At 43.3% G+C, this 94274-nt stretch carries 89 protein-coding genes, 1 tRNA gene and 2 pseudogenes; 11 read left to right on the forward strand and 81 right to left on the reverse strand.

Going from position 1 to position 94274, the window contains the following annotated elements; translation table 11 throughout:
• Positions 1-614: 614 nt before the first annotated feature.
• From GPLA_RS16535 to GPLA_RS16545, 3 genes are all read left to right on the forward strand, one after another.
• Positions 615-2480, forward strand: a complete 1866-nt coding sequence (locus GPLA_RS16535; RefSeq protein WP_007106098.1) for a copper resistance system multicopper oxidase — start codon at positions 615-617, stop codon at positions 2478-2480.
• Between the two features lie 9 nt (positions 2481-2489).
• Entirely contained in the window at positions 2490-3236 is a 747-nt protein-coding gene (locus GPLA_RS16540) for a copper resistance protein B (RefSeq protein ID WP_007106099.1), read from the forward strand.
• A 357-nt stretch (positions 3237-3593) separates the two neighbouring features.
• A complete protein-coding gene (locus GPLA_RS16545; protein ID WP_007106101.1) occupies positions 3594-4964 on the forward strand; it encodes an MBL fold metallo-hydrolase in 1371 nt (456 codons plus the stop codon).
• Between the two features lie 374 nt (positions 4965-5338).
• On the opposite strand, the gene GPLA_RS16550 is transcribed toward GPLA_RS16545, so the two are convergent.
• Genes GPLA_RS16550 through GPLA_RS16585 form a run of 8 tightly spaced genes read right to left on the reverse strand, consistent with a single transcriptional unit; the run spans position 5339 to position 13997 of the window.
• Positions 5339-5671, reverse strand: coding sequence for a DUF6488 family protein (locus GPLA_RS16550; protein ID WP_040515154.1), 333 nt, complete (start codon positions 5669-5671; stop codon positions 5339-5341).
• A 27-nt stretch (positions 5672-5698) separates the two neighbouring features.
• Positions 5699-6223: a hypothetical protein gene (locus tag GPLA_RS16555; RefSeq protein WP_007106103.1), complete on the reverse strand. Its 525-nt coding sequence runs from the start codon at positions 6221-6223 to the stop codon at positions 5699-5701.
• Positions 6224-6239: 16 nt separating this feature from the next.
• On the reverse strand, positions 6240-6935 hold the full coding sequence (locus GPLA_RS16560) for a HupE/UreJ family protein (protein WP_040515156.1): 696 nt from the start codon (positions 6933-6935) through the stop codon (positions 6240-6242).
• Positions 6925-10074, reverse strand: coding sequence for an efflux RND transporter permease subunit (locus tag GPLA_RS16565; RefSeq protein WP_007106105.1), 3150 nt, complete (start codon positions 10072-10074; stop codon positions 6925-6927). Before GPLA_RS16565 ends, GPLA_RS16560 begins: the two co-directional genes overlap by 11 nt.
• Before the next feature lie 9 nt (positions 10075-10083).
• Positions 10084-11322: an efflux RND transporter periplasmic adaptor subunit gene (locus GPLA_RS16570; RefSeq protein WP_007106106.1), complete on the reverse strand. Its 1239-nt coding sequence runs from the start codon at positions 11320-11322 to the stop codon at positions 10084-10086.
• A gap of 8 nt (positions 11323-11330) precedes the next feature.
• Complete coding sequence (locus GPLA_RS16575; protein ID WP_007106107.1) at positions 11331-12617, reverse strand: TolC family protein; 1287 nt, start codon at positions 12615-12617, stop codon at positions 11331-11333.
• 13 nt (positions 12618-12630) lie between these two features.
• Entirely contained in the window at positions 12631-13611 is a 981-nt protein-coding gene (locus GPLA_RS16580; RefSeq protein WP_007106108.1) for a M56 family metallopeptidase, read from the reverse strand.
• 8 nt (positions 13612-13619) lie between these two features.
• Positions 13620-13997 carry a BlaI/MecI/CopY family transcriptional regulator gene (locus GPLA_RS16585; RefSeq protein ID WP_007106109.1) on the reverse strand — a complete coding sequence of 126 codons (378 nt, stop codon included), beginning with the start codon at positions 13995-13997 and terminating at the stop codon, positions 13620-13622.
• A gap of 92 nt (positions 13998-14089) precedes the next feature.
• Here GPLA_RS16585 and GPLA_RS16590 point away from each other — a divergent pair, with 92 nt between their 5' ends.
• Complete coding sequence (locus GPLA_RS16590) at positions 14090-14443, forward strand: DUF3147 family protein (protein ID WP_007106110.1); 354 nt, start codon at positions 14090-14092, stop codon at positions 14441-14443.
• A gap of 365 nt (positions 14444-14808) precedes the next feature.
• Here GPLA_RS16590 and GPLA_RS16595 read toward each other — a convergent pair whose 3' ends face one another.
• The 31 genes from GPLA_RS16595 to GPLA_RS16745 form a co-directional block, all read right to left on the reverse strand.
• Positions 14809-15213: a DUF2802 domain-containing protein gene (locus GPLA_RS16595; protein WP_040515157.1), complete on the reverse strand. Its 405-nt coding sequence runs from the start codon at positions 15211-15213 to the stop codon at positions 14809-14811.
• A gap of 37 nt (positions 15214-15250) precedes the next feature.
• Entirely contained in the window at positions 15251-15745 is a 495-nt protein-coding gene (locus GPLA_RS16600) for a chemotaxis protein CheW (RefSeq protein WP_007106112.1), read from the reverse strand.
• A gap of 24 nt (positions 15746-15769) precedes the next feature.
• Positions 15770-16543, reverse strand: a complete 774-nt coding sequence (locus GPLA_RS16605) for a chemotaxis protein CheW (protein ID WP_007106113.1) — start codon at positions 16541-16543, stop codon at positions 15770-15772.
• The gene (locus tag GPLA_RS16610) at positions 16540-17319 is read right to left on the reverse strand and encodes a ParA family protein (RefSeq protein WP_007106114.1); all 780 of its coding nucleotides are present in this window, start codon (positions 17317-17319) and stop codon (positions 16540-16542) included. The genes GPLA_RS16605 and GPLA_RS16610 overlap by 4 nt, the downstream gene beginning before the upstream one ends.
• Before the next feature lie 70 nt (positions 17320-17389).
• Positions 17390-18529 carry a protein-glutamate methylesterase/protein-glutamine glutaminase gene (locus GPLA_RS16615; RefSeq protein ID WP_007106115.1) on the reverse strand — a complete coding sequence of 380 codons (1140 nt, stop codon included), beginning with the start codon at positions 18527-18529 and terminating at the stop codon, positions 17390-17392.
• A 24-nt stretch (positions 18530-18553) separates the two neighbouring features.
• Entirely contained in the window at positions 18554-20785 is a 2232-nt protein-coding gene (locus GPLA_RS16620; RefSeq protein WP_007106116.1) for a chemotaxis protein CheA, read from the reverse strand.
• Positions 20786-20797: 12 nt separating this feature from the next.
• Positions 20798-21541 carry a protein phosphatase CheZ gene (locus tag GPLA_RS16625; RefSeq protein ID WP_007106117.1) on the reverse strand — a complete coding sequence of 248 codons (744 nt, stop codon included), beginning with the start codon at positions 21539-21541 and terminating at the stop codon, positions 20798-20800.
• A 32-nt stretch (positions 21542-21573) separates the two neighbouring features.
• On the reverse strand, positions 21574-21957 hold the full coding sequence (cheY, locus tag GPLA_RS16630; RefSeq protein WP_007106118.1) for a chemotaxis response regulator CheY: 384 nt from the start codon (positions 21955-21957) through the stop codon (positions 21574-21576).
• 43 nt (positions 21958-22000) lie between these two features.
• Positions 22001-22729 (reverse strand): RNA polymerase sigma factor FliA, encoded by a 729-nt coding sequence (locus GPLA_RS16635; RefSeq protein WP_007106119.1) that lies wholly within the window; start codon positions 22727-22729, stop codon positions 22001-22003.
• Positions 22726-23592, reverse strand: coding sequence for a MinD/ParA family protein (locus GPLA_RS16640; protein ID WP_007106120.1), 867 nt, complete (start codon positions 23590-23592; stop codon positions 22726-22728). The genes GPLA_RS16635 and GPLA_RS16640 overlap by 4 nt, the downstream gene beginning before the upstream one ends.
• A complete protein-coding gene (flhF, locus tag GPLA_RS16645) occupies positions 23589-24929 on the reverse strand; it encodes a flagellar biosynthesis protein FlhF (protein WP_007106121.1) in 1341 nt (446 codons plus the stop codon). Before flhF ends, GPLA_RS16640 begins: the two co-directional genes overlap by 4 nt.
• A gap of 34 nt (positions 24930-24963) precedes the next feature.
• A complete protein-coding gene (gene flhA, locus GPLA_RS16650) occupies positions 24964-27066 on the reverse strand; it encodes a flagellar biosynthesis protein FlhA (RefSeq protein WP_040515158.1) in 2103 nt (700 codons plus the stop codon).
• Positions 27067-27174: 108 nt separating this feature from the next.
• The gene (gene flhB, locus GPLA_RS16655) at positions 27175-28299 is read right to left on the reverse strand and encodes a flagellar biosynthesis protein FlhB (RefSeq protein ID WP_007106123.1); all 1125 of its coding nucleotides are present in this window, start codon (positions 28297-28299) and stop codon (positions 27175-27177) included.
• Positions 28300-28314: 15 nt separating this feature from the next.
• Positions 28315-29094, reverse strand: a complete 780-nt coding sequence (gene fliR, locus GPLA_RS16660) for a flagellar biosynthetic protein FliR (RefSeq protein ID WP_007106124.1) — start codon at positions 29092-29094, stop codon at positions 28315-28317.
• 1 nt (position 29095) lies between these two features.
• A complete protein-coding gene (fliQ, locus tag GPLA_RS16665; RefSeq protein ID WP_007106125.1) occupies positions 29096-29365 on the reverse strand; it encodes a flagellar biosynthesis protein FliQ in 270 nt (89 codons plus the stop codon).
• Positions 29366-29367: 2 nt separating this feature from the next.
• Complete coding sequence (gene fliP, locus GPLA_RS16670) at positions 29368-30123, reverse strand: flagellar type III secretion system pore protein FliP (protein WP_007106126.1); 756 nt, start codon at positions 30121-30123, stop codon at positions 29368-29370.
• On the reverse strand, positions 30116-30547 hold the full coding sequence (gene fliO, locus GPLA_RS16675) for a flagellar biosynthetic protein FliO (protein WP_007106127.1): 432 nt from the start codon (positions 30545-30547) through the stop codon (positions 30116-30118). Before fliO ends, fliP begins: the two co-directional genes overlap by 8 nt.
• Positions 30548-30575: 28 nt before the next feature.
• Positions 30576-30971 (reverse strand): flagellar motor switch protein FliN, encoded by a 396-nt coding sequence (fliN, locus tag GPLA_RS16680; protein ID WP_007106128.1) that lies wholly within the window; start codon positions 30969-30971, stop codon positions 30576-30578.
• Between the two features lie 20 nt (positions 30972-30991).
• Positions 30992-32050, reverse strand: a complete 1059-nt coding sequence (fliM, locus tag GPLA_RS16685) for a flagellar motor switch protein FliM (protein WP_007106129.1) — start codon at positions 32048-32050, stop codon at positions 30992-30994.
• A gap of 18 nt (positions 32051-32068) precedes the next feature.
• Positions 32069-32596 (reverse strand): flagellar basal body-associated protein FliL, encoded by a 528-nt coding sequence (gene fliL, locus GPLA_RS16690; RefSeq protein ID WP_007106130.1) that lies wholly within the window; start codon positions 32594-32596, stop codon positions 32069-32071.
• 79 nt (positions 32597-32675) lie between these two features.
• Positions 32676-34724, reverse strand: coding sequence for a flagellar hook-length control protein FliK (locus GPLA_RS16695; protein WP_007106131.1), 2049 nt, complete (start codon positions 34722-34724; stop codon positions 32676-32678).
• A gap of 247 nt (positions 34725-34971) precedes the next feature.
• Complete coding sequence (gene fliJ, locus GPLA_RS16700) at positions 34972-35412, reverse strand: flagellar export protein FliJ (RefSeq protein ID WP_007106132.1); 441 nt, start codon at positions 35410-35412, stop codon at positions 34972-34974.
• A gap of 87 nt (positions 35413-35499) precedes the next feature.
• A complete protein-coding gene (fliI, locus tag GPLA_RS16705; RefSeq protein WP_007106133.1) occupies positions 35500-36834 on the reverse strand; it encodes a flagellar protein export ATPase FliI in 1335 nt (444 codons plus the stop codon).
• A gap of 6 nt (positions 36835-36840) precedes the next feature.
• Positions 36841-37641, reverse strand: coding sequence for a flagellar assembly protein FliH (gene fliH, locus GPLA_RS16710; RefSeq protein WP_007106134.1), 801 nt, complete (start codon positions 37639-37641; stop codon positions 36841-36843).
• Positions 37642-37665: 24 nt separating this feature from the next.
• Positions 37666-38715 carry a flagellar motor switch protein FliG gene (gene fliG / locus GPLA_RS16715; RefSeq protein WP_007106135.1) on the reverse strand — a complete coding sequence of 350 codons (1050 nt, stop codon included), beginning with the start codon at positions 38713-38715 and terminating at the stop codon, positions 37666-37668.
• A gap of 53 nt (positions 38716-38768) precedes the next feature.
• Positions 38769-40475, reverse strand: a complete 1707-nt coding sequence (gene fliF / locus GPLA_RS16720) for a flagellar basal-body MS-ring/collar protein FliF (protein ID WP_007106136.1) — start codon at positions 40473-40475, stop codon at positions 38769-38771.
• A gap of 10 nt (positions 40476-40485) precedes the next feature.
• On the reverse strand, positions 40486-40827 hold the full coding sequence (fliE, locus tag GPLA_RS16725; RefSeq protein ID WP_007106137.1) for a flagellar hook-basal body complex protein FliE: 342 nt from the start codon (positions 40825-40827) through the stop codon (positions 40486-40488).
• Between the two features lie 251 nt (positions 40828-41078).
• Positions 41079-42422, reverse strand: coding sequence for a sigma-54-dependent transcriptional regulator (locus GPLA_RS16730; RefSeq protein ID WP_007106138.1), 1344 nt, complete (start codon positions 42420-42422; stop codon positions 41079-41081).
• 3 nt (positions 42423-42425) lie between these two features.
• A complete protein-coding gene (locus GPLA_RS16735) occupies positions 42426-43622 on the reverse strand; it encodes a sensor histidine kinase (protein WP_007106139.1) in 1197 nt (398 codons plus the stop codon).
• Positions 43623-43767: 145 nt separating this feature from the next.
• Positions 43768-45204, reverse strand: a complete 1437-nt coding sequence (locus GPLA_RS16740) for a sigma-54 dependent transcriptional regulator (protein ID WP_007106140.1) — start codon at positions 45202-45204, stop codon at positions 43768-43770.
• Positions 45205-45455: 251 nt separating this feature from the next.
• Positions 45456-46259: a flagellin N-terminal helical domain-containing protein gene (locus GPLA_RS16745; RefSeq protein ID WP_007106142.1), complete on the reverse strand. Its 804-nt coding sequence runs from the start codon at positions 46257-46259 to the stop codon at positions 45456-45458.
• A gap of 291 nt (positions 46260-46550) precedes the next feature.
• Between GPLA_RS16745 and GPLA_RS16750 the strand changes: the two genes are divergently transcribed.
• Positions 46551-50066, forward strand: a complete 3516-nt coding sequence (locus tag GPLA_RS16750) for a 6-hydroxymethylpterin diphosphokinase MptE-like protein (RefSeq protein WP_007106143.1) — start codon at positions 46551-46553, stop codon at positions 50064-50066.
• 209 nt (positions 50067-50275) lie between these two features.
• Here the strand turns inward: GPLA_RS16750 and GPLA_RS16755 are convergent, their stop codons facing one another.
• From GPLA_RS16755 to GPLA_RS24370, 27 genes and pseudogenes are all read right to left on the reverse strand, one after another.
• Positions 50276-51001, reverse strand: coding sequence for a WbqC family protein (locus tag GPLA_RS16755; protein WP_226993139.1), 726 nt, complete (start codon positions 50999-51001; stop codon positions 50276-50278).
• Entirely contained in the window at positions 50998-52170 is a 1173-nt protein-coding gene (locus GPLA_RS16760; protein ID WP_007106145.1) for a DegT/DnrJ/EryC1/StrS family aminotransferase, read from the reverse strand. Before GPLA_RS16760 ends, GPLA_RS16755 begins: the two co-directional genes overlap by 4 nt.
• Positions 52163-53374, reverse strand: a complete 1212-nt coding sequence (locus tag GPLA_RS16765) for an aminotransferase class I/II-fold pyridoxal phosphate-dependent enzyme (protein ID WP_007106146.1) — start codon at positions 53372-53374, stop codon at positions 52163-52165. The genes GPLA_RS16760 and GPLA_RS16765 overlap by 8 nt, the downstream gene beginning before the upstream one ends.
• A 9-nt stretch (positions 53375-53383) precedes the next feature.
• Entirely contained in the window at positions 53384-54199 is an 816-nt protein-coding gene (locus GPLA_RS16770) for a sulfotransferase family protein (RefSeq protein WP_007106147.1), read from the reverse strand.
• 6 nt (positions 54200-54205) lie between these two features.
• Positions 54206-54904 carry a class I SAM-dependent methyltransferase gene (locus tag GPLA_RS16775; RefSeq protein ID WP_007106148.1) on the reverse strand — a complete coding sequence of 233 codons (699 nt, stop codon included), beginning with the start codon at positions 54902-54904 and terminating at the stop codon, positions 54206-54208.
• A 25-nt stretch (positions 54905-54929) separates the two neighbouring features.
• Complete coding sequence (locus GPLA_RS16780; RefSeq protein WP_040515163.1) at positions 54930-56207, reverse strand: DegT/DnrJ/EryC1/StrS family aminotransferase; 1278 nt, start codon at positions 56205-56207, stop codon at positions 54930-54932.
• Entirely contained in the window at positions 56179-57021 is an 843-nt protein-coding gene (locus GPLA_RS23530) for a hypothetical protein (protein WP_007106150.1), read from the reverse strand. The genes GPLA_RS16780 and GPLA_RS23530 overlap by 29 nt, the downstream gene beginning before the upstream one ends.
• Positions 57022-57121: 100 nt before the next feature.
• Positions 57122-58147: a sulfotransferase family protein gene (locus tag GPLA_RS16790; protein WP_007106151.1), complete on the reverse strand. Its 1026-nt coding sequence runs from the start codon at positions 58145-58147 to the stop codon at positions 57122-57124.
• Positions 58148-58304: 157 nt separating this feature from the next.
• On the reverse strand, positions 58305-59438 hold the full coding sequence (locus GPLA_RS16795) for a glycosyltransferase family 2 protein (RefSeq protein ID WP_007106152.1): 1134 nt from the start codon (positions 59436-59438) through the stop codon (positions 58305-58307).
• An 11-nt stretch (positions 59439-59449) separates the two neighbouring features.
• Positions 59450-59683, reverse strand: coding sequence for a hypothetical protein (locus tag GPLA_RS16800; protein ID WP_007106153.1), 234 nt, complete (start codon positions 59681-59683; stop codon positions 59450-59452).
• Positions 59684-59695: 12 nt separating this feature from the next.
• Positions 59696-61759 carry an HAD family hydrolase gene (locus GPLA_RS16805; protein ID WP_007106154.1) on the reverse strand — a complete coding sequence of 688 codons (2064 nt, stop codon included), beginning with the start codon at positions 61757-61759 and terminating at the stop codon, positions 59696-59698.
• Between the two features lie 236 nt (positions 61760-61995).
• Positions 61996-62721, reverse strand: a complete 726-nt coding sequence (locus GPLA_RS16810; protein ID WP_007106155.1) for an SDR family NAD(P)-dependent oxidoreductase — start codon at positions 62719-62721, stop codon at positions 61996-61998.
• Positions 62714-64057, reverse strand: a complete 1344-nt coding sequence (locus GPLA_RS16815) for an AMP-binding protein (protein ID WP_040515168.1) — start codon at positions 64055-64057, stop codon at positions 62714-62716. Before GPLA_RS16815 ends, GPLA_RS16810 begins: the two co-directional genes overlap by 8 nt.
• Entirely contained in the window at positions 64057-64317 is a 261-nt protein-coding gene (locus GPLA_RS16820; protein ID WP_007106157.1) for an acyl carrier protein, read from the reverse strand. Before GPLA_RS16820 ends, GPLA_RS16815 begins: the two co-directional genes overlap by 1 nt.
• The gene (pseH, locus tag GPLA_RS16825; protein WP_226993140.1) at positions 64314-64928 is read right to left on the reverse strand and encodes a UDP-4-amino-4,6-dideoxy-N-acetyl-beta-L-altrosamine N-acetyltransferase; all 615 of its coding nucleotides are present in this window, start codon (positions 64926-64928) and stop codon (positions 64314-64316) included. The genes GPLA_RS16820 and pseH overlap by 4 nt, the downstream gene beginning before the upstream one ends.
• Positions 64918-66048, reverse strand: coding sequence for a UDP-2,4-diacetamido-2,4,6-trideoxy-beta-L-altropyranose hydrolase (gene pseG, locus GPLA_RS16830; protein ID WP_051997691.1), 1131 nt, complete (start codon positions 66046-66048; stop codon positions 64918-64920). Before pseG ends, pseH begins: the two co-directional genes overlap by 11 nt.
• Positions 66038-67105, reverse strand: coding sequence for a pseudaminic acid synthase (pseI, locus tag GPLA_RS16835; protein ID WP_007106160.1), 1068 nt, complete (start codon positions 67103-67105; stop codon positions 66038-66040). Before pseI ends, pseG begins: the two co-directional genes overlap by 11 nt.
• 176 nt (positions 67106-67281) lie before the next feature.
• Positions 67282-67983, reverse strand: a complete 702-nt coding sequence (gene pseF, locus GPLA_RS16840) for a pseudaminic acid cytidylyltransferase (RefSeq protein ID WP_007106161.1) — start codon at positions 67981-67983, stop codon at positions 67282-67284.
• A gap of 10 nt (positions 67984-67993) precedes the next feature.
• Complete coding sequence (gene pseC / locus GPLA_RS16845) at positions 67994-69130, reverse strand: UDP-4-amino-4,6-dideoxy-N-acetyl-beta-L-altrosamine transaminase (protein ID WP_007106162.1); 1137 nt, start codon at positions 69128-69130, stop codon at positions 67994-67996.
• A gap of 8 nt (positions 69131-69138) precedes the next feature.
• A complete protein-coding gene (gene pseB, locus GPLA_RS16850; protein WP_007106163.1) occupies positions 69139-70137 on the reverse strand; it encodes a UDP-N-acetylglucosamine 4,6-dehydratase (inverting) in 999 nt (332 codons plus the stop codon).
• A 137-nt stretch (positions 70138-70274) separates the two neighbouring features.
• Positions 70275-70583: a hypothetical protein gene (locus tag GPLA_RS16855; RefSeq protein WP_007106164.1), complete on the reverse strand. Its 309-nt coding sequence runs from the start codon at positions 70581-70583 to the stop codon at positions 70275-70277.
• Positions 70580-71011, reverse strand: a complete 432-nt coding sequence (fliS, locus tag GPLA_RS16860) for a flagellar export chaperone FliS (RefSeq protein WP_007106165.1) — start codon at positions 71009-71011, stop codon at positions 70580-70582. Before fliS ends, GPLA_RS16855 begins: the two co-directional genes overlap by 4 nt.
• Before the next feature lie 30 nt (positions 71012-71041).
• Complete coding sequence (gene fliD, locus GPLA_RS16865) at positions 71042-72499, reverse strand: flagellar filament capping protein FliD (protein ID WP_007106166.1); 1458 nt, start codon at positions 72497-72499, stop codon at positions 71042-71044.
• 20 nt (positions 72500-72519) lie between these two features.
• Positions 72520-72951 carry a flagellar protein FlaG gene (locus tag GPLA_RS16870; RefSeq protein WP_007106167.1) on the reverse strand — a complete coding sequence of 144 codons (432 nt, stop codon included), beginning with the start codon at positions 72949-72951 and terminating at the stop codon, positions 72520-72522.
• Positions 72952-73089: 138 nt separating this feature from the next.
• Positions 73090-73314 carry a hypothetical protein gene (locus GPLA_RS16875; RefSeq protein WP_040515171.1) on the reverse strand — a complete coding sequence of 75 codons (225 nt, stop codon included), beginning with the start codon at positions 73312-73314 and terminating at the stop codon, positions 73090-73092.
• 620 nt (positions 73315-73934) lie between these two features.
• Positions 73935-74189: pseudogene (locus tag GPLA_RS24365) on the reverse strand (flagellin); the annotation flags it as partial.
• 104 nt (positions 74190-74293) lie between these two features.
• Positions 74294-74756: pseudogene (locus GPLA_RS24370) on the reverse strand (flagellin N-terminal helical domain-containing protein); the annotation flags it as partial.
• Between the two features lie 255 nt (positions 74757-75011).
• Between GPLA_RS24370 and GPLA_RS16885 the strand changes: the two are divergent.
• On the forward strand, positions 75012-75959 hold the full coding sequence (locus tag GPLA_RS16885) for a hypothetical protein (RefSeq protein WP_007106170.1): 948 nt from the start codon (positions 75012-75014) through the stop codon (positions 75957-75959).
• Between the two features lie 36 nt (positions 75960-75995).
• Here the strand turns inward: GPLA_RS16885 and flgL are convergent, their stop codons facing one another.
• From flgL to GPLA_RS16950, 13 genes are all read right to left on the reverse strand, one after another.
• Entirely contained in the window at positions 75996-77222 is a 1227-nt protein-coding gene (flgL, locus tag GPLA_RS16890) for a flagellar hook-associated protein FlgL (RefSeq protein ID WP_007106171.1), read from the reverse strand.
• Between the two features lie 22 nt (positions 77223-77244).
• Positions 77245-79389, reverse strand: a complete 2145-nt coding sequence (gene flgK / locus GPLA_RS16895; protein WP_007106172.1) for a flagellar hook-associated protein FlgK — start codon at positions 79387-79389, stop codon at positions 77245-77247.
• A 28-nt stretch (positions 79390-79417) separates the two neighbouring features.
• Positions 79418-80374, reverse strand: coding sequence for a flagellar assembly peptidoglycan hydrolase FlgJ (gene flgJ / locus GPLA_RS16900; RefSeq protein ID WP_007106173.1), 957 nt, complete (start codon positions 80372-80374; stop codon positions 79418-79420).
• Positions 80375-80403: 29 nt separating this feature from the next.
• Positions 80404-81516 (reverse strand): flagellar basal body P-ring protein FlgI, encoded by a 1113-nt coding sequence (locus GPLA_RS16905; RefSeq protein WP_007106174.1) that lies wholly within the window; start codon positions 81514-81516, stop codon positions 80404-80406.
• A 13-nt stretch (positions 81517-81529) separates the two neighbouring features.
• Positions 81530-82210: a flagellar basal body L-ring protein FlgH gene (gene flgH, locus GPLA_RS16910; RefSeq protein ID WP_007106175.1), complete on the reverse strand. Its 681-nt coding sequence runs from the start codon at positions 82208-82210 to the stop codon at positions 81530-81532.
• A gap of 11 nt (positions 82211-82221) precedes the next feature.
• A complete protein-coding gene (gene flgG, locus GPLA_RS16915; protein ID WP_007106176.1) occupies positions 82222-83010 on the reverse strand; it encodes a flagellar basal-body rod protein FlgG in 789 nt (262 codons plus the stop codon).
• A gap of 43 nt (positions 83011-83053) precedes the next feature.
• Positions 83054-83797: a flagellar basal body rod protein FlgF gene (locus GPLA_RS16920; RefSeq protein ID WP_007106177.1), complete on the reverse strand. Its 744-nt coding sequence runs from the start codon at positions 83795-83797 to the stop codon at positions 83054-83056.
• Positions 83798-83975: 178 nt separating this feature from the next.
• Complete coding sequence (gene flgE / locus GPLA_RS16925; protein ID WP_007106178.1) at positions 83976-85355, reverse strand: flagellar hook protein FlgE; 1380 nt, start codon at positions 85353-85355, stop codon at positions 83976-83978.
• A gap of 14 nt (positions 85356-85369) precedes the next feature.
• Positions 85370-86056, reverse strand: coding sequence for a flagellar hook assembly protein FlgD (flgD, locus tag GPLA_RS16930; RefSeq protein WP_007106179.1), 687 nt, complete (start codon positions 86054-86056; stop codon positions 85370-85372).
• Between the two features lie 35 nt (positions 86057-86091).
• Complete coding sequence (flgC, locus tag GPLA_RS16935) at positions 86092-86514, reverse strand: flagellar basal body rod protein FlgC (protein ID WP_007106180.1); 423 nt, start codon at positions 86512-86514, stop codon at positions 86092-86094.
• Positions 86514-86915 carry a flagellar basal body rod protein FlgB gene (flgB, locus tag GPLA_RS16940; protein WP_007106181.1) on the reverse strand — a complete coding sequence of 134 codons (402 nt, stop codon included), beginning with the start codon at positions 86913-86915 and terminating at the stop codon, positions 86514-86516. The genes flgC and flgB overlap by 1 nt, the downstream gene beginning before the upstream one ends.
• 89 nt (positions 86916-87004) lie before the next feature.
• A complete protein-coding gene (locus GPLA_RS16945; RefSeq protein WP_007106182.1) occupies positions 87005-87844 on the reverse strand; it encodes a CheR family methyltransferase in 840 nt (279 codons plus the stop codon).
• A gap of 17 nt (positions 87845-87861) precedes the next feature.
• Entirely contained in the window at positions 87862-88782 is a 921-nt protein-coding gene (locus GPLA_RS16950) for a chemotaxis protein CheV (RefSeq protein ID WP_007106183.1), read from the reverse strand.
• Between the two features lie 154 nt (positions 88783-88936).
• Here GPLA_RS16950 and flgA point away from each other — a divergent pair, with 154 nt between their 5' ends.
• The 3 genes from flgA to flgN all read left to right on the forward strand — a co-directional run bounded on the left by flgA (position 88937) and on the right by flgN (position 90560).
• Positions 88937-89647: a flagellar basal body P-ring formation chaperone FlgA gene (flgA, locus tag GPLA_RS16955; protein WP_040515176.1), complete on the forward strand. Its 711-nt coding sequence runs from the start codon at positions 88937-88939 to the stop codon at positions 89645-89647.
• A 116-nt stretch (positions 89648-89763) separates the two neighbouring features.
• Positions 89764-90087 (forward strand): flagellar biosynthesis anti-sigma factor FlgM, encoded by a 324-nt coding sequence (gene flgM, locus GPLA_RS16960; protein ID WP_007106186.1) that lies wholly within the window; start codon positions 89764-89766, stop codon positions 90085-90087.
• 44 nt (positions 90088-90131) lie between these two features.
• The gene (gene flgN / locus GPLA_RS16965; RefSeq protein ID WP_007106187.1) at positions 90132-90560 is read left to right on the forward strand and encodes a flagellar export chaperone FlgN; all 429 of its coding nucleotides are present in this window, start codon (positions 90132-90134) and stop codon (positions 90558-90560) included.
• A gap of 261 nt (positions 90561-90821) precedes the next feature.
• Here the strand turns inward: flgN and GPLA_RS16970 are convergent, their stop codons facing one another.
• On the reverse strand, positions 90822-91289 hold the full coding sequence (locus tag GPLA_RS16970; RefSeq protein WP_407636154.1) for an LPP20 family lipoprotein: 468 nt from the start codon (positions 91287-91289) through the stop codon (positions 90822-90824).
• Between the two features lie 279 nt (positions 91290-91568).
• Between GPLA_RS16970 and GPLA_RS16975 the strand changes: the two genes are divergently transcribed.
• Complete coding sequence (locus tag GPLA_RS16975; protein WP_007106189.1) at positions 91569-92729, forward strand: flagella assembly protein FlgT; 1161 nt, start codon at positions 91569-91571, stop codon at positions 92727-92729.
• Positions 92730-92781: 52 nt separating this feature from the next.
• Positions 92782-92856 (forward strand) — tRNA-Arg (locus tag GPLA_RS16980).
• A 380-nt stretch (positions 92857-93236) separates the two neighbouring features.
• Here GPLA_RS16980 and GPLA_RS16985 read toward each other — a convergent pair.
• Complete coding sequence (locus GPLA_RS16985) at positions 93237-94190, reverse strand: trypsin-like serine peptidase (protein WP_007106190.1); 954 nt, start codon at positions 94188-94190, stop codon at positions 93237-93239.
• Positions 94191-94274 lie beyond the last annotated feature (84 nt).

Below are 94274 nucleotides of genomic sequence, written 5' to 3' on the forward strand. Positions count from 1 at the left end.
TACATTTACAGGTATATTAATTTAGTGGTAGTTTAGTATGTGCATGAAGCTTCAATATCAGTTTAAATAGACTAATAAGGTAACGCGTCATTTTTGTATTTAAACACTAAATTTCTTACTCTGAGTAGGTAGGGTCATTAAACGTGAGCATAAACTCCACTGGCAATGTGATTTTAAAATATATGTTGTTCGTTATCATGTTCGCTTTTAGCCATACTGTTTTAGCTTGTGTAGATTCGGAAAAAACTGATATAACAAACACAACTCAACTAGAGCAGACATTCCACAACGATAGTCATCAATTAAATCGAAATCATGAAGATTGTGATAATGAATGCTGTAACGGTTTTTGTGATTGTAAAGCTAGCTCTAGCCCATCACATTTTTTGACAGATTCAAGCAGTAGCAACTCAGTTTCCACCTCGACTTATCTAAACGAAATGTTAAAAAACAACCTTGGAATGCTATTAGTCCGATCAGTTTTTCGTCCCCCAAAAGACAGGTAATTAAGGGTCCCCTTTCCTTTCTAAAAAATTGTCAACCCGTATAGAAACCGGTAGTAAAAATGCGGTACACCGTCAATAAATAATTAAGACACCGAAGTGAGGTTCTATATGTCAATTAGCAACCAGTTTAATAGACGAAAATTTTTACAACGCGCAGCAGGTACAACTGGTAGCCTAGCGTTATTAAGTCACATGCCTGTAGCTTGGGCAAGGCCAGAAGGATATACCAATTCAAATGACAAAATATCTACTCTTGGAGATAATTTTGGTGACAGCATAGTAAATGGCGATGTGATTGATTTACATATACGTAAAGAAGTGAAAGCTATCGCAGGAGGCACGTCGAACCCAATAACAATCAACGGTAGTTCCCCTGGCCCTCTCGTGCGTCTCAAGGAAGGCCAACGAGTTATTATTAACGTGACCAATCATCTTCCAAGCAGCTCATCCATTCATTGGCATGGAATTATTTTGCCTTTCAATATGGATGGAGTACCGGGTGTTGCGTTTCCTGGCATTGCACCAAATAGTACATTTAAATACGAATTCGATGTTAAGCAAAATGGCACCTATTGGTATCACAGTCACTCTGGTCTTCAAGAGCAGTCCGGACATCTAGGACCGATCATCATCGACCCCGCTGATGGAGATATTGGTGCTGATCGTGAGCACGTTATTCTTCTTAGCGATTGGACGTTCGAAGATCCGCACACTGTTTTTCGAAACCTTAAAGTCGCAGAAGGTTATTACAATTATCAACAACGAACCATAGACGACACCATTGAAGATATAAAAAGACAAGGTTTGATAAATACAATCAAAGAACGATCGATGTGGTCGAAAATGCGGATGAGTCCCAGAGATATTCTCGACGTGACGGGGTCAACCTATACCTACTTGATGAATGGAAGAGACGCATCTACGAATTGGACTGCACTTTATAAACCAAATGAAAGTGTCAGACTACGATTGATTAATGGCTCTGCAATGACGTATTTTGATTTTCGTATCCCAGGTTTAGAAATGACCGTAGTGGCTGCTGACGGTCAACCAGTTAAACCTATCGTTGTTGATGAAATCAGAATCGCCGTCGCTGAAACTTACGACGTCATCATCAAGCCAAAGTCTAATTCGTCCTACACACTATACGCCGAAAGTATGGACAGAAGTGGTTATGTGCGGGGAACGTTGGCGACAGAATTAGGGAAAGAAGCGAATATCCCTGAATTACGTAAAATGCCTGAGCGTGGAATGGCTGCTATGGGTATGGGGGATATGACATCGAAAGACAGTATGAGCAACATGTCGTCATTGGGCGGAATGAACATGGGTGCCGATTCGTCCATGAAAGGAATGCAAAATAATGCAAATACGAACATGGAAATGCCGCATGCGGGACATAATTCCGGCACACAGAAAAGTATGGCTCCCGAAATCTTACCTATAGATAAAATATCAATAAAACATGATGAGGATGGTCACGGTGTTGGTGCGACTATGATTGCAAAAAATCCTACAAGTCGCCTCGATGAACCCGGTCTGGGTTTGGAAGATGTAGACCACAGAGTGTTATTTTACAGTGACCTAATTGGCGCAATGGAGTGGCCTGATAGCCGAAAACCGACACAAACAGTAGAACTTCACCTGACAGGGAATATGGAGCGATACATGTGGTCCTTTGATGGCGTAAAATTCAGTGAAGTAGACGGACCTGTTCACTTTAAATACGGTGAGCGGATCCGACTTATCTTAGTTAATGACTCTATGATGGATCATCCGATTCACTTACATGGAATGTGGATGGAGCTGGAAAATGGCAATTACCCTCCCCCCAGAAAGCACACAATCAGCCTTAAACCGAGTGAGAAGGTTTCTCTTCTTATTAGTGCAGATGCACCTGGAAACTGGGCATTTCATTGTCACCTCTTGTACCACATGGACGCTGGCATGTTCAGAGTGGTTTCAGTTTCTTAGGAGTACAGAGTGAAAAATTTAATCATTGCAATATGTTCGTTAGGTTTTTTAGGCTCACCTGCTAATGCCCAAGAAAGACCAAGTAATTGGCCTGAGCCTATCAAAGAATCTTATACTGGGATCATTCTTTTTGATCGTTTCGAACTTGCTCGAAATAACCAAGAGGAAAATATCGCTGTTTGGGACATGGTTGGTTGGTACGGTGGCGATATATATCGTGTTTACGTAAAAAGTGAGGGCGAGAATAAACAAGATGACGGCGAGCCAACGAACCTTGAAAGAGCCGAGGTATTAGCTAGTAAACTCATTGCCCCCTATTGGGAAATCCAAGGTGGCGTTGGTACTAGAGGAACGGTTTCAAGTGACTCGAAGATGGAGAATTATGTTGTTGTCAGCCTTTATGGTTTGGCTCCGTACCAGTTTGAAATTGATAGCTCTGTTGCTCTCAACGAGGAAGGTGATGTCAGCTTTGCAGTAGAGGCTGAATACGAAATAAGGGTGACACAAACTTCCTACTTTCAGCCTAGACTAAGTTTATCCGCTTCCTTATCCGAGTCGGAGCGATTTAACCGTCCTTCTGGACTCAATTCGTTGAGATTGGGATTGAGGTATAGATATGAATTTTCCCGTGAGTTCGCCCCTTACGTAGGAGTCTACTGGAACAGAATGTTAGGCAATAGTGCAGATAAAACCCGGCTTGAGGGTAACTCTGCCAGTGAAACCGGTATTGTGGTAGGTGCACGATTCTGGTTCTAATTAAGGCAACGGTCGGGCAAAGACAGTGGAGGTGTTTGCCCAGTTAATGATTGCACAATTTACCAATGACTCATCCTAATCAGAGAGTATACGAATACGAGGGATGTGCAATATGCCCGCCAAGTTAAGGTGTAATATTTACATTAAAAATCCCACCTATTGAAAACGTTACCATTCCTAGCAGCCCCTCATCTTACTCACCCTCAAACTTGAGGATACTTATCGGTACTGTGGGGCACCAATAGTGCAGGCATTAGCTTCCCCCACGTTAGGCATTATTTTTGCTTTATTTGCTTTAACTGAAACTGAAACTGAATCAAAAATTATTATCTCAAATCGCAAGCCGAGGAAATATTTATGTTTATACAAACCATTAAGACCTCTGGATTAGCACATCTCTCTTATTTTGTAGCTTCTGGAAACAAGGCGGTGGTCATCGACCCGCGTCGAGATATCGATATATATCTTGATATTGCGAAAGAAAATGAATGTGACATTACTCATATTATCGAAACACACCGTAATGAAGACTTAATCAGTGGGGCACCGATACTTTCTGAGTTCGTCAACGCCGAGGTACTTCATGGGCCAAATGCCGATGGTGAGGTTTTATACGCAACTACGGTCAAAGAAGGACATCAGGTTCGCATCGGTAACTTGACCTTGGAAGTAATTGAAACGCCGGGGCATACCAAGGATAGTATTTGCATTTTAGTGTTTGATAATGATTTTGACCAAGGACCAGTGGGTATTTTTACTGGGGATACCCTTTTCGTGGGGGATGTGGGGCGTACGGATTTTTATCCAGAAGAAAGTGAGCATGTAGCTGGTTTGCTTTACGACAGCCTGCAAAAGATTAAAGCAAAAGCTGCTGCGTCAATTATATACCCAGCCCATGGTGCTGGCTCAGTTTGTGGTGATGGCATGGCCGAACGTGAATTTTCAACCGTTCAGCACGAAATTATGAATAATCCGCTAATGGGTATTAATGAACGAGAGGAATTTATACAACAAAAAATCACTGAACATCATTACCAGCCTCCATATTTTTCCGACATGGAGCGACTTAATATGCAAGGTGCGCCAGCCTATGCAACTTTTCAGATGACTTCGTCGGTACAAGTCGAACAACTTGAGAACATGCGCCAACAAGGTTACGTATTAATTGATGTCCGACCCATCGAGTCATACCTAGGTGCGCATATTCCCAACAGTTGCTGTCTACCAATTGATATGATTACTGCCTATGCAGGATGGTTATTCTCTCTTAATGATAAACTCGTCATCATTGCTGACGACCAAAATATGGCACGTTATGCCGCACTGCATTTTGCTCGCATTGGATTTGATAATATTGAGCACTACTTTTCCACTAATATGGCTATGGTTGCAGCGAAAGGAAGCTGTTTTTCCACGATTGATGCAGTCAATGCTGAACAAGTTAAACAGCTACTAAAGGATGATTGGCACTTATTGGATGTTAGGAAAATAACTGAGTATGAACCCATCCATATTGAGGGCAGTGAGCATATTTTTTTGGGGCACTTAGCTGATAAAATTAGTGCGCTATCGCCGGACGATAAGTTTATTACCATGTGTGCAAGTGGTATTCGGGCTACCGTAGCCGCAGCGTACTTACAAGCAAAAGGCTACAACAATGTTAAGGTATTCCTCGGTTCTATAGGGGCTTGGCAGTCTAAAAACTATCCTGTCATAAAACCCAATTAAACCGACTATGCCACGTATATGGAAGAATATCTTGAACAAACATTATTTGGGTAATATTTCTATTTATTGATGTGTGGCTATGAAGGGATATAGTCTATCTAATTACTGAGCCACTTTATCGTGAGCAAACTAGCAGCTAGTATATATTCCTTCAATATGACTAATTTTGGAGCCTCACAGAGTAATTGACCACACGTTATATCACGACTTTTCTTAGATAGCGGTCAGTCAAAGAATTTAGGTTGGATTCGAAATTGCAGCCAAAAACAAGCATATACTACTTCGTGTATTCAAAAGTTAAAACGAAAAAATAACGGACATGAACTAATCTCAAAAATGACCAGAAGATAGTTAAGTCCTCCGGCTCATTAAGTTTAAAAATTGTTTTTGTGGGTAACATCCATCACCTGCCCATTATTGGCGATCTGGAAGTAGATCGTACTTTCTGTTTCAGTGTTGTTGGCGCTGACAATATAAAAGCTGTCTTCAACACTAACGACTGACATATCTGATGAAGTCAGCAGCTTCCACGATGCACCTAGCTTCCCCACTTCAAAACCAAACTCCTTGAATGTCATTTGTGGCAACGACTTGCTAACAATGTTTATAGCAGCCTGACCGCTAATAACACCATGATCACTATGTGCTGCAACATTGCTACAGAATATGGTGCTACACAGTGCTAATACAGATAGTAGTCTTTTCATTTTTTTCTCCAATTATGGTTACTTTTATTATTGTTTAAGGCCGATCACTTCATACTGGCCTTTTACCATGAGCTGCACAGCGATAGGTTTGTCCGATTTATTTTTCCAATACCAACCATGAGACCCAGCAAAAGGAGCGGTAAAGCTACCTTTCATCCCGCTTAAGGTGGCAATGGCGTAGCTTTCAAAATACCCCGTGGTGTCCCCTTGTGGTTCTCCGTGTAAATCAAAATACAAAGAAGGGCCATCTGTCAGCCATTCGTAGGTCATTTTGTCGTATTGTTGCAGGTTAAATTTATACTCTACCCCTTGTCCGGCAGGTACAATAACCTCGATAACCTGATATTCATCTGACCCTGCTTGGGCTGATTCATTTGGCGTTTCCGTTGCAGAAGCCGCCGCAAGTACCGTCAAGCCTAATTCCTGACCAATGCCTGTGGGGTCGATGTTGTACTCGGCAGGTAAAATGAAGGTAATCAAAGCGACTATAGCCACAAGGGTGGCCGATGCGCTGGCTTTTAATAGCGTTTTAGTACTTACTGTGTGTTGCATATTCTTCTCGTTCTAATTAGTTAATGGCAAAACCGGTGAGCTGGTAACCCATGAGCATGAGTCCGCCACTCATCAATAACGTATTGGTTAAAGTGGCGAATCGTTGGAAAGACGGCAGCTTGCGCCAAGCATTGATGGCAATGAGAACAAATACCAATGCGGCAAACTGCCCTAGCTCCACACCCAGATTAAACGCGAGCAAGTTAATGATCAGCCCATCTTCTGGCAACTGAAACTCCTGTAATTTCGTCGCCAGACCAAAACCGTGGAACAGTCCGAAAATCAACACGGCCAATTTGGTATTCGGTTGCCAGTTAAAACAGCGTTTAAAGCCGCCCAGGTTATCAAAACCCTTGTACACCACCGATAGACCAATGATGGCATCAATCAGATAAGCGTTGACTTGAATATCGCTCAGTACGCCTAATAATAAGGTCACACTGTGACCTAGTGTGAACATGCTGACATACAGCAGTACGTCGCGGCTTTTGTACAGGAAGAAAATCACGCCCACCAGAAACAACAGATGGTCATAGCCGGTGATCATGTGCTTAGCACCGATATATAAAAAGGGCACAATTTGCACGCCAGTATTGCGCTCTAAAAAAGCGCGAGTGCTATCATCGACGCCGTGGGCAAATGCGTCCAGGCTCAGTGCCATTAGACACAGGAAGATCACAACAAGGCTATATTTCAGTAGATTAGTTGCCATTGGCAGACTCCACCATCTCAGACTCGGTCAAGATTGACTCCTTTTCTTTATGTAAAATGCGATACAACGCAGGTATAACAAACAGTGTTAACAAGGTCGATGAGATAATCCCCCCAATGACCACTGTTGCCAGCGGACGCTGCACCTCAGACCCGATACCGGTATTAAGTGCCATCGGCACAAATCCCAGGGCGGCAACCAAAGCCGTGGTCAATACCGGGCGAAGACGGGTTAAAGCCCCCTCAAAAATGGCTTCATCCAGCGAGACATTGTCTTTACGAAGTTCGCGAATGAAGGATACCATTACCAGTCCGTTCAAAATGGCAATGCCCGATAGCGCAATAAAGCCTACCGCAGCCGAAATGGAAAACGGAATATCCCGCAACAGCAATGCAGCAATGCCTCCCGTTAATGCCAAGGGCACGCCGGCAAATATGATCATGGCATCCTTAAATGAACTAAGTGCCAATATGAGTAAACCAATGATCATCAGCAGAGTAATTGGCACAACCACACTGAGTCGCTGGGAAGCCGATTGCAACTTTTGATAAGTACCACCGTACTCAACCCAATTCCCAGCGGGAATGTCGACATTGTTGCCAATGGCTTGCTGAATATCCGCCACAAAACTACCTAAATCACGTCCTCTGACGTTAGCAGTAACCACTATGCGACGTTTCCCGTTTTCGCGATTTATTTGATTGGCTCCGTCTACCAAATTCAGCGTTGCCAGTTCTTGCAGTGGCACAGCGTGGCCGTCAGGTAATTGAATAGGTAAATAGGCAAGCCCATCTATGTCTGTGCGTAATTCTTCAGCAAGACGCACCACAATATCGGAACGGATATCCCCTTGATAAAACTTACCTGCCACAGTACCTCCCATTGCAGTACTCAGTTGCGACTGCACTGCTGCCTTGCTAATGCCATACTGCGCCAGCTTTTCAAGCTTGGGTTCAATACTCAGCATGGGTAGTCCGGTAGTGCGCTCCACCTGCAAATCGGCAATACCTGCGACATTACTGATAGCCGATTCAATCTCCCCACCGATCAAAGCCAAGGTGTCAAAATCATCGCCAAATACCTTAATGGCCAACTCTGCTCGAACCCCCGCAAGAATTTCATTAAAACGCATTTGGATAGGTTGCAGGAATTCATAGCGATTACCCGGAACTGGGGCAACCATAGCGGCTAATTCTTCAACCACCTGTTCCTTAGACTTGTTAGGATCAGGCCACTGGTCGCGAGGTTTCAGGATAATAAAGTTATCTGCCACGCTGGGCGGTACGGCATCTGTTGCCACATCTGCGGTGCCTATTTTGGCAAAAACCCGTTCAACTTCCGGCATTTGTTTGATTTTTTCTTCTAGTACCTCTTGCAACGCTATAGCCTGACTTAGGGATGTACCAGGAATTCGTAAAGCATGCATGGCAATGTCACCTTCATCCAGATCCGGTGCAAACTCGCTACCTAAGCGTGTAGCTTGATAACCAAACAAGATAACCAGTAAGCTCGCGGCTATCACTACTAACCATCTGCCTTTCAATACCCAAGCAAGGGCTGGACGATAAACGGCTGTTGCACCGCGAATGATAGGATTGCGTTTTTCTTTTACCGGTTTTTTAAACAGCAGTGCAATCATGGCTGGAACAAAGGTAATGGACAGAAACATGGCGCTCAGTAGTGCGATGACGACCGTTATTGCCATAGGATGAAACATTTTACCCTCAACACCTTCGAGGGCAAAAATGGGCAGATACACAGCGGTTATAATTAACACGCCAAAAAGCGCTGGCCGAATGACCTCTCGTGTTGCCTCAAATACCAACTCCATCCTCTCTTTCAGAGCTAAAGTTTGATTAGCAGAGCCAGCCTGACTCAGGCGGCGCATACAGTTCTCAACAATGATGATGGCACCATCAACCAGCAGACCAAAGTCCAGTGCCCCCAAGCTCATCAGATTAGCGCTAACATTACTTTGCACCATACCGGTAATGGTCATAAGCATGGCGAAAGGGATGACCAGCGCAGTAAGGAACGCAGCCCTAAAACTGCCCAGCAGCAAAAACAAAACAACAATAACCAATAACGCCCCTTCGAGCAGATTGGTTGTGACAGTTTGTAACGTTTTATCAACCAGTTTGGTGCGATCATACACAGCCGTTGCAACAATTCCCTCAGGTAAGCTGGCATTGATTTCTATGAGTCTTTCACCCACAGCATTTGCAACAGTTCGGCTATTTTCACCTATGAGCATGAATACTGTGCTCATAACGACTTCTCGACCATTTTGTGTCGCTGCACCGTTTCTAAGGCCCTTACCATTGCTGATATCAGCAACGTCTTTAATGCGTATCGAAGCACTGTTTATGCTACGCAAAGGGATTTGACCAAGTGCCTGCAAATCTTCTATCTGGCCAGGCATTCTTAACAGCCATTGAGCACCGTTTTGCTCTACAAAACCTGCTCCTTGGTTGTTGTTATTTTGTTCAATCGCCGAGATAACATCCGCTGGTGTCAGCCCGTAAGCCAACAATTTGCCAGGCTTAAAGCCGACCAATATTTCACGCTCATACCCGCCGATAGGGTTGACTTCAACCACACCGGGTACGCGCATCAATTGTGGGCGAATGGTCCAGTCGTGAACGGTACGTAAATCCATCGGTGTGACTGGCGACCCATCTTCGTTGGTTGCCCCTGGTTCAGCATCCACAGTAAACATAAAAATCTCGCCCAACCCCGTTGCTATGGGCCCAAGCTGCGGCTCTAATCCTGAGGGTAGTTCGGCGCGGGCAGCAGACAAGCGTTCATTGACCAGCTGGCGGGCAAAATACACATCGGTATCATCATCAAAAATGGCAATAACTTGTGACAGGCCATAACGGGACACCGAGCGCGTGTACGTGAGACCCGGTAACCCGGCTAAGGCGTTCTCTAACGGGTAAGTCACTCGTTGCTCTACTTCCAAGGGTGTAGAACTAGGGGCTTCGGTGTTTATCATTACCTGCACATTGGTAATATCCGGTACTGCGTCTATAGGCAGATTGGTGAAATTCCATATCCCCAGTCCTGCAAAACCCAATACCATTACAAAAATGAGCAGGTTGCGTTTTATCGAAAAACGTAGAATCGATTCTAACATTACGTGCTCCTAGTGGTCGTGGGATGCGCCAGACTTTTCAATGTCGGCTTTAAGAATGTAACTATTTTCGCTCACGTACTCGGTGCCAGGCTCCAGCCCACCTAAGACTTCTACCCACACTTTATCCTGACGGCCTAATTCCAGCATCCGTACTTCGTATTGCTTATCTACCTTGGCGTACACTACGGTAAAATCCCGAAAGGCTTGTAAGCCGGCACGCTTGACTGCTAAGGGCACATTAATGGTAGCGAATTCAATTTCCGCCTTAACAAAACTGCCGGTGGATAACTGTCTTTTTTCATTATCAACATACACCCAGACCAATCTGGCTTGATCATCACGCACCGAAGGTTCGATATAGGCGACATTGCCAGTAAATTCTCTGGCATACCCATCAATGCTCAAGGCAACCGGTGTTCCTACTGCTACTTTTGCGTAATCATTGGGATAGACTGCCAATTGTGCAATGTAGGTAGAGGTGTTGCTAATCGTTAGCAACGTTCGCCCAGCCGTTTGCTCACCGGCACCCGCTTTTTGTGCAGTGATGATGCCCTCCACTGGTGCTGTGATCTGAAAAGATTTCAAACTCTCATTACTTTCGACGGTTAACAATAACTGCCCCTTTTTGACGTTATCGCCTTGCTTGACATGCAGTTGTTTGATTTCTCCATCAAACCTCGCCGCAACGATGCGATTTGCACCTGGTGGCAGCATTAACCTGCCATAAACAGGGAACGTTTGGTGAAGCGTGACATGACTGGCGACTTCAGTTTTAATCTCCATCGCATCGGCAACTGCCTGCTCAATGGTGGTACGTCCTTCAAAGTTGTTGTATTTCCAGTGGTGAGTTTTACCCTGATGTTTAGCGGTAATCGTTACCACAAAGGAATGCGGCTCGTAAATCACCATATCACCGCGCAGAAATCCGTCTTGCTGATTAAATTGGATGTCATCCACAACGCCTCCAAGACGGGTGAGCTTGATATTAAGCTCAACTTTATCTGGTGATATCGGTTGTCCTTTATCCATTACCCATACACGAAACTCAGGCGGCACGCCGGTTTCAAAGATAGCCAGTTCTATGGCAAACTCACCGTCGCGCAAAATTCGACCATTGTGAGATCCTTTTTCAGGCTCTACCTGCGAGGCCCCAGGGGCTGATTCCGCTAGTACCAGGGGTGATATTAAGTAAGTCAGCCCCAGCAAAATAGTGGTTGTTAATACTGAGATGATATTTTTGTTCTTCATAAAATTTCTCATTGGGAAATGGACGAGCCAGTCAGGCGTTGAATTTCAATATGTTGCAGGTGCAAACTTTCATATGCGTCTAATAATCGCGACTTAGCTGTCAGCAATTCCTGTCGAACATTGTTCCACTGGGTATAATTGAGCTTGCCGATGTCGAAGGCACTAGACGCATCTGACAAGGCATTTTCTAACAGCGGTATAATACGTTGCTGTATGGTGTCGATAACATGTCGTGAATGCCCCATTTCCTGAAGCAGCACGTAAAGTTGTGCGTCTAGCTTTTGTAACAAAGCACTGGCTTCATCAGCTAATACTTCCTGCTGTGCTTGTAATGCGGCAATCTTGCCAGCGTTGCGGTTGTTATTTCCCCATGGGATTGAGATCCCGGCAACTAAGCCGAAATCATCCGTCGCTTCGTACCGGCGCACACCGGCTGACAATTGCCATTGCGGCTTAGCCTCTATGCGAGCCACCTCTATTTGCGACTGAGCAATACGTCGCTGCGTGGCAAACTTGGCCAGTAGAGGCTGATTCTTCAGCTTGTCTAATTGCGATTCCACAGACGGGTTAGCGGGCAGTGCCAGCAAATTACCGCTCACTTGATAGGCTTTACCAGCCTCCCCCAACATTGACGTCAATTGATAATAACTGGCTGTTAATTCATGTTCCAAATCCTCAATGGCAAGTTCACGGCGCACCTGTTCAGCTTCGGCTTGTAATTTTTCAACATTGGAGCTTTTACCCGCGTCAACCCGCTTACTTATGGCACTGTGTACATCCTGTGCCTGTTGCAGGGCGATTTTATTGAGCTTTAATCGCTCATCTTTTATCAGTATTTGAATGAATTTTTTGGCGGTATGGGAGGCCAAGTCCAAAGAGGCTATCCGCTGCTCTACCTCAAGTTGGCCAGTCTGAGATTTTGCTGCGGCGATACGACTATCAATCTGTTTCTGCTGTAGCATCCAAGTAAATGTCAAAGTCGATTGCATACTGCGCAACGCACTATGATCGCCATTACCCAGCGCATCTTCTATCATAAGCCCAACCTGCGGACGTTCACGTACACTGGCTTGTTGAACCAAACCTTTCTGCATGCGATATCTAGGCACAAAGGCATTAATTTCAGGGTGTTGTTGCAACGTTAGGGAAACAGCTTGCGACAAGGTTAATACCGGGCCTGATCCAGGGATAACTTCAGCAGAAGCTGAAAGTACCAGCGAGAGACTCAGCAAACCCGCGCAAAACCGACTGGCAATCGGTTTTTTAGGTGCGCTGATTCGAAAAAATAGCTTCATGCCCTATCCTTATTTAGTGGGTGAAAAAAGTTTCAATAAAATGGTGGAAACTATCGACGGTAGAGACGGCGAATAATGGCGCACCAATGAATGCGGCTATTGCAACAACCAATGCCAACACAGGTGTTTTTTCTAATGGCGAAACTAGCCTGTAGACCCGCTGGCTAATTTGTTCATTGGCAAAGTAACTGAGTTGCATGCCATCGCAATTGATAGGGAGTTTTTGCTGCAACTTAGCCACGTTTATTAAAGTTTGTGCTACATCCAGACTGTCATGAAAATGTGTAACGGCATGATCAGCCATCTGTTCTGTTAAAAGGCTGTAGTGCTGCATTAAAATATTATTGACGGACTTTGGGTAAAAACGGCAAAACAGTGCAAAGATCATTTTAAACAAAGGATCATAAGCTCGCACATGAGCAAGTTCGTGCTGGATGATAATATCTAGCTCTTGCTGATCCACTTGTTTTTGCAAGGCGGTGGTTAAGTAAACCTTCGGTGACAGTAGCCCAGATGTAAACGCTGTCGGAATAGTTAACTGGAGGGAATAAACCTGGTGACTATTGTGATTGGGCATTTCATTGGTGTCACAAAGCTCAAGCAAATTGTCCATGGAAAGTGATTTTTTTCGGCTCTGGATGGCAATAACAACCAACATCCAAGTCAAAATTAAGCTGCACACTAACAATGTCAAACCATGCCAGCTAGTGAACGTGAACAAATCTGCATGATGCCAGTGAGCGAAGTTTGCAATCCAAGATGCAGACATACCTCCTTCCAGCCGAGGCCAAAATATTGCGACACAAATTGCCCCTATCCACCAAGGTCCCGTGGCCAGCAACCACAGGGCTAACTTGCGGATACGGAAAGTGAAATGGCTCAGTTTTGAGAAACACAAGGGAGCCGATACTGACAGCACCACCACGCCAATAAAAAATGCCAGCAACGCCACACTCATTAGATTCAGAGTAATAGCCAAACTTCCCACTAACATATTTATGGTTACCCTCTGCGCAGTTTTCGTTGTTGCTCTATGAGCTGTTCCAGCTTGTCTAATTGAGCATCATCCAGATTTGCAGAAGCTGAACTAAAGGCCGCAATCAGACTATGTTCACCTTGCTCAACAAAATCACTGGTGACATTGGTGATTAATTTGGCGAGTAAGGCTTCCCGATTAACCTTGGTGCGATATAAATGGGCATGGCCTTGTTTAGTTCGACTTAACAACCCTTTTTTAAACAGTCTATCCAACGTACTTTGGATAGTATTCAGTGAATTGGCCCGAGTCTGACCAAGGACACTATGGACTTGTTTTGCATCAGCCACTTTTTCTGACCACAGGTATTGCAGCACCAGTTTTTCCAATTCGCCTAATTGCATGACATATTTCTCTTCGCATAATGGGCATTATAGTGGCAGAATAAAAACCGACAGGCAATCGGTTTTTATATCTAACAATAAAAAGGCATACTATGGGATGGTTAATAACGAAATATCTGATCACCGCAACAATTGTGGTGGCTGTATCAGAAATCGCAAAAAAAAGTGACAAACTAGGGGCGCTAATAGTGGCATTACCCCTTGTCACTATTCTGGCAATGATTTGGCTTCACGTTGAGAGGCAACCAATGGAAAAAATAGCCAATCACGCATGGTATACGTTCTGGTATGTAGTGCCAACACTTCCGATGTTTTTGCTATTTCCGATGTTGCTACAAAAGTTTGGCTTCTGGCAGTCACTGATTATCAGTGCTGTGATCACCGTAATTTGTTTTTGGCTCTTCGCACTGGTGGTTAAGAGCTTTGGGGTTGATTTATTGCCGTAGAAGCTTAACCAGCTCCTTAAAATTTTTTTGTCAAATGCCTTAATAGCTTATTAAAGCGAACTTACAAAGTATATGAAGGTCCGCAGCCACTTCTCGCTCAAAGGCAAACTGATATTTTAATTTGTTGGTTATTTTACATATTTCGTAATGTAAAATACTGTCGTCGCTCCTTACTGAGGCATCTGCCACCAAGCAAAAACTGACGGTTACCGGTAGAAATTGAAAACTGAGGGTGAATTTTGATTGAGAAGGTAGATGATGAAGGGGCGCTCCGCTTTAGGTAAGAAGCGATGTCAAAGCTCGCAGGATAAACGGATTGCACTACATCCTAATAGCCCAGAGCTAACTAGCAAGAAAAAATATGGTTAACCTTTATGAAGATTATAAATCAGCTCGGCTTCTGCTTTAGGCATATCACATTCACGCATCAATTCCTCTACAGAATAACCACCTGCAACTAGCTTAGCCGCTTGTTGATACAGACGACTTTGCGGATCCTGGTTGGCGAGCTGCTCTTGCTGAGTCGCAGTTTGTTTAACCATGGTAACCAAAGCTTTAATTTTATCTCCCATGCCGATACTACCAACACGTACTTCTTGCAGCTCTTGTTGGTTCGCCAAAAGCTGTTCTTGCAATACGCTCAACTGGGCTTGCTGTTGCTGACACTCTGCATGTAGCAGCGAAATACGCTTTGCCAGAACAGAACAAACACCAATGAATAATACGATAGCAATCACAATAACCAAATATATTAGATGACTTATTTCCACATTTGCGTCCAGTAAAGTTAACGGGGAACGTAACGAACTAAATATTCGTTAGCTCTTCCCACTCTTCATCGCTCAACAGCTTGTTTAGATCAACCAAAATCAACAGCTGACCATCACGATTACTAACGCCCTGAATAAACTTAGCACTTTCTTCTGTACCGACATTAGGTGCGCTTTCGATCTCTGACGAACGTAAATAAACGACTTCAGCAACACTATCAACTAATATTCCCACCACCTGCTCTTCAGATTCAATGATCACGATACGTGTGCTGTCGGTCACCTCCGTTGGCTCTAATCCAAAACGAGAACGGGTATCAATAACAGTCACCACGTTTCCACGAAGATTGATAATACCTAGCACATAGTCAGGTGCACCCGGGACTGGCGCAATTTCGGTGTGGCGTAAAACTTCCTGCACTTGCATAACGTTAATGCCGTAGGTCTCTTCACCTAACTTGTAGGTTACCCACTGTAATACTTCATCGTTGCGGTCAGAAGGTGCACTACTTGATGTTCTTTCATCCGTCATCTTTTTTACTCCAGCATCATTTTGCTAGTTGTCATTACTATTCATACCCTGGTGTAGCAATCGAATAAGTTGCTTCACATTTACCAGGGCACACATTTTTTTCTTTACCATGCCGCTTAGCCAAGTACGTTTACCATCAAACTTGCGCCATTTCACATCATCCGGTTGCAACGTGACAGTGTCAATAATACGTTCACAAGCCAACCCCCATCCACTATCATCTAACATGATCAGGTATTTATTTGTTGCCGAATCAGCTAGTTGTTCATTACATTTATCGGGCATGACCCACATCGCGGTATCCACCACGTTCATTTTTTCATCACGATGTAACATGACACCTTTGAACCACTTGGGCTTACCGATGAGCGGCGTGACGTCTGCTAGTTGATGTATCCCCCCTAACTCAGTTAGCGGTAATGCTAAAGATAATCCCGCCACTTCGAAAATAAGAGCCTGAAAGGGTTGTGTATACATCCCTGTATCTTGAGCTGCTAAATTAGCCGCTGCATCTATGGACGCTTGAGCTTCAGGGACGAGCTCAGGTTCCGCTGGAAGAGAAAGATCATCATCAGCCTGGCCAACTTGCTCTTGCGGACGCTCCCTGCGCATGTTGTAACTGACGGTTTGCTCTTGTGTTATGTCATTCGCCTCAGGCATATCAGAAAGTAATACTGACGCTGAGTCCAATAACCGACTAACTTGTTCGAGCGGTTCCTTTTGAGCGACGTCTTCGGTGAGTAAGGAAGATAGGTATTCTTCCATCACGTCTTTTTTACCAACGATTTTTTTACTCATTTCGCCACCTCTAACAAACGTAAATGGCGCAGCAGGCTGGTATAAGCTAAAACCCCCCGCGCCTTTGGCGCATGAATAGATGGCAGTGCATGGTTTGCACTAGCATCGCGAAATTTTGTATCAATCGGGATCAACCCTTGCCAAACTTTATCACCATGTGTTTCGCGCAAAGTATGATAAGCCCCTATCGCCGCCTTAACACGCTTATCAAACATAGTAGGCACTATGGTGTAACAAAATTCTTTACGCAAAGATTGTTGCATAATCTGCAGGGAATCCAGCATTCGCTCTAGCCCCTTTAGTGCCAAAAACTCGGTTTGCACTGGTATCACAACACGAGTGGATGCTGCTAATGCATTGACCATAAGTACGCCAAGCACGGGTGGGCAATCGATAAGTGCATATTCAAATTCATCATCTATCAAGGCGAGTGCTTTTTTCAAAATCAGTCCCATGCCACTTTGATTACCAAGCTTACGATCCAATGTCGCCAGCGCCATACTTGCGGGTAAAATAAATAGCGAATCAAGTTTGGTCGAGCATAGACAATCTAAAACGGCCTCTTTATCCAAGGGTTTATCATCAACAAACACGTCATATAAACTGTGGGACAAATCGTCAGAATCTATTCCAAAATAATAACTCATAGATGCATGAGGATCAGTGTCGACTAAAATCACTTTTGCTCCTCGCTCGGCTAACAAACCACCAAGGGTGACAGTAGTCGTGGTTTTCCCGACCCCCCCTTTTTGATTTGCAACGGTCCACACCTTCACGTTAATTACCTTTTAGTGGTTTGCTGATTAATATACGCATTATTTCCAAAAACTGAATTGAGATAAAGGTTTACACCATTTCTTTTAAAATACTGTTTTCAAACGAATCAATGGAAAACTCTCTCTCTGCGATACCTGACGACATCACTGCTTGTGGCATACCATATACCACAGAGCTTAGCTCATCTTGAGCCCAAATTTTCGCCCCATATTTTTTCAGCTTCTCAGCACCGAGTTTTCCGTCAGCACCCATGCCGGTAAGAATAATACCAAGTACATCCCCTTGATAAACTTTGGCAAGAGACTCAAACGTAATATCCACACTGGGTTTATATAATATATCGGCACCGTCTGACGTATCATAAACTCTGAATGTCGCCCTTTGACTGTCACCTTGCACGGTCATTTGCCGACCGCCAGGCGCGAGGTAAGCCACACCCGCCTCTACGGCTTCACCATTTCGGGCTTCTTTTACAGTTAACTTAGAGACTTGATTAAGCCGTTCAGCAAACGCTCGCGTAAAAGCACCTGGCATATGCTGGACAATGAAAATAGGATAAGGGAAATGCTGGGGAATATTGGTTAACACTTTCTGCAGAGCAACAGGCCCACCCGTGGATGTACCTATGGCCAAGCAGCGATATTTTTTGCCAGAAGGCAGCCCTGCAGACGACGAATGGTAAACCGGTGTCGACACCGAAGCCGTACTTGTGGATTGAGACGAACGATTGGCGAGGTTTCGACTGACTGGTTTATTAAACAAAATAGCTTTAGGTGGGGCTACGCGCGAAGCAGCAGGGCGAAAACCATGCTGCTTGCGGCACAGGCCTTTGACTCGCGACTGTAACAACGCAACAGCATCTTGACGATTAGCGGCAATATCTTCGAATTTTTTTGGTAAAAAATCCATTGCACCTGCATCTAATGCGTCCAATGTCGCTTTAGCGCCCTCTAACGTCAGAGAAGAAAACATAATGATCGGAACAGGTTTACGTGCCATGATTTTTTTGACGGCTGTTATACCATCCATCACAGGCATTTCCACGTCCATGGTCACCACATCCGGATTCAGTTGCATAACCATATCAACCGCTTCTTGTCCGTTTCGAGCTTCACCAACTACCTCTAAACTGGGGTCTTGCTCTAAAATTTCTTTTACACGGCGCCTAAAAAAAATCGAATCATCAACTACTAATATCTTGTAAGCCATGTATGTTTTATCAAAACCTCGAGGTTATCGCGCTTGCCGAATAGCATCGGACTTTTTCTTAGCATAATGCTTCAGTAACCCAGGAACGTCTAAAATTAACGCGATACCACCATCACTAGTAATCGTTGCTCCCGCCATACCAGGCGTACCTTGAAGCAGTTCATCAAGTGGTTTAATCACCACTTCTTCCTGCCCTATGAGTGCATCCACCACAAAACCAAGTTGTTGTGTACCAATTTTCACCACAACCACATGCCCTTTGGAGCGGTCTAACGGTATAGGCTTAGCATTTTTACGCACCAACCACTCACGTAAATAAAATAATGGTATGGCTTTAGAACGCACAATTTTAGTCAACTGACCATCAACCGTATTGGTTTTACTCATATCCATATTAATAATTTCGTTTACCGAGCCTAAAGGCAAAGCAAATGTCTGATCGCCAACCACTATCATTAACGTGGGTAAAATAGCGAGAGTTAACGGCACTTTAATTTCTAATGTTGTTCCTTTGCCCAGCACGGAGTCAATATTAACCGTACCGTTTAATTGGTTAATCTTAGTTTTAACCACGTCCATGCCAACACCACGGCCTGACACTTCAGATATTTCTGTTTTAGTAGAAAAGCCTGGCGCAAAAATCAAATTAAAAGCTTCTTCATCCGTCATGCGCGCAGCGGCATCAGCATCTAACACGCCTCGAGAGATAGCGATCTCTTTGAGTTTATCCGGATCCATACCTTTGCCATCATCTATTATGCTCAGTAAAATATGATCCCCTTCTTGGGATGCGGTTAATTTTACCGTACCTAAGGATGGCTTACCGGCAGCGATTCTATCAGCAGGCATTTCAATACCGTGATCCACTGAGTTGCGCACCAAATGCACCAAAGGGTCGGCTAGTGCTTCAACTAAGTTCTTATCTAAATCAGTGTCCTCCCCTTCAAGCTCTAGGGTAATTTCCTTTTTCAAGGTACGAGCCAAATCTCGAACAACCCGAGGGAAACGACCAAACACCTTTTTAATGGGCTGCATTCGGGTTTTCATCACCGCGCCTTGCAAATCGCCTGTTACCACATCGAGATTGGCAATCGCTTTAGACATACTCTCATCGTTTACCGTTAGCCCTAGGCTAAGCAAACGATTGCGTACCAACACCAACTCACCGACCATATTCATAATTTGATCTAGGCGCTTTGTATCCACACGCACCGTTGTTTCTGCTTGGGGTACCGATGGGCGCTTTTCTTCGCGTTGTGTCGGCGCAACCATACTTGGGATAGGCGCGGCACTTTTAACTGGAGCACTGGCTTGGATTGGCGAGATAGAAGGTACACTCGCTTGAGGCGGTGCCACAGACGACGTACTAGCTGTATTATCTTCCTCGCTATTATTAACCACTTTGTCTGGTTGCTTTAGCTGATCATTCTCTGCAGAGCTCGGCGCTACGGGTGTCGCAGATGTGTTTGCTTTCACCGCAGGTGCTTGCCCTTTGCCATGCAGTTGATCAAGTAAGGCTTCAAACTCGTCGTCGCTGATGTCTTCACCATCAGCGGAAGATGTAATCACGGGCGGCGCTTTACTTGCCGCAGTCGGTGTGACTTGTCCGCCACTAAATTGTCCCTCGCCATGAAGTTGATCAAGTAAAGCTTCGAAATCATCGTCACTTATATCGCCGTCATCATCTGCTGTGTTAGCAGCCTCTGCAACGAGACTCGAAGAAGTAACCGCTACGGGGTTGCCTTTGCCATGTAATTCATCTAGCAGCGCTTCGAATTCAGATTCATCGAAATCGTCAGAGCTTGATTTTGCTGCACTCCCAGACGTTGTTTCAGCTTGCGTGACTTGTGGTACTTCATCTTTAGACTCAGGTTTGCTGAGACGATGCAGGGTATCAAGTAAATTTTGCGAAGCTGCAACAAGGGGCTTTTTGGTTTTAACATCTTCAAACATGCCCACAACTTCGTCAGTAGCTTGTAGAATAATGTCCATCAACTCCGGCGTTAACGAGCGTTGACCGTTGCGCATGACGTCAAATACGTTTTCAGCGCCGTGGCAAATATCCACCAATTCCGTCAACGAAAGAAAGCCGGCGCCACCTTTTACCGTATGATAGCCACGAAAAATAGCATTGAGCAGATCTGCGTCTTGCGGGTTGTTTTCCAATTCGACGAGTTGTTCTTGAAGCTGTTCTAATATTTCACCAGCTTCAACTAAAAAGTCTTGAAGAATTTCCTCGTCAACATCAAACGCCATATTCTAACGCCTCTAAAATCCTAAACTTGAGAGTAAGTCATCAACATCATCTTGGTCAGATGCGACGTCGTCACGGTTAGCGGCATCGAGAATCGGGCCTTCCGCTTTTACACTATCGGCTTGTTTATCAGATATATGAGTTATTTTCAGCGATTCCGTTTCACCGAACATGGTAAGCATGTGTACTAAGCTATCTTCCACTTCCTTCACCAACTCAATGACGCGGCGAATGACCTGACCTGTAATATCTTGATAACCTTGGGCAAGTAGCATTTCAGTGAGAAACTCATTTAGTTTACCTGACTCGGCTTCGCCTTCTTCTAAAAATGTATCCAGACGTCGACATAAAACATTAAATTCTCCCAGCGCTAACTGGCGACTCAATAATTTTTTCCATTCAGGTAAAATGGCATTGATTTCCGAGTTAAGTTTAGTCGCAATAGGCATGCAGTTATCGACCAAATCCATCGTGCGATTAGCTGCTTGCTCAGTAGTTTCAATCACATAAGTGAGACGCGTCTTAGCATCAGGAATTTCTTCATTCGCTAAGTTAGCTATACGCTCGTCAAATTGAAAATTATTAAGCGAATCATGAAGTTGGCGAGTTAGTTTACCCACCTCTTCAAACAATTCTACCGAATTAGTATCATTCACTTTGTCGAGTAACTGTTGCGCGCCTTGGTTGTCACCACTTTCCAGCATGACAACTAATTGCTTTGCATCGTCCAACGACATGGGGGCAGAACTTGAGGTCATATGGCCTTCCTTTTAGTTCAGAAAAGCCTGAGTTAACCTAAACGTTCAAAGATTTTGGCTAACTTCTCTTTAAGGGTTGCAGCGGTGAATGGTTTGATAACGTATCCATTCACACCAGCTTGCGCAGCGGCAACGATTTGTTCTTTTTTAGCTTCAGCAGTAACCATTAATACTGGGGTGTGTTTTAGGTTTTCATCTGCGCGGATCGCTCGTAATAAATCAATCCCTTGCATTCCTGGCATATTCCAGTCTGTTACCACAAAATCAAAATCACCTTGTTGAAGCATAGGCAACGCTGTGCTTCCGTCATCAGCTTCTTGAATGTTAGTAAAACCTAAATCCTTTAATAAGTTCTTGATAATACGACGCATTGTCGAAAAGTCATCAACAACCAAAATTTTCATATTTTTGTTCAAAATAATCTCCGCTCAGGGCAAAATTGCAAAATACCTTATTGCATTATTCTTCAATACGCCAAGTCTGCATTTTACTTTTTAGTTTAAGCATCGCTTGGCTGTGGATTTGACTGACACGTGACTCACTCACGTCTAATACTTCGCCTATTTCGCGTAAATTTAATTCCTCATCATAATACAGAGATAATACAATCGCTTCACGTTCCGGTAAGGTGGTAATTGCATGGGCTAAGGCCTTTTGAAAGGATCCTTGTAGTAAATCTTCAAACGGAGTATCCGATCCTTTGGTTTGTTCAGTGGTCACCACATCTTCGGTCACCCCTAAATCTTCCATGCCAATAATTTTACCCGCATTGACTTCACCAAGCATCTGATGATACTGATCTAAACTTACATCCAGCTTTTTGGCTATATCGACGTCTCGGGCATCCCGTCCCGTTTCTCGCTCAACTTTATTGATCGCATCAGTAATAGCACGACCGTTTTTGTGAACAGAACGAGGTGTCCAATCCCCTTTACGAATTTCATCCAGCATTGACCCGCGTATACGAATACCAGCAAAAGTCTCAAAACTCGCGCCTTTGGTACCGTCAAAATTACGCGAAGCTTCAAGCAAACCAATCATGCCGGCCTGAATTAAATCATCAACCAGTACACTGGCTGGCAAGCGTGCTATCAAATGATGAGCAATACGTTTAACCAGAGGCGCATGGCGTTCAACTAAGGCATTACGATCATCTAACTGCTGATATGCAGACGCTTTGCTATTCACCGAATGTCGCCCATGGCTTTTTTGACAATAAGCTGCTCAAGGAAAAACTCCAAGTGCCCGCCAGGTTGTGACGGTACTGGCCAACTACCAGCTTGTTGCGCTAACTTTTTAATGGCTATCGCTGCAGGAGACGTAGGGTAAGCCTCGACAATCGCTTTTTGCTTGCGCACAGATTTGCGAATATTCTCGTCAAACGGGATAGTTGCAACCAATTCTAACGCGACGTCTAAGAAACGATTAGTCACTTTCGTTAATTTATTAAATAGCTCTTGGCCTTCTCGCATATTGCGCACCATGTTGGCGACAATTTTAAAACGAAATACACCGTGCTCTTTATTAAGAATTTTAATTAACGCGTAGGCATCAGTTAATGATGTGGGCTCATCACACACAACCACTAATATATCTTGGGAAGCTCGCGAGAAACTCAAAACCATGTCTGAAATACCCGCCGCGGTATCAACAATCAATACATCGATTTGCGAACGCAGTTCACTGAAAGCTCTAATTAAGCCTGCGTGTTCTGTAGGGGTTAATTCGGTCATAGATTGACTGCCAGAGGTAGCCGGAGCAATCTTAATTCCGTATGGGCCTTCGACTAGCACTTCATCTAAGGTGCACTCCCCAGACAACACGTGAGAAAGATTTTTCACTACACGTAAGCCAAGTAACACATCAACGTTAGCTAAACCTAAATCCCCGTCCAATACCATCACTCTCTTACCCTGTTGGGCCATAGAGATTGCGGTATTCAAAGTCACGTTGGTTTTACCCACCCCGCCCTTACCGCCGGTTACGGCGATAACTTTGATTAATCGCGATTGATTCATTCTTCTTAAGCTACTCGCTTGATCCTCAATCATACTGCCACTGCTGCGTTATTTAGTGAATTGTCACTAGTATGAATTAATACATGCTTTTTATAAAGCTTGGCGGCACTGGTTATCAAAAATTTTGCATCAGCCACTTTTAAATCTTCCGGAACCTTTTGACCATCGGTTATAAAACTCACGGGCAATTTGTGCTCGATGGCCGCACTAATCGCCTCTCCAAGACTGTAGCATTCATCTAATTTGGTGAAAATACAACCCTGTAAAGAAATCTGTTTGTAAGCTGATATCGTTTGCTGCATAACTTGGTACTGGCAATTTGCCTGCATGACCAAATAGCTTCTGATATTTGCCGTGGTACTTTGCTTCAACGTTTCTAACTGTTTGATCAGTCTAACATCTCTTTGTCCAAATCCCGCAGTATCAATCAATATGAGACGCTTATTTCTGAACTGGAATAATAAATCGGACAACTCTTCAGCATTTTGTGCTTTTTTAACCGAACAGCCAATAATGCGTGCATAGGTGGATATTTGTTCGTAAGCGGCAATTCGATAACTGTCGATAGTAATCAAACCCACATTCTCTGCACCGTATTTTTGGGCGGCCTGAGCAGCTAATTTTGCGACTGTGGTCGTTTTACCTGTACCCGTTGGCCCCATTAAAACAGCAATGCCTCCGGTCATCAATAAGTTACTTTCTTCTATTTGAATACGATTTGCTAACAATCTAAGTAAAAATAACCACGCTTGACGTTCGTCCGTTTGCGCAGGTGTATAGGATACCACTTCATTGGCCAATGCTTGGCTTATACCCATTTTCTGCAGCTTATTGGTTAAATAGCCGTGTAAGGGATGATTTCGGCCTTTATCTTGTTGTAACAGGCCGGCAACTTGAAATTGTAAAACATTACGTAAAGAAGCCAGTTCTTGACGCATCTCATTTAGCGCATCATTCTGCTGCGGCGCGTGAGAGGCCGACATTTGCGGCGTTTGTTGAGGTTTAACTGCATGCGACTGACCATTAACACCCTGAGGTTTAGGGCGTTCAGGTGCGCTTTGCGTACTTTGAGATGACGCTTCTTTAGCGTGTATCTGCTTTTCTAGCAAGGCACGTAGACTATCCGGTCCACTGTCGCCGATTATTTCACTAAGCGTCGGGGTAGAAGAAACTCGTTGCTTAGGCGCGGATGTTGTCACAGGGGCTGTGCGTTTCGTGCTTATCGTAGGCTCTTTGTCATATGCTGCGACAATCTCCACCCCGTCATTAAGCTTTTTATTGGACATGATGACAGCATCATCGCCCAACTCATCTTTGACTTGTTTCAATGCTTCGCGCATGTCTTTGCCATAAAAGCGTCTAATTTTCACAATCTACCCCTTGCTACTGACATCTGGTGACGGACTATTGACCCACCGCACTGACTATTTTAATTTGTTTATCATCTGGTATTTCTTGATACGACAACACATGTAAACCTTGTACTGCGTGCTTCAAGAAGCGTGATAACACTGGGCGTAACATACCTGACGTTAACAATACGGCAGGCTCGCCGGCTAATTCTTGCTGTTGTGATGCGTCATTTAGCGACTTTTGTAAACGTTCTGCTAAACCAGGTTCGATGCCTGCGCCATCTCCACCACCCGCTTGAAGAGACTGGTGCAACATCTGTTCCAACTCTGGCGCCAAAGTTATGACTGGTAACTCAGCCTGGCCGCCGTTAATTTCTTGAATGATTAACCGTTTAAGGGAAATACGCAGCGCTGATACCAATACATCAGGATCCTGACTTTTTGGACCATACTCACACAATGTTTGCACTATGGTGCGTAAGTCACGGATCGGTACACCTTCATACAACAAGGTCTGCAGTACTTTCACGACAGTACTCAGTGACAGAATATCAGGCACTAAGCCTTCAACTAATTTAGGACTTTGCTTGGCGAGAATATCCAGCAGTTGCTGTACTTCCTCGTGACCTAATAACTGATAGGCATTATTGGTCAGCAACTGGCTCAAATGGGTAGCCACAACGGTGGCGCTATCAACGACTGTATAGCCTAAGGTTTGTGCATGTTCACGCTGATTCGCTCGTATCCACACTGCGTCTAAGCCAAATGCAGGATCTTTTGTAACCGTACCATCCAATTTGCCAAAGACCTGACCTGGATTAATCGCTAACTCATCATCATGACTAATTTCAGCCTCGCCAACAGATACACCTAACATAGATATCGTGTAATTATTTGGGCTTAAATCCAAATTGTCACGAATATGCACAGGCGGGATAAGAAATCCTAGTTCTTGGGATAATTTCTTACGTACCCCTTTTATGCGCGTCAATAATTCGCCGCTTTGAGATTTATCAACCAAGGGTATCAATCGATACCCTACCTCAAGACCAATGGTGTCAACGTGTTGTACATCATCCCAACCAAGTTCTTTAATTTCCGCGGGTTGCGCATTGTTACGCTCAGGCGTTGGAGAAAGTACTTCTGGTTGAGAAGCAAGTTTCTGCTCATTCCAGTATTGGTAATAAGCATAACCGCCCACTAACGCACTAAACCCGAGAAAAGCAACATGTGGCATACCGGGCACAATTCCCATCACAAACAAAATACCGCTGGTAATATATAGCGCCTTGCGATTACCTAATTGACGCGTTAATTCTTGTCCCATTTCTTGGGAATCGTTTTCTCGGGTTACTATGATCGCAGTAGCGACAGATAGCAGTAACGACGGAATTTGCGCAACAAGGCCATCACCAATGGTAAGTAGAGTATAGATTTCGACCGCTTGACCAAAGGCTAGATCGTGTTGAAAAATACCGATAAACAAACCACCTACAATGTTAATCAGCATAATGAATAAACCCGCTACCGCATCGCCTTTCACAAACTTTGATGCACCATCCATTGAACCGTAAAAATCAGCCTCACTGGTAACTTCAAAGCGGCGTTTGCGCGCTTCATCCTGATCGATAAAGCCTGCGTTCAAATCAGCATCGATTGCCATTTGTTTACCGGGCATTGCATCAAGGGTAAAACGAGCACTCACTTCAGATATACGCCCCGCACCCGCGGTGACTACTTTAAAGTTGATAATCAGCAAAATGGCAAATACGACAATACCCACAGCATAGTTACCACCGATAACCACTTCACCGAATGCCTCAATAACCTTACCTGCTGCGTCACCGCCTTCATGGCCCTCAAGAAGCACAATACGAGTTGAGGCAACGTTTAAGGCTAAACGCAGAACCGTCGCGATTAGCAGAACCAGTGGGAAAATACCAAAATCTACCGGTTTTTTAGTAAAGACCGAGACCAGAATAATGACTAAGGATAGGGCTATATTAAAACTAAACAGTACGTCGAGCAGAAAGGCCGGCATGGGTAAAATAATCATACCCATAATAGCCAATAAAACTAGCGGTGCACCCAGCCCTGTCAATGCTGACTGGAATTGTTTTTTGTCGAAACGATTAAGATAAGCTGTAAGTTGCATAGCGCGAATTTTTGACACCTAACGGACGTTTCATCTAGTAAAGCAACTAACGCGCCAACTAACGTAAACTATTCATCTGCAGATACCGAAATTAGTGTGAATATATCCCTAACGTCTTAATTCATAGGGGATTGGCAAGTTTTTCGGAACAGATTTTGGTCGCTTTCCTTTACCGTTCTTATAGGCTTTTAACTGGAATACATATGCCAATATCTGAGCTACGGCCATAAACAACTTAGCCGGTATCTCGGATTCCACTTCAGTGGAGTAGTAAATTGCGCGGGCCAGCATAGGCGAAGCAACAATCGGCACCTCGTGAGCATCAGCGATTTTACGAATATGCATGGCCATTTCATCTACCCCTTTAGCCACCAGCACTGGAGCACGGGTACCTTGTTGGTCGTACTTTAACGCGATGGAATAATGTGTTGGGTTAGTGACAATCACATCCGCGGTCGGCACTTCCTGCATCATACGGTTTGCTGCAGCTTGAAATTGCAATCTGCGGATACGGTTCTTAACTTGAGGGTCACCCTCAGCATTTTTATTTTCGTCTTTCACTTCCTGTTTAGACATTTTCATTTCTTTATTGTGCTTATAGCTTTGATAAGGCACGTCTAACGCGGCAATAGGGATAAGCGCACAACACATCATAAGAAACGCCCAAGAAATTAAATCCATGGCGTGGAATAAATTCTGTGGGTATAGCTCTAAATCCAGATGCAGCGCTTCATCTTTAAAAACCAACATAGCCACATATGCCATACCCATGATAACGACAACTTTAGCAATCGCTTTTAACAGCTCAACTAAACCATTCATGCCGAACATACGTTTTAACCCAGCTAGCGGGTTGAGCTTACTTGCCTTAGGGGCCGCGCCTTGCCACGTAAAGTTATAGCCACCTAAGGCAATATTACCGTAAATGCCCGCCGCTGTAATAATCACCATATACAACATAACGGGTCCACTTACGGTTTCGATAGCAAACCCCCACGCTTGAAACATATGCGTAAAGTCATAGGTTTCATCACGGGATAAAGTAAACATACGCAGAGTCACAAGATATAACGCTTTGGCAATTTGTCCTCCCATCATAATAAATGCAGCGGCGCTAAAAACCAGAACCAGTGCAGTTGATAGTTCTTTTGAGCGTGCAACTTGGCCCTTCTTTCTGGAGTCGGTAGTTTTTTTGGCCGTGGGGTCTTCTGTTTTTTCATTTGCATCAGACATGGATATCCGCCTCCTTTAAGGGCACACGTTAACGAGCTGACACATCATTTGCTGCGCCCTGTCCCATTGCACTTCAAAATGATGAGTGAAATTGTCCATGGTGATCCAAATGATCACTAAGCCCATGATCTGGGCAATACTGAAGCCCAAACTGAATATATTTAACTGTGGCGCAGCTTTTGTCATTACGCCAAACGCCAAGTTGACAATCAATAAAGACACAATCGGCGCCAAAGATAAGGTCACCGCTGAAATAAACATCCACCCCGCCCAGTGTGCAATCTCCCTAAACTGTTCGGGTTGCAACCACGCTTCTCCTACAGGAAAGGCAGTAAAACTCATGACCACCATGCGGATCATCGCTAAATGACCATCCAGCGCCCAAAAAAGTAAGGTCGCCAGTATTAGATAAAACTGTCCCACCGCAGGGACATTGATACCATTTACCGGGTCAACAATAGACGCAAATCCTAGCCCAGTTTGCATAGCGACAACTTGCCCAGCTAATACAAACGTGTTGAGCACCATGGTTGAAATAAATCCCAATGAAATCCCAATAATAAGTTGCTGAATAACCAAGACAAAGGTACTTACTGAAAAGATCTCAGCCACGGGAACCGGAGGGATAACAGGAAGAATAATAAGAGTAATAAATAGAGTCAGTAATGCGCGTACCGTGGTTGGTACCGTTTTAGCGCTCAAGCCAACCATAGTCGCCAACATGCCAGAGATCCGCATGAAAGGCAGCAACATGTCCCCCATAAACTGGGTAATGGTGTCGGCCGAGAACTCCATGTTAACCAACCACTTCTGGAATTCGTTCAACCATAGTAAAGGTAAAATCCATTAGCTGTTGTACTAACCAGTGCCCGCCCCAACTGAGCGCCAATAAAGTGACAATTAATCGTGGCAAAAAACTCATGGTTTGTTCATTGATTGAGGTAGCGGCCTGAAACACAGCCACAATCAGGCCAACAAACAAACTGGGTAAAATGATCGCCGAAACCTGCAATATTACCATATTCAGGGCTTCTTTTAGGATGTCGACAAAAACCTCTGGTGCCATGGCTACGTCCCCATTCCGAAGCTATTGGCCAATGTACCGAAAATCAAATTCCAGCCATCGACCATAACAAACAACATTAATTTAAACGGCAGAGATACTATCATCGGCGACAACATCATCATGCCCATTGCCATCAAAATAGAGGCCACCACAAGATCTAAAATCAGAAACGGGATAAACAACATAAAACCAATTTGAAAAGCGGTTTTTAATTCACTGGTGACAAATGCTGGGATCAGAACATTCATCGGCACGTCAGCGGGCTCCTGAAATCTGTCTTCGTAACCGCCTATTTCCACAAATGTTTCTAAATCTTTGACCCGGGTTTGCGCCAACATAAACCCTCGCAAGGGCTCCTTAGCTAACTCATAAGCTTGAATTGAGGTAATTTGCTCACTTAAATAAGGCTGCAATGCGGTTTCATTAATTTTTTCAAAAACCGGCGCCATGATAAACATCGACAAAAACAAACTAACACCAATCAGAATTTGATTAGATGGTGACTGTTGTAAGCCAATCGCTTGACGCAGAATCGATAACACAATAATGATACGGGTAAACGAAGTCATCATCATGATGAAGGCGGGTAGTAAGCTTAGCGCCGTCATAATGGCCACAACTTGTAACGTCATGGTGTAATCCTGGGAACCATCGGCATTTTCAGTCATGGTTAATGCAGGGATCCCCGGCTCAGCTAAAGCCCAACCTGGTATCGCCAGCAGCAATACAGCAAATAAAAACCAACATACTTTATTCATCTCGTGCTCCCACACCTTTTTTTGCGCCAGAGTTGGCGTTAGGCTGTAATTTACCGGCCATAAATAGGCTGAGTTTATCTTTGAAGAGTTCACCAGATGGTGCTTTATCGGTTGTGATAAGCGTATCGAGTTTAGCCAAATGATTAATATTTTGTGCTGTCACACCAATCAGGTGCTGCTCGTCACCGACTTCAATGACTAATATGCGCTCTTTAGTACCTGCCGCCAGAGAAGCGACTACTTTTAGCTGACCTGTGCTGCCACCAGTGACATTAAACCGTCGCATAATGAATGCCAGCATAAAAACCACCCCAATGACGAGCAACAAGGATAGAAAAATTGACACTATTGAAGTGGTATCAGAAAGGGTTTTAGCCTCAGCAAACGCTGAGTTAGAGGCTAAAAACAGAGGGCTTAGATACATCCAAACCCTTGTTTTAAAAGAGGTTTGCTTATCTAAGCTTTTTAATTCGTTCCAGTTGGCTAATAACATCAGTTAATCGAATACCAAATTTATCGTTGACTACTACTACTTCACCATGAGCAATCAACGTGCCATTTACTAACACATCTAATGGCTCTCCGGCTACGCGGTCTAATTCAACGACAGATCCTTGGTTTAACTGCAGCAAATTACGAATGCTAATATGGCTGCGTCCCACTTCCATAGAGATGGTCACAGGAATGTCCAAAATCGTGTCTAATTTGCGTTTCTCTGCAGGCGAAATATCTTTATCTTCTTCTAACTCATCGAGTTCTGCCACTGTCGCGCCAGTGTCTTTACTTTCTTCATCAGCCTGCTCAGCCATGGCCGCAGCCCAATCGTCTAAACCTTCTTCTTCACTCATAATCATTGCCTCTTGATTGGTTACAAATCATCTTCAAGGGTTTGTAACTCGGCGTCGCTATCGATTCTGCGACCCCCTTTGGTTAATAGCTGTAATTCTGATTTGACCGATGTCGGTCTCGGAATTTTACCGGTAATTTTAAGTGCCAAATTGTCTCTTGAGCGACCAAGCTTGGCTCTAAACGTGGGTAACTCTTCAATCATGACAGTAATGTGTTCTGGCATATCAATAGGAATAATATCTCCAGCTTTGAGATCCATGATTTTCTGTAAACTAAGCGTTAACTCCATCATATGCGTGGATAGCTCAACTTTTACGTCCATTATTTCATCACGTAGGGCTTTGCTCCAACGTAGATCCGTGTCTTCCTTATCACTTTGCACACCAGCATCTAGCAATTCACGTATGGGCTCAAGCATAGAATAGGGCAATGACACGTGGAAATCCCCTCCACCGCCATCCAGCTCTATATGAAACGAGCTGATGACCACCACTTCCGTGGGGCTGACAATATTCGCCATGGAGGGATTGACTTCAGAGTCCAAATATTCGAAGGACACATCCATCACAGGTGCCCAAGCTTCTTTATAATCCTCAAAAATCAACTTGAGCAGCATTTGAATAATTCGACGTTCAGTTGGTGTAAATTCTCGGCCTTCTATCTTGGCGTGATAACGTCCGTCTCCGCCAAAGAAGTTGTCCACTAAAATAAAGACTAAACGTGCCTCCATCGTAATGAGCCCTGTTCCTTTTAACGGACGAAAACGCACCATATTCAAACTGGTCGGCACAAATAAGGTATGGATATATTCGCCGAACTTGATCATTTGAATGCCATTAATCGACACTTCAGCAGAACGGCGCATCATGTTAAATAAACTGACCCGCATATGTCTGGCAAATCGTTCGTTAACAATTTCCAACGTCGGCATTCTTCCCCGGACAATTCGATCTTGCGAAGAAAAGTCATATTCAAGGGCAGAGCCATCGGCTTGCGCCTCCTCTACGTCTTCTTCTTCGACATCATCTACTCCGTGAAGTAGTGCATCGATTTCATCTTGGGATAATAAGTCGCTCAATCTTTTTCTCGCTTATACTTATTGCATTACAAAACCAGTGAATAATACTTGTTCAACCAATTCCTTGCCTGCTACGTCTTTTAGTGTTTTTTGCACTTCTTTCAGGGCATTATCCCGAATGGCTGCCTTACCGGCTTCAGTAATTAAATCATCCGCATTGGCTTGACTAAATGCTCGGTTAAGCGCTCCTTGTATAGACGGGATATGCATTTTCACTTTTTCTTCTGCATCACTACCGCGCACCATCAACTGCACCTTAATTTCAACTAACCTGTCTCGGCCAGTGCCCGGAACATTGAATGTGATAGGGTTCGGAATAGACACATACAAAGCAGTACCCGTTTTAACCGGCGCTGATGATTCAGTCTCAGAGCCTTCCATCTGCATTTGTTCTGCACCTTCGGCCATGGCTGCGTCATCTTCGCCGCCAAGTAAAAAGTAGGCAGCGGCTCCGCCACCAAGAAGTATCACCACCGCTATGATGATGATGATCATGAGTTTGCTCTTTTTAGCGCCCTCTTCCATTTGTAATTCTTCTTCAGCCATGACTACGCCTTGTATTGTAATTTGCGGGTATTATCGTTCTTACGCAGAAAATCGCAATCGATAACCCCAACGTATTCCATTAAACAAAGTAATCTATGCCACCTAACGCGCCGTTGACAATAGGTTGTTGTAGACTTCCATCCGGTACCTCAACGTCAGGTATACCTTGCTCATTAGCTTCTCCCTGCCCTTTGCCAGCATTTTGCTGCTCCCCATCTTGTTCACCGGACTCCTGTTCAACAGAGGATTGTCCTAATTCAATGCCTTTATCGGCTAACATCTCTCTTAACTTTGGAGTGGCGTTATCTATCGCTTCTTTAGCATGCAACGATTGCACAACAAAACTAACACTGGCTGACTCACCACTCACCGAGACTTTCACATGCATCGAACCTAACTCTGCAGGATCAAGGCGAATATCCGCCACCAGCTGATTGGTATTAACCATAAAACGTACTTTTTCAGCTAATTGCTGATGCGCTTCTGGTTTGGCTAAATTTAACGCTTTGTCAAATTGTCCCTGATGCAACTGACTCGCCTTCGTTTGTTCAACCATGCTAATACCCTGTTCGCGGTAAGTGCTGTTCACCGCTTGTTGCTGGGTCGACTGTTCTAACGCAGTGCTCATAAGTTGGGCGACATCAATCACTTGCATAACTGAGCGCGTCGCCAATTCTACTTGCTCTGATTTGGAAGAAAGCATATTACTTGCCAACTCTGGCGACGCTTTTATGGCGTCATTTACTAAACCTTTTAAATCTATTCCTGGCTCCCGGCCTTTTTCCAATTGCCCTTTCACTTCCGCCAAACCGGCTTTCAGGGCTAAGACAAATTCAGGTAAACCAGCGGCCTCGGTTTTACTCAACACATTATCTAATGCTGGCGCTGTCGAGGATGTCATATCCTGCTCTGGGCTCACTTGGCCATTTGCTGTTCCATTTATCTGCTGAACTTGCTTTGCCAACATCGTCAGCGCACTTTCCAGTTTATTTGGCGTAAGCTGCAATAATTTTTGCAACTCAGGCTTGCCCTCTAACAACGCTAGTTGTTGTTGGTTTAACTCCCCATCTAAAACCGAAGCAAGCATAAATGCTATCTCCTTATTAGATGCATCTTGCATAACCTCGGTAACTTGCGATGCTGACTGAACTGACTGCAGGTCAAGCGACGTCGATTCAGCCGAATCAAGCATAGAGGACGGTGTAGACCCAGAGGCTTGCTCGTCCACGGATACCGTTTCGAGGTCGATTAGACTGGTTAATGCTTCCACTAAATTTTCCAGTTCTTCGCTGCTCAATGCTTTATTTTCAATTACCTGCGGATCTTGGCTGGTTAGCAATTGTTGCAATTGTTCTATCAGCTCTGGATTATTATCCAGCAAAGTCTTCATTTTTGTCACATCATCGGGCGTCGAACTTGTCGTGCCTGCATTATCTAATTGTTCGCCCGCGGAACCATCTGATTGAAGGTTTAATTTTTTTAATAGCGACAAAAGTAATTCTTGAGCTTCGTTTTCCAATGACAGGCTCAAGTCGTCTTTATCAGTACTTTCCTTGGTAAGCAGTTCATCTGCTTTGGTGACTGTTGCAGTATCCGTTTCACTTAGGCTGTTAGCGGCTAATTGCTCCACTATAGATAACCAATGACTGCCATTAAGGTTGTCATCGTTATTCATTTTGTCGGTGTTTTTGCTGAAAATAGTGACAGCGTTGGACGCAGCAAACTCTGCTTCATTACCTAGCGGCTCCATGATCTTAACATCCGCGCTCTGTACTTCGGCCTCAGCGGCTACATTTTCATTTGGTAGATGAGAGGACGATATTTTTTTATCCTCAGCCGATAATACTCGCTGTCCGTCGTTATTTTGCTCTTTTGCTATATTAGCTGTGCTATGCCGCGAGTTGGCCTTACTGTCTTTATCTGCCTCAGCTTTCTCTGTTCTTGGTCCCTGGGTACCTTGCTGTGCATTTGGATCAGATCCTTTTTTAATCCCTTTATTGGCGGCCTTTTCATTAGCCAACATGAAGGCAAATTCATCCGCATTTTGCAGTTTTGACATGCTCTCATCACTCACCTCAACCGCATAAGCGGCAACGTCTGATTTAGCAGTGGCAATTTGTTGCAGCATTTAAGCTCCTTTACACAACTGTGAAGATGATAAATTAATGGCTTAAAAACAGTTAGTTATGACCAAGTTATCACTATCGTCTATTACAACGGCGATTTTCGTATCATTAATTTCTGCGTTTTTTAGCGTTGGTAATACTTATGAGCAAAGTTCGTTCCAATGTGGGCCACTGGGTTTATTTAACGAAAAATTGACGTGCTAAACATCAGTGCTGCGTATTTAAAAGTACGTTAGTAGATAAGAAAACTTATTTGTTGCGGATAAACTTCTGCAATGCCAATTCGTCTAACATCTGCTGCTCTGCTTTGTCTTGTCTGTGCTGTGTTTTTAGTGCCTGCTTTTTAAGCAACATGTCTACCGCTTTGCGCTTGCGTTGCTGGGCTAGCCATTGGCTTTTACGCTGTTCGGCGACGACTAATGCATTACTGACTTGCTTTGTTTGTTGCTCGCAGGCAGCATCAATTTTGCCGACAAATGACTGGTGTTGACCAAAACTTCTTGCCGCTACACCCAACTGTCCTTTGCGAATACCATCTTTAAGGTAATTCACTCGATATTGTTCCAAACCAGTCAGTTTGTTTTGATTATCGATAACGTTTTGTTGAGCAAGTTGATAATCAGTCGCCATTTTTTGTTCTTTACGTTGCTCCCAATCTGCAACTATTTGCAACTGTTTGTTCACTGGCATATCGGGCTCCTTTCTATCTTTAACAGTATAAAGCTTGTATTTCGACCGGGTATAAATCAGCGACGTTTATCAACCGCGAATAGCACACTAAGCCGGTCCTAGGCCTGTACCAAGTTTAACCATAGTGTCTACACTTTCATCAAAGGTCAGTATTTGCTGCATACCTTGCTGTAAAAAGGCATTGATTGCAGGCTCAGCTTTAATAGACAAATCAATTCTTGGATCGTTACCCCTAGTGTATGCGCCTATGCTAATCAGATCTCTATTTCGCTGATAAGTTGAATACACTTGGCGTATACGACGCGCGACTTGAAGGTGTTCAGGACTCACCACCATAGGCATAACGCGGCTAATAGAGGCCTCAATATCAATAGCAGGATAATGACCTGAATCCGCTAGCTCTCGTGACAAAACAATGTGCCCGTCTAAAATAGCCCTCGCAGAATCCGCGATGGGATCCTGTAGATCATCCCCCTCGGTTAATACTGTATAAAATGCAGTAATCGAGCCCTGATTTTCGGCGCCATTTCCAGCGCGCTCCACCAGCGCAGGTAAGCGTGCAAAAACCGACGGTGGATACCCCTTGGTTGCAGGTGGCTCGCCCACAGCTAGCGCGATTTCACGTTGTGCCATGGCGTAACGTGTTAACGAATCAATCAGCAATAATACGTTCATGCCTTTATCGCGAAAATATTCGGCTATGGTAACGGCTGTTTCACACCCTTTAAGGCGCATTAAAGGAGAGGTATCCGCAGGTGCCGCCACCACCACAGATTTTTTACGTTCTTCTTCCCCCAAAATATCTTGAATAAATTCTTTTACTTCACGGCCCCGCTCTCCTACTAAGCCGACAACGACCACGTCAGCGCTGGTGCCTCGGGTCATCATGCCAAGCAGAACACTTTTACCCACCCCACTGCCTGCAAACAGTCCCATACGCTGACCGCTGCCTACCGTGATCATGCTATTAATCGCCCTAACGCCCACGTCTAACGGTTCTTTTATGGGTTTTCGAGTTAATGGGTTCATTGGCGGGCGAGTGAGCGGAACTCGCTTTTCAGCTTTGATAGCACCTAAGCCATCGAGCGGTTGACCATTACCGTCAACGACCCGCCCTAATAACGACATGCCCACCGGCAAGCCTTGTTCACGATTTAACGGCTGCACCCGTGAGCCAGGCACAATACCTTTAACCGCTTGAGTGGGCATTAAATAGGTAATGTGTTCGGCAAAGCCGACAACTTCCGCTTCAATTTCACCGTCCACGGTTTGAATTAGGCATTGACTTCCCACAGGCATTTGGCACCCAACCGCTTCAAGCGTTAAGCCAATGCCCCGCACAAGCTTACCCGCGGCTACAACCGGCGCACTGGGCACCTGTTGCTGCAATGCTTTGATATTTTGTAAAATATTTCTTGCCATAACTGGCTAGTCATCCTCGCCGGAAGGGATAGTATCGAGTCCTTGCTCGAGCATAAACTTATCGAGCACATCTTTAACTCTGCGCTCTATGCTCACATCCACCGCGTTACTCTGGGTCACAATGTCGCAGCCACCTTGAGATAAATTTGGATCTTCAATCATTTGCCAACCATGCTTTTCAATTTCTTGTTCGCTGAAATGTTCGCTCACCAGCACTAAATCGTCGGGATGCAGATGAATTTGGTATTGACGCTCATTGATCGGCAGCACTTTAAGCCCTTCACTAATGGCATTAAAAATAATATCTGAATTGGTTTTAATTTCTGCTCGAATAACGGATTTAGCCAAGGATACGGCAAGCGAAACCAGCTCTTTTTGCAGATCCTCTTCAACTAGCTCAACGGGCTTATGTAAGGTTGTGAGCAGTGTCTGCCAGCTTTGCAATTGTTGCGCGATTGACTCTTGTGCTTCGGCTAAGCCTTGGGCTTTACCCTCCTCTATACCTGCGCTCAATCCCTGCTCTTTTCCTTGCTCAAACCCTTCCTGATGTCCTTTTTCAAACCCTTCTTTTTGCCCTTCGTCAAAACCATCGGTTTGGGCGGCCGCACGGATAGATTCAATTTCCTGTGCGGTAGGTGGGTCGAAATTTTCCTCTTCTTCTAACACATGTTCAGGAGGTTCATATTTCCAGTTCGAGCGTTTATTTAACGCGTTAGTACTGGTATCAGTGGCTTTACGTTCGTCCTCGACAAAAGGTAAGTCCCAGGCGCTGATCTGTTCATCGTGTTCTTTATCAAAATCATTCATAAACTAACGTGACGCTGCATACGCTTATAGGAATTCATCACCGCCACCTCCACCTAACATAATTTCGCCCGCATCGGCTAAACGACGAGCCACAGATAGAATTTCTTTTTGCGCGGCTTCCACCTCGCTTAAACGCACAGGACCAAGCGCTTCTAAATCATCAAGCAGCATATCGGCTGCACGCTTTGACATATTTGAGGTGATTTTGGTTTTCAATGCGTCGTCGGCACCCTTGATTGCTTTTAGCAATGCGTCTTGTTGAACTTCTCGCAAAATAGCCTGAATCGCACGGTCATCTACATCGGCAAGATTATCAAATACAAACATCAAGTCTTGAATTTGCTGGCTCATCTCTTCGTCTTGCTCACGAATAGCATCCATCAGCTGACCTTCGATATTGGTATCTAGGTAGTTCATGATATCGGCTGCAGATTTCAAACCGCCCATTTTGGCCGCTTGCGTACCCGCCTGGCCAGCGAACTGTTTCTCCATAATCTCGTTTAATTCTTGCAATGCCGCAGGCTGTACTTCTTCTAAATTTGCCACTCGCATCATTAGATCTAAGCGCACTTTCTCTGGGAACTGAGCAAGAATTTCGGCGGATTGCTCGGCGTCTAAATACGACATAACGATGGTTTGAATCTGCGGGTGCTCATTACGAATAATGCTCGCCACTTGCTTAGAGTCCATCCATTTGAGTGAATCGAGTCCTTTGGCACCCGTGCCCATCAAAATTTGGTCAATCAGGTTGGCAGCTTTATCTTCACCTAATGCCGATGTTAAAGCACGCTTAACAAAGTCTTGGCTTTGGAAGCCTATGGTGCTGTATTTTTGAATTTCATCGATAAAGTGCTTATGCACGGCGGTTATCTTGGACTGAGTCATGTCATCTATTTGGGCCATTGCTTGACCCAATTTTTGCACCTGTTTCGGTTCAAGGTGCTTAAGTATTTGCGCTGCGTCTTCCTCTGTTAAACTGAGTAACAAGATGGCAGCTTTTTCAACGCCTTCAAGTTTACCGACGTCGTAACCACTTTCCCCAGTTGTAGCGGGTGCTGCATTTTCATCTGGCATGATGCTTATCTCTTACTTTTAACATAGGTTTACGCTGCGTACATTAGCGTTATTTATTCGTCTTGCAATAACCAATTTTTAACCACCTGCGATGATAACTCGGGTTCGTTTGCTACTAAGGCTCGTACCGCTTTGAGTACGTCTTCATCCTTGTGTAGATCTGGCAACATAAAGCTACCGTCGGCGGCAAAGCCTACCTGAGAGTCGTCAAATTCTTGGGATAACATGCTGATAGTTTCATCCCCTAAATCTAGACCCTCGTCGGCATCAAAGTCATCATTTGAGCTGGTATCGTCTGGGTAAATCAGTTTACGTAACATGGGACGCACAACCGCTAAAATAAGTACTATGATGACCAACCCGCCAATGACGAGCTTTAAGATCGGCATAAACTTAGGGTCTTCCCAAATAGGTAACTCTTCCAGTGCGACTTCGCCTTCACGACTAAAGGGGATACTGACCACTTCAAGTGAGTCACCACGGGTCACATCAAAACCAATGCCTCCTTGCAACAGGCGGCGAATATCCAGCAACTCCGCCTGAGGGCGTGGCACCAGTGTACTGGTTCCATCTTCATTTACACTGGTAACATGATCCAGCGCCACAGAAACACTCAATCGGCGAATGACACCTGTTTGTTGTTTGGTATGGCTAATGGTTGTATCTAATTCGTAGTTTCTGGTTTCTTCTTTGTGATTGCGCCCAGGTGTCGTGGTTTGAGTATTACTAGCATTGGCTACTTCCGGAATATTTGAGTCAAGAGGAGGCTGGTTCGTTAACGCCCCCGGAATACCAGCGATAACCCCCCCCACGCTGTTCTCTTCCACTGTCATTTCACTGCGAATCGCGGGTAAGTCTGGATTATAGCTGCGTTTAGTTTGTTCAACGGCGGTGAAATCCATCGTTACGTCAGCCTGGGCAGTGTAGTTACCTAAGCCTAAAACTGGGATCAAAATAGAGTCTATTTTTTGTAAGTACTCACTCTCACGTTTACGCTCCATTTCAAATTCTTTTTTGCTTCTCGCCGCTTCACTGTCTTGAGAACCAGAATTAAGCAAACGCCCATTACTGTCGGTCACCGTGACGCGCTCGGGCTCTAACCCCTGTACAGCGGATGCCACTATGTCAACAATGGAGTTAACTTCTTCACTTGCGATCACCGCTCCGCGCCTTGCTGTAATGACGACAGTGGCACTGGCTTTTTTCTCCCGGCGGGCAAAAACGTTCTCTTTAGGTAAAGCGAGTAACACTTTAGCTCTCGTGACGGCGCTCATTTCTTCAAGTGTACGCGCAAGTTGCTGCTCACGAGCGTGTTTAAGGCGTACTTTTTCGACCCGCTGACTGACACCGAATCCCATATCTTGCATGATGATGTCCGTGCCTTCTGAGGATCCCTGACTCAAGCCCTGTCTCGCCATGCCAAGCTTAATGTTCTGATATTGATCTGAGCTGACGTAAACCGTGTTGCCTTCAAGGCGATAATCAATTTGATTCTGATCGAAATAATCTAATGTCTCGATCAACTCTTGAGTTTGCATTTTGGCTAGCGGGCGATAATCCGGCTCTTGCGCCCAGATCATAATGAACACTGCAATCGCCACACAGATAACCAAAGCCACAACAAGGGTGAGCTGGCGTACCATATCGGTAGAGCCAAGGGAGTCCATAAAACCAGACTTTTGCTCTGGCTCCGAACCACCTGTGTAAGGGTCTATGTTGGTGTTGCTCATCGCCAACTCTGTACCTGTTGCTTCAGCCACGTGTCAGCTCCTAAACCGGCATATTCATGATCGTTTTATAGGCTTCAAGTACTTTATTTCGTACTTGAATCGTCGCCTCAAACGCAATTCCGGATTTTTCTTTGCTCACCATAACATCCGCTAAGCTCAGGCTTTTATCGCCCATTTCAAATCGCTGAGCCTGATCTTTGGCGTCTAGTTGCATGCTATTAACGGATTCAATGGCGTGGCCAAGCATATCGGCAAAATTCTGACCAGAAGGGTTGACCTGTATACCGTTAAGGCTAGCGGGATTTAATTCACCAAGCCCCGCTTTGCTTTGCAAGGCCATGCTTTGCATATCTTGATAAAGTGATTGTGCCTTGATATCCATGCTCTGCTCCTGGCGTATTTACGAAATGACGGTTTTATGTCTTACCAAGTTAAAAGCAATGTTAATGCCAAGTAATTTAATTATTTAATATCAATAGCTTATATTAATTTTTAATCATAACTAACAGCATGACGGTTTATTGACATGGGCATATTGGCTGTTTAGTTAAAGGGGTAAAAAAAACCGCCTAAGAAATAGGCGGTTTACAGTAGATATCTAAGAGATTCTCGAATTGTACGTCAACAGGGAAATTAAGCAGGTAGATCGATCCCCACTTCACGCATTTTGGCCAGTTTATAACGCAAAGTACGTGGACTAATACCAAGACGTTCTGCCACGTCTTTCCTGCGTCCTTGGCATGATTGTAAGGTGTCTAGAATAATTTGATGCTCTTGCTGCCTAAGCTCTGATCCGAGCTTGCTTTCATCTTCTTCAACTGCGTGTGGGGCATTGCGAGAAAGCTCATCTTCAGCAAACTCAAGCATTAAATCATCTGCTTCAATTATTTCACCATTGCCTAATATGAGTGCTCGTTGCACGACATTTTCTAATTCACGCACATTGCCAGGCCAATTATGCTGAAGCATTTTGCTTCGGGCCGACGAAGAGAACGCAAGAGCACTCGCTCCTTGTTTACTACGATGACGAGCCACCAAGTGTTCAGCCAATGGCACTATATCCCCCGGGCGTTTATCAAGAGGCGCCCAAGTTAAGGGGAATACGTTTAAGCGATAATACAAATCTTCGCGGAATAATCCATCTTCGACAGTTTGGCGAATATTACGATTACTCGTTGCCACAACACGCACATCGAGCGGGATCATTTTACGGCTACCTAAACGCTCTACTTCTTTCTCTTGTAAAACCCGCAACAGTTTAGCTTGCAAGCCTAAATCCATCTCACTGATCTCATCAAGTAAAATAGTTCCTCCTTGAGCTTGTTCAAACTTACCAGGGCATGCTTGAATAGCACCGGTAAACGCGCCTTTATCATAGCCAAACAATGTTGCTTCAAGCATATTTTCGGGGATCGCAGCGCAGTTTATTGCCACGAAAGGCTGATCTGCCCGGGACGACTGATCGTGAATATAGCGAGCCAATACCTCTTTACCTGAACCGCTCGGACCGAGCACCATAACTGTGGCGTCCGACTGCGCTACGCGCTGGGCCAACTGCAGTAACTTCACACTGCTAGGATCGGCAACAATAGGATCGTAAGATAAGACTTTTTGCGCAGGTGCATAGCGTCCTACCAAATTAAGTAACACTTCTGGAGCGAAAGGTTTTGATAGATAATCCGTGGCGCCGTCACGCATAGCGGTTACGGCATCATCAATAGTGGCGTAAGCCGTCATCAACAACACTGGCACATTAGGATACTTATTCTTCAGGCTACGCAGAAGCGATAACCCACTCATCTCGCCCATTTGAATATCGCTCACCACCAAATCTATTGCCTCTTGACCCATCATCATCATACCCCGCTCGGCACAGTCGGCTTCTAACACCTTGTAACCTCCAAGCAGTAAGGTATCGACCAACGCTTCGCGTAAACCCGCGTCGTCCTCGACAATTAAAATCGTTGTTTGAGACATAATTTAACTCCTCGCCCGTTGGACGTTAATGCTCGCAGCACCGGCAGATGAATACTCGTCAGCGGTTCGAGTTAAAATGGGCAGCACTATGCTAAAACATGCACCACCAGACACTAAATTGGCGACACGCACTTCCCCTTGATGGGATTGCACAACCGTTTTTACTACGGCTAAACCTAAACCGGTACCTTGGCTACGTGTGGTGAAAAAGGGTTCGAAAATATGTAGTAATTTGTCCTCAGGGATCCCGGGGCCGTTATCCGTCACCGTTAAACGCATGCAATCTGTTTTTGCTGGATCGCGTTCTGCGCTAAATACGATCCGTGCATCTTGGGGCTTGGCGATCAACGCGTTATGGATCAGGTTTTGAATTGCACCACTGAGGGCTGTTTTATTGCCGATAAAATGAATATTTGGCTCAGGTAAAATAATATCTAGTATCCCATTGCTCTTATTGAGCATAGCTTCACTACCAGCCTTCACTTCTAACATCATGTCTTCAAGTGATATATCAGTAAGCACTTGCTCATTGCCGCTTTTAGCGAACAACAACATGTCATTCACTTGCCCTTCAAGGTCGCGCAAACGAGATAATAATTTATCGCTAAATCGTTGACGTGATTCTCTTGGCAGATTGTTACTGGATAAGTTTGCGGCATATAGCATGGCCGCTGACAAGGGTGTACGAATTTGATGAGCCAAAGACGCGACCATCTTACCTAGCGATGATAATTTCTGTAGATGTCCGATACGCTGTTGAAGCTGACGAGTTTCTGTTAAATCAGTTAACACAATAAGCTGACCGGGTTCGTTAACCAGAGGAGTAATGGACAACTTAACTTTGCGTCCGTCAAATAATGAGACTTCATGGCCATCATCAGCTTGAGGTCGAAACGAGCGTTTAATAATGTTGCGCCAGACCTGCCCTTCAAGTGGTTCACCCAATAACGAGGTTGCCAAATGATTAGCCTGCTTTACATAGCCTTTACCGTCGATAACCACCACGCCCGCAGGCATGACCTGCAATAGGTGCTCAAGGCGCGTAGCCTGTTGACGTAAATCTTGAATTTCTTGTGCATCTTGCACCGTGGTGGGCGCAGAAACTTTCGCAGAATCAACAGAATTGGAAAACGATATAACCGCCCCGCTTTGGGAAGGCATCTGATTAGCCGCTAGGGTATGTAAATTACTTAATGCCATATGTTCCTCACGTCAATACTTAGACAGATTGAATACAGCAATAGGACAAGCACATCTTGTGCCAATAAATTAAGTTAGGTTAATCAGGTAGTTAGGAAGAATTACGTGTCATTTTTTTGTCGAATGAAAAATACCGAGGAAAGAATTAAGCTTTACTTATGTCGTACTTACGCATCTTTTCCACGAGTGTGGTGCGGCGCATACCGAGTACTTCAGCGGAGCGTGCGACAACCCAATCTTGTTGCTCCAGTGCTTGGGAAATCAAACTAACTTCCATTTCCGAAATATATTCTTTGAGGTTAATGCCCTCAGGTGGCAACTCGGTTCCATTGGTACTGTCGTCATAACCATAGTCGTCATCTTCATTCTGCACATCGGCTGAAAACAACGCGTTGAGTGCTTCTCGCTCTAACACTTCATCTGGGTAATCAGGTTCATAATCGTCTGCATCTACATGACGATATTTATGGGGTAAGTCACCTACATCGATTAACTGATTGGGATATAGGATCATTAAGCGCTCAACCAGATTTGATAACTCCCTAACATTCCCTGCCCAGCTATGCTCCATCAGTGATTTCATGGCATTTTCTGTGAACTTGATTTGTGCATTTTCCCGTTCCATTCTAGAAACAAGTTCTTGTAATAACAATGGAATGTCTTCGTGACGCTCACGTAGCGCAGGGCTATCGATGGGAAACACATTGAGACGATAATACAAGTCTTCGCGAAACTGCCCTTGCACAATCATTTCTTCCAAATTTCGGTGCGTCGCAGCTACCACACGGACATCACAACGAATAGGCTTCATACCGCCCACGCGTTCGTAAGTGCGCTCTTGCAAAACACGTAATAACTTAACTTGCATTTGCAGCGGCATATCCCCTATTTCATCAAGAAATAGCGTACCGCCTTCAGCGAGCTCAAAACGCCCTTTGCGAGAACTGATAGCGCCGGTAAAAGCACCTTTTTCATGGCCAAATAGTTCACTTTCAAGTAACTCACCGGGTATGGCACCACAATTTACTGGAATAAATGGGTGAGTACCACGTTTTGATAAGTAATGTACATTACGCGCAATCACCTCTTTACCTGTGCCGGACTCACCTAAAATAAGCACGTTAGCATCGGTCGGGGCTACTTGTTCAATAAGGTGGCGAACATTTTGAATTTGTTTGCTTTTGCCGACCAAACTGCGAAACAATTTGGTTTTATTTTGTGGGGTGGTATTGCGATTAGGCTGCATGCGACGATGCTCTTGGCAGCGGTGCAGCATTTGGGTAAGCAGAGGATACGTAACGGCTTCATCTACCGCGCCGACACGATTAGCACCTGACTTAAAACCCGGATCTTTACTATCGACCAAGATAAACGGTTGTTGGGGAAATTTATCACACACTTCCCCAGCGAGTTCGAGATCTAATGCATCAATCAAAACAGCATCGAATACGGAATGAGATTTGAGGGTGCTAACAGCCTGCTCAAAAGCGATAGCAGTACTACTTTCACCTAAAAAGGTCAAAATAGTGTTCAGATTATGCCCGAGCGTGGGTCGCCCACTGATAATCAGAATATTACTCATGCATCCCTCAATATTATCTTGTTAATTAACTGTTTTACTTCTGGTTTTAATTTTAACCATTCACTGGTGGATAGCAATAGAGGAATGAGGGCTAAATTTGCCATAGCGCACAATTAAATTTAAAACCCATGAATAACAACAAGTTAAAAACATAGCATGCCACTAATGACTAATATAATTCTGCGTCTAAACGTACAAAAAAACCGCATAAAAAAAGCCTGGGGGACCTTTCTGTATATTAAGCCTAGTTATTAACCATTTAAAAGGCTAAGTACTTGCCCTTGCTGCTGATTTGCTTGTGCCTGAACCGAAATGCTAGCCTGGCCTAATATACTGGCGGACGCGCTTTCTGCCGTTGCCTGAGCATAATCCGTATCTTGAATACGGCTGCGCGCGGCAGCCACATTCACATTACTTTGCGTGAGATTGCGTGCCGCGCTTTCAAACTGATTTTGCGTAGCGCCTAAATCCGCTCTAACAGAATCAACAAATTCAGCCGCTTCATCAGCAACAGCAAGCGCGTCTTCTGCACCTTGAGCAGTAGTTAAGTCGATATTCAAGACGTCGCTTAAGCTAGCAGCGACATCTTTTGTTTCAACTCCAATTTTCTGGCCTGCATTTGCACCGACCTGAAACTCGATGCTACTGTCACTGTTTAACAAAGACTTACCGCCAAATTCTGTCTGCTCAATGGTTTGCGAAATATTGTCTTGAAGTTGTGTGACCTCAGCTTGAATAGCTTGACGATCAGAATCACTTAAGATGCCATTACCAGCTTGAACCGAAAGCTCGCGAATACGACTCACATCATTATTAATACCAGACAAGCCACTTTCCGCCACTTGGGCTAGTGAAACACCATCATAAGCGTTAGTGACCGATTGGCGATTACCTTCCACTTGAGATGTTAAACGATCGATAATTTGTTGAGCAGCCGCACCATCTGCAGCACTGTTTACTTTCTTACCTGAGGCTAACTTCTCAAAAATCGATTCTTGCTTCTGTTGCACTTGCTGTAACGAAGATGAATTAGACTCGGTATTTAAATTAATCATATTTATTCCCCTCAGAACCTTAGCGATCAGCTCTTCAAAACCTTTCCAGAGCGTAGCAAAATACGGGTCAAAAAGTAAGCAGGCCTATGGTATATGATTCTATACTTCACACAAATATAGAATACCAGCGAGCCTTTCCGTCCTAGAAATAGTTGCCTCTGTCTTTTATCCAGATGCTTAGGTAAACTTTATGTCAATTAACCGTCAATTAAACGGGCCTGTTTTTTGCTAGACATGTACATGTGATGTCCACATTGTAAACACTGAAACCGTTAAATAATTAAGTAAGCCATGCTAAAAAATATTCGCCTACATTTGGAAAAAGACAAAGAAAAACAAGCCTTATTTGATGAGATGCTTGCAAAACAAGTAATAGATATGATGAAAAGTAACGTCAACGCTTTTCAACGAAATATTCCATCACTTATTCCTTATATAAGTGGTTCTAAACTCACTACTTACTCCTTGTTTAAAAATAGATACGGCGAAACCAATCTGGTCAATTACGGCATTGGCAGAACATTATATGGCCTTCATCCAAGTGAAGAGATAAGCCTACAGGTCAAACAGGCTCTGCAACACAGTCCTTGTGTTGACCTGACCCAGAATGTCAGGAGAGCTGAGCATGACGAAGAAACAAAGGGCACTTTTGACTTTAGAGAACTAAAAAGCTTCAAAATTGAGCAAGCTCAATCTCCCTTACCTGAAGAGGTAGAATGTCTCGTGGTATTAGGTTGCGGCCTTGGTTTACATATCAAGCAATTATTAGAGCACCGTAAAATAAAAAACCTCATTATTTACGAGCCAGAAATTCAATATTTCCAATGTTCAGTTTTATCTACTTCATGGCAAGACATTTTCGCATTAGCTAAGAAACAAGACACTACACTTTTTCTACAGTTGCTAAAAGACGGAAGAGATCTAGTAAATGACATCAATGAGCTTAAAGAAAATATCTCATTATCAAGTTTTCATATTTATAAACATTATAATCAGCAGGTTTTTGATGCCGTTTATCGAGATATCACTGAGCGCGACTGGATAGAGATATGCAACAATGGCTTTACCATTACGCCCATTAACAGTCATCTAGACTACATACCTACCTGGACTCCTAAAATTGATTTAACTGAACAGACACCAGTTTCAAACGAATGTAGTCAATTTAAGAAAAACCTTGAAGCATTAAAACAACATTTTCCTGATATTTACTTAGAATATAAAGATTATCAACCCAAAACTTGGCTACCGATAAAGAGCGCGGCTAATGAAGTAAACATCCTCAAAACGAAAGACTTATCTACTTGGTACGGGGCCTCCCCCAAACAAGATTGTATACAAAACTTCGATAACTTTAATGAACAACCAAATATAGACGGCCTAAAACTAGGCTATAACCAGACTAAGTTAGCGCATTACATTCATTATCAGTTTGTTAATGATACGCAAAAGCTTCTGAAAGAAGCTGAGGCACGAGAAGACTTAAGTGAACTACCAGAGACCATTTCATCCATTATCATGCTTGGTTTAGGGGTGGGTTACCAACTTGAAAAACTGCTAAACGAGCATAGCGTTGAAAAACTCTTTATCTGTGAACCCAATCCAGATTTTTTCTATGCGTCGCTGTTTGCCATAGACTGGCAGGCTATTTTTGAAAAAGCCCAAGCTACTGACGCTACAATTTATTTAAACGTTGGTGGTGATGGTACCGATTTTTTTAAAGGCCTTATTGAGCAGTTTCATGTAATTGGCTCCTATATTTTAAATAGCACTTACATTTACCAAGGTTATCACAATGCATTCCTAAACCCGGCCATAGCTGAGCTAAGAGACCAGTTGCAAATAGTAATCGCTATCAGTGAAAACTTTGATTACACCTATTATGCGATAGAGCACACGAAAGAAGGCTTTCGAAGAAATATTCCAGTATTAATCAAAAAGCCGTCCAGTAAACTGAGTTATGCCGATAAAGAAGTACCGGTTTTTATCGTAGGTAACGGCCCCTCGTTAGACATGTCAATAGAGGCGATTAAAGAATACCGAAACCAAGCAATTGTCATCAGTTGCGGCACAGCGTTGCAAGCCCTCCACCGTAACGGGATTACACCCGACTTTCATGCTGAAGTGGAAAAGAACCGCTGTACTTATGACTGGGCGGTACTCATTGGTGATTTGGCGTTTTTGAAAAAAATAACCCTTATTTCGACTAACGGAATTCACCCAGATACATGCGAACTATATAAAGATGTACTCATAGCATTTAAAGAGGGGGAATCGTCAACCGTTTCAACCTTAAAGGTGTTAGGTAAACAACACTTTGAATTACTACAGTATTCTTACCCGACAGTGAGTAACTTTGTTACTAACTTATTTAGTGTTTTAGGTTTCAATCACATTTATTTAATGGGGGTCGATTTAGGTTTTGCCGATGTGAATCACCACCACTCTAAGTCTTCTGGTTATTATCAAGATGACGGCAAGGAAACATTTGATTATGCAAAAGGCAATAATACTTCGCTAATAGTACCAGGCAACTTTCGCCCCAGAGTCAACACTAAACACGAATTTAAGTTATCTTGTGGGCTTATCGAAAAAGTCACACAAACTAAACCTAAAGAACAAACGTTTTATAATTGTAGCGACGGCGCTAGAATAAGAGGGACAACACCACTACATCTCGACAATCTTTTTATTGTGGCCACCAAGGACGATAAAATAAACGCATTACAGCAAATGAAAAGTGCTGCTTATTCAACCGAATTTAACAGCAATTTCATTGAAAAATATGAAAAGCAATTCTCACATGAATTACTGCTTGAACAAGTGCAGCAACTTCAAGAGTTGGTTGAGGGACACCTATCAACACCTGACGATATAAATAAGCTGATTAATGCTCAAAAAAAGTTGCTGTTTGATTCGTACCAGACGGGCCGCTCTCTGCTATTTTACTATATGTATGGGACAGTAAATTATGCGAATGCGGTTTTAACTAAGTTACTAACAAATAGCGTCGACATCCATGGTGCTCATGATTTCTGTTCTCAAACTAAAGAAAAGTGGTCAGAAACTATCCGCTTTATTAAACAAGCAATCTTAAGTGGTGATAATGACAATTTTGATTCGTCTCACTTTAACTCTGTTGCTAGAGATGAATTGCTGTGGAAAAGCACCCTTAAAAATCGCACTTTATCTATTAAAACAGACTCCTCTACATTTCACAAAAGCGTAGAGCTCTTGATAAAAAAACGGTTCCCGTTCTTGACGCTTCTTTCTGATATCTCCGAAGCAAAGCCTGACTATCAAATTCGCTATTTCAAAGACGAAAATAGCCTCAATATAGAATCACCAAAGATAGCTAGTCGCGGAACCATATTAATAAAAGAATTATCATCAATAAACGAGCTCTCGAAAACTGTTAAGGATGAAAGCATAATAATGCCATTCTTCTTCGGCAGGAGCAAAACCTTAAATACCGAATATTATATGGCATACATTGCTTTACGAGCGATAATAGATGAGCACAGTTGCCAACTAATATTCCCTAAACATACCCTATTAGATAGTAAAGACATAAATTCGCAATTGCCAATCGAACTAGCCAAGAATACCTCCATAATTGAATTTACAACTTACATTCTATTGTGTGAACCAAATCAAAAGTCGATAAATATCAAGGGTACTGGTGGCTCGAGGGGGAAGATATTAGTGCGAAACCTCAGATCAGAGGACCTTGTACTCAGACGCTTAAATAATGAGGAATTATCAAGATTACGCAGCCTCCACACCAGCCTTACACGTGATACCTAATTGATCTTTGCAATAGCAGTGTAGCTACTTTAGTACACTGGCATAGTCAGAATTTTAACTGTAACTAGCCCTATACATTCAAGCTTTAGTTCGTAAACTCCTTACCCTAACTTGTTTAAGTTCGGTGCAATAGTAAATCTGAGATGTTCATTTAAGTGTACCCTTTAGTCTACCGAAATACCCTGTCGCCGTTGCACTGATTAATTAAACTAGTTAGAGATACGCGCTATTGAAGAAAGTTCTTTAATCTTCTGTCTTATGGTTGATGCGCTGCTCCACATCATAACATCGAGAATGGAGAGGTCTTCCACAAAGCTCGTTGAGTCTGTCTCGTATTCAAAAGGTGAAAAAGATAACGCTTGTAATACGATGTTTTTCTGCTCGAAATCCGCTGTATTAAATAACTTCATCCCATTACTTGGATTAATATAAACACTCGCATTTAGCTGCTCAGAGATAAACGGCGCCCAATCCCCTGGGCCCATATTTTGAGGAAAGGATAATCCGAGTTCAGAACAAATATCCCAATCGAAAGTCAGCCCTAAGTATTGACACGTTTGGTCAAGTGCTGAGACGTTTATATCTACCAGTTTGTTAGATTTAGCATTCTCAAAAGTGCGCTTGATAATATTGACGACCTGCCAATAAAAAGGGGCTTGTTTCTTATAATGAGAAATTTTTCCCAAAATAGTAGCCTTAACGTTATCAATATCTCTTACATGCACATCGCAAGTGCGTAGTTTGATAGATGACTTTTCAAGTGGCAATGTCACATAATTAAACCCAGTATTCGGATGCAAAATTCGGTTTCGGTTCATCCAACTTTTAGGGGTGTACTGAGAAACATCAAACACAATCCATTTATCGACAGCATCAATTAATGCAAAGTGGCCTAAATAAGGAAAAAAATAGGGCTGCATTATTCCAAGTTTCATAACAAATCGACGTGTTGAGATTTCAAGTGTGTTTGTTCAATAATATCGCAAATAGACATGACGACATCTTTCCCTGTTTGGGCTCCGATAGGCAGCTGTAACGTGGCGCAGCTTAAATGATCAGTATTGGGGAGTTCGTAACCGTATTGCACGAAATCTACCGTTTTATGCACCCCAGGGTAAAAATAACGTCGAGCCAACACGCTGAAGTGTTTTAAAATGTTCAGTAAGTCATCTCGTGAACATCCGAATTTTTCTTCATCTACACTACAGACTAAACTTTGAAAATTTGAGAGAGTCACGCCTTCAGGGTTAACAATCGATATACCTGGAATGCAAGACAACCGTTCGGAATAGAGGTTGTAAATGTTTTCATTATTACGTTGATAATCTTTATAGTTTTTAAGATTTAACAATGCCACGGCAGCTTGGGCTTCTGACATTCTTGAGTTAGCCACTTTGTTTATTGCTACTTTCTCGAAAGTTCCATAACTGGGTCGTATAGACCGGATTTTGTCGGCGAGTTCATCATTGTTGGTGCAAATTAACCCTCCTTCACCGGCACTCAAAACTTTCGTTGCGTGCAGAGAAAATACTTCTACGTCTCCAAATCCGCCCACTTTATTGCCTTGATACTCGCAACCAAATGCTTGTGCAGAGTCGAAATAGAGTTTCATGCCGTGCTTGGATGCTATTTTTTCTAATGCATCAAGATCAGCGGCTCCGCCCCATAAGTTCACAGCCATTATCGCCGACACGTCTTCAGTAATGAGAGCCTCTAATTTAGTGGTATCAATGTGATGACCGTCTTTTTTTACATCGCAAAAAACGGGTGTAAGGCCACACCACAACAGAGACTGTGCACTGGCAACAAAAGTATGGGCAGGTAAAATCACTTTGCCTGTTAGTTCCATGGCTTGAGCTGCAATCATCAAGCCGTGTGTTGCATTGCTGACGCAGATAGCGTGTTTTACGTTGAGGAAATTTTTAAGTTGGCCTTCTAATGCAGTAACAAGCGGGCCATTATTATTATAATACTCACGCTCAAAGATTCCCCTCATCGACTGTTCATAATCGCGCCAGTCCGGGAAGTACAATTGCCCTACAGGAATAGGATCATTAAATGGCTGCATGGGCAAATGGCTTACGATTTCCTCAACTTTAGTCACGTTCGGTTATCCTAGGCATTAATTGTTTAATCTGATCGGCATGTTTTTCAATAAAACTAAGTAAATCGATAATTTGGTCAATGTCATCACAACTTACTTTCTGGCCACAGGGTAAATTTATAAATTGTGTTGCAAGAGATTCTGTTAGCGAAAGGTCGCAAGCAATATATTCACTGTCGTTGAGTTTAGTATGTAGTGGAGGGTCGTAATGCGCTCTAGCCAAAACGCGTTCGGCATTTAATATAAGGACAGTCTCATCACGTGTGAAAGGCCACTCATCACTGATTCGTGCAACAATATTTTTGAAACCTGAATCGAAAACCTCATCAAACTCTAGCAAGGAGAAGCCTCTGAATTTTGCCAATCCCTTGCGATATTGATAATACCTCGCTTTGTTATCAGCGACTTGTGTGTCAATATCATCTAGGCTAGCCAGCGCCATGCAGGCATGCATCTCGTTGAGCTTTGCATTTAAACCGTGGCTATATTCAATGTTGTCCGGGCCAACAAAACCAAACGTTCTCATTGAGCTCAATTGTTTTGCTAGCTCAATATTATTTGTTGTTAAATAGCCTCCGCCAAATCCATTAAATAGTTTGCAAGCATGTAGCGAAAAGCACTCGGCTTCACCAAAAGTTCCTATTTTACCTGCTTCAATATTTTCATATACCGATTCTACCGAATCAAAGACCAATGGTATCTCACATTCACTCGCTATTGATTCTAAAGATTCTACGTCGCAGCAATTAACAATTGGGTGCACCCCCAATATAACCGCCGTATTTTCGTTCACACAGGATTTTACAGAGGAAGGGCACATAGCAAGCGTATTTTTATCAACCTCACAAAAGTGTGGCGTTAAGCCAAGCCAAGCAATAATATCAGTCATTCGCCTGTAGGTTAGCGATGGCAAAATAATTTCGGTTTTACCTGGTTTAGCAAGCACCTTTATCACTAGCGCTAACGCCCAAAAGCCACTTGAAAATGAGACACAATGCTTGGCATTGTGGAAACTTGCCAAACGCGCCTCTAGTAAACGTACATTAGGCCCATTATTGGTGTAATGCTTCTGTGCATAGAAGGCTTTTGAGTAGTTCAAAAACTTCTCAACATCGGGTTTAAGTAAGTTTGATGTTGATTTATATTCTTCAAAAATCGATCTACCACCAAATACTGCTAATTCTTCGCTAGTTTTTTTATTCATGCGCCCCCCTTAATCATCAAGAAATTGTGAAAGTTCACTATTTTCAACTTGCGCTGCAATCGTATTGGCTATGTTGCTATCTAATGCCGTTCGCCAACTTTCAATTTGCTGTGGATCTTTATATACAGACCTCTTGTTACTATTATGTGCTGAACCGGACTGAGACCGTCGGATAAAATCTCTGGTTTGCTCTGTTACTTCAAGTCCACTAAAGCTAAACAGCCGTTCAGCCGTAGTTAATGGCGAGAACGTTAAATCTTCATATTTGACAACTAAAAAGCGTCCTTTAAATTTAGCTTGCATGACTAATGCCTGTTTTGTTGTACTGTACCAATCCTCGAAGCCCCAAAACTCACCGACCCCTTGCTTTCTGCAACGGCCTGTTTCCCATTCAACATTGACATCAGCATCAGATGGAAACTCATAAGGGTTACTTATCCAAGAATAGATACTGGCTCTTGGGTCTCGGACAATATGGATAAACCGTAAATCTGGATTGAGCGCTAATATTTTGTCGGTTAAATGATGAAATCTTGTGGACTTAATGACCAAGTGAGAAGGGCATTGGTTCTTGTCTTTAAATTCAGGCACAAGGCCGTCTCGCCGAAGGTAGTGTTGATCAAGATATTCCGATTTTTTCATGTAAACAGCAGAGAAAAATTCGCGCCACTCCTGGGCTGTACTTTGCTCCGTGAGTGCATTTTTGAATTCGTAAGAAAACAAAGGGCAAAATTTGAGTCTAACATCAGGTGATGAAGCGAAAATTTGCGATAACCAAGTGGTACCCGACCTTGGCATGCCAGAAATCCAAACAACATGTTCCATTCGCGACTACCTGGTTAGAATTGCGTTAAAACGGTAATGTTTAGCATAGAAATTCGCGGGCATGGTGGTAAATTCTACCTGCCAACCAGCTTCGCTTGCTAAACGACCTAGTTCTGATTTAGTCCGCCACTTTCCTATGGCAGTGTTGTTGTCATTCAATTCTGCTTCTGTTGGCTCTCTACCTTTATAGAAGGAAGCGTAGGTATTTTTATCTGGAATATTGCCGAGAAATATTCTTTCAACGTTAATAAAACGCCTAAATACATGATTCAATACAACTGAAACTTCTTCATTAGTCAGATATTGAAGTGAACCAAAGCAATTTACTTTGGTAAAACGTTCTGGGCTGGGTTCCTTTTTCACATAACTACCTGCGGAATTTGCTTCAAAAGATATCGCATCACTAGATTGAAAATTACTAAGCGCGACCTCGATTAAATATTCTGAAACATCAATCCCTTTGTAAGACAAACATTCTTCGAATAGAAAATGAGCTAAATGGCCATTACCACAGGCAATATCCAATAGTGTATCAGAGTGGTTAATAGCTAAAGACGTGGAAATGAGTTTGATTATGACCTCAATTTGTTCCTTTTTAACCGGCTTTCCATTTACAGTTCTCAACACTTGTTTAGAGAAATCAGTTGCATCGCACTTTCTTGCATGTTCATCGTAACTGAAAGTGGCGTATTCTGGTTTATTCATTGTGGCTTAACCCAATTAGTAACATTCAATCTTTTCGAAAAACAAGTGAAGACTTTAACAACTTTGAATAATCTTCATTGCTAATATTGCGATTAAATGGATTATTTGAAATACAAACTAGATGATCATATAACTTCTTGGCCGTAGAACTGCTATAACATCTTTGTTGCTCTGCTATTGTTGGATTGCAGTATTTTCGACAAAGATTCATATCACTACTATCGACTGTAGCAACTGAAAACTTGCTAATAAACGGTGTAAAGGCTCTTGCCGAACGAGGTTGCGTTTGCCCTATTAATGGTGTTAGCGGTAACTCAGAATCAATGATTAAGGACCTCACTCTCCGCTCTTGTGACTTATAGTAAAAAGACCAACTTTCGAGCGTTTCTAACCGACAAAGAATTGCACTAGCCGCCAAATCACTTAATCTATAATTTGCTCCTAAATGTGCCAGCGTAGATTCTTTTTCATTAAAACCAGTACCAGCATTAGCGACTTTTCGCGCTATATATGCTTCTTCCTCGTTGCAAATCAGTATACCTCCCTCTCCAATACCCCAAGGCATGGTGTGGTCGCATGATATAATTTCGATAGGAGAGTTCGATTGAAGATTAACGGCAGGACGGTCAAACAACCCTGATGCGTTATCAACTATCATGGCTTTTCCATTTGCCTGGCACCAGGAAAACAAATCAGTCCAGTTTGAATGCTGAGCAAAAACGTTCGTGTAGATGACGCCATCGTATGTATCTGCAGGAATGTTAGCTAATGCGTTCAAATCTAATCTCCCCTCACTATCGGAGGGCACAACGACAGGACTGCCTAGCGTGCCTCTTCCCAAAGGGGCAAAGCTAAACTCAGAGGTTAGCCAATTAAAATGTGATTTGCCAGAAACAACCTGATTAACCTCCGCAGCTAAATAAAGTGCTGAGGTTCCGCTATTCACTGCTACAACATGCTTGCTAGCTGGTAACACCAGTGCCAAGTGAAGCGCTTTTTCTAGTAGATTCACTACTGGCCCACCATTCACATGATGATTAGTCTTCACTGACATATCGAGATAGTCTGCAAGCCGATTAAAATTGTAGTTTTTATTTTCTATAAAACCGACTTGCTCAGCACGACTTTTTACGTCTTTGTCATAAATAGGGGGCTTGTGCGGTTCATTAACGCCATTTGTATTGGCCAAAGCTATAATTTGGTTTGATAGTCCGCCTACATCTGGTGAATAAAGTCGCGTAATCTCGGGTGGCAAGTTCATACTATTTATAGCATTAGATAATTGCGATGCGTAGGCTTTCATCCACCCCCCGCTTACCCGCATCACCTTCCACAAAAGCATAAAATGCAGCGCCCACATCGATGTATTGGCAGTTTGTCTGATGCTCATTTAACTTAAAACCTAACCAAGTCGCTAGTGCCCCACCTACCATTGAAACAACGATAGGAGGCTCACCGCCACTTTGCGCGACTTCTTCAATAAGCTCATCAAATAGCTCATGTCTTTTCAACCTTGCTTGACGTTCATCAGCAAGAAGAAAGGTAATATTTTTAATCGCTAAATGGTCAAATATTTCACGATTACGTTGATTGCATAACACAATCACTTTTCTTGAATTTATGACTTCAAAGAATAGAAGGAGATCGTTATCGATTATTGCTTTCTTAAACTCGTAACCACTAAAGCCTTTACGACTACTTTCTTCAATCAGGTTAGCAGGTACATATTCAGATATCAGTTTCAGACATTGGGAAGATGATTGTAAAGGAGTCCCTTCCACTCTATCTGAAAGTGGCCACGGTTGTAATGAGCTCACGAAGATTAATGAGTGTGAATGAGATTGATAGGTTTTGAATAAATTTAAGAGTTCACCCAAAAATCCTTCAGAAAAAAAGCCGATACCTTCTACATTTATTTTTCTCTCAATTTCAGTTATTTCATTAGAATCCAAAGAGTCAATAGCCGTTAACTCATAACCTAAGTTTTTTATTTGAACTAGCCTTTCCCAAAAACCATGATTTAACTTTAAGAAGTAAAAAGGCTTTAACTTGGGTATTTCGTTTATCACCCAGTCATACCCTGGATTGGAACGCTCTAGTTTAGGCTCAAAATACATTGATGGATTCACCATTTTAATTTAATGAGTTAACAACTATGTTGAATGCGTGACGTTCATCAAAGTAGCTTCAACCGACAAAGTTTGTTGAAAGCGTAACCTAAAACAAAAACTCTTCAGCAAAAACAATCGGTTGACTGGTATAGCCAGACAAAAAATGAACAAGCATGTCTTTTCGCCCCGTTACCGCGACAACAATCACATCATGTTCGGTTTCTTGAATTAAGTGAGGAGCATGAAACCGTTTACCAAAGCGCGCTATTTGATGGTCTTCAGACGCGGCAAAGTCCACAGATAAAACAATGGCGTCCGATAACTGCCCTATCAAAATAGAAGCAAGTTCACTTGCTCCGTACAAGATAACCTTTTTCGTTTTATATTTATCGGCAAAGCTTTTTAATTCATTAATAACGTGCTGACGATGCTTGCGCTTACCATAGGCGGCATTCAATGCGGAATAAAAGGTAGCAAGTGATTTGATTCTATCTTCATCGAAGTTCGCATAAGGGAAATCTAACAGCATTTCTTGTTGCCATGCGAAACCCGAGGCGTTGGCTTCGTTACCCGTGGTTGTATGGTGTTCCAATTTTTTTTCAAATAGGCTTTTGGGGACACTCGAGTCAACATCTAGAAATGACATTAACGACTTTCGAATGCCAACTTCATCGCTTCTAACCTCTTCATAATTAATCAAAATACGTGAATAAGACTTAGGCAAAAATCGGACTACGGCTGACCAGTGCAAATAAATGAGTTGTGATGCATACTCATTATCAAATTGATCTCTTGTCAGTAAAGAATTAGCGATAGAGTGTGCGTGACGTTTTACCAGTACCACTTTTATATCAGCATCAAGTTCTTTAAAAACCTCCAGCCAGAAAGGCAGCAAAATACACATTCTAGGGTCTTTAAGTGAAACCTTTGTATTTTTAGCGAGAAGCTTTTGAAGATAATTCACTGCTTTGTTTCGCAGACCTTCATACAGTTTGCTTTGCTTGAGGTCAGCTAAATTCAGCCATGCTAAAGAACACCAATGATAACCTAAAGAATGAAGTAGTTTTTCGTTGATATCGACGATTAACTCATCTTCCCAATACCCATTCGGATTGTCCTTACTAGGATGCATGAGGTGCTCTCCACACGAAAACCCCATCGTCTCTACTAAGCTAGCCACTAAGCTGGTCCCTGACCTATGCATTCCTAACACCAAAACTAATCGATTTGCAGACATACAGAACCTTTGAAACGTGGATATTTTTATATAGTTGACAAGCAGTGGCCCGTTAAACCGTTATAACACGACCTTTGAATTCTTGCGCTTCAAGATTGATACACATCTCTGCTTTGAAATGAAATGAACAGACTACGACGACATCAATATCGGCAAGTAATGATGTGGAGAGGGTCTTGACAGGAATTCCCTTTTTATCAGCAACTGATTTCTTTTTATCAATAATCACAGAAAACTGTATGTGAGAAGAAAACGCTTCTAGGACATATTCACTGATATCGTTAAATCCATACAGCGCGACCTTGTCAGTCGTACTAACACTAGAATGTAAATCAGTAAACAATCTGCCTAAGTGTCTAAACTTATGACGATACTTAAACAACCAGCCGTACGATTTGGCAAGGTTTTCAGCGCTTTGTGGAATGTTAAGGTGCTTTATCTCCTTGAGAATTGTACTCTTTTCTTTTACTGCGACATAGTAACTTTCTTGACTATGCCATCGGGTTGTATGAACGTGCGCGCGAAAAAAGTTTAACGGCTTGCAAACATAAGCAATAGCAGAGTTGGATAACAGCTGTATATAGCAATAGTAGTCAGCACAATATTTCATGCTATTCTGTGTTAATGCCACTAGTAGATTTTCCTTTTTAAACACAACTGCGCTTGCATTGGGTATGACATTTTGGAACACTAAATAATCTTTAATAAAGGTTCTACCATCTAATACAAAATCTTCGAGCCATCGATTTTGGTATTCAGAATGGGAATAGTCGTAACGACATTGTGTTTTACTAGAGTCATCAATAATCATAGAGTCACAGTAAGCCATCCCTATTTCCGGAAAGGCTTTAAATTGATGCAAGAGCACCTGTAAAAACTCAGGGGCTGACACATCATCACTTTCCGCAATCCATATATAGTCTCCCTTAGCAATACGAACGCCTTTTCGCCACTGTTCGTTAACACAACCACCGTTTTTGTCATTAAACAAAGTCTCTGAAACGCGCTTTTCTTGGTCAGCATAAGCTTGTAATACATGCTGGCTATTATCAGTACTAGCATCATCGAGTAGAATAATCTCAAAATCACCGAAGCTTTGTTCAGAAATCGATTTAAGCCGCTCAGGTAAAAAACGGGCATGGTTATAACAAGGAACAATGATGGATAATGTCGGTGATTTTGACATAAAACGATCCCCTATGACCATATCAGTTCACTCAATACACTTTTGTTCCAAAACGAAACAGAAAATTGATTATGCACTTCAATTGGCTGCAACGTAGATAAGGTGATATTAATCAGACTCATATAAATTAAACGCGCATCGTGACCCAATGCCTCAAATACGATCGCCTGACGAATTATCTTGGCAAAAATACCCTCTGTATTTTTGGAGCGTTCGTTCATACGATAACAAATCAGAGTATTCACGACTGCATTCCCCTACAAAAAGTCTTCAAGAAAAATAACCTTACAGCTCAACCCATTTACCAAGGGAGATATCTGAGCTTTTCTACCTATCACTGACACTAATAGAATTCCCTCTATAGCGTCCAGTGACTTAAGTGAATGAATGGGCACATGCTGTATAGTTTTACCGTGCAATTTACTATTAATATCAACGACCCAACTCACCTTGCCAGCCAGATGAGGCATAACAAAACTAAATCCACTTCCGGCACCATAAATGACCACTTGTTTCGCTTCTTGTATTTGCTCCACCAGATCCAAAAAAGTATTCACCAAAGACTGTTTTTGTAATGCAAGAGGGGTACTTTGTTGTGGATCTTCGCTATTACAACTGAGCATGTCATTGAAACTAACAGCTGATGTGCCATCAATCCCTAATTCCGTATTTACATTTCCCATTGCCCTGGAAAAATCATTAGGAATATCCTGGAAAAAATTCTGTAAATTTATGAACGCCAGATCCCTGTTAATCTCTCTGGACTTGTGTGAATCTAAACACTGCCATATACCTTGCTGCACGGTTTGTTTAGCAAAATCTATTAGCAGGTTCTTATTTGCAAAGACCGGCTTTAGTCGCTCATTAATATATAAAATAGCACCTTTGTCTTCACTACCTGCCCATTCAATAAGATCTCGATACTCACTCAACGTGGTTAAAATATCGCCCTCAGTACGCTCATCAACCATGGCGGTAAGACCCGGTTGGGTTGCACTCACACTGCACAGCAAAAATCCTTGCAGAGGGGTATCAATATGCTTACTTAAAACAGTATAGATTGTTCCGCGCCAACCAATGTCAACAAGCGCCAGTGGACTTGATTGTGTTGCAAAGAGCCCTTGCAGATATTGAATACTGCTAGATTTTCTGCGATGTAGGGAGAGACTGAATTGTTCGCATAATAGCTTGTCGTTCAAAATAGCTTGCATAAGATCGGACTCCAACAAGCTATCTTTGCTACACTCCATATTTTGACAAAATGTCGTTAAAGCTGCACTAAAGCTAGTGTCATAGAGACCAAAGGCCTTTTCTAACCCTTCCAGCCCTTCCGCCCGGTAACTTCGGTCAACAAACTCTAGGGTCTGCTTATTAAGTTCCTGATACTCCAATTGATTAACAATAACGCGATTAATATAAGCATATTGAATATTAGTTTTAGGGAAAAGGTGACGATACAAGTTGAACAAGAAGTAACTATCACGCGCTAAAAAAGCTACATGTTGCTTTTCCTGCAACTGGGTTTTCAACCAACAACAAAACGCGATCAATACCGGGCCCAATGTAAGGGCGCCAAAATCAAACAACGCTTGCTGCAACCTTTTCTGTTCCTTGCCTGATGTCAAATTACTACTTTCACGGCGGTAGAGAAATGAGTTAATTTGAAGTTTTTTGGGTTGAAAAAAATCACCATTTGGATTATCACCAATATGTATTAGCTGGTCTTTCCCGAGCTGCTCTGTTTGCAGAACATGTTTAAACATTTTACCACTTGCCTTGTTCAATCCTAACTCACAGGACAGATAACAATGGCTAATATACTGCTCGATTTCTAAAGTGTTTAAAAATACTTGAAATTGCTTTGGTGTGTAATAAGTATCACTTAGTATCAGCAGCCTTTGCTGACGTTCGACACAGCTAGACAGAAATAACTTTACATGGGGATTGAGACACAAGTTGGCAGCTTCTAGTTTCGCGAGAGCCTCGCTAAACTGCCTGCCTAAGGACTTGAATTCGACACAACCCGCTAATTGCAGTACCGCTTGATACCACTGTATGGTAGTTAATTCCCTATCTTTGTTATCAATCCCATTGGCCCTGCTAACCTCGGCGTAAGCTTGTTCACGCAGTAAAAGAAACTGCTGCAACCCGAGGTGTAAGTCATGTTCTGTAAAAAATGTATGAAAAAGATTCTCAACAATGGCAAGCTCTGGTTCTTTGCGTTCCACAAGGGTATCAAAGAAATCTAGGCAAATAGTGCCCACATCGTTCAAAGGTACTGGTTGTCCATTTATTAGCTGTTCAAATGAACTAAATTCCATACTATTTTCTCTTTAGTGAAATAGGTAAAGCTGATTCCCCCCGAGTAAACCACGCATAGTAGGTTTATAATATGCTTTGCAAAAAATTAAATTATGGTTTACTGGACGGAGGCCTAATTACAATAACGCTATTAAAATACAATCGGAGTGTATTTTTATCGACGGATAACTATTAAGCTTTAACATATATCTAAAAGCTAAATATTCTTGTTGCTCGTTAGGTACAAACCCAATACTTAAGCAGTACTACCCGCATCAACCGTCATTACAGTGCCCGTGATAGCAGAGCCTTTGTCACTTAATAAAAAGCTGACCATGGCAGCGGCATCCTCAACACTGGCTAATTTACCTAATGGGCTTCTGCGCTTAATCGATGCTAACTTTTCACCTTGCAACTCGCCTGTCATATCCGTTTGCATATAACCGGGCGCCACACAGTTTACGGTAATGCCTGCCTTACCGACTTCTCTGGCTAGAGATTTACTGAACCCTTCTAAAGCGGCTTTACTTGCAGCATAAACACTTAAACCATTGAATCCTGTTCTAGCGATTATCGACGAGATATTAATTACCCGCCCTCTTCGGTTAAGCAACATTGAGCGTAGCAAGTACTTACTTATCAACATAGGAGATTGTACGTTTAAACGCATTAAATTATCGATCTCACTGTTTGGCATAGTGGCCAATACACCGTCATGCCCCACCGCGGCATTGTTAACTAAACCATAGGGGCGGCCAAAAGTTTTCACTAATGATTTACACAGTGCCGGAATATGCTCCAAATCAGCTAGATCCGCTTCAACGAAATGACACTGCTCAGGATTTACCGTAACCAGGTTTCGCAATTCATGACTGTACGTTCGTGCAAGTGCCACCACGGACATGCCTGAGGCCAGAATATCTTGGCAAATAGCCAAGCCTAATCCTCTGCTTGCCCCTGTAACAACAACATATTCAGACATTATCACTCCTGCTTAGTTTGCCTGTTGGGCTCACTACCAAACTGTCAATTTGACGTAATTTTACAGGAATTTCAAAACGTTGCAGTGCCAATTTGCACCGCTCGCGCACGCTGCGACTAATATTCGACCAGTCCAGATGTGAATTGATCACAATATCAGCAACCACAAGGTTACCCAGCACACTATTAGACTGACCATACACCTTGACCTGAACAACGCCCGATACAGACAAAATAACAGACTCAACTTTTTCAGGGTGCACTTTATTGCCCCCTACGTTGATGACCCCGCTCGCACGTCCAAGAAAGAACACCCTCCCCCCCTCTATTCGGACCTGATCCTGGGTATCCAAATAGCCTTTTTCATCAATCCGTGCTTCAAGTTGTGCATCCAGTTTATGGCTTGGTTTTATGCGTAAATGTTCGCTTTCATCAATTACTAGTTGCGCACTACCCACACCTTGTTCGAGCCAACTGACTGGGAAGCCTGCGAGCTTGTCTGCTACTACAAAGCCGACTCCGGCTTCTGTGGACGCATAGATATGGCGAATACTAGCGTTCGGATAAAGTTCAGAGAGCTTATCGAGCAAAGGTTGATCAACCGTTTCACCACCAAGCGTAATTCGTTGCAACGGTAAACTTAGCAGCTGATTTGTCATCAACATTTGGCGCCACATGCTTGGGGTGGCAGACAGAGCGCTCACCCTGGCCGTAGCATAGTGCTTCACGTTTAAAATTAAGTCCTCAGAGCTGCCATCAACCAACGTTGCACCACTGGTCAGTGCTTGCAACAAAACCTGCAAACCGGCATACCGGTAGACTTGATATAGATTTGCCCAACAAAGTGCTGACAACGCCGGCGAAGCCTTGGTACTGAGTGTTAACGAAGCGAGTGAGTGACTAAACCATTTGGGCTGACCTGAGGTACCCGATGAGGCTAACCACCATCGTGTGGCTATTGTGTGAGTATGAGTTTGACCTGCAAGATTGCTCGAAGCTTGGACGAGTTTTGTTGCACGTTTACTTTGCTTAATATGTTGTTCAGATACCGAGCTGATGGTTATCGAAAGCTGCTGATAGCCAGGTTCAATACTTTCAGCTAACTCCTCTGAGCATAAATAAAGATCAGAGCAGAAGCCATCAAACGCGAGCAACCCCACACTAAAAGAAGCACTGTTAGTGTATATCAATGCTAAAGGTTTATTTTTGAGGTGGCGATATTCTTCTCGCCACAGCTTAGCTGATTCAAGTAGCCACTCTAAAGAAAATGACTGACTTGCGGTCACAATTGTAGGAGTAACAGCCCTAGTTATTAGAAGTGACGCTAAGCTACTCATTAGTCATTCTGTAGCTCTAATCCTTGCGTATAAATTGCGACAAACTCAGCAAATGTTGCAGGATATACCTTAATCGCCAGTTCAGTAAAAGGGTCAATGCCTAACTCTTCTTCTAATTGAGCCACTAACATTGCGTAGCCTAAAGAATCAAGCCCTGACTGCAACAACAACGTATCAGGCTCTATCGTTTCAATTAGTTGGCAATCACTTAACTCGGCAACATCACTCATAGCGCGTTTAACTATTTGTTCAATATTCACTCTTGTTCCTTACTCAAAAATGTCACTTGCTGACATCCTCTTTGAATGGGTTTGGGTAATTTGGTTAGCACTTTTTCTCTGTGCTGTTGCCATTTTTGCATCGCATAGTGAAAAAAATGAATATCGAAGAGTGTGAGTTCTGATTGCTCATCACGTCTTCGCATTCCACCACTTTCTATTTTCATTAGTTCGTAATCAAATAGTTTGTGCAGTTTTAAAGCTGCCGTATTAAACGACAATACTTGCGCATCCAGCCCTATGCAGTTTGTCTTTTGTTTGGCATATTCGAGTGCAGCCCATTCGAGTATTAATCCACTTCCTGGTGCACAGTTTACTTCACCTAAGTAACAACCCCACTGCATCACTTTGCGCTGAGTATCACTAAAATTCAATACGCCAATAGGGCGCGCATGCTGGCAATAAATCCAGCATTCGCGGTCAATGTCTTGCCGTAAAGCTTCAAACCAATGCTCATGCTCATCCCACGTAATCAGCTTGTCGTAATGCATATTTGCTCGCACTCTATCGCTATTGCGCCAATGCCAAACAGTGGATATATGTGATGCATCAATGGGTATGAAACAATGCTCACTAGCCGCGCTATTCATCATGTGTTATCTGACCAGACTGATTAACTAATTCTGGATATAGCCCAGCATAAATATTGTCGAACCCATTTTGCTGCCGAGCCAATATTGCATTGCCATGCATATTTCTCAGTTGTTCCGGTTGGTGCCACAGGGCTATTGTCTTTTGTACTATTTGCGCGAGTAATTGCTCTTTTACCTTAGTGTCCAGTTCATGGTGAGCCTGCGCTTGAATAGCCCTTTTGACACTCACAAAGCACCAACCCTGTTTACTCGCTTGTTCACTCGCAAACAGTTGATTATCTGCTGTTACCACCAAGATTGACGGTGCGGCACAATGCAGTAGCTCAAATTGACTGGCGCCCGCAGCCGAAACAACCAAGCGCGCCTGTTGAAATACACTTGCTACGTGTTGGCAATCATGAAAATGCTCAACCGACAGAGGGCTTTGTTTGATTAGATCAGAAAGCGCATCTAAGTGCTGATAACCACTTCCGGTTATTATGGTGATTGGGAGTCGAATAAAGGAATCATCAAAATGCTTCAACAATGGCAGAGTAAGTTGGCTTGGATCACTTCCACCGAATGTAATGATTAATCGGTTACGCTTATCAAACGGTAGGGTTTTCACCTGATAAAATTCTTGTCTAAGCACACGATAACTAGCACCAGTGCAGCATTGTGCATTGGGTGCAAGCTTCCTGTACGTTAATGCCTCTGCCCCGCTCGCCCAATTGACGATCATCGCCAATTGACTGTCTTCAATGTGAGCTTTTATTAATTGCCCATCGTCAAGCATCGCAAGTTTACAGGCATTCAAATTGAGTGATTTTCGATAATTAAAATCAAATTGATAACCGTCTAGTATTAACCAATCAGCTTTCTCTTTAACACACAACTGCTGTAGTTCCTGATACTCATCATATAGTGACGTACTCACTACCAGGTGTATTTCCCCCACCCAATCACTGCGGGATTGGCAATGTGCCACACTATTCCTACCTACAGCAAAGAACACTCGAACGCCCCGCGTTACAAGCCCTTGAGCTAAAGATAAGCAACGCATCAGATGCCCTAAACCGATATCAGCTCCCGCATCTACCCGAAATATAATACACTGCGGTTTAGCCACGTTAACGAACATGAGACCAGTTTAGCGCTGTACCTTTTTCGATATTTTGCGTGGCATGTTTGCCCTGAACGCCATCCCAGTGCTTAGGGGCAAGACCCAAAGCAGGACGAACGACTCTTAGATTTTGCTCAGTAAATAGTTCACCGGCTTTTATATCCTCGCAAACGTAAATGGAACGTCGATACTGCTTAGACTTTTGCTCAACATCACTGCCACCATACTTGACTTCACCGAGTGCTTGCCACGCGCGCTCAGTTTCATCAACGAGCAATTTAAACTCGCTCGGCTCCAGAGAGAAAGCCGCATCTACGCCACCAGCCTGTCTGTCGAGCACAAAGTGCTTTTCAATAACACTCGCTCCTAACGCCACAGATGCAATGGATACGCCTACACCTGCCGTATGATCTGACAAACCCACGGTACAATTAAAGGCTTTCCTGAGATGAGGAATTGTATGTAAATTCGTATTTAACGCCTCTGCTGGATAGGTGCTGGTGCACTTAAGCAGAATAATATCATCGCACCCAGCAGCCTTGGCCGCAACCACCGCAGACTCTATTTCGCTCAGTGACGCCATCCCTGTGGACATAATAACAGGCTTCCCCATGGAGGCTGTTTTAGTGATTAATGGAATATCTGTTAGTTCAAAAGAAGCAATTTTAAAACATGGCACATTGAGCTCAGTTAAAAAATCAACTGCGGGTGCGTCAAAAGGTGAACTAAACGCCAGCATCCCTAAGGCCTTCGCTCGGTCGAATAACACGCTATGCCACTCGTAAGGCGTAGCTGCCTTGGCATATAGATCATGTAATGACGCACCATGCCATAGACTGTCTTCCTCTTGAATAACAAATTCCGCAGATTTTACATCTAACGTCATACTATCAGCGGTAAAAGTCTGCAACTTTATTGCATGAGCTCCCGCTTTTGCTGCAGCATCAACCATTTCCAACGCTAGCTCAAGCTGTTGATTATGATTACCACTGAGTTCGGCAATAATAAAAGGCGGATGCTGAGGCCCGATTTTTGTGTCGCCGATGGTGATAAAGCTATTTTTAACTACTGGCATTTTTTGCTCTTGTAATATCTCTGGGCACTTTAGATTTATCGATTCTATTCGCTGAAGATGGAATCCGTATTTTTGTGCAAGTTTACTTAATAGTTAGCACGCTCTCAATTTTTAGTAAAACTATGACCGCAAGCAGACGATTAAGGATCACAATAAATAACTAAGCACATGCCGTATCAACTTTCTATTCTGTCTTTCACATAAGCATCGTACATAAGTTCTGCGCGCGCCCAATCTTCAAGTGTATCAATGTCTTGCACTAAATGACGAGGTAACACAATCGGAATACTGGTTTCACTGAATGTGGGGATCCCTTTTAAAAAGGCGTTACTTGTACCCCAATAAAACTGCCCTGCATCATGAAAAGCATCCTCTAAATCTTGAGAGCGCTTAGGGATGTCTTGTGGACTAAAAGGAAATACGCCGCCATTTTGCATTTTCAGCGCCCGCTGAATGGGAAATGGAAAGCTGGTGACGGAAAAGGCGTAATGCTTAGCATCATCAGCTCTTAGCTTTTCAAATCCATCTTTTAGCGCCGATGCTTGTATGAACGGAGCTGTGGCGTAAATACAACAGGTATAATTTGGCTCCCATCCACACTGATGCAGATACTTGATAGCATGCTGAACAACAGGAACTGTCCCAGTGAAGTCATCGGCTAAGTTGTCGGGTCTTAAAAAGGGAGTATCAGCGCCATATTCATTTGCTACTCGAGCTATATGTTCGCTATCGGTGGATACGATGATCTTGTCAAATAAACCTGAACGTCTTGCAGCTTCAATGGAATAAGCAATTAATGGCTTGCCACAGAATGTTCTGCTGTTCTTACCAGGAATACGTTTGCTGCCACCTCTGGCTGGAATAACGGCAAGATTCATTGAATGAGTTTCACTGTAATACATCAATAAGCGTATCGATGACGTATTGCTGCTCTATCTCTGTCATCGTGGGGAAAAGTGGTAACGTAATCGCTCCCTGATAAAAATGCTCAGCATTAGGGAAGTCGCCATGCTCAAAGCCGAGTTTTTGGTAATAAGGCTGACGATGAATTGGAATATAATGCACATTTACCCCTAAACCACGATCTCTGAGCGCATTAAACACCTGCTTTCTATCATGTTTTATTAGTTCGATCATAAAGAGATGCCAAGCACTAGTGGCTAACGCATCTTCACTAGGTAATTTAATAGGCAAAGCGCGCAAAGCACTCAAATAAGCTCCCGCTTTTTCTCGCCTATGTTGAATAAAAGTATTTAACTTATTCAACTGAGATAACCCTAACGCGCCGTGAAGGTCGCTCATTCGGTAGTTATAGCCCAATTCTTGTTGCTCGTAATACCAAGCGCCTTGATCCTTATCCTCCAGCGATGATGGCTCTCGGGTAATACCGTGCTTAGCGAATAAAGTAAGCCGCTCTATAAAACCTTTGTTATTTGTTGTTATTGCCCCGCCTTCAGCCGATGTAATCGACTTAACAGGGTGAAAGCTCAACACCGTCATATCACTGAAATGACAACTGCCAACAGGCTTATCTTGATATGTTGCCCCTAAAGCGTGAGCAGCGTCTTCAATAAGAACAATGTTATGTTTTTTCATTAGTGCAGCGATCGTTTGCATTTCACAACTGACGCCTGCAAAGTGCACAACAATCAATGCCTTGGGAAATTTTCTACAGTTCGCGAGTTTAATTTTAAGACACTCGACAGAGATGTTTCGTGTAAGCGGATCTATATCAACAAAATCGACATCTGCACCACAGTAGCGAGCACAATTGGCTGACGCGACAAAGGAGTTAGGCACAGTCCAAACCAAATCTGAAGGACCAACACCTGCCGCTAAACAAGCGACATGCAGCCCAGATGTACCGCTGTTTACCGCTAAGGCGTAATTTGCTTGGGTGTATTTACACAGTGCGCTTTCGAACGCGGGGACTGCAGTGCCTTGAGTTAAAAGTTGATTCTTGAGCACGTCGACGACAGCATCGATGTCGTCTTGATCTACCGCGTGACGTCCATAAGGCAGCATATTCAATGCTAATCCGTCGCTTTGTCTAATTTACGCAGCTCTTCCACGGTTAAAAAATGTGGATTAGTACCAGAATGATACTCAAATTTATCCTCAACCGGTTTACCCGTCTCACCAAGTTTATTGTGTCTGTAGTTAATATTTTTTTCAAAAAATAAAATCGCCGGCGTAATAACATAATGATCATCAAACTCTAAGGAGTGGTGGGCCATTTCTTCGGGCACCATTATTTCGTGCAACTTTTCACCTGGACGAATACCCACCAACTCGTGCTCTCGCGTACCACTCATTGACTCAACCAAATCTAGGATGTCCACTGAGGGTATTTTAGGCACAAAAATTTCACCGCCTTGCATGCGTTGAAAGTTTTTAACAACGAATTCTACGCCTTCATCAAGCGTTATCCAAAACCGCGTCATTTCAGCGTGAGTCACTGGAAGCTTATGCCTTCCTTGTTCCAGTAAAGAGCGATAAAAAGGAACTACCGAACCCCGTGAGCCAACGACATTGCCATAGCGCACAACGGAGAAGCGCGGCCCTTTGGCACCAGACATATTATTTGCTGCGACAAACAATTTATCAGAGGCAAGTTTGGTTGCCCCGTATAAATTCACTGGATTGGCAGCTTTATCGGTAGATAAAGCGATAACACGACTGACGTTAGCCGCAATGGCGGCATCAATCACATTTTGCGCCCCATATATATTCGTTTTGATGCATTCATTGGGATTATATTCAGCTGCTGGAACCTGCTTAAGAGCAGCTGCGTGCACCACGTAATCTACATCACGCATAGCTGATATCATGCGCTCTTTATCTCGTACATCGCCAATAAAATAACGCATACAGCGGGCATCAAATACTTGCTGCATTTCGAACTGTTTGAGTTCATCACGGGAATAAATAATCAGTTTTCTAGGACGATAGTTTTTTAGGATGTAAGAGACGAAACGATTACCAAATGAGCCCGTACCACCTGTAATTAAAATCGATTTATCATTAAACATTCTGTTATTCCATCACTGTGATTACACGCTCATATTAACGCTATTCTAGTGTATATCATTATGAATAATATAGATTTTTAATAAGACTTATTTATACATACACGGCTGAAGATGACTATTAACTTATGTTAACACCATCACGTGTATTTTTTGACCGCTTTTCGCCCGCGAACTAAACCACTTAATTGTTTTAAAGATGCCTTAAAAAGTTGCTCTGCGTGAACAAGCAATGCGTTATTGACTTCAATTTCAGCATTGCAGAAGAGTGATTTACCGTCTTCTTCAAGGGTTGAGATATAGGAATTAATGCATTCATCTCTGTGCACAGATAACGTAAAGAATAACTTTTCATCAGGATATTCTGATGTTAATAACTCAGACAGTTCCTGATTAATGGCTTCAAGCTCAGGCGGGGTAAATTCATGTGTTAGGATGATATTTTTCAAACGGATGCTTGACGTTTTTGCCTCTGCATTTCATAAGCTTCTTGTTTCGCAGCTTCAGGAATTTGCGACCAGGCCGTTTTAATTGGTAATAGTAGATTAATCACTTCGTCCATTATCTTCAAGTTATTCTGTACGTTAGCGTCTGTTAACCGCTGGATCATGTAGTCGTAAAGAGAATATAAATTTTCCGCAGCGTCTGCTTTAGCATCCAAATCTAGCGTGTCACGCAAATTAATCAAGATCGCTGCGCTACGGGATAAATTATCGGCTTTGCCCGCATAATCTTGTCTCTCAATACAGCCTTTAGCGTACGCCATGCGCTCCAATGCGCCTTGCATTAACATCAATGTCAATTTATGTGGGTCAGCTTGGGCTATTTCCTGTTTGAGGTTGCCCTTTTTATAAGCATTAATACCTTTTAAAGCCATGTGATTTTCCAGTGTTTGTTAGTGATTAAATTAACCAAGAGAGGCCAAAAGTGCTGAGCCAGTTGAATTTAACTTTGAAACAGTTTGATCTAAATTTAAATATTTATCGCGTAATATCTGTTCTGTAGACGCCATTCTAAGTTCAAATTGCTCTCGTTCTGTAATCAGTTGATTTTTCTGATCCGTAACAGACTTCTCTCTTGACGTTAGCAGACCACTGAAATTAGTGTACTGCTCTACATAAGAATATAACCGAGTTGCAACGCCTTCATCGGCGTCTGAAAATAAGGAAGAAATATCATCAAAATTGCCTTCTAATGCATCTTTCAACCGGTCCTCACCACTGCCAAAGCCAAATTTATCTGATGAACCTATTTCTAAATCACCGTCATCATTAAACTCAATCCCCAGCTTAAATAGTCCACCTAACGCCGAGGTCGATACCGCTGAACTTATTATATTCGACATGCCCTGTTGAATAGAACGGATCATATAATCCCCAGCAAAGGCGCCATCGTCTTCGAGTTCAGATTGTCCGTAACGGGTAAGCGTACTTATCTCAGAATTAAGGGCGTTATAATCATCAACAAAATCACGGATTTTTGTTTCTAATCCTTCACTGTCAAAACCAATTGTTAAAGTCGATGACAAAGAGGTCACACCGTCGTCGGCCAATTCAGATATTTTCGATGCTTTGAAAGACACATTTTCGATCACATTTTCAAAAACGTTGCTGGTACTTTCAACTTTTATTCCATCTATGGTCGCCTTGGCATTTTGTGCACTTTTCACCGGCGTTAAATAATCTAACGATTGAGCTGAATTTGTCGTAGTAACGCGGTTTAGCTCAGCTAAATCATTGTCATTAACCACAATTAAATCATTATCCGCACCTGTAACAGTAGAGGTATACACCAATTTGGCACCACCATCTGCGGTACCGGTATCAATAATACTGGCTTTAACACCAAAATTGTCTTCAGACGCATTAATCGCAGAGCTGAGCTGTTGCAATGTCATGCCAGCAGTGACATTAATTGAAAAACTATCGCTGGTTGAATCAACTTTAAAGGTTAAACTGCCTGCACCAGCTGTTAATACGGTATCTGAGGTCGCACTAAAGCCACCATTTACTGCATCGTTAGATTCTATTCTACTACCACTGGCAAGCTGGGTAATAGCTACTTCATAATCTCCTTCTACCGCGCTGTTAGATGCCTCAGCGGTAAAGGGTTCAATACTCTCACTGGGATTCTTAATGGTCGGCTCACGGCCTTGCAAATTTGAATCGCTGCGCAATTCATCAACGCTGTCCAAAAAGTCTTTCATTTTGGATTTCAGCTTACCTAAGCCTGATATCTCAGCATCATAAGACTCTTCTTTTTTGTCTAACCGAGCTTGCTTAGGTGCTCGTTCAGCTTCAAGTAATTGGCCAACCAGACTTTCTAAATCTAGACCTGAGCCCACACCTAACGATTGGATAGACATATGAACCTCTTTATTAACTTTTAAACCCGGTTATCAAAAAATAACCCCACGCTAGAACCCACATCGGACTGGAGCTCTTGTATTCGCGCCGACAATTTTAACACGTCTTCAGTAGGGATTTGACGAATTATATCGCCAGAGCTCGCATCTGTTACCTTAATCACCTGTCTGCCACTATCGTCGTCAACCGAAAAATTTAATTGACGGCTTTTACTTTGTACAAAATCGTTTATTTGGGAAAGCGCGTCTTCCACGGCTCTATCAATAGCCTCGCTCTCCTGCTGTTCAATTAGGGTATCGGCTGAGAAGGAAATGCCTTTAGATTTATCTACTGAGCTCTTAGGTTCTGGTGCGTCAACTTTCTGTTCCAAATGCTCAGCCTTGGAGACAGTCTGACTTGCATACTCTACCTCAGCAATATTTTGGCCAAATTTTATTAAATTAACGTCCATAACCCACCTCAATTTAGGCAACTAGCAAATAGTGCCAAATAAAAAATAAAAAGTCAGTCCATTTTAATGGTCACTAACGGTCTTCATTACGCCCCAATTTGCCCCACATATTGATGCTTCCTGAGAAGATTAAACACATCAAATCAGTATAGACGAAGATGCCATGGGAGCACTCGGATCTTGGCTCTTCGATTGAAAACATTTTTCAAAGTCCCCCAAAGAGTTTGCGGGCACGCTTTGCCTGAAAGACAGACTAAATGCTTTTTCTGGATCAAATAACCAAAGCGCTACGTTCACCAACGACGTATTAGAATTAAAGAATAACGCCATAGGATGCGCCGAAAACTTAAAAATTAAGTCCATCGGAATTATCTAATGATAGATTTTCATCTGGGCCAGATCACTTCTATCAAATAGTTAACCGAATCATCCCTTAACTATCGATATCGACTTAAACTTCAAGAACTTTAATTTTTTAATTAAAAATACTCTGACTTTTTTATGAGCTGTAGTTAAAAGTAGCTATATAGATTGCGTCGTTAAAATATAATTTAATTATGATTTTTCCATATGCAGTATGAAAATTCTAAATATATTGGTGGAGCGAATGAACTCTATTGAAGTCAAGAATTTGACAATAAACAGAAAAGGCCGACAAAGATAACCACATGAGGATAGCCAATATAGGGTTTAGCATTAACCGACTAGTGAACACTGCTTTATTGTTGGTTTTAGTGCAGTTACGCAGGATCTATGATGTTTAACATGGGTAGCCCTTTTAACATAAACACCTAAGACACTAAGAAAAAAATTTTAGGACAATACACGGAAAATAAAAAAGGCCGAAGAAAAATCTTCGGCCAATTGCACTTGTATTAGGAGAGAGCGAAACTCTCAACTGATTGGTTCTTTTAACCCAGTATACTCTTCCTGGCTTCAAAGCCCCAAACAATAGGGTCTCGAAACCTAAGTTAACTAACCAATTAACCTAGCAAAGATAAAGCAGACTGCGGGCGCTGGTTCGCTTGACTTAACACTGTCAGACTCGCTTGCTGTAGAATCTGGTTACGCGTCAATTCACCTGTTTCCGTAGCAAAATCCGTATCACGAATTTGTGAACGTGCGCTTGTAACGTTTTCAGAAATGTTGCTTAAATTACGAATAGTTGATTGGAAGCGATTTTGAACCGCACCCAATTCTGCACGCTGAGTACCCACCGCGCTAATAGCGGCGTCAATCTCGCCTAACGACGTAGCAGCCGCATCCGACGTTTTAATGTCGGCGGCAATTCCCAACACATTTGCGCTAAAGCTAGAGCCAACTTCAACTTTTATTGTTTCCTCTGAACCACCATTCGCACCGACTAGGAAAGAGGCACTCAGTGTCCCATCCAATAGCTCGGTATCACCAAACTTACTCGTGTTCGCTACGCGATCGATTTCTGTGCTCAGTTGTTGAAATTCTTTATCCAAGGCTTCACGATCAGCCTTCGAGTTGATGCCGTTTTGCGATTGTACCGCTAGCTGACGCATACGCTGTAATGAGGTAGTTACTTCACCCAATGCGCCTTCTGCGGTTTGTGTTAGCGAAATCGCATCATTTGCATTTCGAACAGCTTGGTTCAAACCTTGCACCTGACTCGTCATACGTTCAGAAATCTGCAGACCAGCGGCATCATCTGCGGCACGGTTAATACGGAAACCTGATGAAAGGCGTTCAAAAGAAGTATTTAAACTATTTGATGAACTAAATAATTGGCGTTGTGCGTTCAATGATGACACGTTGGTATTTACGAATAACCCCATGGTTTTCTCCTACATTTTCAGTCCAGCTTGTACTGGTAACCGAAAATTAATAATCGGTGGTTAAATAACTCAATAAAGAATGATGACTCAATAAATAAAACATCATTCCAGCTCTCTCATAAAAGTTATCGACTCGGGAAGCATACTCTTTAACCAAAATTTGCTATTTTTATGCAAAGCAACAATCCATTGTCACGTTTCAAGTGCTAATTGATTGAGTTTAATGGATTTATTCAAGATAGAAGGTTTAAATAAATGCAAATTAAAAACCTTAAACGCATTACACATTCAGCTAAGCACCATGCATTTACCGATTTGTGTGATTTTAAAGATGCACTTTATTGTTGCTTTCGGGTCGCTAAAAATCATATCAGCGATGATGGGCGATTATACGTACTGAAATTATCAGAAAATGGCCAGGTACGTTATACGCACCAAATTTGCATGCCGGATACCGATCTGCGGGATCCTAAATTAAGTGTTACCCCAAAAGGTGAACTGTTGTTACTTGCCTATGCACGCCGCACAAAACGTGGAAGCCACCTAGGGGAAATAGGTAATCATCATCCGATGATCTGGGTATCCCAAGACGGACTGAGTTGGTCTAGTGGTAAAAACATAGGCGAGCAGCACTGGTGGTTATGGCGCATCCGCTGGCATAGAGGTAAGGCTTATGGCTTCGCTTACAATCGAGCAGCAAATTCAGTGAATTTGTATACCGGCGATCCAAAACGTAGTTTTCACCCCCTTAAAAGTGGGGCGTTTAACCTTCAAACACACCATAAAGGCTACCCAAATGAGAGCGATATGTGTTTTTGCGCCAATGGCACTGCTTACACCATTTTGCGCAGAGACAGTGATACTTTTAGTGCACAATTTGGAATAAGTAACGCCCCCTATACTCAATGGCAATGGTTAGATTTAGGTTTTTATTTAGGCGGGCCTACTATGCTGTTATTAAATGCTCAACAAGGGATCTTGGCCGGCAGAATTGTTCATGCAGGTAAATGTGTCACCGCCATACTGAGTATTGAACTGACAACCGCAGTAGTATCAATAATGACTATATTACCATCGTCGGGGGACAACAGTTATCCGGGAATGGTAAAGCGAGGCGATACACTGTTTGTCAGTTATTATTCATCCCATCAAGACGAACAGGCACATGTCTATTTAGCCCAACTAACGCTGAACAAACATTAAAAATATGCTGAAATCCGTTTAGTGTCTTTTCAGGTATTAACTGATGTAGTCGAAAAGGGAAAGTCCGGTTACTTTAGCAAAGGTAGCCTGGGCTGCTTGTAGCGCGGCCTCTTGTTTACTTAATTCAGATACCGCTTCAGCATAATCAACCTCTTCAATTTCCGCTCGCGCTGACTTATGCGCAATCTCTAAATCTAAATTCGACTCGAGTACTGATTGGGCAGTATTCATTTTACTTCCCAATCCTGAAATAGAGTCGACAATACTCGTGAAGCTATTGTCTACACCAATTAATGCGTCACTAATCGCCTGTGCGTAGTCACTATCAGAGATACTCTCGTCACGTAAACTAATGTAAAAATCGTTAAGGGTCTCAGCGATATTTTTTTTCACTGGCTTCTCTAGAGAATAATTCACAGTGTCACCCACACTCCCCTCTATGGTAAATCGCTGCCCCTTGAAATCAAACGGTGTGCCGCTGGTAAACGCTTGCGTACCCACAACCGTACCGGAGCTAACATTGGCAATGGTCACCTCATTGGCACCAGTGATACTAATTTGATACTCATTATTCGCCGGTGTAACGGGATCATAGTTTTGCTTATGAAACTGATCGAATTCATTTTGCGCTGTTATTTTAGTGGATGCTGATGTCACACCACTACTCGAGGTTATTTGACTATCTAGTCGCGCATAAACATCTTCGAACACAGTTTGTCCCGAATTATTCATTGCTAACGAAAAGGTATTTGAAATCCGGATATCATTTATGCCTTCATCCCCTTCAAAGCTGTATTTATTCCCTGAAGCGCCTGCTGTATAACTAAAAGCAGGAGTGGCAGATTGATAGCCAGCAAATATATATTCACCATTCGCACTTTGGCTATTCATGGCACCAAATATTTGGTCGCGTATCTGCCCAATCTCAATACTAATAGCCTTTCTATCAGCAACGTTGATAATGCCATTACCCGCTTGGATCATTAGTTGCCGTGCTTTTTGAATGTTATCGGTCACACCACTAAGTATCGTTTCTTCCTGTGCGATGCTACTGGTCAGCAAATTATTATTTTTCTTATACTGAGCAATCAAATCAATTTCTTCAGTGAGGCGAATAACCTGAGCCGAGCCAACGGGATCGTCCGATGGTCGCAATAACTTTTTCCCAGTGGATAATTGTTGTTGCACATTAGACAAATTATCTTGATTATCCAATACAGCTCGAATGCTTCGATCGAACAATTGACCAGTAGAAATACGCATTAGTTCTTTCTCACTTGTTTCATTATCTCACCATACTCAAAATGGTATCAAACATCTCTTGGGCGGTATTTAATAAACGTGCTGCAGCGGCGTAGGACTGTTGGAAGCGCACTAAATTAGCCGCCTCTTCGTCTAAACTAACCCCAGACACAGAATCAAACCAATCTTTTGACTGTAACTTTAATGCCTCACCGGCTTTCACTGCCACATCTGCATTCGCTGCTTTTTGACCAATATCGCCGACGATGTTGGCGTACGCCTCATGAAAACTTACGGGATCACCTGAACCGGCATTATTTAATTGCATACCATTTTCATTTTGTAAATTAGCCATAATCAAGCCATTTCGATTATCATTCAACCCATTACCGTTATAGCCAATCGAAAAGGTATCACCCGCTTTAGGCTCTCCTTTTAAACTAAAATCGTAGCCAGGGTAATCATTCATAGTTGGGGCATTGAATGCTGCAGGCCACCCAGGGGTGCCAGCTGCTTGTGTCAGTAAGTTATCTAAAGATAATATTCCAGTTACTGTGGTGATTAACGTACCCGCACTATCTAGCACTTCGTAATCGGTTGACGATGTAAAGCGTACTGACGCCGGTGCGCCGACGCCACCACCGGGTGCAGAACCAGGAGCATGAATTCCCCCAGCACCATCAAAGCCTGAGGAGCGCGGATCGACGGGAGGGTTTTCCACAAAGGTATTGGTTACTGAAGTTGAAGCTAACTCAGCACCGCCTAAGTTGTCATCACCGGCTTCAATTCTGATTGGGCTAGCAAGGGCTAAATCTTCTGGGCGAGTCGTAAATACCTCAATTTTGTCGGCCACATCTTTAGTTGGCTGTAATAGAAAAGTGTCATCAACGGAATAACCTGTCCCTTTTGAAAACTCCAATTCTAATCCGCCTATCACTTCATTAAAGGTGCCACTTTGTGCAGTGAGAGCATTTGCGCCAGCATATAGCTGTTTAATTTCATTTCCATCAGCATCTTTCACCACTGAACCGTCAAGATTAAGCAAGCTTACGGTTGCATCTATGGTTGGCGGAACACCAGCATTGACAGCATGAATTTCAATCTGGTAATCAGCGCTGGTAATTTCACTCGCCCCACCTTTAGATATACGGCCATTTACAACAGAAGTGCTATCTGTGTTTTCCGGGTAACCAAGAGCTACACTAATAGGGCGAGTAAAGATCTCGCCGCCCAATTGCTGATCGTAATCCATGCCAGCCCGGTTTTGGGTATTGACGGCCTCTGTCACTGCCAGCGCAATTTGGCCGAGCTCTCGACGACTTGGCTCTAACACTTCATCACGATAACGAAACAAACCACCAATAGTGCCGCCCAACTCAGTCTCCGCAATATTTAGCGACGTAGGCTTACCGTTGCTGGTTAGCTGCAATGACTTATAATTAAGATCAGCACTGTTGTTAACGTTTAGAACACTAAAGGTTCCGTCTTGCATCACTAATGATTCACCCGATGTCAGGTTTATCATCACTGAACCATCACCATTGGAGCTATTACGTGTTTCAATTGAAACCAAGCTACTTAATTCCAAAATCGCCGAGTCGCGCTGATTCATTAACGCGCCTGGCTCATCATTACGATTATTGGCTTGGGCGATGCGAATGGAATCATTAAACGATGCTATCGACTCTACTAGCGAATTCACCTTATTCAGGGATGCTTGAAATTCAAAATTTATTTCGCGCGCTTTGTCCGTTAAAAACGTTGATATGGTGCCCATTTGTTTGATCATGGAGTCAGCGTCCCCCAACACCAATTGACGCGCTGACATATTGGTTGGATCATCATTGGCGGTTTGTAATGAGGCAAAGAAACGGCTCATACTGCTCGACACGCTGTTTGCTTCACTACCAAATACATTGTCCAACACCGCGGTTTTGCTCCAGAAGGCTTCATGTTCAGCAAGGTTCGTCGTATCACGGCGTAATTGATTTTGCGCAAACGTATTCATCACGCGTTCAGTAGTGAATTGGCCAACTCCGCCGGTTAATTCAGCTACAAAGCTAGTTCGCTCGCGCACATAACCTTCGGTATTCACATTCGCTATGTTGTTACCTGTTGTACTGAGCAACTGGTTACTTGCCTCAACACCAGAGCGGGCAATGGATAATAAATCAGCCGTTCTAATCATTTAGTACACTCCGAAAACTGAATCGTGTTCATGGCTGGTAACCGCTTAAAGAGCCGCTATTTAACACTGAGATAATTTTATCAGCATAGGCGGGGTCGGTAGCGTAACCAGCTTGTTGTAACTCTTCAAAATAGCGCTTTGGGTCGCTCGTGCTGCGAAGTGCCTGTTGATATCGTGGGTTTTCTTTAACGAACGACACGTAATCTTGCATTGCGTCATCAAACGACGCGTAAGCCCTGAATTCAGCTTTTTTAGGTGTAGCTAGCCCCTGCTCAAACTCCAGCGTATTGACCTTAGCGGTATCACCCTGCCAGTTTTTTCCAGCTTTAATCCCGAACAAATTGTGTGTATTGCCTTTGTCTGTATGCATCATGTATTGGCCCCAACCGGTCTCAACAGCGGCTTGCGCCAGTAACGCTTTAGGCTCAAGGTTAAGCTCTTGAGCAACGCGCTCGGCGACAGGATACAAGGCGTCTATAAAATCTCGATGGTCACTAAACACCGCTTCTTTAAATCCGGCATTGGTGGACACAACATCGGGTAAAATGGCTTGCTGTGCTTGTTTAACACTTTGCGCACTATGGCGGTTAATGTCAGACAAATTTCCGTCATTACGGATAACACTTGACGGCGTATAACCATTTCCACCCTTACTGAGTTGTTTCACTATGACGTCAGCTAAACCAATGCTGCCGCTATTAGACATATCCGTCGCCAGTTGCTGGTCATGCATATCTCGGTAGAACTTCACTTGTTCAGAATTGAATGGACTGTCTTTATCTGATAAAACATCTTGTGCCTTACGCATGGACTTAAGCATCATTTGTACGAAGATCGCTTCAAACTGTTTAGCCGCCTCTTGCAGCGCCTCCTCATCTCCGTTTTGAGCCGCTTGGCGCAATTTATCCAAGCCTTGAATGTCATTCGCGTTGCGTGACATATCAAATTGACCTTGAAATTTAATGCTATTGTCTATGCTATCCATCAGCTCAGCCTTAGTGTGTATATGACTAATTAAATAACGACTAACTCGCCTTGTAAGGCACCGGCTTCACTCAATGCTTCGAGTATGGCCATTAGATCTCCAGGCGCAGCGCCAACCTCATTAACAGCCCTAACCAATTGATCCAGTGTCACCCCTGGATCGAATTTAAACATTCGCGTGTCATCTAAATTCACGTCAATAATTGATTGATCTGTTACCACCGTATCCCCTTGTGCTAATGGGTTGGGTTGGGTCACTTGTTGATTTTCACTGATGGTCACAGTTAATCCGCCGTGGGTGATCGCAGCAGGCAATAAACGCACATCTTGACCAATTACTATGGTGCCGGTTCGGCTGTTGATCACGATACGTGCTGGTGCTTTGGCCGGCACAAATTCAAAGTTTTCTACTGTAGCCAAAAATCCGACGCGCTGGCCTACATCTCGTGGCGCAGACACCCGGACCGATGCAGCATCGATAGGGGTTGCGATGACATAACCTTTCTCAGGATCTGCCCCCAAGCGCTGATTGATTGTATCCGCTAGAATTTTAGCGGTGGAAAAATCTGGATAATTTAAATTAATAGTCAAAAAATCATTTTGCATAAAGCCGCTCTGTACAGCTCGCTCGATTATTGCGCCGTTCGCTATGCGTCCAACGGTTGGGGTATTGGCTACAATTTTTGAGCCATCCGCTCCTTCGGCACCAAATCCGCTCACGACCATGCTGCCCTGAGCAACGGCGTACACTTTTCCATCTAACCCTTTCAAAAAGGTCTGCAACAAAGTGCCGCCTCGCAGACTAGCCGCTTCACCGACTGAGCTAACGGTCACGTCGATAGTTTGACCTGGCTTTAAAAAAGGTGGCAATTCAGCATGTACCGCTACCGCGGCCACATTTTTGATTTTAGGTTTTAGGGTACTGTCTAAACTAATACCAAAGTTAGATAACATGGTTCTAAAACTTTGCTCGGTAAAGGGGCTTTGCTCACCAGTGCCAGGTAAGCCTACGACCAAACCGTAACCTACTAATTGGTTGCTACGCACACCTTGAATACTGGCCAAGTCTTTAATTCGCTGAGCATGGCCAATTGGGGCCATTAACAGACAGAACACCATAAAAACCGTTAGAAATAACTTCATATATTGCTCCTGCCTAAAACGGCCAATACTCGGAGGAAAAGAAACGGGTCAGCCAGCCCTCTTTTTGCGCGGAGGCAAAGGTACCAGTGCCACTATACTGAATACGGGCGTTAGCAATTTTTGTGGAGTCGATTTCATTGGTGGGGCTTACATCAGCAGGCCGAACGACCCCAGTTAAGCGTATGTATTCATTGCCGTTATTTAGGGTTAACCACTTCTCGCCTCGAACTAATAAATTCTGATTAGCGAAAACCTTCATTACTGTCACCGAAATGTTACCACTTAGATTATTACTCTGATTGGCAGAAGCGTCGCCGGAGAATTCGTTTGTCGCACCCACTCCAAGCTGCACAGATTGAGACCCTATATTTAATGCATTGCCACCAAGCCCAATGATGGGATTAACATCGACTTGGGAGTCTTTTGATGTACTCGTTCCCGCAGACTTCGTTGCTCGGGTATTTTCTTGTAAATTTACGGTAATAATGTCGCCGACCCGACGTGCCTTTACGTCGGAATACAAGCTGTTAGCCATATCAGCTTGAAAAATTGAGCCGTCTTCGGTAATTCTTTGCCGCGGCAACTCAGCCGTAATAGGTGCATAGTAAGGGTCGTTCGGCATAATATCCGGCTCAGGCGTGCTTTGGCATGCGCTGAGTAATCCACTTAATCCAATGACATATAAGGCTTTCATAATTTTAACCATTAAAGTTGTTGAATAACCTGACCTAACATTGAGTCCACGGCCGAGATAACTTTTGAGTTCATTTCGTACAGGCGTTGGCTCTCAATTAAATTGACCAGTTCTTCTGTCACATTTACGTTAGACGTTTCGAGTGCACCTTGAACAACCGTCCCCAGACCTTCGAGTCCCGGCACTCCCTGAATTGGCGCACCACTTACTGCTGTTTCAACATACAAGTTTTGACCAATAGGTTGTAACCCGGTCATGTTAACGAAATCAGACAGGCTAATTTGTCCTAGTACTTGAGGATCGGCTTGGCCACGAATAGAAGCAGACACTTCACCATCTTGAGAAATGGTAATTTGCTGAGCATCTTCTGGCACGGTGATCGTCGGTTGCAGCAAAAATCCAGCGCCTGGGGTCACAATCTGCCCTTGATCGTTCAGGGTAAATTGGCCATTTCGCGTATATGCAGTGCTGCCGTCGGGTTGCAGAATTTCAAAAAACCCCCTGCCTTGAATTGACATATCCAACGCATTTTCGGTGGTCAACATGTTGCCCTGTGTATGGGCCTTTTGCGTGGCGACGACTTTACTACCCGCCCCTAACATTAAGCCTGAAGGTAGTTCTGTATCAGCCGATGAGCGGCCACCAGGCTGATTGATATTTTGATACAGTAAATCTTCAAAAATCGCCCGGTCTTTCTTAAAACCAACCGTGCTGGCATTCGCCAAGTTGTTTGAAATAACAGCCACATCTGTTTGCGCTGCATCGAGTCCGGTTTTACTGATCCATAATGCTGGGTGCATAGGTCATCTCCCCTTATAAAATTATTTTTAGGCCAGTGGGCATTTAAACAATGCGTAGTAATTGATTCGCTCGGGAATCTAAATCACTAGCCTCTTTCATGAATTTAAGTTGCATTTCGTAATGTCGTTGCAGGCTGATCATGTCAACCATCTCTTTAACTGGATTCACATTACTGCCTTCTAACATGCCATTACGGATGCTTACCGTAGGGTCAAATTGCGCTAACTCACCATCTTTTTGACGAAATAAACCATCGTTACCACGTTCAATATTATTCAGTTCTGGGTTGACCAATTTTAAACGACCCACTTCTTCAAGCACAGTTTCTGGGGCGCCTTGAGGTCTGACTGAAATGGTACCGTCACCCGCTATATTGATATTTGAAAGTGGTATGGGCAGAAAGACCGGGCCAAATTCTCCGACTATGCTATTGCCAGACGAATCTTGTAACTGGCCATCAGCGCTGATTTGCAAGCTACCATTACGGCTATAAGCTTCTCCACCATTAGCATCTAACACTGACAACCAACCTTCGCCTTGAATGGCCACGTCCAAATTGCGTTCAGTTTGGATCATGGCACCACCTTCAAAATTATTCGCCGGATTTTCTGTCATGGAAAACACTCGGGTAGGTAAACCCTCACCGAATGCAGGCATACTGCGGGCCTGTTCTAACTGAGCACGAAAACCCGTGGTTTGCGTATTAGCCAAATTATTTGCACGCACCGCAGTGCCAAGGAGATCTTGTTTAGCGCCGCTGGCGGCAATGTACAGTAATTTATCCATGACAACTTCTTGACGATAAGTGAATTTAACAATAGCTATGCAAATAAAGTGCCACTCGTATAGATACGATGAAATATTGAGCGAAGAACAGGTTTAATAAAAGGAAATATGACAAGGGTTGAGGCATAAAAAAGGCCACATTACGTGACCTTTTTTTAAAGCTAACCTTATGAATAAATTAACGAATATTCAGAATTGTTTGGTTAAGTTGGTTATTCACTTCTAACGCTCGAGAGTTCGCTTGGAAGTTACGTTGAGCGATAATCAAATCGATTAGCTCGGTGGTTAAATTCACGTTTGCTTGCTCAAGTGCTGAAGAGTTAATATCTCCAAAGGTACCAGTTGTTGCCTCTCCGGCAAGTGCTTCACCGGATAAAATACTTTCTTGCCACTGGGTATTACTTTGCTGGGTCAAGCCTTGGTCGTTGGCGAAACGCACTAGCGCCACACGGATAATGGGCTCAGACGTACCGTTTGAGTATGTTGCACGAACAAGGCCATCAGCACCAATATCGATACCGGTTAATCGTCCTACCGCCAAACCGTCTTGCTCAAGAGATGTCACCTCAAAGGCAGAGGCAAACTGTGTAGGTTCATCAGGAGTGGCAACTGAAGGATCAAATGCGAAGTTAGTTGATATTGTTTGGGTAGGATCAGAACCATTAGATAGTATTGTTCCACCCAGTGCGACTGACATAATATCGCCGGTCGCACTTGGTGTACCGTCCGCATTTTGAATTTCGGTGAAGTCACCACCGGCACTAAATGTCATTCGATAACCTGAGATGCCCGTACCAAGCGAGGTTTCGCCTACTACATTTGGGCCGGTTGTTGGTGGAACGCCGACCGTATTACCTTCAGTGTTTAAAGGTTGCTCATCCATATAGGTCGCAACCACCCACTCGTTGGTGGCCGCAGAATCTTTCATAAAATAATAGGTCATCACGTGACTGTCACCCAATGAATCAAAGACCGTAACTGAAGTCGCTGCGTTATAGGTAAGCGGATCATCGGGATTGAATAAATCCACATTAACCGCGTCATCACCTGCGGGTAAGTTCATCTTGAGAGAGACTTCAGATGTAGGCTGGGGTGAGCCAGATGAATCAGGGATACGTACCGGCTGTGTGGTACTGAGTGCCACCGAAGACGAGGTACCGTCAGAGTTAACGGGAAAGCCAAGTAAATTATCGCCGTTTGAGTTCACCACAAAGTTCTCTGAATCTAATTTAAACATACCGGCACGGGTAAAAGAAAACTCACGAGAGTCAATTTCAGGGATGGTGGCAAAGAAACCGTTACCCGTCACAGCTAAATCCAGCGAATTATTGGTAAATTGTAAGCTACCTTGAGAAAACTGCTGTGCCACCTCTTGCGTAATAACCCCGTCACCGACCTTTGTTTTACCACCAGCAAGCAATGATGATGCGTATACATCTCCAAACTCTGTCCGTGACTCTTTAAAACCAACGGTATTAACGTTGGCAATATTGTTTGCGGTTGTATCTAAGTCTCTTTGTGCGGCAGATACGCCACTCAATGCAATATTAAAAGACATGTTTTGCTCTCCTGTTAACCACCAAGTTGAATGACGTCGTCAAGTTTGACACTGACATCACCATCAAGATTTAAAATGACACCTTGGCTGCTGCCAGCGAGGCTGACGCTATCAACATGCCGATTGACTGCTGTTACTAATTGCTGCGGCTCGCCGGACACATTGCCTTGAGCTTTAATGACATAATTGCCAGCAGGCATAAAATCACCTGCAGCATTTTTGCCGTCCCAGTTAAACTGAATGTTGCCAGCAGGTTGGGTACCGATATCGATGGTCTTCACTATGCTACCGGATTCATTTTCGATGGTAATCTTGGTGTTTAGTGTGGTGGCATCATTGATAACCACACCTGAAACACCCTGACCTTCGCTAGCCATGTGCGCCACATCCCCTTGCAATAGTACCTTCTGACCTATCAAACTTGACGCTTGTAACGCTTGATTTGAAGTCATTGAAGTGGCAAAAGTCTCAAATTTTTCATTTAACTGACTTATGCCGTCAGCCATGGAGAAACTGGTCATTTGCGCAACCATCTGATCGTTGTCCACGGGCTTACTGGGATCTTGATTAGCAAGCTGCTCGGTCAATAATGAGAAAAAGTCTTCTTGCGATAACTTTTGATCGCTTTCATCAGCTTCCGGAACCGTTTCTGGTTGCCAGTAAAGGTCGCTGTTTAAGCCATTTTTAATTAATGTATCCACGTTTATACCTCGAAATTATCCGGTTCGCGAAGCGATTAGCTGCCCTGACCTAAGCGCAAAACATTTCTAAACAAACGTTTAGTTGTGTCTGCCACTTGAACATTGGTTTCGTACGCCTTTGACGCTGACATCATATCGGCCATTTCTTCCACTATGTTCACGTTTGGCTTATATATATAGCCATTTTCATCTGCCATAGGGTGACCAGGACTATATTCAATTTGTAACGGTGCTTGACTCTCAACTATGCCTAAGACTTGTACACCAGTGCCGGCACTTTGGTCTTGCGAAGCCCGTTGTAATTCAGCGGCAAAAACTGGGTGTCGCGCTTTATAAGTTTGATCATAACTACTGCTAACGGAGTTCGCGTTCGCCACGTTACTTGCGGTGGTATTTAGACGTACACTTTGTGCACTCATGCCCGTACTGGCGATATCCATTACGTTAAATAAACTCATTAGCTTTGACCTCCAGTGACGGCTTTTTTCATGCCTTTAATCTTACCGCTGAGAAACTCTACGCTCGCCTGATAACGTAAACCGTTATCTAAAAACGCGTTTCGCTCTACCTGCACATCAACGTTGTTACCGTCACCGGTATCTGGTTGATTGTTGATACGAAACTGCAACTCACCGGATCCTTGCATATTGCCTTTAATATGGTTTTCATGAGTACGTGTAAGGTTTTGACTGCGCCCGCCTTGCGCACTGCGCATTGCATCTTGAAAGTTAATGTCTCTCGCCTTATAACCTGGGGTGTTTGCATTTGCCAGATTTCCAGCCAGCACTTCCATACGATCTTCACGCACTTGCACTGCTTTATGGGAGAATCCCATTAACTTATCTAAACTGATTGCCATTCGCTTTACTCCTCATTCGCTAGGAATAAAGCAATAGCTATGCCAAAGAGGATTTGACGCTTAGAGCAATATTAGTTAATTGTTTGAAATTATTGAGTTTTCTTTACGTAGAACAGACCACTACCGCTGCGATTCATAGTGAATTCAGCGGTAATTCCTGTTAAGGATTCAGATGCGCCAACAAAAAGGGCACCTTCTGGTTGCAGGCAAGCGGCAATTTTTTGCAGTATCGACACTTTAGAGGTTGCCGAAAAATAAATAAGTACATTACGACAAAATACCACGTCATAACGTGTCAAATTAGGAAAAGGAGTTAACAAATTTATCGGTCTAAAGCTGACCATATTACGCACGTTTTGTTTAAGTACGCTGCAATTGCCCTGCGCTGGCGTGTCAAAAAAGCGTGCTCGGCGCTCACCAGACAATCCTCTAGACAGAGATAAGTTATCGTACTGCCCTGTTTTAGCCACACTTAACATATCGCTAGAAATGTCCGTTGCTACAATTTCGATGCCAGCTGAAAACGTTCCTGGATGACGCGCTTGATACTCAAGAACGGACATAGCAATGGAATACGCTTCTTGGCCTGACGAACATGCCGCGCTCCAGATTCTGATTGATTTACCTGACTTGGCTAATTGAGGAAATAAAGTTTGCTGAAGTATCTCAAATGGATAACTGTCCCTAAACCACAAAGTTTCATTCGTGGTCATAGCGTTTACGACAGCATTCATTAATGTAACATCATGATTGGCAATAGTACGCTTGATCAAATCCGATAACGATTTTTGGTTAAATTTCGCGAGTAAAGGCGACAGTCGACTGCGCACTAAATATTGCTTATGCTCCCCCAACACTATGCCACACCGATGCTCTAAGTAGCGGCAAAACAACCCATATTCATGGGCATCTAATGCATTATTGGTCAATAGGTTTTCCTTGCGGGTTATATGTTATCAAACCATTTTTGCACAGACGTGACGAGCTCATCAGGATGGAACTTTGCAATAAAATCGTCAGCCCCAACCTTTTGTATCATTGCCTGATTAAATACCCCACTTAGCGAAGTATGTAAAACCACATGCAGGTTTTTTAAGGCCGGATCATTTTTAATCTCAGCGGTGAGGGTATAACCATCCATTTCTGGCATTTCAATATCTGATACTAAAATTCCGACTTTATCAGTAATATCGCCTGTTTCTTCTGCCAACGCTTTCAGACGATTCAATGCCTCTAGACCATTCTTAGCCATTTCAATTTCTAAGCCCAAAGTCGAAAGGGCTTTTTTGACCTGATTGCGCGCAACGGCAGAGTCATCCGCGATAAAAATTATTTTTTCCCGCTTATTTTCAACCGACATATTAGAAACACTTTCGCTCACATCAGTGCTGATAGGGGATATTTCGTTTAGAATTTTCTCTACATCTAGTATCTCAATGAGCTCGTTTTCAAACTCTGTGACCGCAGTTAAATAACTAGCCCGTCCACTGCCTTTAGGTGGCGGCATGATGGCTTCCCAGTTGGTATTAATGATCCGCTCGACTGCGCCCACTAAAAAACCTTGCACCGAACTATTATATTCAGCAATGACCACAAATGCGGTGTCCAAGTTTACAATTGCTTTGCCACCCGTTGCCAGGCTCATATCGATCACTGAAATCGTTTGACCACGTATGTGCGCGACCCCACGCACAAATGAATTTAATCTGGGAATTGACGTTAACTTGGGGCATTGCAGAACTTCCCGTACTTTGAACACATTGATGCCGAATTTTTGCCGACCATTTAATCTAAATAACAGTAATTCCAAGCGATTCTGACCAACCAGTTGAGTACGCTGATTGACCGAATTCATAATTTCAGACATGTAAAACTCCGTGATAGGTGAAAATCGGCTTAATATTTGCTTTGATCGTGTATATCGTGGCAAATACCTCGCGCATTATGCCAAACCGTCTATTTTTTGACGCTATGCACAATCTGTATTTGCCTAAGCATAGACAAATTGGGCACAACTGAAAATGAATAATATGACTATTTACAAGGTGCTTCCCCTCTTCACCCTACTTACGATGACCAGTTCGGCTGTATTTGCGAGTCCCAATACACATCAGAACCGGGCAGCACAGCTAATTGACGGGGCGCAAGAATATGTCGCGTCTCAAATTACAACATCGGCACAAAGCCACCTTAACATTAGTACTGCCGAAATAGATCAGCGGGTAAATCTTCCCGTTTGCCCAGCAGGCGTGAGCTATAGTGCTAGCCCCGACTCACTGCTACAAAGTAATATTGCCGTAAAAGCCTCTTGTGACCAGTCTAATTGGTACATGTATTTAATGGTCAACGTCAAACAAATGCAGCCTGTGGTTGTCATTTCTAACGCAGTTAGTCCAGGCACAATATTAAATAGCGGTAATATAAAACTGGTTGATATGAATAGAGCCTTGCTGAGACGAACCACCTTCTCAAGCGTAGAAGAAGTGTTAGGTGCTCGCATTAAGCGACGTGTTCGGCCTGGCCAACCTATTACGCCGAATAATTTATGTTTTGTGTGCAAGGGTGATACAATTATCATCAACGCTTCAAATGCTGTGATGCAAGTAAAAGCCACTGGTGTTGCGATGCAAGATGGTAATATTGGCGATACGATAAGTGTCACGAACAGCCGTTCGAAAAAGCAAATTAATGCGCGGGTAGCCAGTATCAATGAAGTGATTGTCGGTATTTAGGCTAACAGGCAATATGTTCGCGTAAAAAGCAAAGAACAACGGAAATTACACTAAAGATATTCCTTTGGTTGCCGATACAGTATTTGAGGTAAGTTTAACAAGGTCAGGTAGTCATTATGTCTATTAATAACATTAACAATAATGGTCAAAAGCAGGTTATTGATAACCAAAAGGTTAATCAACAACAAACGCAAAACCATCAAGCGAATGAAGCAGCGAAAAGCGCTCCATCTCAACCTGTTCGCCAAGACTCAGTGTCGTTGACGCAATCTGCGCAACAATTGGCTCAGGTTCAGAAAAAAAGTACTGAAGTGCCCGTTAATCAGGAAAAAGTTGAGCGCTTGAAAAAAGCGATTCAAAGTGGCGAGTATAGCGTTAACCCTGAAAACTTAGCCAAAAATATTGCGCTACAAGAGTCAGAAATATTTGGTAGAAACTAGTATCGGCAGCATAATGATTGCCTACTTAACCACAGGCAAAGCGAATGTCAGAATTAATAAAAGCGATAACGACACAATTTGACCATCTCGAAGACCTCATACAAGCGCTCGACTCAGAGCTGCATTTAATCAGCAGCCGAGATGCCGAAGCGCTAATCAATCTGTTAAAAAATAAAGAAAATCTACTCACCACGGTTCAACAACAGGACGACGTTATCAGTGCCGCTTTCGAGGCCAGTAGCGAGACGGATCGTACCAGCGAAGAAGTAGTTGCCCTATTTGACCGAGCAAAACAGTTAGTTTCTGAATGCCAATATCGCACTAAAATCAATCAAACAGCGGTAGAGCAAGGTCAACTCAGACTTGAACATCTACGGACCTTGTTACTCGAATCCCGTGCTAAAGAATCCATGACCTATGATAAAAGTGGTAAAGCTCAAGGTGGCAGAAGTGGTCGTGGGATTAGCGCATAGGCCACTTCAGTTTATGGTTCCCCTTGGATTCAAATTGGATAACTAGACTGGACGTTGATGATATATAAGGCCCGAGGCTGATTGCGGTCAATAGGTCGCTTTAGCTAATAACACCTCAAAAATAATCGCTCTAAGCTCACACTGCAGATACTCACTAAGTAATTAAAACGGCAAAGACTTGCCGCAAAGTGCCTCATTGGGTTTGTTTATTACAAAAAGGCGACATCGTATTAAGTACTCTTCGGCACCTTGCCTTAAACGCTAATAGTAGTGTACGTCTTTTACCCGCTTAGGGCGGGCTGTCGATAAATAGATATCGTATACGCGCTTAAAATCCAATTCTAACTCAGTGGCATATAAATCGTCCCCTACAGGATAGCTTTTTATCACTCGGGCGCCACGGATCACCCCTTGCACAGAACTGGATAGACGCTCATCGGACAGTATAAAATTGGATAAGGTTTGGCTACCGTCAACTTTTTGGCCATATACCTGCTCGGTAAGCTCTCTGTAAGCATCAAGCTTTGACGCTTTAATTGCCATCAACATTTTAGTCGAATCGGTAGCGCCGCGCTGCGCTTTGATTGGTGCATAACCAATCGCCGATAACACAGGATAATCTTGTGGCTCCACCACTTCCCATTCGACTTGTTTATAGAAAATGGACGAACACCCGCTAAGCATCATACTTAGGCCCATTACTGCAACACATAATCGATTCATATTCATTCCTGTGCTAATAGCGTTTACGCGCTCAACGGTAAACACTGGGCGTCAGTTTGTTATCGGATACGTTTAACGAAAGCAAGAATTGCACCTATATTTTACTATAGGCGAGATCATTAAATTTAAATCGGTAATTATGTCATGCTGGGTATGGAAAATGCTTACTCATAATTCATGTTAAAAAAGCGACGCTCTTTTCGAGCATCCTGATGTTTGACCTGACAAGATGAAGGTCGTCGTTGAAGTAACGACAACTCACTAACCAAGCGAGCTTTAAAAATTATGCTAAAACTGGGTCATATTCTACTAACCTTCATTGCACTTGTATTGCCATACGTCTCAATACCAGTGCATGCCGCATGGTTCGAAGCCTCTGGCCAAGCAATTATCATTGATGGCAATAAGGCACTGGCAAAAAAACAAGCGACTCAAGAGGCGATTAAGCAGGCTTTGATGTTTGCCGGCGCATCGATTACAAGCGTTCAGGCTGTATCTAACGGATTACTGCAAAATGATCGCTTTGAGATCCGCAGTGGTGGTGAAGTGAATGACTTAGCATTAGTCAGCGAAACCTATCATGAAGATTACGTCACCATTGTTATTAGAGCAGATATATTTGCCCAGAAAAGCCAATGCGATGCGGGACAATATAAAAAACGTATGGTGAGCGCTTGGTTTCCCATCCGGGAGCGAGAACAAGCCATCGCAGGTGGTTTAGGTGAATTTGGTCAAACGGTAAGTGAGCATTTCGAGCAACAATTTAATCAAATCAGTCGGTTTGCGCGCATTACCCAACGTCAACCCTACTACATATCCACACGTAACCCAGGTGTCGAAAACGACATTATTACGCTCGCCCGCAAGACCGACAACCAGTACGTATTAATCGGTGAAATTACTGAACTTTCAGTAGAGCGAACATCACGTAACGCTTTTCTGTTTTGGCAAGATGCCCCCCTAACCCGCAACTTTCGCTTAGAACTCTCCCTTTATGATGGCAATAATGCCGCCTTACTTAAAGAAGAGCGTTTGGCAATAAATAGCCCGTGGGAGTTCAAGTTGCACCAACAAGTGAGTCCCACTAGCCAGCAATTGTGGCAATCGCAGTTTGGTCAGGCGGTAACCGCTATTTTATCTGAACAAGCGGCATTAATCGATGAAGCACTTAATTGCTTACCTACCTACGGGCGCGTATTGCAAGTTAATGCTGAACAACTGACCGTTAATATAGGCCAAAGAGATGGCGTGCAGGTAGGGGACGAATTAACCTTATTTAAACATGCACAGTTTTTTGACTCTGTGGGTAATCTGCACCAGCAGCTAAAACTTCATCCAAACAAGGTTAAGGTCACACATGTATATGACGATACTGCAGTGGTTGGCCCGACCTCATCAGCACCATTGGCTAACATTCAAGCAAACGATTTCGTTGCGCGCCAGTAACCCTTTCATTATGAATGCTGCTGAGCAATAATACGCGACGAAAATGATAGCGGTCCCCGTAGTTTAATGGATAAAACGAGCCCCTCCTAAGGGCTAGATCTTGGTTCGATTCCAGGTGGGGATACCAAACTGCTTTATGGACATTAACCCTCGTTAATCTCAAGCCATCTAAGACCAATAAAAACAGGCTCTTCAGGGAACTATAAGCAGTTTCAAGTGGTAACTTATATTAACCTAAATATAGCCTGTTCAATGCCTGTTGATACCCAGGTGCTACCCTGATTCAGGTTAAGCTTTATGCCGTTGCGGTTATAGAAGTGGCGGTGTGGCGATTAGTAACCAACTGCTTTTTATTTGTTTTTATAAGTAACAGCGGAATGAGACGTTAGCTTTTTACGGCGTCCGGATAACGGATTTCATTGCCAGCGATTTAAAAGATATGAGTGTTCGTATTAAGCGTTTACGTGTGGTTAGCGCAGGAAGTCGTCCCCCTGCGCATGATACAACTTAGGCATCTTGTTCTCGTGCATGCCGCACAAGATTAGTTAACCAAGATCCACCTGCACACCAATTTTCGTCTGAATCTTCAGCCGATACAACGGCGACGACGTAGGGGCCATCGTTCCAAAAAGCAAACATTGGCCCACCAGAGTTACCTGGGGTCAAGTCCGCATGGGTACTCATGGAACGAGCTGGACCTAGGTCATACCAAGGCTCATCGAGCTTTTTGTCCCGTTGGAATGTGGGACGTAAGGCACTGCCAATACTGCCCGGATAGCCAATATTGAACCAGTAAGGTTCGTCATCCCATGAGCTACTATAGGTTCGAGTGCCCATCCACCCAAAGAGATCGCCAATGCGATCTGCGGTCACTAACACGGCATAGTCTTCATCAACTTCAAACCAACTGACACTGCCCGTGACTTTTGTGTAGAACCATACTCTTGATATAGAGGTCGTCGCCCTTACTGAACCTGCCGACCGGTGCACTTCAACGGTACCTGCGCCATTCGAACTCCAGTCGACCACATGGCTTGCCGTCAAAACATGTCTCGGACCGACAATAACACCGGATCCTGAACCGGATGACGTTATCACCTTGCAAATCGTTCCCCATGGATAACTAATATCATTGTAAATCCTGCGATCCTCCGAATTGAAAACAGTTAACGGTTTTAAGTCTTTTCCATTCAGAGAAACACGTGTGGGTTTAGGGAGTTTGCCTTTACAGGGCGCCGGACTCACTCCAAACCATTTGGGGATCATTGGCACGGTTGGTTTTGTTTCTGCTTGCTGCTTTTTTTGACCTTCAAGCCCTTTGAACTTGTAGGGCTTCACTTCTGGTATTAGCATGGCTTGCAGATCTTTAGGTATACCTCCCTTAGCACTCCGGTCAAAAAATTCAGTTATTTGGGCGTAAGAGAGAGGAGAATCAACATCTTTTTTATTTCCATTAGTCATTTGAATATCCTTTTAAAATGAAACAATGTCTTTACGTAATCGCATGTCATAACATTAGGATTACTATTCAATAATAGTAATCCC

This window comes from Paraglaciecola polaris LMG 21857, from assembly GCF_000315055.1.
In the GTDB taxonomy this organism is placed as follows: Bacteria; Pseudomonadota; Gammaproteobacteria; order Enterobacterales; family Alteromonadaceae; genus Paraglaciecola; species Paraglaciecola polaris.

Coding starts and splice junctions, on each gene's coding strand:
- flhA (WP_040515158.1), bottom strand. CDS start 27,066: ATGCAACTTACAGCTTATCTTAATCGTTTCGACAAAAAACAATTCCAG.
- GPLA_RS16950 (WP_007106183.1), bottom strand. CDS start 88,782: ATGTCTGAAATTATGAATTCGGTCAATCAGCGTACTCAACTGGTTGGT.
- flgE (WP_007106178.1), bottom strand. CDS start 85,355: ATGTCTTTTAATATTGCATTGAGTGGCGTATCTGCCGCACAAAGAGAC.
- fliE (WP_007106137.1), bottom strand. CDS start 40,827: ATGGATATCAAGGCACAATCACTTTATCAAGATATGCAAAGCATGGCC.
- fliS (WP_007106165.1), bottom strand. CDS start 71,011: ATGGCTTTAAAAGGTATTAATGCTTATAAAAAGGGCAACCTCAAACAG.
- flgG (WP_007106176.1), bottom strand. CDS start 83,010: ATGCACCCAGCATTATGGATCAGTAAAACCGGACTCGATGCAGCGCAA.
- GPLA_RS16575 (WP_007106107.1), bottom strand. CDS start 12,617: ATGAAGCTATTTTTTCGAATCAGCGCACCTAAAAAACCGATTGCCAGT.
- flhB (WP_007106123.1), bottom strand. CDS start 28,299: ATGTCTGATGCAAATGAAAAAACAGAAGACCCCACGGCCAAAAAAACT.
- GPLA_RS16815 (WP_040515168.1), bottom strand. CDS start 64,057: ATGAGTAGCTTAGCGTCACTTCTAATAACTAGGGCTGTTACTCCTACA.
- flgH (WP_007106175.1), bottom strand. CDS start 82,210: ATGAAAGCCTTATATGTCATTGGATTAAGTGGATTACTCAGCGCATGC.
- fliQ (WP_007106125.1), bottom strand. CDS start 29,365: ATGGCACCAGAGGTTTTTGTCGACATCCTAAAAGAAGCCCTGAATATG.
- flgM (WP_007106186.1), top strand. CDS start 89,764: ATGTCTATTAATAACATTAACAATAATGGTCAAAAGCAGGTTATTGAT.
- pseF (WP_007106161.1), bottom strand. CDS start 67,983: ATGAATCTTGCCGTTATTCCAGCCAGAGGTGGCAGCAAACGTATTCCT.
- fliN (WP_007106128.1), bottom strand. CDS start 30,971: ATGAGTGAAGAAGAAGGTTTAGACGATTGGGCTGCGGCCATGGCTGAG.
- fliH (WP_007106134.1), bottom strand. CDS start 37,641: ATGAATGATTTTGATAAAGAACACGATGAACAGATCAGCGCCTGGGAC.
- pseG (WP_051997691.1), bottom strand. CDS start 66,048: ATGTTCGTTAACGTGGCTAAACCGCAGTGTATTATATTTCGGGTAGAT.
- fliD (WP_007106166.1), bottom strand. CDS start 72,499: ATGTCTATCCAATCGTTAGGTGTGGGCTCAGGTCTAGATTTAGAAAGT.
- GPLA_RS23530 (WP_007106150.1), bottom strand. CDS start 57,021: ATGTATTTTGAGCCTAAACTAGAGCGTTCCAATCCAGGGTATGACTGG.
- GPLA_RS16740 (WP_007106140.1), bottom strand. CDS start 45,204: ATGAGTAATATTCTGATTATCAGTGGGCGACCCACGCTCGGGCATAAT.
- GPLA_RS16770 (WP_007106147.1), bottom strand. CDS start 54,199: ATGGAACATGTTGTTTGGATTTCTGGCATGCCAAGGTCGGGTACCACT.
- flgC (WP_007106180.1), bottom strand. CDS start 86,514: ATGAGTTTATTTAACGTAATGGATATCGCCAGTACGGGCATGAGTGCA.
- GPLA_RS16600 (WP_007106112.1), bottom strand. CDS start 15,745: ATGACGGATGAAAGAACATCAAGTAGTGCACCTTCTGACCGCAACGAT.
- GPLA_RS16590 (WP_007106110.1), top strand. CDS start 14,090: ATGGGATGGTTAATAACGAAATATCTGATCACCGCAACAATTGTGGTG.
- GPLA_RS16885 (WP_007106170.1), top strand. CDS start 75,012: ATGCAAATTAAAAACCTTAAACGCATTACACATTCAGCTAAGCACCAT.
- GPLA_RS16620 (WP_007106116.1), bottom strand. CDS start 20,785: ATGGCGTTTGATGTTGACGAGGAAATTCTTCAAGACTTTTTAGTTGAA.
- fliO (WP_007106127.1), bottom strand. CDS start 30,547: ATGTATCTAAGCCCTCTGTTTTTAGCCTCTAACTCAGCGTTTGCTGAG.
- flgJ (WP_007106173.1), bottom strand. CDS start 80,374: ATGGATAGCATAGACAATAGCATTAAATTTCAAGGTCAATTTGATATG.
- GPLA_RS16565 (WP_007106105.1), bottom strand. CDS start 10,074: ATGTTAGAATCGATTCTACGTTTTTCGATAAAACGCAACCTGCTCATT.
- GPLA_RS16970 (WP_407636154.1), bottom strand. CDS start 91,289: ATGAATATGAATCGATTATGTGTTGCAGTAATGGGCCTAAGTATGATG.
- GPLA_RS16625 (WP_007106117.1), bottom strand. CDS start 21,541: ATGACCTCAAGTTCTGCCCCCATGTCGTTGGACGATGCAAAGCAATTA.
- GPLA_RS16795 (WP_007106152.1), bottom strand. CDS start 59,438: ATGTCAAAATCACCGACATTATCCATCATTGTTCCTTGTTATAACCAT.
- GPLA_RS16905 (WP_007106174.1), bottom strand. CDS start 81,516: ATGAAGTTATTTCTAACGGTTTTTATGGTGTTCTGTCTGTTAATGGCC.
- fliP (WP_007106126.1), bottom strand. CDS start 30,123: ATGAATAAAGTATGTTGGTTTTTATTTGCTGTATTGCTGCTGGCGATA.
- GPLA_RS16615 (WP_007106115.1), bottom strand. CDS start 18,529: ATGGCTTACAAGATATTAGTAGTTGATGATTCGATTTTTTTTAGGCGC.
- GPLA_RS16580 (WP_007106108.1), bottom strand. CDS start 13,611: ATGTTAGTGGGAAGTTTGGCTATTACTCTGAATCTAATGAGTGTGGCG.
- GPLA_RS16570 (WP_007106106.1), bottom strand. CDS start 11,322: ATGAAGAACAAAAATATCATCTCAGTATTAACAACCACTATTTTGCTG.
- GPLA_RS16555 (WP_007106103.1), bottom strand. CDS start 6,223: ATGCAACACACAGTAAGTACTAAAACGCTATTAAAAGCCAGCGCATCG.
- fliI (WP_007106133.1), bottom strand. CDS start 36,834: ATGGCAAGAAATATTTTACAAAATATCAAAGCATTGCAGCAACAGGTG.
- GPLA_RS16695 (WP_007106131.1), bottom strand. CDS start 34,724: ATGCTGCAACAAATTGCCACTGCTAAATCAGACGTTGCCGCTTATGCG.
- GPLA_RS16805 (WP_007106154.1), bottom strand. CDS start 61,759: ATGGAATTTAGTTCATTTGAACAGCTAATAAATGGACAACCAGTACCT.
- pseC (WP_007106162.1), bottom strand. CDS start 69,130: ATGCTGCCTTATGGACGTCACGCGGTAGATCAAGACGACATCGATGCT.
- fliJ (WP_007106132.1), bottom strand. CDS start 35,412: ATGCCAGTGAACAAACAGTTGCAAATAGTTGCAGATTGGGAGCAACGT.
- flgB (WP_007106181.1), bottom strand. CDS start 86,915: ATGGCAATCAGTTTAGATAAGTTAATGGGATTCTCCCATAAAGCAGTG.
- GPLA_RS16585 (WP_007106109.1), bottom strand. CDS start 13,997: ATGCAATTAGGCGAATTGGAAAAACTGGTGCTGCAATACCTGTGGTCA.
- GPLA_RS16605 (WP_007106113.1), bottom strand. CDS start 16,543: ATGAGTAAAAAAATCGTTGGTAAAAAAGACGTGATGGAAGAATACCTA.
- GPLA_RS16920 (WP_007106177.1), bottom strand. CDS start 83,797: ATGGATAAATTACTGTACATTGCCGCCAGCGGCGCTAAACAAGATCTC.
- GPLA_RS16790 (WP_007106151.1), bottom strand. CDS start 58,147: ATGCATCCTAGTAAGGACAATCCGAATGGGTATTGGGAAGATGAGTTA.
- GPLA_RS16810 (WP_007106155.1), bottom strand. CDS start 62,721: ATGTCTGAATATGTTGTTGTTACAGGGGCAAGCAGAGGATTAGGCTTG.
- GPLA_RS16735 (WP_007106139.1), bottom strand. CDS start 43,622: ATGGCATTAAGTAATTTACATACCCTAGCGGCTAATCAGATGCCTTCC.
- GPLA_RS16765 (WP_007106146.1), bottom strand. CDS start 53,374: ATGAATAAAAAAACTAGCGAAGAATTAGCAGTATTTGGTGGTAGATCG.
- fliR (WP_007106124.1), bottom strand. CDS start 29,094: ATGGAGTTCTCGGCCGACACCATTACCCAGTTTATGGGGGACATGTTG.
- pseH (WP_226993140.1), bottom strand. CDS start 64,928: ATGATGAATAGCGCGGCTAGTGAGCATTGTTTCATACCCATTGATGCA.
- GPLA_RS16775 (WP_007106148.1), bottom strand. CDS start 54,904: ATGAATAAACCAGAATACGCCACTTTCAGTTACGATGAACATGCAAGA.
- fliL (WP_007106130.1), bottom strand. CDS start 32,596: ATGGCTGAAGAAGAATTACAAATGGAAGAGGGCGCTAAAAAGAGCAAA.
- GPLA_RS16730 (WP_007106138.1), bottom strand. CDS start 42,422: ATGTCTCAAACAACGATTTTAATTGTCGAGGACGACGCGGGTTTACGC.
- pseB (WP_007106163.1), bottom strand. CDS start 70,137: ATGTTTAATGATAAATCGATTTTAATTACAGGTGGTACGGGCTCATTT.
- fliG (WP_007106135.1), bottom strand. CDS start 38,715: ATGCCAGATGAAAATGCAGCACCCGCTACAACTGGGGAAAGTGGTTAC.
- GPLA_RS16870 (WP_007106167.1), bottom strand. CDS start 72,951: ATGGACGTTAATTTAATAAAATTTGGCCAAAATATTGCTGAGGTAGAG.
- GPLA_RS16640 (WP_007106120.1), bottom strand. CDS start 23,592: ATGATTGAGGATCAAGCGAGTAGCTTAAGAAGAATGAATCAATCGCGA.
- GPLA_RS16550 (WP_040515154.1), bottom strand. CDS start 5,671: ATGAAAAGACTACTATCTGTATTAGCACTGTGTAGCACCATATTCTGT.
- GPLA_RS16560 (WP_040515156.1), bottom strand. CDS start 6,935: ATGGCAACTAATCTACTGAAATATAGCCTTGTTGTGATCTTCCTGTGT.
- GPLA_RS16750 (WP_007106143.1), top strand. CDS start 46,551: ATGCTAAAAAATATTCGCCTACATTTGGAAAAAGACAAAGAAAAACAA.
- GPLA_RS16745 (WP_007106142.1), bottom strand. CDS start 46,259: ATGATTAATTTAAATACCGAGTCTAATTCATCTTCGTTACAGCAAGTG.
- flgN (WP_007106187.1), top strand. CDS start 90,132: ATGTCAGAATTAATAAAAGCGATAACGACACAATTTGACCATCTCGAA.
- flgA (WP_040515176.1), top strand. CDS start 88,937: ATGAATAATATGACTATTTACAAGGTGCTTCCCCTCTTCACCCTACTT.
- pseI (WP_007106160.1), bottom strand. CDS start 67,105: ATGCCAGTAGTTAAAAATAGCTTTATCACCATCGGCGACACAAAAATC.
- GPLA_RS16985 (WP_007106190.1), bottom strand. CDS start 94,190: ATGACTAATGGAAATAAAAAAGATGTTGATTCTCCTCTCTCTTACGCC.
- GPLA_RS16545 (WP_007106101.1), top strand. CDS start 3,594: ATGTTTATACAAACCATTAAGACCTCTGGATTAGCACATCTCTCTTAT.
- flgK (WP_007106172.1), bottom strand. CDS start 79,389: ATGATTAGAACGGCTGATTTATTATCCATTGCCCGCTCTGGTGTTGAG.
- GPLA_RS16875 (WP_040515171.1), bottom strand. CDS start 73,314: ATGGACTTAATTTTTAAGTTTTCGGCGCATCCTATGGCGTTATTCTTT.
- GPLA_RS16755 (WP_226993139.1), bottom strand. CDS start 51,001: ATGAAACTTGGAATAATGCAGCCCTATTTTTTTCCTTATTTAGGCCAC.
- GPLA_RS16780 (WP_040515163.1), bottom strand. CDS start 56,207: ATGAAAGCCTACGCATCGCAATTATCTAATGCTATAAATAGTATGAAC.
- GPLA_RS16535 (WP_007106098.1), top strand. CDS start 615: ATGTCAATTAGCAACCAGTTTAATAGACGAAAATTTTTACAACGCGCA.
- flgL (WP_007106171.1), bottom strand. CDS start 77,222: ATGCGTATTTCTACTGGTCAATTGTTCGATCGAAGCATTCGAGCTGTA.
- GPLA_RS16975 (WP_007106189.1), top strand. CDS start 91,569: ATGCTAAAACTGGGTCATATTCTACTAACCTTCATTGCACTTGTATTG.